The organism is Ornithinibacillus sp. 4-3, from assembly GCF_040958695.1.
GTDB lineage: Bacteria > Bacillota > Bacilli > Bacillales > Amphibacillaceae > CALAMD01.
Genome location: NZ_CP162599.1, coordinates 115343 through 230685 on the forward strand (window position 1 = coordinate 115343; position 115343 = coordinate 230685).

Here is a 115343-nt window from a genome sequence, read left to right on the forward strand (position 1 = left end):
ATTCCAGTTGAAATCACAGTGTTTGAAGATCGTTCATTTACTTTCATTACAAAAACTCCACCAGCAGCTGTTCTTTTAAAGAAAGCAGCAGGTATTGAAAAAGCTTCTGGAGAGCCTAACCGTAACAAGGTTGCTGTCGTGAAGCGCGATAAAGTGAGAGAAATTGCTGAGAGTAAAATCGTAGACTTAAACGCAGCTGATGTTGAAGCGGCAATGCGTATGGTTGAAGGTACAGCTCGCAGCATGGGAATTACAATCGAAGACTAATTATAATTTAGGATAAGTCTCTAAATTATAAAGTAAGGATAATCTTAGTTATCCTTTTTTATAAAAGGCACGGTCTTTTATAAGTGGGAGGTATATCCGCTAAAACCACAATAGAGGAGGAAATGATATGGCGAAAAAAGGTAAGAAATATAATGAATCTGTAAAGCTTGTTGATCGTTCAAAAGCTTACGGCATTGAAGAAGCTGTTGCATTACTTAAAAAAGTAGCAAGAGCAAACTTTGATGAGACAGTTGAAGTTGCTTTCCGTTTAGGTGTTAACCCTAAGAAAGCAGACGAGCAAATCCGTGGAGCAATGGTATTACCACACGGAACTGGTAGAACTCAAAAGGTTCTAGTATTTGCTAAAGGTGAAAAAGTAAAAGAAGCTGAAGCAGCAGGAGCAGATTATGTAGGAGATCAGGACCTAATTGATAAAATCAATCAAGGTTGGTTCGAATTCGACGTAATTGTTGCTACACCTGATATGATGGCTGAAGTTGGTAAATTAGGACGTGTATTAGGACCTAAGGGCTTAATGCCAAACCCGAAAACTGGTACAGTAACATTCGACGTTGAAAAAGCTGTTAATGATATTAAAGCTGGACAAGTTGAATACCGTGTGGATAGTGCTAGTAATTTACACGTTCCAGTTGGTAAGATCTCTTTTGATGATCAAAAATTAATTGAGAACTTCACAGCATTAATCAAAACAATTATTCAAGTGAAGCCACAAGCAGCTAAGGGGACTTATATCCGTAATGTTTCTATTACGTCTACAATGGGCCCTGGAATTAAAGTAGATGCATCAGGTTTTACTCGCTAAAAAAAGATTGACTTTACAAGCCTGATTTGTTATGATGAATCTCGGCTTGATATATAAATCAAATACGTTGTACCGTAGACAGTAGGGGCTTTATTGCTTAATCATCCTACCGAGGTGTTTAATTGCAAAATAATCTTTAATGATGTTTGCTTAAGCCTCCATGTCTACATGGAGGCTTTTCTCGTAGAGGCGGTCTTAACAATGTATAACGATGTCAGTTGGAGGTGGAAAAATGTCTAAAGTACTTGAGAGAAAACAAAGTATTGTACAAGAAATCAGTGAAAAATTCCAAGAAAGCCAAACAGCTGTTGTTGTTGACTACCGTGGACTAAGCGTATCTGAAGTTACTGCACTACGTAAAGAACTTCGTGATGCTGGCGTTGAGTATAAAGTTTACAAGAATACATTAACTCGTCGTGCAGTTGCTGATACTGATTTGCAAGGCTTAACTGAAACTTTAACTGGTCCAACAGCTGTTGCTTTCAGTAAAGATGATGTTGTTGCTCCTGCTAAGATTCTTAGCAATTTCGCTAAAGATCACGAAATGTTAGAAATCAAAGGTGGAGTAATTGAAGGAAACGTAGCTACACTTGATCAAATCAAGGAACTTGCTACTCTTCCAGATCATAATGGACTTGTATCTATGTTACTTAGCGTATTACAAGCGCCTATCCGTAACCTTGCTTACGCTGCAAAAGCTGTTGCTGATCAAAAAGATGAAGCACAGGAAGCTTAATTTTTGTACGAAATGATTACGAAAAAATAAAATAATGGTTTATTTAAATTAGGAGGAAATAAAATGACTACAGAACAAATCCTTGAAGCTGTAAAAAACATGACAGTTTTAGAATTAAATGATTTAGTTAAAGCAATTGAAGAAGAATTTGGAGTAACTGCTGCAGCACCTGTTGCTGTTGTAGCTGGTGGAGCTGCTGAAGGTGGCGCTGAAGAAAAATCTGATTTTGACGTTGTACTTGCTGATGCTGGTGCTTCTAAGATTAAAGTAATCAAAGCTGTTCGTGAAATCACTGGCCTTGGTCTTAAAGATGCTAAAGAGCTTGTAGATGGAGCTCCAAAAGCAATTAAAGAAGGCGTAGCTAAAGAAGAAGCTGAAGAAATGAAAGCTAAGTTAGAAGAAGCTGGAGCTTCAGTAGAACTTAAATAATTAAAATATGAAATAAAAAAAGCTCGTCAATTTTTTGACGGGCTTTCACCATCTTTTGATACTTAGAAACAGTCAGGTGCTTTAAATGACCTGATGTCTGTAATGATTATAAGAAAAAGCGGGTGTCGTTATGTCAGACCATTACTTTTCAGAAAACCCTCAGTCTAAAAGCAAACCAATCATATGGGAATACATTTTACGTGGTGAAACATTTAAATTCACTAGTGATGTTGGTGTGTTTTCAAAGCATGGGGTTGATTTCGGCTCACGGCTTTTGATTGAAAGCTTTGTTGAACCAGAAATAGAGGGAGATTTTTTGGATCTTGGTTGTGGATACGGGCCGATTGGTATTGCCCTTGCAAATTCATTTCCAAACCGCCAAATAATAATGGCTGATGTAAATGAAAGGTCTGTAGCTCTAGCAGAGAAAAATGCAAAAGCAAATCAAGTGGAAAATACAAAAGTGATTCAGTCGGATCGTTTTTCTAATATACAATCACATCAATTTGCAGCAATTTTAATAAATCCGCCGATTCGAGCAGGGAAAAAAGTAGTTTATCACATGTTTGAAGAAAGTGAACAAGCATTAATGTCGCAAGGTGAGTTGTGGATTGTTATTCAGAAAAAACAAGGTGGGCCTTCAGCCAAAGATAAATTAGAATCATTATTTGGAAATGTGGATATTATTGCGCGGAGTAAAGGATATTTTATATACAAAGCTAAAAAGATTTGACCTTGATTCATGAGTGTGGTAATATAATTAGATGGTAATATGAGGTTTTTATTGTCAAGAGTTTCTTTAGATTTACAAAATCAGGGTAAAGAAGTGTATAAAATTTAAACAATAGGGTATGACTTGTTAAAATGCCAGAAAATTATTATTGGTGTTACTTGTAACAAATCATTTTGAACAGCTTTTTATTATTTTAAACCTAGAAATGATTTATATCGCTAGGTTTTTAGTGAAGAGCCTTTTTCTATATTTTAAAATATAACTGAAAATGATTAAGAAAACAAGTGACAAAAAACAATAACTGGCAGAACCTTTTCACGAAAAACGTAAAATATATAGTGGAAATGGGAAATGACAAGTTTTTTGTCTTTATGATTTTAAAATCAACATTTCTTCATTGTTCGTACTCTTTGATAAGTTCGTTTTAGGACGGTGAGTATTAGAATGTGGATTTTTATCAAAGAAACGATAGCATTCTGATGAAAGCCTTTATCTTCAATGACAGCAGAAGACTCTGATTTCTATTCTATAGGTAATGAGAGGTATGCTAGTTTTTTTCTGTTCCATGGGCAACCAATTGAATGAAGATAGAGCCTCCGACGAGTGTTGCGATTTTAAGAACTACACGAGAGCTTATGATTTATAGGAATTCTCGTTAGTAGTGTAGAAAAGTCAAAAACAGATGTAACAAGTCGAGGCGTAATTGATCCTAGCTTAATGAAGGATGCATCAAAATTAACTTATCAATTAGTGGCTGAAAGTCTACTAAACACATTGTCAAGACTTATACCGTAGCATGCAGTATTTATTATTAATATTAAGTCAGTTTTTTAAACAAGCTTGTTTAAAAAATGCCGATTGAGGAGTGAAGCAGTTGACAGGTCATCTAGTTCAGTATGGGCGACATCGCCAACGTAGAAGCTATGCACGTATTAGTGAAGTGTTAGAGCTACCAAATCTCATAGAAATTCAAACAGCTTCTTATGAGTGGTTTTTAAGAGAAGGTTTGAGAGAAATGTTTCAGGATATTTCTCCAATTGAAGATTTTACGGGAAGCTTATCGCTGGAGTTTATTGATTATAGTTTAGGCGAGCCTAAATATTCAATCAGTGACTCAAAAGAAAGAGACGTCACTTACAATGCTCCGCTACGTGTGAAGGTCCGTTTAATTAATAACAAAACGGGTGAGCTAAAAGAACAAGAAGTATTTATGGGTGATTTCCCATTAATGACAGACACGGGTACTTTTATTATTAATGGTGCAGAACGTGTTATCGTTTCTCAGCTTGTTCGTTCACCAAGTGTTTATTATAGCGAGAAAATGAATAAGAATGGTAAGCGTGGTATTATGGCTACGGTTATCCCTAACCGTGGAGCATGGTTAGAATTCGAAACGGACGCTAGAGATGTAGTTTATGTAAGAATTGACCGAACTCGTAAATTGCCAATTACAGTATTACTAAGAGCATTAGGGTTTGGGTCCAATGAAGAAATTATTGATTTATTAGGTGAAAATGAATACCTAAAGAACACATTAGAAAAAGATAATACCGAAACAACAGAAAAAGCAATGCTTGAAATCTATGAGCGTCTTCGTCCAGGTGAACCACCTACCGTTGAAAATGCGAAAAGTTTATTGATTTCACGTTTCTTTGATCCGAAGCGTTATGACCTTGCTTATGTTGGTCGCTATAAAATGAATAAAAAGCTTCATATTAAAAATCGAATCTTTAACCAAGTTTTAGCAGAAACACTTGTTGATCCAGAAACTGGAGAAGTGTTAGCTGAAAAAGGAGATAAAGTAGATCGTAAGCTTCTTAATAAACTTATGCCGTATTTAGATCGTGATGAAGCTAAATTAGGCGAAGAAACGGTTGAATTACAGGACGGTGTTTTAGTAGAGCCAGTTACATTCCAATCGATTAAGATTTATGATCCAAGTGATCCAACAGGAGAAAGAGTATTAAACGTACTTGGCAATGGTGGTTTAGATAAAAATATTAAACATATTATGCCAGTAGATATCATTTGCGCGATTAATTACTTTTTTAACCTGCTTTATTTCGTAGGAGATTCAGATGATATTGATCACCTAGGAAATAGAAGATTACGTTCTGTTGGAGAGTTACTCCAAAATCAATTCCGTATTGGTTTATCTAGAATGGAGCGTGTTGTGCGTGAGCGTATGTCAATTCAAGACACATCAAGCATCACTCCACAACAATTAATTAATATTCGCCCAGTAATTGCTTCCATTAAAGAATTCTTTGGAAGTTCACAGTTATCTCAGTTCATGGATCAAACTAACCCATTAACAGAGTTAACACATAAGCGTAGATTATCTGCATTAGGGCCTGGTGGTTTAACTAGAGAACGTGCCGGCTTTGAAGTTCGTGACGTACACTATTCTCACTATGGTCGTATGTGTCCAATTGAAACACCAGAAGGACCAAACATCGGTCTGATTAACTCCTTATCCAGTTATGGTAGAGTTAATGATTTTGGATTTATCGAAACACCATATCGTCGTGTAGATCCGGATACAGGTCAAGTAACAGATGAAATCGATTATTTGACTGCGGACGAAGAAGATAACTATGTAGTTGCACAAGCGAATGCTCTACTTGATGAAGAAGGACATTTCATCAATGAAGAGGTTGTTGCACGTTTTCGAGGAGAAAACACAGTTGTACCACGTGAACAGCTGGATTATATGGATGTTTCTCCTAAACAAGTAGTTTCTCCGGCGACAGCTTGTATTCCGTTCCTTGAAAATGATGACTCTAACCGTGCATTAATGGGAGCGAACATGCAACGTCAAGCAGTACCATTATTGAAGCCAGAATCGCCAATCGTTGGAACAGGGATGGAATATGTTTCAGGTAAGGACTCTGGTGCGGCAGTAATTTGTCGCCATAATGGAATCGTAGAGCGCGTAGAAGCGAAAAGAATTTTGGTAAGAAGAATTGAAGAAGTAGATGGAAAAGAAGTTCAAGGCGACTTAGAACATTATCCATTATTAAAATATATTCGTTCCAACCAAGGAACATGCTACAACCAATCTCCAATCGTAAAGAAAGGAGACCGCGTTGTAAAAGGTGAAGTACTTGCTGATGGGCCTTCCATGGAAAAAGGAGAGCTTGCATTAGGTCGCAACGTATTAGTTGCCTTCATGACATGGGAAGGATTTAACTATGAGGATGCGATTATCATGAGTGAGCGTCTTGTAAAAGATGATGTATATACATCTATTCATATTGAAGAATATGAAGCAGAAGCTCGTGATACAAAGTTAGGGCCTGAAGAAATTACAAGAGATATTCCAAACATTGGTGAAGAAGCGTTAAAGAACCTTGATGAACATGGAGTTGTTCGTATTGGGGCTGAAGTAACCAATGGGGATATTTTAGTAGGTAAAGTAACTCCTAAAGGAATGACAGAACTATCTGCGGAAGAAAGATTACTTCATGCCATTTTTGGTGAGAAGGCGCGTGAAGTACGAGATACATCATTACGTGTACCACATGGTGCTGGTGGAATTGTACTTGATATTAAAATCTTTAACCGTGAAGATGGCGATGAGTTACCGCCAGGAGTGAATCAGCTTATACGTGTTTATATCGTTCAGAAGCGTCAAATCTCAGAAGGAGATAAGATGGCGGGACGTCACGGAAATAAAGGGGTTATCTCGAAAATTTTACCAGAAGAAGATATGCCTTATATGCCAGATGGAACACCGGTTGACATCATGCTTAACCCACTAGGGGTACCGTCGCGAATGAACATCGGACAGGTGTTTGAATTGCATTTAGGTATGGCAGCAAGAAAGCTAGGTCTTCATGTAGCTTCTCCAGTATTTGATGGTGCTACAGAGCAAGATGTTTGGGATACATTAGAAGAAGCTGGTATGCCGCGTGATGCGAAGACAGTTCTATATGATGGTAGATCAGGTGAACCTTTTGATAATCGTGTTTCTGTCGGAATCTCTTATATGCTGAAATTATCACATATGGTTGATGATAAGATTCACGCACGTTCGACTGGACCATACTCACTAGTAACGCAACAACCGCTTGGTGGTAAAGCACAATTCGGTGGACAGCGTTTCGGAGAGATGGAAGTTTGGGCTCTTGAGGCATATGGTGCTGCTTATACATTGCAGGAAATTCTTACGGTTAAATCAGATGATATCGTTGGCCGTGTGAAAACATATGAATCAATTGTTAAGGGAGAAAATGTTCCTGACCCAGGAGTACCTGAATCATTTAAGGTACTTATCAAAGAACTTCAAAGTCTTGGTATGGACGTGAAAATGTTAACAAGTGAAATGGAAGAAATTGATTTACGTGAGTTAGATGATGATGAAACAAATGTAGCAGGTAAGCTTAATTTAGAAATGGAATAAGTTAAGTAGAATACTTGTACGATAAAGAAAATTGAGCATGATGTAGCTGGAACTTCCATGCTAAACTTGCCAAGTTTGCTTTAAGTGTAAGGTGAAAAATAGCGGAGTGTTGGCTCTTAGGAGCTAACATCTCCGATTTTAACATCTATATAATTGGTAAAATCGGACAAAAATAGGGAGGTAGGCCCTTTGTTAGATGTAAACGACTTTGCGTATATGAAAATTGGTTTAGCTTCATCAGAAAAAATTCGTTCTTGGTCATATGGAGAGGTAAAGAAACCTGAAACGATTAACTACCGTACATTGCGACCAGAAAAAGATGGGCTGTTTTGTGAGCGAATCTTTGGTCCACAAAAAGATTGGGAATGTCATTGCGGAAAGTATAAGCGTGTAAGATATAAAGGTGTAGTTTGTGATCGATGTGGAGTAGAGATTACAAAATCTAAAGTTCGTCGTGAGCGTATGGGACATATTGAACTTGCGGCACCAGTTACACATATTTGGTACTTCAAAGGTATTCCGAGCCGTATGGGACTAATCTTAGATATGTCTCCACGTGCACTAGAAGAAGTAATTTACTTTGCGGCATATATTGTAACAGAGCCAGGCAATACACCACTTGAGAAAAAACAGCTTCTTTCAGAGAAAGAATATCGTGAGTACTATTCGAAATATGGCAGCTCCTTTAAAGCAGAAATGGGCGCTGAGGCAATTCGTAAATTACTTCAAGATATTGATTTAGAACAAGAAGTAGAAGCATTAAGAGAAGAGCTTAAAACAGTTAAAGGTCAACGTCGAACTCGTGCGATTAGAAGATTAGAAGTGATGGAGGCATTCCGTAATTCTGGCAACGATACTTCATGGATGGTACTAGATGTTTTACCAGTTATTCCTCCTGAAATTCGCCCAATGGTTCAATTAGACGGTGGTCGCTTTGCAACTTCTGATTTAAATGATTTATACCGTCGTGTGATTAACCGTAACAACCGTTTGAAGCGCCTTCTAGATCTAGGTGCCCCTGGGATTATTGTACAAAATGAGAAAAGAATGCTTCAAGAAGCAGTAGATGCATTAGTGGATAATGGTAGACGTGGAAGACCAGTTACTGGTCCAGGAAACAGACCATTAAAATCACTATCTCATATGTTAAAAGGGAAACAAGGCCGTTTCCGTCAGAACTTATTAGGTAAGCGTGTTGATTACTCTGGTCGTTCCGTTATCGTAGTAGGACCTAACTTAAAGATGTATCAATGTGGATTGCCAAAAGAAATGGCATTAGAGCTATTTAAGCCATTTGTAATGAAAGAATTAGTAAGTCGTGGAATCTCCCATAATATCAAATCTGCAAAACGCAAAATTGAGCGCATACATCCGGAGGTTTGGGATGTACTAGAAGATGTTATTAAAGAACATCCGGTATTATTAAACCGTGCACCAACTTTGCACCGTCTTGGTATTCAAGCATTTGAACCTACTCTTGTTGAAGGGCGCGCAATTCGCTTACACCCATTAGTATGTACAGCGTATAATGCCGACTTTGATGGAGACCAGATGGCTATTCACGTACCTTTATCAGCAGAGGCCCAAGCGGAAGCTCGTATTTTAATGCTAGCTGCGCAAAACATTCTTAATCCAAAAGATGGTAAGCCAGTTGTTACACCTTCACAGGATATGGTATTAGGTAACTACTACTTAACTATTGAGCGAAAAGATGCTCGTGGTGAAGGAATGGTCTTCAATGATATAAATGAAGCGTCTATGGCATATCAAAATGGTTATGTACATTTGCACACAAGAGTTGCGATTTATGCAGGTAGCTTAAATAATGAAACATTTACAGAAGAACAAAATAAAAGATTATTATTAACAACAGTTGGTAAACTCATTTTCAATGAAATTTTACCAAAATCGTTCCCGTATATTAATGAGCCAACAAGATCTAATCTAGAAATTGAAACACCTGAGCACTATTTTGTAGATCCAGGAACAGATATTCCGGCAGAAATTAAGAGCCGTGAACTTATCCAACCATTCAAAAAAGGAATCCTTGGAGACATTATTGCGGAAGTATTCAAACGCTTTAAGATCAGTGAAACGTCTAAAATGCTTGATCGCATGAAGGATTTAGGATTCAAGTATTCTACAAAAGCAGGAATTACAGTTGGAATTTCAGATATCGTTGTATTAGAAAACAAGAAAGAATTACTCGACCAAGCACAAATTAAAGTAGATAATGTGATGAAGCAATTCCGTCGTGGTTTAATTACCGAAGAAGAGCGTTATGAGCATGTTATCTCTATCTGGTCCGAAGTAAAAGATGATATTCAGGAAAGATTAATACATTCATTAGATTCACAAAACCCAATCTTTATGATGAGTGATTCTGGTGCCCGTGGTAACCCATCAAACTTTACGCAGCTTGCAGGTATGCGTGGACTTATGGCAAACCCGGCAGGGAGAATCATCGAGTTACCAATTCGTTCGAGTTTCCGTGAAGGGTTAACCGTATTAGAGTACTTTATCTCTACACACGGAGCGCGTAAAGGACTTGCGGATACAGCATTAAAGACTGCCGATTCTGGTTACTTGACACGTCGTCTAGTAGATGTTGCTCAAGACGTAATTGTCAGAGAAGCGGATTGTGGAACAGATCGTGGTTTAACAGTAGCTGCTATCATGAATGGTCCAGAAGTAATCGAACCATTGATCGATCGTCTCGTTGGTCGTACATTGTTTAAAGATGTTAAACATCCAGAAACAGGAGATGTTATTCTTGAAAAAGGTGTAATCATTTCTGAAGACCAAGCAAAACAAATTACAGATGCTGGTGTAGAAGAAGTACAGATTCGCTCTGTATTTATGTGTAATACGAAACATGGTGTCTGCCAGAAATGTTATGGTCGTAACTTAGCAACTGGTGATGATGTAGAAGTAGGAGAAGCAGTAGGAATTATCGCTGCTCAGTCTATTGGTGAGCCAGGTACACAGTTAACAATGCGTACATTCCATACAGGTGGGGTTGCTGGAGACGATATCACTCAAGGTTTACCGAGAATCCAAGAGCTATTTGAGGCCCGTAATCCAAAAGGTCAAGCTGTAATTAGCGAGATTCCAGGAACCGTTCTTGAAATGAAAGAAGTAAAAGATAAACGCGTCATGGTAATTGAAGGTGAAGATGGTACACAGAACGAACATGTTATTCCGTATAATGCCCGTGTAAGAGTTTCTATTGGCGATGAAGTAGATGCGGGAGAAGAGTTGACAGAAGGTTCTATTGATCCTAAAGAGTTATTAGACGTTAAAGGTGTAGAAGCCGTTCAAAATTACTTGCTACGTGAGGTACAGAAAGTATACCGTATGCAGGGGGTTGAAATTGGTGACAAGCACGTTGAAGTAATGGTTCGTCAAATGTTAAGGAAGATCAAGGTAACAGACGCTGGGGATACAGATGTTTTACCAGGTTCATTGCTTGAATTACATTTATTCAGAGAAGCAAATGGTAAGGCATTACAAGAAGGAACACAACCAGCTGTTGGAGAACCAGTTCTACTTGGAATCACCAAGGCATCATTAGAAACAGAATCCTTCTTATCTGCGGCTTCCTTCCAGGAGACAACAAGAGTGTTGACAGATGCAGCAATTAAAGGTAAGCATGATGCACTACTCGGATTAAAAGAGAATGTAATTATTGGTAAGTTAGTTCCGGCTGGTACGGGAATGAAACAATATCGTTCCATTAAAGCGGGAGTTACTGCAGAGGAAGAAAGAGAAACAAAAGAAATAGAGATAGAAACAATTCAATAATTACTGTTGATTTAAAACGATAAGTATAGGAAAAAAATGTTAGGAAGCACCGAAAAATAATGCATTTTCTGTTGACATTAAAAAACGAGAATGTTACTATGTTTTAGGTGCTTCCGATTATACTTATTATATTGGAGGATCGACTTGATGTCTTATGAAAAATTGACACAGGTACAACCAAAAATTGTAGTCGGTATTAAGCAAGTATTAAAGGCAATAAAGAATGAAGTTGCCAGTGAAGTGTACATTGCGACTGACGCAGATATTAGATTAACTGATCCGGTAGTAGAATTTGCTAAAGAAGCAAATATATCGGTATATCGAGTTGATTCGATGAAAAAGTTAGGTGCTGCTTGTGGCATAGAAGTAGGAACATCAGCAGTAGCAGTAAAAAAATAAACGTCTTGGCGGAAAAAAACCGTGAAGCATTTGTTTTTTGCTCTTTGATGAACCGCCCGGATATGTGGTATTAGAAATGAGCTTAATTAGCACAAATAATTGTTGATTAAATCTGCTTAGTTCTGGAACAAGTGGTAATTGAAACTTTTAATCACCTATATAACATTTTACCTTATATAGGAGCAGATTAAATTAGAAGCAAGTCAATTATGACAAGCTATATAACAATCATGGGAAGGAGGAAACAAATAATGCCTACAATTAACCAATTAATTCGTAAAGGTCGTGTTAGTAAAGTAAAAGCTACTGACTCACCTGCTCTAAATAGAGGGTATAACAGCTTTAAGAAATCTTTCACAAACCAAAGCTCTCCACAAAAACGTGGTGTATGCACGAGAGTTGGTACTTTAACACCTAAGAAGCCAAACTCTGCATTACGTAAATATGCGCGTGTTCGTTTATCTAACAACATGGAAGTAACAGCATATATCCCAGGGATTGGGCACAACCTACAAGAGCACAGTGTTGTACTAATTCGTGGTGGACGTGTTAAAGATTTACCAGGGGTGCGTTATCATATTGTTCGTGGTGCGCTAGATACTGCTGGTGTTGATGGACGTAAGCAAGGACGTTCTAAATACGGTGCTAAAAAAGCTAAAAAATAATTGATCATACATCTTTGGAAAGGAGGAAAACACATGCCAAGAAAAGGACCAGTACCTAAGAGAGACGTTTTACCAGATCCGCTTTATAAATCTAAATTAGTTACTCGATTAATTAATCAAATTATGATAGATGGAAAAAGAGGTAAAGCTCAAAAAATTCTTTACAATGCATTTGAATTAGTTGCTGAAAGAAGTGGCCAAGAGGCTATGGAAGTTTTCGATCAAGCAATGAAAAATGTAATGCCAGTACTAGAGGTGCGCGCGCGTCGAGTTGGTGGTTCTAACTACCAAGTTCCAGTGGAAGTTCGTCCAGAGCGTCGTCAAGCTTTAGGCTTACGTTATATTGTAAACTATTCACGTTTACGTGGAGAGAAAACAATGGAAGAGCGTCTAGCGAACGAGATTCTAGATGCTTCTAATAATACAGGTGCGTCTGTTAAAAGACGTGAAGATTTACACAAAATGGCAGAAGCAAACAAAGCATTTGCTCATTATCGTTGGTAATCACCATACTAAAGATGATTTTAGGAAGGAGAAAAACACATGGCAAGAGAGTTCTCCTTGGAAAAGACACGTAATATCGGTATTATGGCGCATATTGACGCCGGAAAAACAACAACTACCGAGCGTATCCTTTTCTATACAGGACGTATTCATAAGATTGGTGAGACACATGAAGGTGCTTCACAAATGGACTGGATGGAACAAGAGCAAGAGCGTGGTATTACAATCACTTCAGCTGCAACAACTGCGCAATGGAAAGGACACCGTATCAACATCATTGATACTCCTGGACACGTAGATTTCACAGTTGAGGTTGAGCGTTCACTACGAGTACTTGACGGTGCTGTAACAGTTCTAGATGCACAATCAGGTGTAGAACCACAGACAGAAACAGTTTGGCGCCAAGCTACAACTTACGGGGTACCTAGAGCTGTATTCATTAACAAAATGGATAAAACAGGCGCTGATTTCTTATATGCTGTTGGTACATTAAGAGATCGTTTAGGAGCTAACGCACGCCCAGTGCAATTCCCTATCGGTGCGGAAGATGAATTCGAAGGAATTATCGACCTTATTGAAATGGAAGCACATTTCTACTTAGATGATTTAGGTACAACTGCAGAATCACGTGAGATTCCAGCAGAGTACAAAGAAAAAGCAGAGCAATTACGTGAAGAATTAATTGAATCTGTTGCTGAATTAGATGAAGAGCTAATGATGAAGTTCTTAGAAGGTGAAGAAATCACTAAAGAAGAACTAAAACAAGCTATTCGTAAAGCTACATTAAACATTGATTTATATCCTGTTTTCTGTGGTTCTGCATTCAAAAACAGAGGGGTTCAATTATTACTAGATGGAGTAATTGAATACTTACCATCACCACTTGATATTCCTGCTATTACAGGTATTGTTCCTGGAACTGAAGAAGAAGTTGAGCGTATTGCTGGCGATGACGAACCATTCTCAGCATTAGCGTTTAAAGTAATGACTGACCCATTCGTAGGGAAGCTTACATTCTTCCGTGTTTACTCTGGTAAACTAAATTCAGGATCTTATGTAAGAAACTCAATTAAGGATAAGCGTGAGCGTGTAGGACGTATCCTACAAATGCATGCGAATTCTCGTGAAGAAATTTCAACTGTTTACACAGGGGAAATTGCTGCGGCAGTAGGTTTGAAAGATACAACTACAGGGGATACTCTATGTGACGAGAAAAATCTTGTTATATTAGAATCTATGGAATTCCCTGAGCCAGTTATCACTGTTGCAATCGAGCCAAAAACAAGAGCAGACCAAGATAAAATGGGTATTGCACTTTCTAAGCTTGCAGAAGAAGATCCGACTTTTGTCACTGAAACAAATAAAGAAACGGGTCAAACAGTTATCAGCGGTATGGGTGAGCTTCATCTTGATATTATCGTTGACCGTTTGAAGCGTGAATTTAAAGTGGAAGCGAATGTAGGAGCTCCACAAGTTGCTTACCGTGAAACATTCCGCTCAACGGCTGAAGTTGAAGGTAAGTTCGTTCGTCAGTCAGGTGGACGTGGACAATACGGACACGTTTGGGTTAAATATGAACCACTTGAGCCAGGCGAAGGATTTGTTTTCGAAAACAAAATCGTAGGGGGAGTTGTTCCTCGCGAATACATCGCATCTGTTGAAGCTGGTATTGCTGAAGCAATGCAAAATGGTGTAGTAGCTGGATATCCTTTAATCGATGTAAAAGCTACATTATTTGACGGTTCTTACCACGATGTTGACTCAAGTGAGATGGCTTTTAAAATTGCAGGTTCTTTATCTTTAAGAGCTGCTAAATCTAAATGTGATCCAGTATTACTTGAGCCAGTATTCAAAGTAGAAATCATTGTTCCAGAGGAGTATTTAGGTGATGTAATGGGTGACGTTACTTCACGTCGTGGACGCGTAGATGGTATGGAAGCAAGAGGAAATGCACAAGTAGTAAGAGCATTTGTACCACTTTCTGAAATGTTCGGATATGCAACAGCTCTACGTTCAAATACTCAAGGTCGCGGAGTCTACACAATGATTTTCGACCACTATGAAGAAGTACCTAAGAGTATTGCTGAAGAAATTATTAAGAAAAATGCGGGAGAATAATTGATTTTTTATTATTCATCACGTATAACAATTAGTAAGAGCTAAAAACATAATTTAAATTGTTTTTTGCCAATCATAATATAAAAATAATGCTTATTTAATTAAGGAGGAAATATTAATGGCTAAAGAAAAATTTGATCGTTCGAAATCCCATGTTAACATTGGTACAATCGGACACGTTGACCATGGTAAAACTACTTTAACTGCTGCTATCACAACAGTTATGAACAAAGTAAACGGTTCTGGTCAAGCTATGGCTTATGACCAAATCGATGGAGCTCCAGAAGAGAAAGAGCGTGGAATTACAATCGCTACTTCTCACGTTGAGTATGAAACAGCTACTCGTCACTATGCACACGTAGATTGCCCAGGACACGCTGACTACGTTAAAAATATGATTACTGGTGCTGCACAAATGGACGGAGCTATCTTAGTAGTATCTGCTGCTGACGGCCCTATGCCACAAACTCGTGAGCACATCCTATTATCTCGTAACGTAGGTGTACCTTCTATCGTTGTATTCTTAAACAAAATCGATATGGTAGACGACGAAGAGTTAGTAGAATTAGTAGAAATGGAAGTTCGTGATTTACTTTCTGAGTATGACTTCCCAGGTGATGACATCCCTGTAATTCAAGGTTCTGCTTTAAAAGCACTTGAAGGAGACGCTGCATACGAAGAGAAAATCGTTGAATTAATGGACGCTGTTGATGAGTACATTGAAACTCCAGAGCGTGACAAAGAAAAACCATTCATGATGCCAGTTGAGGATGTATTCACAATCACTGGACGTGGAACAGTTGCTACTGGACGCGTTGAGCGTGGAGAAGTTAAGGTTGGAGATGAAGTAGAAATCATCGGTCTTAACGAAGCAGCTATGAAGACTACTGTAACTGGAGTAGAAATGTTCCGTAAGCTTTTAGATTATGCTGAAGCTGGAGATAACATTGGTGCATTACTTCGTGGGGTTACTCGTGAGCAAATCACTCGTGGACAAGTATTAGCTAAGCCTGGTACAATCACTCCACACACTAACTTCAAATCTGAAGTTTATGTATTATCAAAAGAAGAAGGTGGACGTCATACTCCATTCTTTGGTAACTACCGTCCTCAGTTCTACTTCCGTACAACTGACGTAACTGGTGTTATCCAATTACCTGAAGGCGTAGAAATGGTAATGCCTGGAGATAATGTTGAATTAAGCGTTGAACTAATTTCTCCAATCGCGATCGAAGAAGGAACTCGTTTCTCTATTCGTGAAGGTGGACGTACTGTAGGTTCAGGCGTTGTTTCATCTATCGTTAAATAATAATTATTAATATACAGAAGCAGACAGCGAAAAAGCTGTCTGCTTTTTTGTTAATCTAAACATGTTTTTATCCAACAAAGAATTTTATCAAATTCATATGAAAAAATGGGGTACCTGTTGAATAGAAAAATAAATATTCTTCAATTCGATAAATTTTACGATATTGCTTGCAATCGCTATAAAATGTTTGTATAATAAAAAAATGTGCAAAGAGCGCTTAAAAAAGCAACTTTATAAGGATTTTCCTTAGAAAACTCTTGCATTGACCGCAGCTTTTATTTATAATAAGACTGTTGGTCTAAAAAGGCGATGAAGTGGAAGGTTGTTGGCACACCCGGCCCCTTTGCCATGGCGGGTGGCTAAGAAATTTCTACAGAGTATGTCTATTATAAAATGGGCGAGAAGGAGGGAAAATAATGGCAAAAGAGAAAATTAGAATTCGTTTAAAGGCTTATGATCATCGTATTCTTGATCAATCAGCTGAGAAAATCGTAGGTACAGCAAAACGTTCTGGTGCAAAGGTGTCTGGACCAATTCCATTACCGACAGACAAATCTGTATATACAATTCTACGTGCGGTTCACAAGTATAAAGATTCTCGTGAACAATTCGAAATGCGTACACACAAACGTCTAATTGACATTGTTAATCCAACACCACAGACAGTTGATGCTTTAATGCGTCTTGACTTACCATCTGGTGTGGATATTGAAATTAAACTATAATATTTGATCTTATATAGGAGGTGCAGACGGATGACGAAAGGAATCTTAGGTCGTAAAATCGGCATGACTCAGCTTTTCGCAGAAAATGGTGAAGTAGTTCCAGTAACAGTACTTCAAGCTGAGCCTAACGTAGTATTACAAAAGTTAACAGCAGAAAACAACGGCTATGAAGCAATTCAAATTGGTTTCTTTAATGAAAGAGAATCACGTATTAACAAAGCGATGAAAGGTCATGCTGAAAAAGCAGATACAGCCCCTAAGCGCTACGTTCGTGAAATCCGTAACGCTAATCTTGACGACTACGAAGTAGGGCAAGAAATTGGCGTAGATATTTTTCAGATCGGTGAAAAAGTTGATGTTACGGGTACATCAAAAGGTAAAGGATTCCAAGGTGCTATCAAACGCCATAACCAACAACGTGGACCAATGTCTCATGGTTCTCGCTACCACAGAGGAGCAGGATCTATGGGTGCATCAGCAGATCCAGCACGTGTGTTCAAAGGTAAAAAATTACCTGGTCAAATGGGTGCGGTACAAGTAACAATCCAAAACCTAGAAATTGTTAAAGTAGACACAGAGCGCAACTTAATTCTTGTTAAAGGGAATGTTCCAGGTGCGAAAAAATCTGTAGTTAAAATTACAAGTGCAATTAAAGGAAATTAATAGACGAAGGGAGGATATGTCATGCTTAAAGTAGCATTATACAAACAAGACGGATCGCAAGTTGGCGATATTGAATTAAATGAAGCTGTTTTCGGTATTGAACCAAACAAAACAGTATTAAGTGAAGCAGTAATTATGCAACGTGCTTCTTTACGTCAAGGTACACACGCTGTTAAAAACCGTTCGGCGGTAAGAGGCGGTGGGAGAAAACCTTGGAAACAAAAAGGTACTGGTAGAGCTCGTCAAGGCTCAATCCGTTCTCCGCAATGGGTTGGCGGTGGCGTGGTTTTCGGACCAACTCCACGTAGCTACAGCTATAAGATGCCTAAGAAAGTAAGACGTTTAGCATTAAAGTCTGCTTACTCAACTAAGGTACAAAATGAAGAAGTTTTAGTTTTAGATAGTCTTTCATTCGAAGCTCCTAAAACAAAAGATTTCGTTAAAATGCTAGGTGCATTAAATGTAGACAAGAAGGCTTTAATTGTAACTGCTGAGAAAGACGAGAATGTAGCTCGTTCTGCTAGCAATTTACAATCAGTAAAAGTTTTAACTGTAAATGAAGTAAGTGTTCTTGACTTGCTAATGCATGACAAGCTGATCCTAACTAAGGATGCAGCAGAGATTGCAGGGGAGGTGCTTGCATAATGGCAGATTTAAGAGATATCATTAAGCGCCCTGTTATTACTGAGCAAAGTGCAGATTTAATGGTAGATAAGAAATACACTTTTGAAGTAGATAAAAAAGCAAACAAAACACAGATTAAACAAGCTGTTGAACTTGTTTTCGGTGTAAAAGTAGAAAAAGTAAACACAATTAATGTAAAAGGAAAGTTCAAGCGCATGGGTCGTTACGGTGGTTACCGTTCTGATCGTAAAAAAGCTATCATTCAACTTACAGCAGATAGCAAAGAACTTGATTTCTTCGAAGTATAATTAAGGAAGAAAAGGAGGGACACGTAAATGGGAATTAAAAAGTATAAACCAACCACAAATGCAACTCGTAATATGTCGGTTTTAGATTTCGCTGAAATCACTACAGATAAGCCAGAGAAATCTTTATTAGCTCCTTTACATAAACGTGGAGGAAGAAACAACCAAGGAAGATTAACTGTACGTCACCAAGGTGGTGGGCATAAGCGTCAATACCGTATTATCGATTTCAAACGTGATAAAGATGGAATTCCAGGACGCGTTGCTACAATCGAATACGATCCAAACCGTACAGCTAATATTGCGTTAATTCACTATGTTGATGGTGAAAAGCGTTACATCCTTGCACCAAAAGGAATCAAAGTAGGTAATATGATTGAATCAGGAACAGAAGCTGATATCAAGACAGGTAATGCATTACCACTACAAAATATTCCAGTTGGTACAGTAATTCATAATGTTGAATTAAAGCCAGGTCGCGGTGGACAAATCGCTAGATCAGCAGGTGCTGAAGCACAAATTCTTGGACGTGAAGGAAAATACGTATTAGTACGTTTAGTTTCTGGAGAAGTTCGTTTAATTTTAGGAACTTGCCGTGCAACAATTGGTCAAGTAGGAAATATTGAGCATGAGCTTGTTGAAATTGGTAAAGCTGGTCGTTCTCGTTGGTTAGGTAAGCGCCCAACTGTTCGTGGTTCGGTAATGAACCCAGTAGATCACCCACACGGTGGGGGAGAAGGACGTACATCAATTGGTTTACCATCTCCTGTATCTCCATGGGGTCAACCAACTCTTGGATACAAAACACGTAAGAAGAAAAAGCAGTCTAGCAAATATATTGTTCGTGGACGTAAACGTAAGAACAAAAGATAAAAAAACAACTTTATTTCTTACACGAAAGGAGGTCTATCGATGGGACGCAGCTTAAAGAAAGGCCCATTCGCTGATGATCATCTATTAAAGAAGGTTGACGCGTTAAATGAGTCTAACGATAAAAAAGTAGTTAAAACTTGGTCACGCCGTTCTACAATTTTCCCTTCGTTTGTTGGCCATACAATTGCTGTTTACGATGGAAGAAAGCATGTACCAGTTTATATAACAGAAGATATGGTAGGACATAAATTAGGTGAATTCGCGCCGACTCGTACGTATAGAGGTCATGGTGCAGATGATAAAAAAACAAGATAATGGAATGAGAGGAGGCACTCTATATGCAAGCTAAATCTGTTGCAAAATCAGTTCGTATTGCTCCTCGTAAAGCGAGATTAGTTGTTGATTTAATTCGAGGTAAACATGTTGCTGAAGCAATGGCAATTTTACGTTTAACACAACGTGGTGCTTCTCCAGTTGTAGAGAAAGTTCTAAAGTCTGCAGTAGCAAACGCGGAACACAACTACGAAATGGATGTTGAGAACCTAATTGTTTCTGAAGCATTTGTAAATGAGGGAGCAACTCTAAAACGCTTTAGACCACGTGCACAAGGACGTGCAAGCAGAATTAACAAACGCACAAGTCACATTACTGTAGTAGTGACAGAAAAGAAGGAGGGGTAATCTGTGGGTCAAAAAATTAACCCGACTGGTCTTCGCGTAGGCGTCATCCGTGACTGGGAATCAAAATGGTACGCTGACAAAGACTATGCGGATTTATTACATGAAGATATTAAAATTAGAGAATACCTTGAAAAGCGCCTAATTACTGCATCCGTTTCTTCTATTGAAATTGAGCGTGCAGCAAACAGAGTGAATATCACTATTCATACTGGTAAGCCAGGAATGGTAATTGGTAAAGGCGGTTCAGAAGTAGAAGCTCTACGTAAATCACTAAGCAGCTTAACAGGTAAAAAAGTTCATATTAACATCGTAGAAGTTAAAAGAATTGATGTTAATGCTAAATTAGTAGCTGAAAACATTGCTCGTCAATTAGAAAACCGTGTTTCTTTCCGTCGTGTACAGAAACAAGCGATTCAAAGAGCAATTCGTGCAGGTGCTAAAGGAATTAAAACTCAAGTATCTGGTCGTCTTGGCGGAGCAGATATTGCGAGAGCAGAAGGATATAGCGAAGGAACAGTACCACTTCACACATTACGTGCTGACATTGATTATGCAACAGCAGAAGCAGACACAACTTTCGGTAAGTTAGGTGTTAAAGTGTGGATCTATCGTGGAGAAGTCCTTCCAACTAAAACTACAAAATAAGGAAGGGGGCAATGCATTATGTTAATGCCTAAACGTGTTAAATATCGTAAACAACAACGTGGACGTATGAGAGGTCAAGCAAAAGGCGGAACTTCAGTTGCATTCGGTGAATTTGGTTTACAAGCACAAGAATCAGCTTGGATTACATCAAGACAAATCGAAGCAGCGCGTATCGCGATGACTCGTTACATGAAGCGTGGCGGGAAAGTATGGATTAAAATTTTCCCAGATAAACCTTATACTGCAAAACCCCTAGAAGTTCGAATGGGATCAGGTAAAGGTGCAGTAGATGGATGGGTTGCAGTAGTAAAACCTGGAAGAATACTTTTCGAAGTAGCAGGAGTATCTGAAGAGGTAGCAAGAGAGGCTTTACGTTTAGCGTCTCATAAGCTTCCGATTAAGACTAAATTTGTAAAACGCGAAGAAATTGGTGGTGATAGCAATGAAGGCTAAAGAAATAAGAGAACTAACCACTGCCGAAATTGAACAAAATGTGAAATCTTTAAAAGAAGAGCTATTCAATTTACGTTTCCAACTTGCAACAGGTCAATTAGAAAACACGGCACGTATTCGTGAAGTTAAGAAGTCCATTGCTCGTATGAAAACAGTTGCGCATCAACGTGAATTAAGCGTAAATAACTGATACAAGAGAGGAGGCTAGCCTCAAGATGAGTGAGCGTAATAATCGTAAAGTATACACAGGACGTGTTGTATCTGACAAAATGGATAAAACAATTACAGTGCTAGTTGAATCATATAAAGTTCACCGTTTATACGGTAAGCGTGTTAAATATTCTAAGAAATTTAAAACACATGATGAAAATAACGTAGCAAAAATTGGGGATATCGTTCGTATTATGGAGACCCGCCCATTGTCAGCAACAAAACGTTATCGTTTGGTTGAAGTGGTAGAAGAAGCAATTATTATTTAAGTAAGTTTAATTCGTACGGATTATCCGAAGGGAGGTCACATTTGTATGATTCAACAAGAGACTCATTTAAAAGTTGCAGATAACTCTGGTGCTCGTATTGTAAAAACAATTAAAGTACTAGGTGGATCTGGTCGTAAAATCGCTAACATTGGTGATATAATTGTTTGTTCAGTACAACAAGCAACACCAGGGGGCGTTGTCAAAAAAGGTGAAGTAGTAAAAGCTGTTATTGTACGTACTAAAACAGGTGCTCGCCGTAGTGACGGATCGTATATTCGTTTTGATGAAAATGCTGCTGTAATCATTCGTGATGATAAAAGTCCGAGAGGTACTCGTATCTTTGGACCGGTTGCACGTGAATTACGTGACGGTAGCTTTATGAGAATCGTATCTCTAGCACCAGAAGTATTATAAGAAGATATGCACTATATAGGGAGGTGCGCAACGAATGCATGTTAAAAAAGGCGATAAGGTAAAAGTTTTATCAGGTAAGGATAAGGGCAAACAAGGAACGATTTTAGAAGTTTATCCGAAAAAAGACCGCGTTTTAGTTGAAGGGATTAACATGGTGAAAAAGCACGCAAAACCTTCTCAAGAGAATCCACAAGGTGGAATCTTGAACGTGGAAGCAGCGATTCACGCTTCTAATGTACTGCCAATTGATCCTAAATCTGGAGAGCCAACTCGTGTTGGTTATGAAGTACGCGACGGGAAAAAAGTACGCGTAGCTAAAAAGTCCGGAGAAGCATTAGATAAATAGGTTCTTCGAAAGGAGGTTAACATAGATGAACGAATTAAAGAGTAAGTATCAAGGTGAAATTTTACCGTCTATGATGAGTAAATTTAATTATAAATCAGTAATGGAAGTACCTCGTGTTGAGAAAGTAGTTCTAAACATGGGTGTTGGTGACGCTGTTCAAAATTCTAAAGCATTAGATAGTGCAGTAGAAGAGCTCACATTAATTTCTGGTCAAAAACCAATTGTTACACGTGCGAAGAAATCAATCGCTGGTTTCCGTTTACGTGAAGGAATGCCAATCGGTGTTAAAGTAACATTACGCGGTGAGCGTATGTACGAATTCCTACAAAAATTTATCTCTGTTACACTTCCACGTGTACGTGACTTCCGTGGTGTGTCTAACAAATCATTTGATGGACGTGGGAACTATACTTTAGGTGTTAAAGAGCAATTGATTTTCCCAGAAATTAACTATGACAAAGTAAGTAAAGTTCGTGGTCTAGATATTTCAATTGTAACTACATCTAAAACAGATGAAGAAGCGCATGAACTTTTAGCACAGCTAGGCATGCCTTTCCAAAAATAAGCTGAGGGCTAATGTTAGGAGGTTAATTTGTGGCTAAAAAATCGATGATTGCAAAACAAAAGCGTACACAAAAATTTAAAGTACGTGAATATACACGTTGTGAGCGTTGTGGACGTCCACATTCCGTAATTCGTAAATTCAAATTATGCCGTATTTGTTTCCGTGAACTTGCCCATAAAGGTCAAATTCCTGGTGTCAAAAAAGCAAGCTGGTAAACCCCGATTAGGGAAGGAGGTAATAAGTAATGGTTATGACAGATCCTATTGCAGATATGTTAACTCGTATTCGAAATGCTAACATGGTACGCCATGAAAAGTTAGAGCTACCTTCATCTAAAATGAAACAAGCCATCGCTGAAATCTTGAAGCGTGAAGGTTATGTACGTGATTATGAGGTTGTAGAAGATAGTAAGCAAGGTGTTCTACGTATTTTCCTTAAATACGGTGCTAACGAGGAAAGAGTAATTACTGGACTTAAGCGTATTAGTAAACCAGGTTTACGAGTTTACGCAAAAGCTGATGAGGTACCTCGTGTACTTAACGGTCTTGGAACAGCAATTATTTCAACATCAAAAGGTTTATTAACTGATAAAGAAGCGCGTTCTCAAGCTATGGGCGGAGAAATTATCGCTTACATTTGGTAATTCGTATTTTTAAGACAGGAGGTGCAATAAATGTCTCGTATTGGACTTAAACCAATTGAAATTCCACAAGGTGTAGAAGTTAAAATTGGTGATAACAACCATGTAGAAGTTAAAGGACCAAAAGGTGAATTAACTAGAAATCTACATACGGATATCAACATTAAAGTAGAAGAAAATCAAGTATTGGTTGAACGGAAAAATGACCAAAAACAACAACGTTCATTACATGGAACAACTCGTAGCTTACTATCCAATATGATCGAAGGTGTTCATGCTGGTTATGAGAAACACTTAGAAATTATTGGGGTTGGATACCGTGCACAAATGCAAGGTACTAAGCTAGTAGTTGGTGCAGGATATTCACATCCTGTGGAGTTCGAACAAGAAGAAGGAATTACAATCGAAGTACCTAAGAACACTGAAATTATTGTTAAAGGTATCGATAAAGAGCGCGTAGGTGCTGTTGCAGCAAACATCCGTGCGGTTAGACCACCTGAGCCTTACAAAGGTAAAGGAATTCGTTACAAAGGCGAACACGTTCGTCGTAAAGAAGGTAAAACTGCTAAGTAAAGCGTAGCTAAGCACTGAAAGGAGGACTTTTAATGATTACAAAGCCTACAAGAAACTCTGGGCGTAAGAAAAGACATAAACGTATTCGTAACCATATTACTGGAACTCAGGAACGTCCACGTTTAAATGTGTATCGTTCTAACAAATACATTTATGCTCAATTAATTGATGATGTAAGTGGCACTACATTAGCAAGTGCTTCCTCACTGGATAAAGATTTAAAATTAGAATCATCTGGTAATATTGAAGCAGCTCAACAAGTTGGTGAGCTAATCGCTAAGCGTGGGCAAGAGAAAGGTATTAAATCTGTTGTTTTCGACCGAAGTGGTTATCTGTTTCATGGACGTATAAAGGCATTAGCTGATTCTGCTCGTGAGGCAGGGCTAGAATTTTAATAGTCGAAGAAGGAGGGATATCGATGGCTAACAACATTGATCCAAATAAATTAGAGCTTGAAGAACGTGTAGTTACAATCAACCGTGTTGCTAAAGTTGTTAAAGGTGGACGTCGTTTTCGTTTTGCTGCTTTAGTTGTGGTTGGAGATCATAACGGACATGTAGGTTTCGGTACAGGTAAAGCACAAGAAGTACCTGAAGCTATTAAAAAAGCTGTAGATGATGCGAAGAAGAACTTAATTAAAGTACCATTAGTTGGAACTACAATTCCACATGATATTAATGGCCGTTTCGGATCAGGTCATGTACTTTTAAAGCCAGCTACTGAAGGTACAGGAGTTATTTCTGGTGGACCAGTTCGTGCGGTACTTGAACTTGCAGGTGTTGGTGATATTCTAACTAAATCTTTAGGTTCAAGTACACCAATCAATATGATTCGTGCAACTTTAAATGGACTAACTAACTTAAAGCGCGCAGAAGACGTTGCTAAATTACGTGGTAAGTCTGTAGAAGAGTTATTAGGATAAGGAGGGAAACAATATGTCTAAAAAACTAGAAATTACCCTCACACGCAGTGTTATTGGTAAAAGTGATAACCAACGTAAAACAGTTCAAGCACTTGGACTTAAGAAAATTAACGGTTCGGTAGTTCGTGAAGATAATCCTGCCGTTCGTGGTATGATTAATAAAGTATCCCACATCGTTTCGGTAAAAGAAATATAATCATTAATAAACGAAAAAGGAGGTGCTCCAATGAAACTTCATGAATTAGAAACTAATCGTGAAAAGCGTAAGCGTGTAGGTCGTGGAATGTCTTCTGGTAGCGGAAAAACATCTGGACGTGGGCAAAAAGGACAAAAAGCACGTTCTAAAGTAAGAGTAGGTTTTGAAGGTGGTCAAACTCCTTTATTCCAACGTTTACCTAAGCGTGGTTTTACAAATATTCATCGTAAAGAATACGCAATTATCAACTTAGATGCTCTTGGCAGATTTGATGAAGGCACAGAAGTTACACCTGAGCTATTACTTGAACAAGGGGTTGTGAGTAATTTAAAAGCAGGCCTTAAAGTATTAAGTCGAGGTTCACTTGACAAAAAACTTACTGTAAAAGCTCATAAATTCTCTGCTGCAGCAAAAGAAGCAATCGAGGCAGCGGGCGGTAAAGCGGAGGTGTTATAATGTTTAACACAATCTCCAATTTTATGCGAGTAGCTGATATTCGTAGAAAAATTTTATTTACATTATTAATACTAGTTATATTCCGTCTTGGCACATTCATTCCTGTGCCATTCACGGATAGAACAGCTATTGATTTTATGAACCAACAAAATGTTTTTGGTTTTTTAAATACATTTGGTGGTGGAGCATTAGAAAACTTCTCCATTTTTGCAATGGGAATTATGCCTTACATTACAGCGTCAATCATTATGCAGTTATTGCAAATGGACGTTGTAGCTAAGTTTTCAGAGTGGAAGAAACAGGGAGAAATGGGCCGTAAGAAATTAGCTCAAGTTACCAGATATGGTACAATTGTTCTTGCTTTCATTCAGGCAATCGTAATGTCAATTGGATTTAACGCAATGGCTGGTGGTGCATTAATTCAGAACCCAAGCTTCAGCAAATTCATGGTTATTGCGATTGTATTGACTGCTGGAACAGCTTTCTTAATGTGGCTAGGTGAAGAGATTACAGCTAAAGGTGTAGGTAATGGTATTTCGATTATTATCTTTGGTGGTATCGTAGCAGCTGTACCAAATGGTGTAAGACAATTATATGCACAGTATTTTACAAACCCTGGTGATGAGTTATTCATCAACATCGTTATCGTAGCTTTAATTGTTTTAGTTATCATTGCTGTAACTGTTGGAGTAATCTTCATTCAACAAGCATTACGTAAAATTCCGATTCAATATGCAAAAAGACTAGTAAACCGTTCGCCAGTTGGAGGACATTCTACTCATTTACCACTTAAGTTAAATGCAGCAGGTGTTATTCCAGTAATCTTTGCAATTGCATTTATTATGGCGCCAAGAACGATTGCGAGCTTTTTTACAGATAGTAAGGTTGCAAATGTCATCGAAACAATATTCGATTCGACACAACCAATCGGAATGGCACTTTATGTAGTCTTAATTATTGCCTTCACATATTTCTATACTTTTGTTCAAGTTAACCCTGAGCAAATGGCAGAAAACTTGCAGAAGCAAGGTGGATACATTCCTGGCATTCGTCCTGGTAAAAATACAGAGACTTACTTAACTCGTATTATGTACCGATTAACATTTGTTGGAGCAATTTTCTTAGCAGTAGTTGCTGTAATGCCAATGGTTTTAGGAACCTTAGCAGATCTTCCACAAACCATTCAAATTGGTGGAACTGGCTTACTTATCGTAGTTGGTGTTGCGCTACAAACGATGAAACAGCTGGAAAGTCAACTTGTACAAAGACATTACAGAGGTTTTATTAAGTAATAATTTGCTACCAATGAGAGCGAGGGGAATAAGATTGAATCTGATATTGATGGGGCTGCCTGGAGCTGGTAAAGGGACTCAGGCAGAAAAGATAAAAGAAAAATATAATATCCCTCATATTTCAACAGGCGATATGTTCAGATTAGCAATAAAAGAAGGAACAGACCTAGGTAAACAGGCGAAAGAGTTCATGGATCAAGGTAATCTTGTCCCGGATGAAGTAACCATTGGGATTGTTCAAGAGCGACTAAGTAAAGCTGATTGTCAAAACGGTTTTTTATTGGATGGATTTCCAAGAACAGTTGCTCAAGCAGAAGCATTAGAAAAATTGTTAATGGACATGAACACTTCTATCGATTACACATTACATGTTGATGTGCCTGTAGAGAAACTAATGGAGCGTCTTACAGGGCGTAGAATTTGTCCAGTTTGTGGGACTTCATATCATGTGATATATAATCCTCCTAAAAAAGAGGGTATATGTGATAAGGATGGAGCTAAATTAATTCAACGCGAAGATGATACTGCTGAAACAGTTCAAAATCGCTTAGAAGTTAATATAAAGCAATCACAGCCTTTACTTGATTTCTATGCAAACAAAGGATATCTTGTTACACTTAATGGGGATCAGGATATTAATCAAGTCTTTAAGGACATTGAAAGTAAATTAGAAGAGATATGCTAACAAAATAAGATAGTGAATAAAGCTATTTTATTTGTTGAAATATAGAACGTAATTTTGCAACTTGAGAGATCAGTAATCAACTAAGTGATATTTAGTTTAAAAGATAGAACGAAAAAACGTATAGCGTAAAAACTTTCACGTTTATTTGATGCTAGATCAGGTAACTATTATAGAATTAGGATGATTATAACCTGAGTGATGTGGTCATTGTTTGATCGAAGCTGGATGAATTCCGCGAACAGATCATATTGTTCGTATAATAAAATGCTTATTATACAAGCGGACGGGGAAACGTATATATGACTGATCAAAGAATGAATTTCAGTGCGTTACTTATGGAGATGAGATATCTCTCCAGAAATCCAAAATAGCCTTCTAGAAACTGGTCGTGTCACAAATAGTAAGTTTTATGGTTTACTATATAAGGTTATAAAGAATGTGACTGATTTGAAGAAGGGAGAATGATGTTCATGGCGAAAGAAGATGTAATTGAAATTGAAGGTACTGTAATTGAAACATTGCCTAACGCTATGTTTAATGTAGAACTTGAAAATGGCCATACTGTATTAGCGCATGTTTCTGGTAAAATTCGTATGCATTTTATTCGTATTCTACCAGGCGATAAAGTAACAGTTGAACTTTCCCCATATGATTTAACAAGAGGACGAATTACGTACCGTTATAAGTAGGCATGAGCTCCGATATAAGAGGAGGTATGGATGATGAAGGTAAGAGCATCAGTTAAACCTATTTGCGAAAAATGCAAAGTCATTAAGCGTAAAGGTAAAATTATGGTGATTTGTGAGAATCCAAAACATAAGCAAAAACAAGGATAATAACGAAGGAGGTGCATGGCACGCATGGCACGTATTGCAGGTATAGATATTCCACGTAACAAACGCGTAGTTATTTCTTTAACATCTATTTATGGAATCGGAAGAACTTCAGCGGAAAAGATCCTTGCAGAAGCAGGTGTTTCTGAAGATACTCGTGTACGCGACTTAACTGAAGAAGAACTAGGTAAACTACGTTCTGCAGTTGAGCAATACACTATTGAAGGTGACCTACGTCGTGAAGTGTCTCTTAACATTAAGCGTTTAGTAGAGATTGGAGCATACAGAGGTATTCGCCATCGTCGCGGATTACCAGTTCGTGGGCAGAACACTAAGAACAACTCACGTACTCGTAAAGGTCCACGTCGTACAATCGCTAACAAGAAGAAATAATTGGGTAAAGGAGGTAACTAACCAATGGCTCGTAAATCAAATAATACACGTAAACGTCGTGTGAAAAAGAATATTAGCTCAGGAATAGCACATATTCATTCTACGTTCAACAATACTATTGTAACGATTACTGATACACAAGGTAATGCACTTTCTTGGAGTAGTGCTGGTGCACTTGGTTTCAAAGGTTCTCGTAAATCAACACCATTTGCTGCACAAATGGCTTCTGAAACAGCAGCTAAAGGTGCGGTTGAACATGGAATGAAAACTCTTGAAGTTACGGTTAAAGGACCTGGCGCTGGTCGTGAAGCGGCTATTCGTTCATTACAAGCAGCAGGACTTGAAGTTACAGCTATTCGTGATGTAACACCTGTTCCACACAATGGTTGTCGCCCACCAAAACGTCGTCGTGTATAATAAACCGTACGTATAGAATTTGTCACCCTGTCTATAATGGGATATGATAGCTGAATAATAAGGCATAGAAGGTTTATATCACGATGGAAGTGTAGGACTGAGCTTTTGCATACCATTTAACTACTCAGTTAATCATTTTTATTCAAAGAAACAAACCTTAAAGCATCGTAGAGACAAAAAAGTACGAAACGGAAAAATAGCGCAAAGCTTATATGCCTATTTTGAAAAATCGGTTGGGCGCAATGTGTCTAACCGTTGTTTCGACGTTTTAAAGGAGGGCTTTATAGAATGATCGAAATTGAAAAACCAACTATTGAAACAGTAGAGATCAGTGATGATGTCACATCTGGAAAGTTTGTTATTGAGCCACTTGAACGTGGATATGGAACCACAATAGGGAATTCCCTACGTCGTATCCTATTATCTTCATTACCAGGTGCTGCTATAACAACAGTACAAATTGATGGAGTTCTACATGAATTTTCGACCATTGATGGCGTAGTTGAAGATGTAACAACTATCATCCTGAACTTAAAAAAGTTAGCCCTAAAAATCTACTCTGATGAAGTAAAGACATTAGAACTGAATGCCCAGGGAGAAGGGGTAGTTACGGCTGCAGATTTAACATATGACAGTGATGTAGAAGTTCTTAATCCAGAATTAGAGATTGCTACATTAACAGATACAGGGAAGCTTTATATGAAAATCACTGCAGAACGTGGTCGTGGTTACCGTCCAGCGAAGGAAAACCAACACGACTCACAGCCAATTGGCGTTATTCCTGTAGATTCGATTTTCACACCAGTATCCAGAGTGAGCTATCAAGTTGAAAATACTCGTGTAGGTCAAGTAGCTAACTATGATAAATTAACACTTGATGTATTAACAAACGGTAGTATTCGCCCTGAAGAAGCTGTTTCCTTGGGTGCTAAAGTATTTACCGAACACTTAAATATTTTCGTAGGCCTTACGGATGAAGCACAGAACATCGAGATTATGGTTGAGAAAGAAGAAGACCAGAAAGAGAAAGTAATGGAGAAGACAATTGAAGAACTTGATCTATCCGTTCGCTCTTATAACTGCTTGAAGCGTGCTGGCATCAATACCGTACAGGAACTTGCTACGAAATCAGAAGAAGATATGATGAAGGTTCGTAACTTGGGTCGTAAATCATTAGATGAAATTAAATTAAAACTAATAGACTTAGGCTTAGGATTACGCAACGACGACTAATCAAATAGACATCTTTAGATTTATTGTAAGGGAGGGATTGGCAATGGCTAGAAAATTAGGTCGTACAACAGATGCCCGTATGGCATTACTTCGCAACTTAGCGTCTGATTTAATCATTCATGAACGTATTGAAACAACAGAAGCAAAAGCGAAAGATCTAAGATCAGTAGTGGATAAAATGATCACACTTGGTAAGCGTGGAGACCTTAATGCTCGTCGCCAAGCTGCAGCATTCTTATATCACCAAGAAGCAAATGAAAACGAAAGCGTTCTTCAAAAACTTTTTGATGATGTTGCTAAGCGTTATGATGACCGTCAAGGCGGATATACACGTGTTCTTAAATTAGGACCTCGTCGTGGTGATGGAGCTCCAATGGCAATTATCGAGCTAGTATAATTTTTAAACAAGTGAAATAAAGCATAGTGTGGGCAAGGGCGGGACTGAATCTCTTCTGTGAGGTGAATCCAAGCCCTTTTTTGCACTGTTTGCAGTCTTATAGAAATTTGCTTGTTTTAGATGACTAGAGAGGATAGAATTTAGAAGAGATAGTCTTTCTAAATAAAATAGAGTCAGCCCAAAGCTAGAAGAGCTAGAGGAGGCTTAATTAAAGATGAGAAATAAATTAATAGAGTTTAAAAATGTATCCTTTCGTTATGGAGATGAGTATCCTTGGGTTTTAAAGGATGTGTCCTTTCAGATTTATGAAAATGAATGGATCGCTATTATTGGTCATAATGGATCAGGGAAGTCAACAATAGCTAAACTGATGAATGGTTTATTATTCCCTCAAGAAGGACAAATTATTATCGATGGTATAGAGATAAATAAGGATACAGTATGGGATGTTCGAAAGGATGTAGGGATGGTATTTCAAAATCCCGATAACCAATTTGTAGGGACAACGGTACGTGATGATGTTGCTTTTGGTATGGAGAACCGTGGAATACCTCGTTCTGTCATGCTAGAGCGTATAGAATCTTCCTTAAAGGCTGTTGGTATGATGGATTACCAAACTACAGAACCTCATCGACTCTCTGGTGGTCAAAAACAACGAGTTGCCATTGCAAGTGTATTAGCAATCTCACCAAAAGTACTTATTCTAGATGAAGCAACAGCGATGCTTGATCCAAAAGGTAGAAAAGAAATATTAAATACGATATCTCATGTACGATCAGAAAGAGAACTATCGCTTATTACGATTACACATGATTTAACAGAAGTAGTACAGGCTGAAAGAGTTATTGTGATGAATAGAGGGGAAATGCTTTATGAAGGCATGCCTCGCGAAGTTTTTGCAAAGAAAGATACTTTAAGAGAAATCGGCCTAGATGTTCCTTTGATTGCTAGTTTGGCGGAAGAGTTAAAAAAGGTCGGTGTATCTATCACGAATGAGCCATTAAATCATGAAGAATTGCTGGAGGACTTATGGAAATTAAATTCGAGCAGGTAAATTATACATATCAACCGAATACACCCTTTGCTCATCAAGCATTAAAAGATGTCTCTTTCCAAATTCCATCTGGCACATTTGTAGCAATTATTGGACATACTGGCTCAGGGAAATCGACGTTGATTCAGCATTTAAATGGCTTAACTATCCCAACACAAGGAAAAGTACAGATCGGACCATATACATTATCTAAGGAACAGAAATTAAAAGAAATGAAAAATCTGCGAAGTCAGGTTGGTGTTGTTTTTCAGTATCCAGAGCATCAATTGTTTGAGGAAACCGTTGAGAAGGATATTGCATTTGGACCTCAAAATTTTGGTGTAGATGAAGGAGAAATTAAGAAACGCATTGAAAATATATTGCCTCAAGTCGGAATTTCTGCAGAATTACTCCCCCGTTCTCCCTTTGATCTAAGTGGAGGGCAAATGAGAAGAGTTGCCATTGCAGGTGTATTAGCTGTGGAGCCTAAGGTGCTTGTATTAGATGAACCAACAGCTGGATTAGATCCAAGAGGGCAAAAAGAAATGATGGATATGTTCTATCGTTTACATCAAGAAAGAGAGTTAACAACAGTGCTCGTTACACATAGTATGGAAGATGCTTTAAAGTATGCTGATCATGTTATTATCATGAATAAAGGATCGAAGTATATGGAAGGAAAACCACTCGAGGTATTCCAAATGAAAGAAGCACTCCAGAAAGTAAACTTAGATGTTCCAGAAATTATTCATTTCTTGCAGTCCTTTGAGGAGAAATTCGGTTATTCTATTCCATATAAACATCAGTCCTTACATGAGCTAGCATTAGCCATACAAAAGGCATTGAAAGAAGCTGATAGCATATGAATTCGATTATCATTGGACAGTACGTACCAGGAAATTCACTTGTTCATCGCTTAGACCCTCGCACGAAAATAACCATTATTTTCTTCTTTGTTGTTTTCGTATTTTTTGCGAATAATGTACCAAGTTATGGAATATTAGTAACCTTTGCATTGCTCACGGTAGTATTAACTAGAATTCCATATCGTTTTATATTAAAGGGTCTGACACCTGTATGGTTTTTACTAGTTTTCACCTTTATATTGCATATCATTGTAACAAAGGATGGTTCTGTCCTTTTAGAAATATGGAGATTTAAAATATATACTGGTGGTGTTATACAAGGTTTCGCAATTTCATTAAGGTTTTTCTTACTTATTTTAATTACATCCTTGCTTACTTTGACAACAACACCAATTGAAATTACAGATGCTATAGAAGATATGCTACATCCGTTAAAGAAGCTTAAATTTCCGATTCATGAATTAGCTTTAATGATGTCTATCTCTTTGCGCTTTATCCCAACGTTATTACAGGAAACAGATAAAATATCAAAAGCACAAGCTTCACGAGGTGTTGATTTTCGTACTGGTTCCATCAAGGAAAGAGCGAAAGCTATAGTTCCTTTACTCATTCCTTTATTCGTAAGTGCTTTTAAGAGAGCAGAAGAACTTGCAATGGCAATGGAAGCACGAGGGTATAATGGAGGAGAAGGACGAACGAAATTACGAGAATTAAAAATTACAAAGTTAGATATCATTGTTTATTTCGTGTTTATTGTAGTTATTGCAGGATTATTTTTTACAAGAAATTATACAGCATAGACGTAGCTTACTATAGAAAATTGGAGAAATGCAGCAATGGAAAAGATGAAATGTACCCTCAGCTATGATGGGACGAATTATTCTGGGTTTCAAATTCAAGAAAATGGTCGCACCATTCAAGGGGAGATTGAAAAGGCCCTAAAAAAGATACATAAGGGAAAATCCATTCGTATCCAAGCTTCAGGAAGAACAGATGCAGGAGTGCATGCAAGAGCACAGGTGATTCATTTCGAAACAGATCTATATCTTTCTGAGGAAAGCTGGCAAAGAGCTTTAAATACATTATTACCAGCAGATATATATATTCATCAAGTAGTAGAAGTACCAGAATTCTTCCATGCACGTTTTGATGCTATTGCGAAGGAATACCATTATTTCGTATTTAATCGTAAGGAAAGAGATGTTTTCCGTAAAAATTATTTTTACCACTTTCCACATGCCTTAGACATAGAGGCAATGCAAGCGGCTTGCCAATACTTTATTGGAGAGCATGATTTTACTGCATGCTGTTCAACAAGATCGACGATTAAAGGAAGCAAAGTACGAACACTTACGAAATTAAGCTGTGAGAAGCAAGGCGATGAAATAAAATTTGTTGTGCGAGGTAATGGATTTCTGCAGCATATGGTTCGGATTATTGTTGGTACACTAATGGAGGTCGGACAGGGACTACGTAACCCAGAAGAGATTCCAGTGCTACTCGAGAAAAAGGACCGTCGCTTACTCGGGAAAACCGTTCCTGCTCAGGGATTATATCTTTTAGAAGTTGAATATCCATCAGAGTGAGTAATGGAAATATAGTTGTATAAATATAAGAGGGCATTTTTTTGGTTAAAAGTTTAACTGTGAAGTTGGCATGAGCCTTTATCTCATGCGAAAAAATTATATAATAAATTTGCTTTTAAACTTGACTTTGATAGGCAATTTAGATACTATTGAGTATGGTAATTTATTTCTAAGACCACAGTTAGCCCCGGAACTAACTAGTGTTTAAAATATAGGAATAAGATTTAAATGAATCGATGGAGGGAAACCGATTATGCGCACGACTTTCATGGCGAATGAAAATAATATTGAACGCAAATGGTTTGTTGTTGATGCAGAAGGCAAGCGTTTAGGTCGTTTAGCAAGTGAAGTTGCAGCGATTTTACGTGGAAAGCATAAGCCAACATACACACCACATGTTGATACTGGAGATCATGTAATTATTGTAAATGCAGAGAAAATTGAACTAACTGGAAACAAACTTTCTGACAAAATGTATTACCGTCACTCAGGATTTCCTGGTGGATTAAAAGGACGTAATGCAGAAGAAATGTTAGCGAAGTTCCCAGAGCGTGTAACAGAACTTGCAATTAAAGGAATGTTACCAAAAGGTTCTCTTGGACGCAAAATGATTAAAAAATTACACGTATATAGTGGATCAGAACATAACAATCAAGCACAAAAGCCAGAAGTTTACGAACTTCGTGGATAATTAAAGAGGAGGCAAAACATTGGCACAAGTACAATATTACGGAACTGGCCGTCGTAAGACATCGACTGCACGTGTACGCCTTGTTCCAGGAACAGGTCAAATTATTATTAACAAACGTAATGCAGAAGATTACTTCCCATATGAAACTCAACTTATTATTATTAACCAACCACTTGCAACAACTGAAACTCAAGGAACATATGATGTTTTAGTTAATGTTGATGGTGGAGGATATACAGGTCAAGCTGGAGCTATCCGTCACGGAATCGCTAGAGCTTTACTAAAAGTAGATCCAGAATACCGTACTCCGCTTAAGCGTGAAGGCTTCTTAACAAGAGATGCTAGAATGGTTGAGCGTAAGAAATACGGTCTTAAAGGCGCGCGTAGAGCTCCTCAGTTCTCGAAGCGTTAACCTTATATTATTGTATATCAAACCCTTTCTCACTTTGGTGGGAGAGGGTTTTTTTGTGTGGATAAAAAGAAAGTATAAAATTTTGTGCAAATGTGCTCTTATGCAGAAATAGTATTATTTAGATCCGACTCAAAACATTTAATTTCCATAATTTATCTGTATTATGATATAATTTCCATAATTTGCAATATTACATTTTACTAGGAGGGGTGCATATGTCTGACAAAAAAGGTAAGAGCAATGGGAATGGTCAACCGAAACAAAAGTCGAGACGTCAATTTTTGAAAAATTCTGGATTAGTTGTCGGTGGTATTGTTGGTGGAGGTTTATTAGGTACATTTGCTGACAATCTATTTGTATCAGATCAACCAACATCGACTCAACCTAATCAAGGAGAAACGTTAGAAAGAGAGTTTACAGAAACAAGAATGTTCTTTACTCGATTTGAAGATTTTTCTGTATTAGGAGCAGCAGTAGAAAGGATTTATCCGGAAGATGATAATGGTCCTGGTGCAATTGGTTTAGGTGTTCCATATTTTATTGACAAACAATTAGCAGGTCCATATGGCTCGAATAAATTTGACTATATGAAAGGTCCTATTCAAGAAGTAGATGTTGCTTCATCTTATCAAACACTAATGACACGTGGTGAAGTATTTATTGAAGGGATTCGAAAACTAAATGCCGAAAGTTTAAACACTTATGATGAAAGGTTTTATGATTTAGAAGAAGAACAGCAAGATGAGCTATTAACAGCAATGGAAGCTGGAGAAATTGAATTACGTGGTGTTAAAAGTTCTACATTCTTTAGCTTATTACGTCAAATGACCATTGAAGGTGTATATGCTGATCCACTATATGGTGGAAACAAGGACATGATGGGATGGAAAATGAAAGAACATCCAGGAATTCGTGCAGGTTATAGTGACTTAATCGAGGAGGAGGAGTTCCAAGTCATTGAGCAAATGAGTTTAAAAGACTATCAAAGATAACGTAATAAAAGAGGAGGATTGTTATGGCTGTAAAATTAGATAAAGTAGATGTTGTCGTAGTTGGAACTGGTTGGGCTGGTGGAATTCCTTCAGCAGAACTAGCAAAAAAGGGATACAAGGTAGTGGCTTTAGAGCGCGGAAAGGATCATGACCATAGTGATTTCATTGGCTCTAAAGATGAGTTACGTTACGCATCCCGTTATGAAATTATGACAGATAACTCTGTTTCAACTGTTACAGCACGTGATAGTTTAGATGATGAGGCATTTCCGCTTCGAACACAAAGAGAGAACTTTGAAGGAAACAACGTTGGGGGAAGTAGTGCTCACTGGTCAGGAGTTACACAGCGTGGACGCAAATTTGATTTTCAAGCACGCTCGATTACGATTGAGAAATATGGAGAAGATAAAATCCCAGCAGATATGAATTTACAGGATATGGGGATAACATATGATGAATTAGAACCTTATTTTGACAGATTCGAAAAAACAGCTGGGACATCCGGTGAAGATGATCCAATGGGACCACCACGTAGCGATAGTTATCCTACAGGGCCAATGCGTGCTTCCTACCCAGTAAAGTTATTTAAAGAAGCAGCAACTAATTTAGGATACCATCCAGTTATGGTACCGTCTGCTAACCTTTCTGAACAATATGAGAATCCAGATGGAGAAACCATTAATGCTTGTCAATATTGTTCATTCTGTATGATGTATGGTTGTGACTTTGGTGCAAAATCAGACCCAATTGGAACAGTTATCCCTACAGCTATGAAAACAGGTAATTTTGAATTACGTACAGAATCCTATGCGCGTCGCGTATTACATGAAGATGGAAAAGCTACCGGTATTTTATATGTAGACATGCGTTCGGGAATTGAATATGAGCAACCTGCTGATGTGGTTATTTTAGGCGGTTACACGATTTCCAACACACACTTAATGTTACTTTCTGAAATTGGTAAACCATATAATCCGGAAACTGGTGAAGGAGTTATTGGTAAAAACTCTGCTGGATTACAGTCTCCAGGTGGAAGTGCGACTGGTTTCTTCGAAAATATAAAATTCAACTTATTTATGGGAGCAGGCGCCTTAGGGGGTACATTTAGTGACCTTGATAGTGACAACCTCGATCATACTGATTTAGACTTTATCGGTGGAGGTATTTGCGAAATTCGTCAACGTGGCTCAGGACCAATCGGTTTTAATCCGGTACCGCGAGGCACACCACAATGGGGGAAAGAGTATAAAGAGAAATCACTCCACTATGCAAACCGTATGTTAAGTATTGGATTTATGTCACCATCATTTGGTTGGAAATTTAACTATATGGACTTAGATCCAAACTATACAGACATGTTCAATGATCCATTATTAAGAATTACACACTCGGTTACAGAACACGATCAAAAATACTCAGAGTACTTTGCTGATCGTGCAGAAGAACTCATGAAAGAAATGGGAGCAGACATTGTTGAAAAAAGTAATCCACCACAAGGATGGGGCCATACACAAGGCTATGGTGAAACAACTGGTGGAGTAATTATGGGAGATGCCCCAGAGACTTCTGCAATAAACAACTACTCTCAAGTATGGGATATGGAAAATCTATTTGTAATCGGAGCATCTGCTTTACCACATAAAATTCCTCAACAAACATGTACAATCGGTGCATTAGCATACCGTGCTGCAGAAGGAATTGACAAGTACTTATCAGACGGTAGTGGATTGTTAGTTGAAGCTGAAACGAAAGAGAAAGTATAAATAGCTAATTTATAATACATGCAAAGGAGGGTGGGGAAAAAAATTTGCTAGCGCAAATAATCCAACAAAGTTTCATCAAAGCGTAGGAAATGTACATAGACTCCTATTCGACTAAAGTCGGTCACGTCACGTAAAAACAACCAGAGGGAGCTTGAATAGATGTCACACTTGTGCTCATGGTGAAAGCGAAGTGTATTTCCGAAGCGGAGGATTACCTCTAGTTTTGTTTGGTAATGCTAGCCCAAATCTTTTTGCCCATCCCCTTATTTCTTTTAAAATAATAAACTCTGGGTGTTTTAGTAGAAAGGGTGTTATCAGAGTGAAAAAAACATTGTTTAACATTATGCTACTCATCTTTACACTTACAATTGCTGCTTGTAGTAACGAAAAAATTGAAACTAACATGTCTTCGACTGTCGCAGATTTTGAATTTACAGACCAGCATAATGAAGCCTTTGCATCAGAACAATTAAAAGATGACTGGTGGATTGCTTATTTTTTCTATACAAACTGTACAATGGTTTGCCCACAAACAACCGCCAATATCGTAAACGTACAAACAACACTAAGTGATGAAGGCATAACACCGTCAATTATCGGCTTCAGTGTAGACCCCGATACTGATACACCAACAGTACTCCAAGATTACGCAGCAATATATGGTGCAAATCTTGAAACCATGACTTTTTTAACTGGATATGAATTTGACACAATAAAAGAACTATCCAACAAATCATTTAAAACCGTACTAGACGGAGGAGGACCAGAAGGCCATGCATATGCACATAGCACGTCTTTCTTCCTTATCAATCCGAAAGGCGAAGTCATTAAACGATATGATGGCCTATCACAGTCAGATCTTGAGAAACTTATTGCAGATGTGAAAAACATAATGTGAAAATGAAAATCTTATAAATTTTATTTTAGAATTTCATTTTTTGATAGAGTAAAAAAACATTATTTCTTGCATCATAATTTAGATAACAACAGCATTGCTCTTTCTGTTCATGATATCGATGATGACTGATGCCGTAAAAGCAATTAGATAATCTATCTATATATAGAATCTACTGGTGGACTGACAAGTTACCAGTATTTTGATTGACAACAACGTACATACCATCCCCAGACGCTAGGAACGAGCATTAATAATAAGGGAAACCTTTTAGGTGTGTTGATCGAATGTATTAACATCCAAAGTACAATGCTTTTACAACCCTCTCTAATAAGCGTCTGCTTCATCTGCAGATAAATTAAATGCCCCAAACTAATAGTGTATATGATTTATGTCGTGCTTCTTCTAAGATTGGCAAGGCTGATTTATGCTGGCCTGTCACCTAGCTTTTCCCTCTACTTAATCGTGATAAAATGTTATAAATAATTTAACAGATTTAAAGTATTCGCATCTTATGGAAGATTGCTTTGTCATCAATTCTAGTTAATATAAAGAAGAACCTTCAACAAGCAATAGAATTTAATTCATTATCTAGGAGTTATAGCTGCGGCACTTTATTTCTTGTTTTCAAGAAGTGGCAAATGATTTTTGCAGGAAATAGGGCTTATACTCTAGAATCCAACAATGTTATTTAATATATTATTCAAAGAACAGGAGAACCCAGAAATGTATGAACCAAAGATGAAAGAAAATGATAATAGTGTAATTGAATTTATTAAAAGTGTGGAAAGTGAGAAGAAGAGAGCAGATGCCTATCAATTATTAGAGATTTTTGAAGAAGTAACTGGTTATGATGCGAAAATGTGGGGACCTAGTATTATAGGATTTGGTAGCTATCACTATAAGTATGCATCAGGTCATGAAGGAGATGCACCTTTAGTGGGTTTCTCACCAAGAAAGGCTAAAATTAGTCTTTATTTGGATTATGAAAGTGAAGAAAGAGAAAAATTATTGGAAAACTTCGGTAAACATACGAAGAGTAAGGCTTGTATTTACGTTAATAAAATAGCTGATATTGACACTTATGTATTAAAGGAATTAATCAGACATACAGTAGAGAAATATCGAAAGCTTTATCCAAATGAATAAGGTTTTTACCATGAATCTAAATTTACGTTCTACTTTTTGAAGCAGTAAGTATCGTTAAAGTAGGGTAATGATCATCTTAATCGGTAACTTATATCGAAAAATTATTGTTAGACACTATAAAGAAAAAGTAAAATCTTCATATCGCGTGGCGCAAATGAATCATCCTTTTTATATGTTAAAATAAACCCGAAGATTATAATTTACGAGATCATATTGCAGTATAAAGGAAAGGGGAGAGAAGAATGGAAAGGAAATATAGGGATATTGTAGGCGAAAGAATTAAGGAAAGTAATACGGATTTACAAAATCTCCCGGGAATGGGTAAACCACTTCCTAAAGATTATACGCAAAAGGATACATTTCAACACTTTCAAAAAATAGTAAAGGATGCTGGATTTTTACCACCGTGGTTGAAGCTACAAAAAGAAATAGCGGCTTTATTGGATGAGGTTGAAACAGAAATTGATATAGAAGAAATTAATAAGAAAGTTAAAAAATATAATCGCATGTGCCCTACCCCATTACAAAAAAATTTAGTAAGCCTATCTAATTTAGAGAAATCTAAAAAAAGCTGGGAATCAAATTAGGTGAAAATCGTGAGGCAGTGTAGCTTCCTTAGATGGCTTGCCTGTCACATTTCTTAACAAATCCTAATCGGGAACAAAGATTTGATTTGGGTTTAGAAATACTTTCGGCTGGATTTTTCGTAAGATAGCTGGAACGGAGGTAGAATAGAACTTTGAGAATTTTTGTTGCTGGTGCAAGTGGTGTTATTGGCCGTTTATTAATTCCTTTGTTGGTAAAGGAGGGACATGAAGTATTTGGAATGACTCATAATACAGCGTCTAAAGGCCTTATTCAGGAAATAGGTGCTACTCCTGTGGTAGTGGATGTTTTCGATCGTGATGCTGTAATTTCGGCTTTTCGTGAAGTGCGTCCTGAGATTGTTATCCATCAACTCACCTCATTAAGTAAATATAATTTGGAAGACAATGCGAAAATTAGAAACTTAGGGACAAGAAATCTTGTTGATGCATCCCGAACTGTTGGAGTGAAGCGGATGATTGCTCAAAGTATTTCTTGGGCATATGAGCCAGACAGTTATCCGGCAACTGAAGAGAGCCTCTTAGATGTTAAGGCACCGGAGCCACGAAAAACAACTATTGATGGAGCGGTAGCTCTAGAGAATGCTGTTTCCGAAATGGAAGAGTTCGTTATTCTTCGATTCGGAATGCTTTACGGACCATCCACTTGGTATGATCCATCGGGAATGATTGCAGAGAAGGTTCGTAATCAAGAAATGAAGGCTACTGACGGCATAATGTCATTTTTACATATTGCAGATGCTGCACGAGCTACCCTCGCTGCACTAGAGTGGCCAAATGGGGCGGTCAACATAGTAGATGATGAGCCAGTTCCTGGAACGGTATGGCTCCCATACTATGCTTCATTAATTGGTGCTCCTGAACCTAAAGTCCAGGCGAGCAGCAACCGTGGTGAGCGTGGTGCTTCCAATGCTAAAGCACGGCAGGAGTATGGATGGGAACCCATTTTCCCGACCTGGTATGACGGATTCAGGGCGAGCTTAAGTTCATCTAATAACATCAAAAAATAATGAATGAATCATTTTTAGTATCAGGATAATCTCTCTGTGCTTTTGTCTAGCAGATCGTAACTCTGATTTTTTACCTTCACTGATTAGATTGAATTCTAATTCTGTGATGTTAGCCAAAGAAGAAGAATTACCCTGAAGCAGTAGAGGTTACAATTATGCTAGATGAGGTACTGTCAGTAAATCTTATTTACAATATTAAAATGTTTCAGCGTTAAAAGGCTCAATTTCTCTATAAATAAGATAGGGAAATTGAGCTTTTCGTTATTTCATAATACTTTTATCATCACTTTGAATGATTCACTATTGAAAATGGTAAACTCTGGATTCCTACATATTTAATCACATAGCTTACTGTGCTATCAATTTCCTATTAGGTTATTTATTATATATTTCTTCAAAAAAGAGTTGTCTTGTACATCTATCCCGACAGAGAAAACTCAAAAAAATGAACCAGCACATATCTTATAAAAGTATAGTTCTCTAACTCCTTAACTGAGCTAGGTACTCATCTATATTAACCAAAATGAATATCTTTATTATTAGAATGATATTAACTGGGGAGGAATCTTCATGGGATATTTTGTTACTGTAGAGCCAGGGGTGAATCTATATGTAGAGGATATTAATCGAGGAGGGGATAACACGGTCGTATTTTTACATGGCTGGCCTTTAAGCCATAAACAGTTTGAATATCAGTTTAATGTTCTTCCAGCTATGGGTTATCGTTGTATTGGTATTGACTGGAGGGGCTTTGGAAATTCAGATAAACCAATAGGTGATTATACATTTAACAAACTTGCAGATGATATCCGTCGAATAGTTGCTTCACTCCAATTAAATAACTTTACGCTTGTTGGTCACTCTACTGGAGGAGCTATCGCCATTCGGTATATGTCCCGTCATAACAATTTCGGAGTATCAAAGCTTATTTTAATTGATGCGGCTGCTCCAACTGGATTTACTACAGAAACGGCTAATAATTTTCTTAAAGACGTCTTAAATGACCGACCTAAAATGATACAGAATGTAATAGATAGTTTTTTCTTTCAGTATATAACAAAGTCATTTTCCAATTGGTTTTTGCAAATGGGATTACAAGCAGCAAGTTGGTCGACAACTGCTATTATAACTACCTTAAGGGATGAACAACTATATGCAGATCTTCCAAAAATTTATGTTCCTACTTTAATTATCCACGGTATCCATGATAAAGTTATTCCATTTTCTCAAGCTGAAACACTAAATGAAAAAATAAGCAATTCACGGCTTGTTCCTTTTCAATATAGTGGTCATGGGCCTTTTTGGGAAGAACGTGATAAGTTTAATCAACTATTGACACAATTTATTTAGTTTAGGCATTGTCCATTTAATATATCCTTTTTATTCATACAAGTAATCCTCTTAAGCCCAAGATATATACTTATTTGATTTTTCTATGATAATGATAGGGAAATCAATAAAACAATTCCTCACCATCATTTGGATAAAGTGATCCTTAATATTTTTATTTCCTAGCAACGGAGTTTTTGTGTTAAAAAATGCCTAATTCCACGAAAAAAAGTGGATTTAGGCATTTTTACTTCAACTTCAATATTACTCAATTGTCAAATCAATTTGTAGAATCGAAGAAGGATTTGGTATGATAGCAAATTTTATGATGAAGAAATCATCACTTTATCTTTTTCCATATTTATGGAAGGAAAATCTTTTTCTTTTAAAATCAAAAACTAAAACGCTGCAGATTTTAAGTCCCATCCTAAGGATGTAGTTTAGTTTATTTTAATCATTTATTCTGTTCACCTTTTAAAAATTTAATTTCAAACGGATATAAGATTAAATGAAAGCACATATGAACTAGTATCGCAGCAAGGATACCATTATTATAAAATTGCCATCCACAAATAATACCTACAAGCATATTACCAATAAAGATGTAACTATACAGTGTAAATGATTTTCCAGCTACTGAGGAACCTTGATAGTGCGCTAGTGTAAAAATCAAACTAGATACAACAATAGATATCCATACCGATATTCCTTCTGTTAGGAAAGATTGTGTTGCCCAAAGTAATAAACTCATTATTCCCCAACGAAAGATTAGCTCTTCCACTACACTTGCATATAGTATTCGATTCACGATGCCAATTGAATTTCTATGTTTTTCAATCTTATAAAAAGCTTTACCTAAAAGAGGTTTATAGAAGACATAATAGATTAAAATATGTGTAATTGAACATCCAATACCTACTAAGGTAGCTTCTATCCAACTACTAATATAGATATTCTCCGCATGAAGACTTATTTTATTAATTAATGCGACACCCAAAGCTACAAATACACTTAGGAATACAAGTTGTAAAATAATAACTACAGTAATGGGCGCTTCTCTTTTTCCCGAAGTCGTTTTATTATTAAGCAAAATGGAAGAAATAATTGTACCAGGGATAGAGATAGAAACAAGAATTATAAACACTACCCAATTAAACATGATTAGAATCCTCAGTAATGATATTATACAATTTTTGGGCAAAATCCCTAAATTGCTTTGTTTCTTTTAAGGATAATTTAGAATAATACTTTTCTATAACCAAGTCATCCATTTCATCATATTTTTTAAAAAATTCCTTTCCTTTCCCGTCGATTCTTACCAAAATTTCCCTTCTATTTTGTGGGTTGATACTTCTTGAGACATAGTTTCCTTGCTCTAATTTATTAACAAGCTGACTTACTGAACTTATTGATAGCTGTAATTTTTGAGATATGTCTTGAACTTTTGCTGGTTCAATCTCATGAATAAGATGGAGTACCATAAACTGCTTTGGAGGGAGTTCAATATCTAATAAAGAGTAATAATTAATTACTAAATGATGGTTGATTTTATCAAATAATGAGAAACCCTCTTTAATGAAATCACCTTGGTTCAAATTATTCACCCCTTAGCATTTATATACTTAAACAGTTTATTAACATAAATTGTTTAAGTATATAAATTATAATAACATGTACTTGAATTGTCAAGAGAGCTGATGTATTTTTTGTTGTAGATTGATGTATCCATACAAAAGGAGTACTAAGATCATTGCAGTTAGACTGCTATCATGAACAAGTTCTTTGATAATCTTGATGGGACATATCCGATAATTCACAGCTTGTTCCTTTTCAATATAGTGGTCATGGGCCTTCTTGGGAAGAACATGATAAGTTTAATCAACTATTGACACAATTTATTTAGTTTAGGCATTCTCCATTTAATATATCCTTTTTATTGATACAAGTAATCATCTAAGCCTAATATACACACTTATTTGATTTTCCTATGATAACGATAGGGAATATGATATTGTTTACGCTTCGCGGTTGCTCCTATAATAAAATTAAGTATTAATACTACAAAATTTTAAGGAGATGATTTGAATGACAAAAGCTGTTTTTTATCATGCAGGATGTCCAGTTTGTGTGGATGCGGAGCAAGTAGTTCTTGACTATCTTGACAAATCAAAAATTACTATAGAAATCGTGCATCTTGGTACAGATCAAAATCGAATTGAAGAAGCGGAGAAGGCGGGTGTGAAATCCGTTCCAGCATTATTAATTGGCGAAAATGTATATCATATCAATTATGGCGCGAGTCTAGATGAGGTTAAAGGATAATATCAAAAAGAAGGTGCTCCTGAGCGCCTTCTCTTGTTTTAGATTTATATTATACCTTTACGATACGCTTAGATGCCTAACTAAAGCTTTTACCCTTGACTGTTGTAATCAATTGTTCCATAAAGACACGACTAGCTGCACATAAGTATTTATTCTTTCGATAAATGATACCAATCTGAGTGGTAATTACCGGATCTTGAATCGGAATCGTTTGAATTTGTGGATGATCAAGATAATCTAAGTAAGCTTTTGGTAATATCGTGATGCCAACGCCCTCGCTAACCATATTGATGATTGTTTCCATTGTCGTTATTTCTAGTAAAGGCTGGGGAGTGAAACCCATGGAACGACACTGCTCATTAATCACTTGTCGCAAGAAATAGGTGTCAGGTAATAAGACAGAAGGCGTATCTTTGAGAATATAAGGTGTTACAAATGCTTCTTCCGCAATGGGATGACCGATAGGTGCTGCCAAAGCAAGATTTTCTTTATAGAGCGGAATCACTTCCAGGTCTTCATGCTCCATAGGTAAAAATACAATACCCAAATCAAGTTCATTTTGTAGTAGCCCTTTGTAAATATCACCAGTCCGTAGCCCATGCACAGAGAGCTCTACATTGGGATAATCATGCTGAAATCCGATAACAGTGGGGGGAAGCAAGTAATTAATAACCGTTAGAAGTGCACCAATTTTCAGTGTGCCTCTCTTTAGTCCTTGCAGTTCGCTAATCGCCGCACTTGCCTGTGAAAGTTCATGAACCACATTGTAGCTATGATGTAGCAATATTTTTCCTGCTTCTGTGAGCGCGTTTTTCTTACCAATGCGATCAAACAAGGGCATACCCACCTCATGCTCTAGCAAGCGAATTTGTTGACTTAGAGAGGGCTGGGCGATGCCAAGCTTTTCGGCAGCACGAGTAAAATGTAGTTCTTCACATAAAGTCATAAAATATTCCAATTGCCTTAGTTCCATTTGGCTTCCTCCTGAATTTACTTCTAAATAATAGGCATATTCTATTATTATATACTAATCTATAACAATATCTAATAGAATCAAGAGAAGGGGAATGGAACAAGTTTATAGCTAGGGCGGGCTTTTAGGTTTGTTACACAAATTCTTTCTCCAATTAAGAAGGAATACTTAGTTTACTGTGAGCAGTCTATTCATTGTGAAAGTAACTTGGAAGGTTACACAGGAGACATGCTTCTAGTAAAAAGGAAGGATATAATCATGCTATTCCATTTCTGTGGACGAAAGTTGAGTCCATAAAATATTTTAATATAGCTTGGAAAAATTAGTAGTTCATCTCTAGTACTTTAACCAAAAGGAGTTTGATATTGATGAGTCAACCTATCATAGAAAAAATAATGGTTGGTAAGCCAAAATCTTATGGGCAAAAAGAAGCAAAACAACCAATGGACCGTGAGTGGACTAGTGCGATTGTGAAGGAAGCTGTCCAAGGTAAGGTTTGGGCGGGAAAAACAAATATTCATGGGGATGGGCAAGCCGACCTCAAACATCATGGAGGACCAGAAAAAGCAATATTTGTCTATCCTATCTCTCATTATGATTATTGGCAAAAGAAGCTGCAAAAAAACGACTTTACTATTGGTGCTTTTGGTGAAAACTTAGCTGTTAAACACATTACTGAAGCCGACCTGTGTATCGGTGATATTTTCCATATCGGTGAAGCTATCGTACAAGTTTCACAACCTAGACAACCTTGTTGGAAGCCAGCGAGGCGCTGGAAGGTTAAAGACTTAGCTTTACAAATACAACAACAAGGCATGACAGGCTGGTATTTTCGTGTTCTTAAAGAAGGTGAAATTCAAGCAGGAGATTATCTTCGACTTCGAGAAAGGCCTTTTTCTGAATGGACAGTAGCTAGATGTAATGATATTATGCATAACCAAAAACATGATTTGGAATTAGCAGCTAGACTTGCTGCTTGTGAACTTCTTGCACCTAACTGGCGTAATACTTTAAGCAAACGAGCACAGGTTGGGGACAAGTTAGATATTCGTAATCGGGTAATCGGTCCAAATGAATAACCGTAATGGTGGCAGACATTCTTAAAGTGTGTCGCAGTGAAATATAGATTTAATTGCCATAATATGATCACTACTAATATATCATTCCACTTTCAACATGCATTAAAAGATGCAATTCTTCATCATTCTATTTTCAAGAAGAGGAATAGATCTTCGGATTTGAGAAAAAGTAAGTGTAATTATAGGATTTATAAGCAAACTACTTAAGAACAATAATCCTATATACAAAAGAAGTATCTATTTAACAAAAAGGAGAATGATGATGAATAAAGTAGCTATTGTTACTGGTTCTGCTGGAGGTTTGGGGAAAGGCATAGCAGAGAGATTATGCACAGATGGTTTTAAAGTGGTATTACATGATATAAATGAAGCATTGCTTAATGAAACAGTTGCAGAATTCAAAGAAAAAAACTTTGAAGTTATCGGTGTCAAAGGTGATGTATCTATCCGAGAAGACCAATTTAATTTAGTTAAAGCAGCAGTGGATGAGTTTGGTCATGTAGATGTATTGGTAAACAATGCAGGTATAGAAGCAGTTTCTCCAATTCTGAAAATCACGGAAGAACAGCTTGAACGATTATTTAAAATTAATGTGAATGGTGTAGTCTATGGTACACAAGCGGCAGCTGAGCAGTTTATCAAGCAGGAAACAAAAGGAAAGATAATTAATGCTTGTAGTATCGCTGGTCATGAATCATATGAAATGCTAGGCACATATTCTGCAACGAAGCATGCTGTAAAATCTTTCACACATTCAGCTGCTAAAGAATTTGCTAAGCATAAAATAACAGTAAATGCATATTGTCCTGGTGTTGCAAAAACAAAAATGTGGGATAGAATTGACGAAGAAATGGTTAAATACAGCGATGATTTAAAGCCAGGCGAAGCTTTTGAGCAATTTTCTGCAGGAATTGCCTTGAAACGATTTCAAACACCTAAAGATGTTGCTGATCTAGTTTCTTTCCTAGCGTCTGATGACTCTGATTATATTACTGGTCAAGCGATTGTAACAGACGGTGGTTTAGTATATAGATAATAACTCGCTTCATAGCTTTACTAAAGTCTTCTCTTCTACAGAGGAAGTTTGGCCAAATCTTATTGAAAAAAAGTTATATATATATAAAAGAGCCATTCAAAGTTGATTTCCAACTTTGAATGGCTCTTTTGTAGTATTTATCTTTTAGATGCACGGCTTTACAGATGGGGAATAAATGCCTGTCATTTTTAGTAAAAGATGTATTCATTGACTTCCTTCATCATCTACTCAAACATCCTAGCTTTCAATACTCGCCTGCGCTACAGCTAAGCGTGCAGCTGGAATTCGATATGGTGAGCAAGAGACATAATCAATACCAATTTTTTGGAAGAATGGGATTGATTTTGGATCTCCACCTACTTCCCCGCAAATACCAATCAATATATTTTCTTTTGTTTCTCGAGCTTTTTGGACCGCTATTTTAATTAATTCCCCTACGCCGTTTTGATCAAGCGTTTGAAAGGGGTCTTGTGTGATAATATCTTTTTCCTTATAAGTATTAATGAATTTTCCAATATCATCTCTTGAAAAGCCATATGTCATTTGGGTTAAGTCATTTGTTCCAAAGCTAAAGAAATCAGCATTTTTAGCAAGCTGGTCTGCAATTAGACAAGTTCGAGGTAATTCAATCATTGTGCCAATTTCATAAGAAATAGGCTCCATTTCATGTTGTTGGAATACTGCCTCAATCTTATCGATTAACATGTCTTTTAAAAAGGTTAACTCTGATTCCTCAGCAATTAAGGGAATCATGATTTCAGGAACAATGTTATGTCCTTCTTGTGTTAATTGGATAACACTATTAAAAATAGCTTCTACCTGCATTTGGTAAATTTGTGGTTCGGTGATTCCTAATCGACATCCGCGATGGCCTAGCATAGGGTTCGTTTCCTGAAGTTGCTCAATTTGTTTTTTGATAGCAGAAGCAGGCTTATCTAGTTTTTTAGCTAATTGTTCCATTTCAGTTGTCTCATGCGGTAAGAATTCATGCATTGGTGGATCAAGTAAACGAATAACTAGTGGTTTGTCTTGAACCGTTTGGAACATTTGATAAAAATCATCCTGTTGAAAGGCAAGTAATCGTTCTAACGCTAGTTTCATTTCGCCTTCATTCTTTGCTAAAATTAAACGTCTCATTTCTAGAACTCGTTCTTCTCCAAAAAACATATGCTCCGTTCTAGCTAAACCAATACCAGTTGCTCCAAATTCCATAGCAGTTGCTAAATCTTGAGGTGTTTCAGCATTTGCTCTCACCTTTAATGTAGCAAATTCATCCGCCCAAGTAAGTAATACTTGAAGGTTCTGATCATTGTCGGCAATTACGGTTGGAATACTACCTAAATATACATTTCCAGCACTTCCATCAACAGAGATAATATCTCCCTCAGTTAATTTCTGATCTCCGCAAATAATTGTTTTTGCTTCTTCATTAACAGAAAAGGCTTCACAACCTGTTATACAACAAGTTCCCATTCCACGAGCAACTACAGCAGCATGAGATGTCATGCCTCCGCGGCTAGTAACAATAGCCTCACTAACAATCATTCCTTCGATATCTTCTGGAGAAGTTTCTTGACGTACTAAAATTACTTTTTTACCGAGATTATGATATTCCTTTGCCTTTTCAGCAGTAAAAACAATTTCACCTGTAGCTGCACCTGGGCTAGCAGGCAATCCTTGTGCTAATAATGGAGCATTTTCAACTTTTGTAGCATCGAAGATAGGATGAATTAATTGATCAATGGTATCTGGTGTAACACGTAAAAGGGCTTCTTTTTTAGAAATAAGTTTTTCTTCTACTAAATCTAACGCGGTTTTTAAAGTAGCTTTAGCCGTACGTTTCCCATTTCTAGTTTGAAGAATAAATAATTTACCATTTTCAATCGTAAATTCGATATCTTGCATATCTTTATAGTGCTTCTCTAGAATATTGGCATATTTGACAAAGTCAGTATAGGCTTCAGGGAGTATGTCATTTAATACTTCGATTGGTTCTGGTGTCCGAATTCCAGCAACTACATCTTCACCTTGGGCATTAATTAAAAACTCACCGAACATTTTATTCTCTCCAGTAGCTGGATTTCTAGTGAATACTACTCCAGTACCACTGGTATTACCACTATTACCAAAAACCATGGATTGAATGTTTACAGCAGTTCCTAAATGATGAGGAATATCATGCAATTCACGATAAACCTTTGCTCGTTGATTATTCCATGATTTAAAAACAGCTTTAGTTGCTTCTGTTAATTGATCTATCGGATTTTGTGGAAAAACAATATTATTTTCTGCATATAGTTGTTTATAAGCTTCAATTAATTGTTGGTGTTCATCCACTTCAAAATAATCAACTTGTTTATCCAACTGTATTTCCATTTTCTGAAGCAATAAATTATATTTTTCCTTATTAATATCATAAACAACATCGCCAAACATTTGTAATAACCGACGGTAACAGTCATAGGCAAATGCTGTGCTAGTTAGTTTAGCTAAAGATTGCACTCTAGAATCATTTAGCCCTAGGTTCAAAATGGTATCCATCATACCAGGCATGGAGGAGGCAGCACCACTTCGAACAGAAACGAGTAAAAGATTTTCATTTTTCGTGAAGGATTTTCCCGTTTGATTTTCTAGTTTATCAATTGCTTTTAAAATTTCATCTTTTAAATCTGAATCGAAAAAGGAAGGCGTTTTTAAATAGTTCATACAGCTTTCAGTAGTTATGGTAAATCCCGGTGGAACTGGTAAACCAAGATTAGTCATTTCAGCCAAATTTGCACCTTTACCTCCTAGAAGTTCTTTCTCATCACTGCGACCTTCTTCAAAAAAGTAAACTAACTTTGTCATATAATGCCTCCTATTTTTTAAATATGTGTCACATTTAACTGATTTAATCTTAATATGACATAATATATTTGTCAATATCATAAATGATACGTCATATATAAGACATGTTATTGAATAATTATCTTATATATGTATAATAAAACGCATAATGATATAAGAATTTCATTATATTTGAGGAGGAAATAATGAAGCTGAGTGAAAGGCAAGAGCACATAATAGAGATAGTCAAAGAACATCAACCAGTTAGTGGTGAAAAAATTTCGAAATTATTAGATGTATCAAGAGCAACATTGAGATCTGATTTATCCTTTTTAACGCTTGCTGGAATCCTACAAGCTACACCTAAAATTGGTTATACATATACTGGAGCGGATTTAGAAGCTTTATTTTTTTTCAAAACATTTAGTACAAAAGTCAATGAAGTGATGATGCCACCTTTACTGATTAATAATAATACTTCCATTAGAGATGCAATTACGACCTTATTTATGTATGATGTAGGTTCTCTATATGTTACAGATGAAGAGAAGCTTTTAGTCGGAGTTTTATCTCGTAAAGACTTATTAAGAGCATCATTGAATACGAATATTGATAATACACCTGTAGCTGTCTGTATGACTCGAGTACCTCATATTAAAACTTGTTCTAAGGATATGGATATTTTAGAAGCGGCTAGTATTCTTCAAGATTTTGAGGTAGATTCATTGCCGGTAGTTGATGAGACCAATGATAGACAGGTAATTGGTAAAATTACTAAAACTAGAGTGTTAAATTTTATTACTCAACAAGCTAGAAATGTAGAATTAAATAGATAAAGGGGACTAATTATGAGAAATGAAATCGTTATTTACACCATTTCTGATTCACTAGGGGAAACTTCGCAAAAATTTTTATCAGCTGTATTAGCACAATATCCAGATTTAACCTTTAATATTAGCTATAAATTCCCTTTTGTGAACAAAGAGGAAGAGTTACTTGGAATTTTACGGGATGCGCTGAATGATAAGGCGCTTGTTATAAGTACATTAGTGAATAATGAATTGGCAGAGGCAGCAAGAAAATTTAGCAGTCAAAATCATTTACTCTATCTGGATTTAATGAGTCCCTTTTTCGACATTATTAGATCCATGACAGGAGCTAATCCAATAGAAAAACCAGGTACTGTACATAAGTTAGATACGGAGTATTTTAATAAAATAGCGGCTATTGAATTTGCGGTGAAGTATGATGATGGCAAGAACCCCCAAGGATTTCTAGATTCAGATATAGTCATACTAGGAGTTTCCCGTACTTCAAAAACCCCGCTAAGTATGTATTTGGCAAATAGAGGACATAAAGTTTCAAATCTCCCGCTAATTCCCGAGGTTCCTTTACCTCAAGTTTTAGCAGAGGTAGATAGAAAAAGAATTATTGGTTTAATTTGTCATCCAGATAATCTATCTAGAATTAGAAGTAATCGTTTAGATTCTTTAGGATTGAATCATACTTCCAGCTATACAAACTTAGAAAAAATTTATGCTGAATTAGAGTATTCAAAACAAGTATTTAAAGAATACGGTGCTTATGTAATAGACGTTACAGACAAGTCAATCGAGGAAACAGCCTATATGGTAGAGGAATATTTGAAAAGCTTTGAGGAGCTAGGTCAAAGCTAGTTTTAATATAAACAAAGAGATTGGGACAAACGGAAAAACAAAGCTTGAAATCCGAACTATATTCAAATGAAGCGGAGGAAATATACGTAGACTCCTGTGGGAAAGCGAAGTGTGAAGACCCCACAGGAAAAGTGTATTTCTTTTCCAAGGAGGCTGAGGACAAGCCCACAAAAAGCGAAGTATATTTCCGAAGCGGTTATTTACACAATTTATGTTCGGAATTAATTAAGTAATAAAATCTTTTGTCTCAACCTCTTTCTTAGATAAGCTTTATAAAATAATTTTTATATTTTGCTATACCCTAGCTTTCTAGAAACACTTCTTCCAGTTTTCATAATTTGCTCTGCCAAATAATTCAACCGCTCTTTCGTAAGATTAAAATCAACAAATCCAATACTTACTGCACCTATCACCTTATTCAAGTGATTAAATACGGGGGCAGCTACAGAGGATGTGCCAGGAGTCCGTTCGCTGTGACTCTCACTAAATCCTTGCTGTTTTATGAGATTCAATTGGTTTTGGAATGCTTCTCTTTCCTTTATTTCTACTAAAGCATTAATAATTTCCTCTGCTTGATATTTAGGCATATTCGCAAGCATTGCTTTGTTTGCTGCCCCAATATTCATCGGAATCCGTATACCTAACTGATCATAGATACGAATTTGTTTTTGTGAATCTATCCGTTCTATGATTAAGGCAGATAAGCCATCTGGCTTGTTAAAATAAACGGTCTCTCCTGTTTCATACATCAACTTTTCCAATTCAGTGCGAACTACTTCGCTAAAATCCAAATTATCATATAGCTGTAAACCATACTTTAGCCATGTATTGCCTAGTCGGTAAAATTTTGTCCCTTGATTTTGCTCAATTAATCCATGTTTTATCATTCCGTTTAAAAGCCTATGCATTGTACTGAGTGGAAGGTTGCATCGCTTGGAAAGTACTGATATAGAAAGTTCTCTCTCCTCGCTAGATGATAATATTTCTGTAATTTGCATTATCCGATCGATCGTTTGCATCGAATCTATCCCCTTCATTTAATTTGTTGATACTTCATAGTAATCTAAAAATTTAGATCAGCCAGTATTGACAATAGGTTGTTAAGGCTATTATAATCATTTTAATATTTCCTGTAAAAAGAAAAGTTTTCCGTTAAACGGAAAAGGAGGGTGAAAGATGGCTTATAGTAATTCCATGTTTAAAAAAATGAAGCATGTTATTGTAAAGCATCCAAAAGATGCCTTTATTAGTCAAGAACATTTAAGCAATGAATGGAAAACATTCAATTATATAGAAGAGCCAGATTATAAAGAGGCAATACAAGAATATGAGCAATTTTTGTCTATTTTAAAAGAACATGTCGAACAAATAGATTTTTTGCCTGCATCTAATAAGACAGGCCTTGATTCATTGTATGCACATGACCCTGTTAAGTTTACAAATGAAGGCGCAATTATATTAAAATCTGGAAAAGCGCTGAGACAACCTGAAGCAGAGGTTTTTCAAAAATTTTTGGAAGAAAAAAATATCCCGGTTATTGGTAGACTTTCCGGTGGTGCAGTATCAGATGGTGGAGATATTGTGTGGCTGGATGATCGGACATTGGCAGTTGGGCGAGGATATCGTACAAATGATGAAGCAATCAGGCAGCTAAGAGCAATGACAGAGGGAATGGTTGATGAGTTTATTGTTGTGCAGTTGCCACATGATCAAGGCGAAGAAGAATGTTTACATCTAATGTCCTTTATCAGTATGGTTGATAAAGACTTGGCCGTTGTTCATTCCCGTCTAATGCCTGTATTTTTTAGACAGTTATTAATCGAGCGTGGAATTCAATTGATTGAAGTCTCCAAAGAAGAATATGATAATCTAGGCTGTAATGTACTAGCATTGGCACCAAGAGTTTGTGTTATATCAGCTGGTAATGAGGAAACGAAAAGGAAACTAGAAGAAGCAGGGGCTACGGTATATGAATATAAAGGTACGGAGATTTCCTATAAAGGAACAGGTGGTCCTACATGTTTGACAAGCCCTGTTGTGCGAGTATGATAGAAAATGTTTAAATAGATAATCGTACAATAGAAAGAAGTTACTTAAATGGTCTGACAATAAGTGATTTAAGAAAGCATAGCCACGAAACATTACTTTTTCAACATGATGCTATAATTCGACACAATGAACAGATTTGTTTTATGTCGATTCCCGATGTTTTAAATTGTCGAGGAAAAATTTTTTATCAATAAAGAGAAATTTAGGATGGGAAAGAGGTCAGGATAATGATAGAGAGAAAATGGGGAACCCCCGAAAGTTTAAAGGAATTGCTTTTGGAAGTTGTCAGTTGGAAAAGCATGACATTAACAGAAGGAGAACGTCAATTTCCAGTAAAACTGAAGAAGAAACTGGAAGCAGTTCCCTATTTTCAAGAGAATTCTAATTATCTGGCACTTCATGAGGCTGACTTAGGAAGGAAGTTTTTAACAGCCCTTTATAAACATCCTGAAGCAAGGGAGACCATCTGTTTAATCAGTCATTTTGATACAGTGAATACAGAAGAATATGGAGACCTTGAGCCACTGGCAACACAGCCCGAAAAAATAACAAAAGCTTTACATGATCGGAAAAATGAATTGCCACAGGATGCACGAGAAGATTTGGAGTCAGGTGAATACTTATTTGGTCGTGGTACGATGGACATGAAAATGGGGTTAGTCCTTCATATGTCTCTTATTGAAAAAGCAAGTGTGGAGAAATGGCCAATTAATTTATTGCTATTGACTGTTCCTGACGAGGAAGTTAACTCTTCAGGGATGAGATGTGCCGTGGAAACATTAATCACTTTACAACAGAATTATAATTTAACCTATAAATTATTCCTGAACAGTGAGCCAGTTTTCACAGAGGAATCAAATCAGCATTATTTGTATACTGGTACCATTGGGAAAATGTTACCTGCAGCTCTTATTTATGGAAAAGAAACACATGCAGGGAAACCATTGAGCGGCTTAACATCGCCTTATATAACATCTTATCTGACACAAGAAATGGAATTTAATGATTTATTTCAAGAGACTTCCTATAGTGAAACATCACCTCTTCCAGTGACTTTGCAACAAAAGGATCTAAAGATGGAATACTCGACGCAAACACCATACCGCTCAGCAGCATTATATAATATTTTTTTGATGGAGCGGAATGCAAATGAGGTGTTTCATTTATTCGAACAGGTGGCTGAAACTGCAGCGAAGAAATGTAATGTTGACTACCAGCAAATTTGTCAAAAACAGCAAATGAATCCAATTGGCGAAGTAAAGGTAATTCGTTATAAGGATTTACTAGACTGCGCCATACGCAAATTTGGAGTTGAATTTATCGAGCAGATAAAAGAAGATGTACATGCTCATGAAGAATGGGATGATCGCGAAAAATCATTGCGCATAACGGATAGATTGATGATCGAATGTCAGGAATTAGGTCCAGCAATCGTTGTTTTATTAGCACCTCCTTATTATCCAGCAGTTAATTCAACAGGAAATGAATTAATTGAGACTTGTACGGATTTTGTATCTAAAACAGCAGCAGAGAAATTTGGGCTTTCGATAGAACGAAAACACTATTTTAATGGTTTATGTGATTTGAGTTATGTAAACTATTCTGGATCTAGTCAGGGATGGACTTCTTTTGAGGAAAATACGCCAGTCTGGGGAAATAGCTATACGATTCCATTTGAAAGTATGAAACAATTAAATGCACCAGTATTAAATGTTGGACCGTTAGGAAAAGATGCACATAAACGTACAGAGCGATTGCATATGCGAAATGCGTTTGAAGAAGTACCAATTATTTTAGAAGAGATGATTGGGATGATAGCTGAAATATATGGAAAAGATATGGTAAAAATTCGCTGACAGAGAATCAAAAAATACAGACAAAATAGATGTCTGTATTTTTTTGTGCGCTAGATTACTTATCACAACGAAAGAAGCATAATTAGCTCATTTAATATCAAACATCTAACACAAGACAAAATCTAAATATTTTTGTCATTTCTCCAATTCATGTTAAGAAACTCCATCATTTGAGAATTTTTTAATAAAAAATATCAAACATCGATAAACCCTTTTCACCCTTCACTAATTAGATTTAAAAAGCGGTTGTATGAGGTGAATAGTCATTAATTTTTATTTTTCTACATACATAAAAGTAGTGTATCTTTAATAAAAATTTACTAATGATTTTGAATTAATTAAATTGGCAAAAAATAAAATACTGTGCTAAAATAGCACGTGAATTGAATTCTGGAACAATATTTCAATATATGAAATAAGGGGGAGTTTTTTTGAAGAAAAGGTGGATTTTGTTACTTTTGGTTGGAATGCTTACTGTATTAGCAGCTTGTGGATTTTCAGGGCCAGAAGAAAGTGAAGATGCTGAAGGGCCAGATGATGGAAATGATAGTACTGAAGAACCTGCTAGTGCTGAGGCTGATTCAGAACAAGTGCTTAATTTAACAACAACCTCAGAGATTGCTTCTCTAGATATTAAAGAAGAGCATGGAGTATTAACGCCAATAGCAAATACGAGAGAAGGATTATATTATATAGATAGGGATCACCAACCTGCATTAGCTGGTGCTGAGAGTCATGATATCAGTGATGATGGTTTAGTTCATACATTTACGATTCGTGATAATGTTTGGTCGAACGGAGATCCAGTAACAGCACATGACTATGAATACTCATGGAAGCGAATGGTTGGAGAAGTTGGATATTATGCTTATTCATTTGCGAATGCAAATATTGCTAATGCACAAGCGATTATGGATGGAGAAGCCGATGCTGATGAGCTTGGAGTTGAAGCGACAGATGATAAGACACTTGTCGTAACATTATCTGAACCATATCCATCATTCACACAATCACTAGCATTCCCAGCATTTGGACCAATTAACCAAGCGTTCCAAGAGGCAGCGGGTGATCAATATGGGCAAGAAGCAGATCAAGTTCTTTCAAATGGGCCATTCTATATTTCTGAGTGGAATCATGGTCAAGGATGGCAATTTAAGAAAAATGAAACTTATTGGAATGCGGATGAAGTAACGCTTGAGGAAGTTAATGTAAGCGTTGTCAAAGAAGAGTCGACAGCTGTAAACTTATATGAATCTGGGGATAGTGATCTAGTAGAAATTTCAGCAGCATTTATTGACAACTATTCATCTGATGAGAATTTTTCAACAGAACAAACCGCGATGATTCGTTTCTTACGTTTTAACCATAACCATGAAGCGTTAAGTAATGTGAATTTACGTCGTGCACTTGATATGGGATGGGATAAACAATCTTTAACAGATATCGTATTAAAAAATGGGTCAATTCCAATGAATTACATCGTTCCTAATATTCATATTGGACCAACAGGGGAAACATTCCGTGATATTAATGGGGACTTCGGCGGAACACTTGAGGAAGCACAAGATTATTATGCAACAGCTTTAGAGGAGCTGGGTGTATCCACACTTGAATTAGGTCTTTTAACAGCGGATGATACAGATGATCGTGCGACAGCTGAATATTTGAAAGATCAATGGGAAAGCAATTTAGAAGGACTTACAATTAATATTGTTCTTCAGCCATTCCAAAGTCGTTTAGATATGGAAAAAGCGATTGACTATGATATTTCAATGTCGACCTACACACCGTCTTTCCCAGAGCCACAGCAGTATATAGGTATGTGGGAAACAGGTGCCAACTTTAACCGAATGGATTATTCAAACCCAGCTTTAGATGAGCTAATTAATGCTGCCAGGGTTGAGCTTGATGAACAAAAGCGTTATGATTTACTACTTGAAGCAGAACAAATTTTATTTGAAGAAGATCAAGCAATCGCACCAATGTACCAAAATTCACGTGCTCTTGTAATGCAGCCATATGTAAAAGACCTAGTTTATCATCCAACTATTCCTGATTATGATTTACGCTGGGCATATATTGAAGGGAAGTAATTGACAAGAAAAGAAGGAGGACGTATCAAATCGATACATCCTCTTCTTTTTCTTCAAAGTGCATGAAGAGGGAGTGGTGAAGATGAGTAAGTATATTTTAAAGCGTTTAGGCTATATGTTCACTGCATTATTCGTAATTGTTACATTGACATTTTTATTAATGCAACTTCTACCCGGAACCCCATATGGAAATGTAGATGAGTTAACGGATAATCAAATTGAATTATTAGATAAGCGGTATGGCCTTGATCAACCAGTTGCTATCCAATATGTTAAGTATATTGGAAATTTAGTAAAAGGTGATTTAGGAATTTCATTTACATATACGGGACGTTCAGTAAATACGATTATTGCTGAACGAATTGGCCCGTCCGCTTTAATTGGTATGCAAGGACTCGTGTTAGGAATAATTGTTGGATTAACATTGGGGATTGTGTCTGCTCTTAGACATAATACATTTTTAGATTATGGCTCTGTAGTTGTTGCTGTTCTAGGAATGTCCATTCCATCCTTTATTTTCGCAGCATTGATGCAATATTATATAGGTGTACAGTGGAAGCTGCTACCTCCGGCCCTATGGAATGGGTATGCGAATACGATTATGCCTAGTATTGCATTATCGGTTACGGTGATGGCAACGGTTGCTCGTTTTATTCGTTCGGAAATGCTAGAAGTCCTAGGCCAGGATTATGTAATTACTGCTCGAGCAAAAGGGATTAGTCAATTTAATGTAACAGTGAAACATGTTATTCGTAATGCGCTTATTCCCGTTTTAACGATGCTTGCACCATTGACTGTAGGCCTCTTAACCGGAACATTAGTAATTGAGAAGATATTTGCTGTTCCTGGGATCGGAGAACAATTTACGATGTCGATTTTAGTAAATGATTATAGCGTGATTATGGGAATCACCATTTTCTATAGCTTTTTATTTGTTGCGATTATTTTTATTGTGGATTTAATGTATGGCTTATTAGATCCTCGTATTCGCCTTGATGGGAGTGATCGCTCATGACACAGCAAAATAGAGATATTTCTGATGATTTGTTTACTCCAGATCCAATTGTTGGGAAAAAGGAATTACAAATTTCAGATGAACCTCAACTTAGTTTTTGGAAAGATGCATGGGTACGACTGAGAAGAAATAAAGGCGCTGTTATTAGTATCTTTTTACTACTTTTTATCATCGTCATGGCTTTTGTCGGACCGATGTTGAATGATTATACGTATAAAGATCAAAATGTTGCACATTCCCATATGCCGCCAAAAGTCGCTGGACTTGAATGGTTAGGATTTGATGGGATCGATCGAAACGGAGTCGATCTTTATGCAGAACGTAATTTCGATGGAGCATACTGGTTTGGAACAGATCAGTTCGGTCGTGATATTTGGACACGTGTTTGGGAAGGAACAAAAATATCGTTATATATTGCATTTTTAGCTGCATCCCTTGATTTAATCATTGGGGTAATTTATGGAGGAATCTCTTCTTTTTACGGAGGGCGTGTCGATAATGTCATGCAGCGAATTATTGAGGTTTTAGTTGGGATCCCAAACTTAATCTTAATTGTTTTGTTTATTTTAATTCTTGAACCGGGTATTTTATCTATCACGCTCGCACTCGTTATTACTGGGTGGGTTAATATGGCCCGTGTCGTGCGGGGGCAGCTACTACAGTTAAAAGGTCAAGAATTTGTATTAGCGTCTCGGGCATTAGGAGCGAGTGACTTTAAGCTTATTTCGAAACATTTACTCCCTAATGCACTCGGTTCCATTATTGTTACATTAATGTTCACGATTCCAACAGCTATTTTCTTTGAAGCGTTTTTAAGCTTTATTGGACTTGGACTTCAGCCACCACTCGCATCACTAGGAGTGTTAATTGATGATGGGTATAAAACAATGCAATTGCTTCCTTATAAAATGGTTTATCCAGCAATTATCATCAGTGTGATCATGATTAGCTTTAACGTGCTGGCAGATGGATTGCGAGATGCATTAGATCCGAAAATGCGGAAGTAGGAGGAAAACATGTGGAGAAGATTTTAACGGTAAACAATTTAGATGTCTCCTTTAAAACATATAACGGGGAAGCAAATGTATTACGAGGAGTGAATTTCTCATTGGAGAAAGGGGAGACACTTGCAATTGTAGGTGAATCCGGCTCTGGAAAATCCGTTTCTGCTCGAACAATCATGCAATTGCTGCCTAAGCAAAACAGTGTGGTAAATGATGGAGAAGTTATGTTTGAAGGGAAGAACTTGCTCAAATACAGTGAAAGAGAGATGCGAAAAATTCGAGGATCTGCGATTTCAATGGTCTTTCAGGATCCGATGACATCCTTAAACCCAACGATTTCAATTGGTAAGCAAATCATGGAAGGGCTACTGGAACATCAACCTTTAACAAAGAAAGAAGCATACAATGTTGCTGTAGGACTTATTGAAATGGTTGGAATTCCAAATGCAGAAACCCGAATGAAAGAATACCCCCATCAATTTTCAGGAGGAATGCGTCAACGGATTGTTGTAGCAATGGCGATTGCATGTAAACCAAAAATCCTTATTGCTGATGAGCCAACAACAGCATTAGATGTAACGATTCAAGCGCAAATTCTTGATTTAATGAGGGAATTACAAAATGAACTCGATACCTCGATTATTATTATTACACATGATTTGGGTGTTGTTGCAAATATGGCACAGCGCGTGGCAGTTATGTACGCAGGTCGAATCGTAGAAATTGGAACAGTGGACGAAATATTTTATGAGCCAAGACATCCTTATACGTGGGGATTATTAAGCTCGATGCCAAAATTACATGAAGACGACAAAGAGCCTCTTGTGCCAATCGTCGGGTCACCTCCTGATTTAGAGCAGCCTATAAGTGGATGCCCATTTGCGCCAAGATGTCCTTATGCGATGAAAGTGTGTCATTCACATGTGCCAGATCCATTTGAAGTATCAGATACACATGCTTCAGCTTGTTGGTTATTAGATGATCGGGCACCACGTGTGGAGATACCCGTAGGAATGGATGTGAGTGTAAATGAGTAGTCAGGAAAAATTAGTTGAAATAACGAATGTAAAAAAGCATTTTCAACTGAAGAAAAAAACAACTTTGCAAGCGGTTGATGGTGTCTCTTTTGATATATATCGAGGTGAAACACTAGGAGTGGTGGGTGAATCTGGTTGTGGAAAATCAACACTAGGTCGAACAATTATTAGGCTATATCAACCAACATCAGGTGAGGTGCTGTTTAAAGGAAAAGATGTTGCAGGCAAATTATCGAAAAAAGAAGAACGGACGTTTCAAAAAGAAGTACAAATGATTTTCCAAGATCCATACTCTTCGCTTAATGCTCGAATGACAGTAAGTGAAATTGTATCGGAAGGGATTCAAATTCATGAACCAAATTTGCCCAAAAAGAAGGTTGATGAACGTGTTTCTGAGTTGCTAGATAGTGTTGGCTTACATAAGCGATTCGCAAATCGCTATCCGCATGAATTTAGTGGAGGACAACGGCAACGAATTGGGATTGCTCGTGCATTAGCAGTTGACCCTGAATTTATTATTGCTGATGAGCCAATTGCTGCTCTGGATGTTTCTATTCAAGCGCAAATTGTTAACTTACTAAAAGAGCTACAAGAAGAAAAAGGTTTAACCTATTTATTTATTGCTCATGATTTATCTATGGTAAAACATATTAGTGACCGAGTTGCAGTAATGTATTTAGGTGGAATGGTTGAGCTCGCAACGAGTGATGAATTATACCATGACCCACTTCATCCCTATACAAAAGCTTTATTATCTGCGATACCTGTTGCTGATCCAAGAATTGAGAGAACACGTGAACGAATTATTTTAGAAGGAACAGTACCAAGTCCAGTTAATCCACCAAGTGGCTGCCGTTTTCGAACACGTTGTCCACTTGCAATGGATATTTGTTCACAAGAAGTTCCAGAGTGGAAGGAACAGAAACCTAATCACTTTGTAGCATGTCATCTATACAACGATGTAAATTAATGAAAAAGAGGGAGGGTGTGTAATCATGAAAAGATGGTGGCAAATAGGCATTATTGTAGGTCTAATAGCTATAGGTTCCTATGGTTATATCGCCCTCACATCAGAACAAACTTCTTTAATTGATTGGCTTGATATGATTTTTATTATCGCTCTTATTTTTTTAGTTAGTGGTGCAGGACTTGTATTTATTTATAGTATGCCCTTTCAACGCCTCTCGTACAATTTCACATACTTTTTCTCGAAACTAAAACAGGGAAGTAAGATGGCAGATGAAATTGAACGAAAACAAAAAAATTATAAAGGCGATGAATTAGAGGAAAAGGAGAGACCTAGATGGACGACATCCCTTCTCTTATCAGGCATTATCCTAGCAGCATTTTCTATGATTTTATCGTTGATGCAAAGCCTGTGATGAAGGGAAATTTGAGATGTATCCATCTAGGAAATTTTGCAGACTAAAAATGATTTTTCAATGTATCTTTATTTTCATTAATTCTCAAAAATAGTTAAAGAAGATCTCCACAATCCAAATTAACTAATAATTTTAAATAAAATAAATTGACAAAAAATATTTATGTGATAGTATGTTTGTATATCAAAAATAATGAAATGATATTTCAATATATGAAATTCTAAAACGTATATATCATAGAGTACATGCAAATAGATCACATTCACATATTAGAACGGATAACAAAATACAATGTTTCAAATTTTTGTAAGTAAAATAGTGACCAAAACTACCTTTTAAAGGTAGTAAACTCATCTGTGAAAGCGAATACATTTTTATTTGAATATTGAAAAATTAGTTCTATAGAAAAGGATTTAGTACATATATATAAAGTAGACTCAACTATAGTAATGGGGTGTAAATTAAATTGAACAAGACTTTATTAGAAATTAAAAATCTTAAAACATCGTTCAAAATAAATGATGAATATTATGCGGCTGTCGATGATGTGTCGTTGAATGTTAACGGTAATGAAGTACTCGCTATTGTTGGAGAGTCAGGTTGCGGAAAAAGTGCATTAGCTTTTTCGATAACAGGATTACATACACGTGCGAAGATTGAAGGAGAGGTTATTTATAAGGGAAACGATATTGCTAACATAGGTCATAACAAAATGAATCGTTTGCGTGGAAGTGAAATTGGAATGATTTTTCAGGATCCATTAAAAGCATTAAATCCCTTAATGACAGTAGGAAATCAAATTGGAGAAACAATACTATTACATCATAAACACCTCTCGAAAAAACAACGATATAAAAGAACGATAGATTTATTAAAAAAAGTGGAAATACCCCGTCCCGAGTATACATATAATCAATATCCTCATGAGTTATCGGGTGGAATGAGACAAAGGGTTATCATCGCTACTGCAATTGCAAATGGACCTGAATTATTAATAGCTGATGAACCCACCACAGCACTCGATGTAACTATTCAATCCCAAATTTTAGATTTAATGAAAGAATTAAAACAAGAAATTAATGCAGGTATTATGCTTATCACTCATGATTTAGGCGTTGTAGCAGAAATGGCAGATAGAGTAGCCGTGATGTATGCAGGTCAAATTGTAGAAATTGCAGATGTATATACACTGTTTCAAAATCCATTACATCCATATACTAAATCATTATTTCAGTCCATACCAGCTGGTGATAATGTTAAATCAAAATTACATGCAATTCACGGTATAGTACCTCCCCTGCAAGATTTACCACGTAATGGCTGTCGGTTTGCTGCCAGAATCCCATGGATCGATGAATCGGCTCATGAAGAAAATCCAGAGTTAACAGAAGTTGAACCAGGTCATTTTGTAAGATGTTCTTGTTATAAACATTTTTATTTCCCTGCGAGTAAGGAGGAAAGTCTTCATGACATTACTTGAGGTAAAAGACTTAAAGATTCACTTCCCAATAAGGGGAGGAATTTTTAAAAGAATAGTAGATCATGTGAAAGCTGTTGATGGAGTTACTTTTCATATTGAGCAAGGAAAAACATATGGACTTGTTGGAGAGTCTGGGTCTGGTAAAACTACTACAGGTAGAGCAATTATTGGTTTGAATGATATTACTTCAGGAGAAATTCTTTTTCAAGGAAAAAATATAACAGATTTTAAACGTTCTGATTTTGATATCAGAAAAGATATTCAAATGATTTTTCAGGATCCCTTTTCTTCATTGAATCCTAAAAAAAGAGTGAAAGATATCATTGCTGAACCTCATCGGAATGCATATAAGTTATCAAAGGAAGAAGAGAAGAAACGCGTATATGAATTATTAGAGCAAGTGGGGCTAAGCGCAGCTAGTATTTATAAATATCCGCATGAATTTTCAGGGGGACAGCTGCAACGTATAGGAATTGCTCGGGCCATCGCGCTAAACCCTAAATTAATTATTGCTGATGAACCTGTTTCGGCATTGGATGTTTCTATTCAAGCACAAGTTTTAAACTTCATGCAAGACATACAAAAGGAATTGAATTTAACTTATTTAATCATTAGTCATGACTTAGGAGTTATTAAACATATGAGTGATCATATTGGGGTTATGTATAAGGGGAGATTTATTGAGCAAGGATTGGCTGATGAAGTTTTTGAAAATCCCCAGCATATTTATACAAAACGACTTATATCTGCAATTCCAGATATCAATCCTCAGAATCGAGAGGAGCAAATAAAGATTCGTCAAAAGATCCAAAAGGAATATAAAGATTCCTACGATTATTACTTTAATACAGATGGTTTGGCTAGGGAGTTAGTAAAAATCTCTGAAACACATACCGCAGCTATACCTAAGAAAGGAAGTAAATAGCATGTGGAAATTTATAATACGAAGATTACTCATCATGATTCCTCAAATAGCTATTTTAAGTATTTTTATTTTTATTCTAGCTAAATTAATGCCTGGGGATGCTTTAACTGGAATGATAGAACCAGGCGTAGATCCAGCTAGACTTGTAGAGTTAAGAGAACAATTGGGATTAAATAATCCTTGGTATGTGCAATACATCGATTGGGTTAAAAATATATTTCAAGGTGATTTTGGGCGATCCTTTCAATTTAAAGTACCTGTTACAACTGTAATTGGGGAGCGGCTTGCTAATACATTTTGGCTATCATTAGCCACCTTAATTTTAACGTATTTATTAGCTATCCCGCTTGGTATTATCAGTGGAAGATATAATGATACTTGGATTGACCGTCTTGTTACTGGTTATACATATGTAGGGTTCGCCATTCCAATCTTTATTTTCGGATTAATCATGGTTTGGGTTTTTGGATTCCAATTAAATTGGTTTCCAACTAGTGGAAGCGTTTCTCCTAATGCGGTTCCAGGTACCTTTGATTATGTGTTAAGTAAAATTAGACATTTATTACTTCCGGCATTATCAATGAGTCTAATCGCTGTTGTCGGAACAGTGCAATATTTGCGAAATGAAATTATTGATACAAAGCATAAGGATTTTATTATAACAGCAAGATCTAAAGGGGCTTCAGAATCAAGAATATATAATCGTCATATTTTAAGAAATTCATTAATACCTATTGCCGCTTTTTTTGGTTATGAGATAACAGGATTAATTGGAGGCACCATTTTTATTGAAAGTATTTTTAGTTATCCAGGTATGGGGCAATTATTTATCCAGTCTATCCATTTACGAGACTTTAGTGTAGTAACAGCACTTGTTTTATTATTTGGTGTAGCAGCAGTTTTAGGTGCTTTGCTTTCCGATATTATATTAAGCTATGTTGATCCACGTATCCGCATAAAATAAAGAAATGAATTTGAGGTGATAACAATGGGGAATGCTTCAACTGCAGAACAAACCCATCAAAAAAGTAAAAGTCCAAATGGTGCTCTAATTATATGGAGAGAAGTAGTTCGAGATAAGATAGCCTTAATTTCATTAATATTTCTAGTGTTAGTAACGTTATTTGTGTACGGAGCTGCTATTATCCTAGATCACGATGAAATTGTTAAGGTAGATTTATTTTCTATTTATGAAGCCCCGTCAGCCGAATTTTGGCTAGGAACGGATTATGGGGGTAGGGACGTATTTGGACAATTAATTATTGGAACACGTAATTCCTTAACCATTGGATTTATTGTAACAATTTTAGCAGGAATTATTGGAATAGTGGTAGGGATAGTTTCTGGTTATTATGGTAAAAACGTTGATAATGCTCTTATGCGTGTTGTTGACTTTTTCATGATCTTACCGTTTCTAATGTTAGTAATTGTATTTGTTTCTATTGTTCCTAAATATAGTATTCTTTCATTTACTTTGATTATGACAGCTTTTCTCTGGATGGGTAAAGCCCGACTTATTCGTTCGCGTACTTTACAGGAGACGGAAATGGAATACGTGCAAGCATCTAAAACATTAGGGTCGTCTAACCTTAAAATCATGTTTACTCAAATCATGCCAAACTTGATGTCATTAATTATTGTAAATATGACGCTAAGTTTGGCGAATAATATCGGCCTTGAATCAGGACTCTCTTTCTTAGGTTTTGGTTTTCCAGAGGATACACCAAGCTTAGGAACACTTCTAAGTTATTCAACAGATCCACAAACATTAGAACATAGGTGGTGGATATGGCTACCAGCAGGAATCTTAATCTTATTATTAATGTTGAGTGTTAATAATGTTGGTCAAGCGTTAAAGCGTGCCACTGATGCAAGACAGCGAAAGGAGTGATGCATTTTTCACGCCCCATGTGTATGAGTTGTTATGAACCACAAATAAAAAGTAAGGAGTTGATGGCATGAAGAAAAAGCATTTATTTAAATTGTTGATTTTATTGATGGCTGCTTGTTTGATGTTAGTAGCATGTTCTGATGACTCATCAAATGATACTGATTCAAATGACAATGCTCAACCTGATTCGAATAAAAATGACAATGATACTGATTCAGATGATGATGCTGAACCTGATTCAGATAGTGATGGCACTTATTCTATTGAGGATTTTAAGGCAACAAAAACAAATGAAGGCGAACCAATGGATGGTGGAGAAATTACTGTAGGATTAGTATCAAGTACTCCATTCGCAGGTACACTTCTACATGTGTTTTATGTAATGTCTATTGACGATACCATTATGGGATGGTTTCAAGATGGAATTCTAGAAAAGGATGAAAACTTTAATTATACGCAAGATGGACCTGCTACATTTGAAATTGATGAAAGTAAAAAAGTATGGACCATAACAATTAGAGATAATGTTAATTGGCACGATGGAGAGCCTCTAAAAGCAGAAGATTTAGAGTTTGCATATGAGATAATCGGTCACCCGGATTATGAAGGTTCATGGTATGGATCAGATGAAAGAAATGTGGAAGGTATGGAGGAATATCATGCAGGTGAAGCAGATTCGATTTCCGGAATTAAAGTAATTGATGAAAAGACGATAGAAATAACATTCTTAGAAGCAGATCCATTTGTAGATATTTGGAGAAGCCCTGTACCAAAACATATTTTTGGTGATATGACATTAGATGAGATGGCTGCAGCTCCAGAAGTACGCGAACGCCCTATCGGTTATGGACCATTTAAAGTAGAGCGTATCGTACCAGGGGAATCTGTAGTCCTTACTAAAAATGAGGATTATTGGCGTGGAGAACCAAATCTAGATCAAGTAACATTGAAAGTTATCGATCCAAGCAACGTAGTTCAAGAGGTAAAGACTGGTGGAGTGGATATAACACCTTTTGAAATTACAGCATATCCAGATAATGATGATTTAACCAACGTAGAAATATTAGCTGATACATCAAATGGTATCCAATTTATTGATTTTGTCATGGGAACTTGGGATGAAGCAACGAACGAAGTTAAACCTGATCCATCTATGAAAATGGCGAATAAGAATTTAAGGCAAGCAATGTGGCATGCTGTTGATACTGGAAGAGTAGTGGAACAATTTTATCATGGATTAATCCCTAAGGGAACAACAATGATTGCACCTTTCTATGGAGAGTATCATGATACAACAAATCCTGGTCGAGAATATGATCCAGAAAAAGCTAATCAATTACTAGATGAAGCCGGTTATGAATGGGCTGATGGAGAAGATTACCGAACAGATCCTGATGGAAATGAATTAACAATTATATTCGCAGCTACTTCCGGTGGCGATATAGCGGAACCAATGGCTAAGTATTATATGCAGGCATGGGGCGAAATAGGGCTCAATGTTGAATTATATAATGGACGTTTGATGGAAACTAATAACTTCTACGACATGCTTAACTCTAGAGATGATTACGAAGTAGATGTAGTTCTATCAAGCTTTGGTCAATTCAGTAACCCAGATCCAAGAATTTTTAATGGGAAAGACAGTATGTTCAACTATCCTAGATACCAAAGTGAGGAATCTAACGCACTACTAGAGGCAGCTGGAAGTATAGAAGGATTTGATAATGATTTTCTCATCGATACTTATAATAAATGGCAGGAATTGATGGTTGAAGAAGTACCACGTTTCCCAACAAGATATGGTACAGCAATGAGAGCTGTTAATAATAGAGTTGTAAACTATACAATAGATAGAGCGGAGAAAATTTATTATCATCAGCTTGGAGTAACACAAGATGAGCCATATGTTGATGGTAATTAAGAGATAACAGAAAATATTTTTTGGTTTAGAGGTTTAGTTTTGTATCTGTTCATATACTTTACTTAGTGTGTGGGCAGATACAAATATTTATGATTTTGAGTGTTGTTCATTTTTGAAAGGTAACTAAAGGGGGATAAAACCTAGATGCAAGAAACAAAAAGCCTAGAAGAAGCTGGTCAAAAGTTAATTGAAAAATATAAAGTTCCAGGAGCTATAGTATCCTTATCAAAAAATGGAGAAAAAATTTACAGTTCTGCAATGGGATATCGTAATCGTGAAGAAGAATTATTAGTAACAGGTGATACTGCTTTTGGGCTCGCCTCTGTTACAAAATCATTCACATGTGCAGCAATCATGCATTTACAAGAAAATGGGAAATTAAATGTTCTGGATAAAGTGAGTACGTATTTGCCTGAGTTCCGTATAAAGAATAAAGAAAAGCTAGATAAAATTAGGATTCACCATTTTATGACCCATTCCTCAGGCTTACCACCGATGTCTGCTTTAGAGTATGCGATGAAAAAGCCGAGCGAGGATAATCCATCTGAATATGTTCATGTTGGTGATAACAAAGAACAACCTATTCTGCACACATATGAAGATTTGATGGAATATATAGCAGATCAAAATGTAGAGTTATTTGCAGATTCGGGAGTTCAATTTAGTTATTCTAATGAAGCATACAGTTTATTAGGAGCAATTATAGAACGGGTGAGTGGACAATCGTATGAATCATATGTTTATCAATATATTGTTGATCCATGTGGAATGAAACATACTCGCTTTACATTTGAGGAAATGGAAGGGCATGATAACTGTACAATCTCCTATGGAAAAAAAGGAGATAAAAAGGAAATTGAGGCTGATAAAGATTGGATAACTAGTAGTTCCATGCAAGCTACTGGATTTTTAAAGTCTACTGCAAACGATATGTTGCAATACGCAGAGCTATATCTAAATAAAGGATTAGTTAATGGAAAACGGATACTTTCTGAGGAAAGTATCAATGAAATGTTAAAGCCTCATATGAAGGTATATCAGGACCAATATTATGGATATGGTCTTGAAATAATTCCAAATTATTTTGGTCATACCTATATCGGGCACGGGGGAAGCTTAAGAGCTGTTTCATCTAGATTTGGTTTCATATTAGAAAAAGAGTTAGCAGGAATTGTGCTTACTAATTTAATTGGAGTTCCAGCGGCTAAATTATTAAGAAATGCATTTAATATCCACCTTGGCGAGGATATGGATGCAAATCATGTAAATTATGAGGAATATGACATAGATCTTGCTGTACTTTCTTCCTATACAGGGAAGTACAAATCAGATGAAGGAGCAGATATTACTTTAGAAATGAAAGATGGGAAACTAGTTTTTATCAATGAAGATGGCGAATATCCTACAAAATTTATAAGTAAAACAGAGTTAATTACAACGTTTGAGGAATCAGAAGGAATGATGGAAATTCTAGTAGATGAAAAAGAGCAACCCTATGCATTGTTCTGTTCTTTACGCGTAGTCCCAAAAGTAATTGAATAATAAATATATTTTGTTTTTAACTGGTTCTTGCTGTAATCTAAAGCTAGAACCTTTTTTCTTTTAACTGATGGGATGATGAATGTATAAGAATAGATTCAATTCACACCATCTACCATCCCTATATTATCTGAAAAAAGGGAATAGAGGAAACAGAACAGTGAATTCCCTGTTCTTAAAGGGACAAGCAGAATTCCTAGAAATAATAAGGCATTGTAAATAAGGAGGCATACAAAATGAATTTTCGAAAAGCTCATAAAGAAGATTTACCAGCAATTGTCCGTCTACTAGCAGATGACGAATTGGGATCTAAGCGTGAAAGGTATGAGGATCCATTACCAGACGTATATTATGAGGCTTTTGCTGCAATTGAATCCCAAATAGGTAATCAAATTTTATTAGCAGTTGAAGAAGATAAGGTCATTGGCTGTATTCAATTAACAATGATTCCTGGATTAGCGAGACAAGGAATGAAGCGTGCACAAATAGAAGGGGTGCGTGTGGATAAGGATTATCGTGGGAAAAGAATAGGAGAAGCTTTATTTAAAGAAGCAATTGCTGTTGCAAAAGCTGAAAATTGTGGCCTTGTACAATTGACAACAGATAAGGCACGTAAGGATGCTTACCGTTTTTATGAAAGATTAGGTTTTACTGCAAGTCATGAAGGAATGAAGTTGATTTTCTAATTTTACTGCAGAGGATAGAGCAGGTAAGGAGAGTATATAAGATGGAGACACAGGATAGAGCCATTCATGATGCTATTTTGTTTATTCAAGAAAATCTTGATAAAGATTTGTCACTTGAGAAACTCGCAAATGAGGCAGCCTATAGTCCTTATCATTTTTCTCGTATGTTCAAAAAGCATGTAGGCGTACCTCCAAAATATTATGTTTCCAGTATGCGATTACAATTAGCAAAACGATTGTTATTGGATACAAATTTTCCAATTAGAGATATTGGTTTTGAAGTTGGTCAACAGAGTCTGGGCACGTTTACAACACGTTTTACAAAAAGTATTGGAATCACACCTGCAGCATTTAGAACAGCTCAAACGAATTCAAATCAGTATATGACAGATTTAAAATCCAATAAACGATTAACTACCGAAAGGCAAAATAGCTCCCCTTATCATCAAGTAGTTGGTTCTATCCATGCTGAGGAAAATTTTGATGGTATTATTTTTATTGGAATATTCTCAAAGCCAATACCAGAGGGACTCCCTATTCGTGGTACGCTATTGATGACGACAGGTGAATTTGAGTTAAATCATATTCCTGTTGGTACCTATTACCTGATGGCAACGGCGCTATCATGGGGAATAGATTCTAAATCTATTCTTATCCCACAAGAAACATTGCGTGTTCGTCATCCAATTCCAATTCATTTGGATGGTAGGAATATCTTATCGTCCATTCACCTCACTATGCATAAACCAGCAATAACAGATCCACCAATTCTTATTTCGCTGCCTTTATTAATGAAACACTTTTTACAACGTTCACCAATTTCCCATGGAAAAGAAGGAATATAGCAATTGAGAAGAAATTTGATATTCACATCTTTGTTATACTAGGAAAAAACTTGGAGAGGTGAGTGTATCATGTCAGTAACAAAGCAGCTTATGGAAAAAATCAATCATGCTTTTGCCAATGGTGATGTAGATTCCATGATCGAATTGGCTACAGAGGATATTGTGATGAATGAAATAGGACATGGTATTAGTGAAGGAAAGGCCGCTTATATTGAAAAGATGGAACCGATGCGTGGGTATAAAGCAGATGTTTATGAGGTCCATCGAACATTGATTGAGGGAAATACCGCTGTAATAGAAGGAGAAATGGAATTTGTGGAAGGTGATGAAAAAGTTATTTACTGTTTTACAGATTGGTACGAATTTGAAAATGAGAAAATTAAAAGTATCACCGTATTTATGATTAAACAAGCAAATACTGACGAAAATTGAGGTGAATAAGATGGTTATAGGTGTTCATGTATACTTGAAAATGAATGGTAATGGACAAGAAGCAGTAGAATTTTATAAAGATATATTCGAAGCGGAAGTATTAGGGATTAGGACATTTGCTGAATTACCTGAGAATCCAGCGTTCACAATTCCTGAAGAGGCTAAGAACCGGGTTCTTCATGCGCATTTGAATATTGGTAATACGGAACTTTTACTATCAGACACTTTCCCAGGACAAACAGTTGAAGCAGGAACAAATATGGATGCCTGTGTGACTTTACAAAATGCAGAGAAAGCAAAAGAGGTTTTTGAGAAATTACAAACAGATGGTGAAATATTGATGCCGCTCGCTCCAACAGACTGGAGCCCTGCTTATGGACAAGTGAAGGATAAATTTGGAATTACTTGGCAAATTTCAACAAACAGCTAATATATAAAACACCGCTATAGCCGAGACTTTTGAGTCTTGTTATAGCGGTATTTTTAAGAGTTCTTATTTATTTTTTAAATCATCTTTCACACTTTGCTTAGCTAATTTCACGCCTGTATAATAAGCTGCTCTACTAATTAGATGAGCTGCAACTGGGGCAGTAATAAAGATAAATATTATACTTAGAACTACTCTAGCATTAAATTCGCCATCATGTGCATAAAAGTAGATTAATGTTCCAGTAAGTGCAAATAATACACCAAGTGTAGTTGATTTTGAAGCTGCATGGTTTCTTGTATAAACATCAGGTAATCTTAAAACACCAATAGCAGCAACTATGCTTAAAAAGGTTCCTATTAAAACGAAAATGATGATCAACCATTCAGCGGCGGCGTTCATATTCGATAGCCTCCCCTTTTTGTAAGAATTTAGAGAATGAAACCGTACCAATGAAAGCCAGGATTCCGAACAATAGGATGACATCTAAAAAAGCTTTCGTATGAAACAGCATGGATGCAACTCCTGTAATAGCCGCTAAGTTGATTCCCATCGCATCTAATGCAACAATGCGGTCTGGAACAGATGGACCTTTAATCACTCGGATAAGCAAGAGTACAGAGGAAAGCGAAAAGCCAGTTAAGGCAATTTTTAAAACAATATCAAGCATTAGCGACTCACCTCCGAAATTGCTTTCTCAAATGAAAGCTTAATACTTTCTACAGCTTCATCAACATCTTCAATGTCCATGGAATGAATGTAGAGCACTTTATTATCATCAGATACATCAACAACGAGTGTACCAGGGGTTAATGTAATTAAACTGGATAGTAGCGTAACTTCCCACTCAGTTTCGAGCTCTGTTTCAAATGCAAAGATACCAGGTTTGATATCATCTAAATTTGGTTTAAGTACGACTTTTAATACAGCTAGATTAGCAAGAACTAATTCTTTTAGAAAAAGGATAGTGAGCCAGATAACTGCAAATACTCTATATAAATAAAAGCGAGTGTTGAAAAATCTACGCATGACAAAAATAATGAGTAATCCTAGTAGATAGCCAATAATAAATGTAGACAATGTAACAGAGCTTTCAAAAAACATCCATAATGCTGCTAGCAAAAAGTTCAATAATATTTGAAAAGCCATTATGCATTCCTCCTTTGTCTCTAGGAAAATTTCGAATGATGTGCCACTTAGTACTCTATAAATACATGTTCAAGAATTAAGTGACACATCAAGATTTTTGCTAATTTATCCTTTATTTATATAAAACAGCATCAATATAAATAGAAGGATTGATGAGCACTTCTACAGCCTGCGTAATATAGACATTTACATATTCAGAGAATACACCATAGCAGATAGAGACAACCATTAGTAGAATGATCGGAACCATTAATTTGCCGATGCTTGCATTCGTATTAATCTGACCGCTTTTTGATTCGCCCCAGAAGCTATTAATGAATACTCTCATCAATGAATATAGGACAGCTAGACTGGAGAATAGAATAATCAATGCTCCAATCACATCATTAGCTTCAAATCCTCCTCTTGCTATCAAAATCTTCCCAACAAAACCACTTAATGGTGGAATACCTGCAAGTGCGAGAATGGAAATAAAGAAAGTCCAACTAAGTAATGGGTAATGTCGGATTAACCCACTAAATTTCTGATAATTGCCTGTCCCTGTAATGATAATAATAACACCAGCAATCATAAAGAGCGCTGCTTTAATTAACATATCATGGATTAAATAGAAGACAGAACCGCTCAAGGCATCAGCATTCATAACCCCAATACCATAAGTAATAACTCCGATAGCAATAATGATATTGTAAATAATAATCTTTTTAATATCTTTATAGGCAATGGCGGCAATAGCGCCAAGCACTACGGTTATTAATGACAAGACGATAAGTAGTGTATGTGTAAACCCTTGATCATGATAGAAGAACAGGGTATATGTTCTTAAGATAGAATATACACCTACTTTGGTTAATAAAGCCCCGAATAACGCCAAGATTGGAACTGGTGGCGCATAGTAGGAACCTGGTAGCCAAAAGAAGAGCGGGAATATACCACCTTTTAAGCCAAATACAATTAAAAAGAGTACTGCAATGACAGATAGAATACCAGGTTGATTTACTTCTGCAATTCTTTCTGAAATATGAGCCATGTTTAAGGTTCCAACCACAGAATAAAGATAAGCAACTGCAATAACAAATAATGCAGAGGATGTGATATTCACAAGTAAATACTTAATGGATTCACGTAATTGTATTTTTGTTCCACCAATAACAATCAATGCATAGGAGGACATGAGCATTACTTCGAAAAAGACGAACATATTGAATATATCACCTGTAGTAAATGCTCCGTTTACACCCACCATCAAAAATTGAACGATAGAGTAGTAATAGTATTTTTCACGTTCCTTCCCAATAGTGTCAAAGGAATAAAGAATACAACAAAGTGCAATAAAAGAGCCAGTAGCAACCAGTAGGGCAGATAACATATCGGATACAAGTGTGATACCGAAGGGTGCTGGCCAGTTACTAAGGTCTAGTGTCTGAATACCACTCTGATGGATTTTATGAATCAAAATCAAGGAAGTAATGAATGTTCCTATCATAGAAATCACAGAAATCCAACGCTGAATGGCAATTTTATTAGCAAAAAAGATCAAAATGACAGCAGTGACAAGTGGAATGATAATCGGTAGTATTAGTAAATTAATCATCTTTTTCAGTACCTCTCATCTCTTCGACATTGTCCGTGCCAAGCTCTTGATAGGTGCGATAAGCTAGAACAAGGAAAAAAGCTGTTACACCGAAGCTAATAACAATTGCTGTAAGCACAAGTGCTTGAGGTAGTGGATCTGTATATGCTTCTGCATTTTCTCCAAGCAGTGGCACTGTACCACGCTTTAATCCTGCCATTGTTAAAAGCATCAAATGTGCACCATGGCTGAGTAAGCCTGTTCCAATAATAATTCGTAATAAACTTTTTGATAACATTAAGTAAACGGCACTAGCAAAGAGTAGACCGATTAATATCGACATTATAATTTCCATTATTCGCTCTCTCCAATCGTTTGAATAATGGTCATCGTAGCACCAACGACAACTAGGTATACGCCAATATCAAACAAAACAGCTGTATGTAAGGATGTTTTGCCGAGTAATGGTAATTCAAAATAGTCAAATGCATGGGTTAGGAAAGGAACGTCAAAGATGAATGCTCCTACACCTGTCCCAACAGCAAATAAAAGTCCAATGGCAATCATGTATCTGTAATTAATAGGTAAGCTATTCGCCACTGTTTTAATATCATAAGCAAGCAATAGTAAAACAATTGCACCAGAGGTCAATAAACCACCAACAAACCCGCCTCCAGGATTGTAATGACCTGCGAAAAATATATGGAGAGAGAAAAGTAAAATGATAAAAGAAACGACTTTGGTTGCAGTTTGTAAAATCATGTCATTTGAGCCCATCTACTTTTTCCTCCTTGAGAGTCTTAGTCGAATCATACCGTATATACCAAGAGCGGCAATACCTAATACGGCTATTTCAAACATTGTATCTAATCCACGGAAGTCAACAAGGATAACGTTAACCATGTTACCTCCACCAGCTTTTTCTGCTGTGTTTTCAATATAATACTGTGAAATGGATTCAAAAAGTTTTGTACTATGTGCTGATAGGGTAACTAATGTCACAATAACCCCTACACCACCTGCTATAATAGCATTTGTCAATTTAAATTTTATACGCTCTTCTTTTCGACTTAACTTCGGCAGGTGATAGAAACAAAGTAAGAATAAAGCAACAGAAATTGTTTCAATAACAAGCTGTGTGAGGGCCAAATCAGGCGCTCTAAATAGGATGAAGAATAATGCAACAGTATATCCAACTGCTCCAAGTGCAATAATTGATGTAAGTCTTGTTCTCGCCATCAGAATAGTGAAAGAGGCTGCTACAACAATAAAGGCAAGCACCAATTCATATACTCCAACAGGAGCTACATTACTTGTATCAATTGCAAATGCATTTTTGCTGATAAGAGAAAAGCTTAGAATACTAATGAGACCAATAAAGATATAAATCATATATTGTCTAATTGATCCTGTCATATAAAAGCTTGTTGCTTTATTTGAGCTAGATTCTAATCGCATTAATCCAGCATCATACATATTGTTTAACGTAATTTTTTTCGGAAGTTTTTCATATACTTTTTTCCATTTCGGTAATGTCACATACAATAATATTCCGACGGTAATGATTCCAATGGTCATCCATAATGCTGGAGTGAAGCCATGCCAGAATGAAATGTGAATATCAAATGTCTGACCTGCTGCAATCAGCTCAGGCATAATCGAACTAGCAGCCGGTTCAATAATTGATTCAGAAAGTATATTTGGAAATAACCCAAAAACAATAACAAGAGCAGCTAAGATAATTGGAGAAATTAACATGCCAATTGGTGCTTCATGTGGTTGTACTGGTAATTTCTCAGGCTTATATTTACCTCTAAATGTTTTAAATAAGAAAATCATGCTGTAGATAAAAGTGAATACACTTGCTATCCATGCAAGTACAGGGAAAAGCACTCCCCATGTTTCTAACTGGAATATGTTAAGTGATAATATATCTACCATGCTTTCAAGGAACATTTCTTTACTCAGGAACCCATTAAATGGAGGCAAGCCTGCCATCGAAAAGGAACCGATTAAAGCAATGGTAAATGTAATAGGCATGATTTGCATAAGCCCACCTAATTTACGAATATCCCTTGTTCCTGTTTCATGATCGACAATCCCAGCGACCATAAATAGGCTTCCTTTGAATGTCGCATGGTTCACTAAATGAAATACTGCTGCTGCAGTGGCAGCCATATAAATATTCGTGTCAAGCTCTGTAAAATGAAGTGCAGCCGCACCGACTCCAAGTAAGCTCATAATTAATCCGAGCTGACTCACGGTTGAAAAAGCAAGAATAGCTTTTAAATCGGTTTGTTTCACTGCATTAATTGAGCCCCATAAGAGTGTTAAGATACCTATTCCACCAACAAGCCATAGCCAAATTCCTTGTTCAGCAAAAACAGGGCTCATACGCGCAACTAAATAAATTCCTGCTTTCACCATCGTTGCCGAGTGCAAATATGCACTGACAGGTGTAGGTGCTTCCATTGCATCTGGTAGCCAAATGTGAAAAGGAAATTGTGCTGATTTCGTAAAAGCTCCAAGAAGAACTAATACAAGCGCTACAATAAATAATGGATCTGAGCTTATTTCGCTAGCCATGGAAATAATTTCTCTAACACTGAAGGAACCTGTCATCACGTGTAGTAATAGAAATCCTCCAAGCATCGCAAGTCCACCAAATACGGTAATTAACATCGACTTTTGTGCACCGTAGCGTGAACGCTCTCTCTCAAACCAATATCCAATTAATAGGAAGGATGAAAAAGAAGTTAGCTCCCAGAATACATAAAGAACGATTAAGTTATCAGAGAGTACGACACCGAGCATCGCTCCCATGAACATAAGTAGATAAACATAGAATGTACTGAGGTTTTCTTTTTCCTTTGATAGGTAAAAGATGGAATAAAGCACAACCAATGCGCCAATACCAGTAATGAGTAGAGCGAATAGCAGTCCTAATCCATCTACATAGGCTGTAAAATTAATACCTAAAGAAGGGATCCAATTCATCGTTTCTTGAATGGACTCCTGATTTCTCATGACAGGAATAAGCTGTAAAAAGTAAATGAATAATACGATTGGGAGTAAAAGCACAAACCAGCCTGTATGAAGTCCGTGGATTTTCTTACTTAGGAAAGGCACAATAATTGCTAATAAGAGTGGTGCGATAATAACAAGATGTAAGACAGACAAGAAAACTTCTCCTTTCAATAATGATTAATATGTAATAAATATAGAACATTTAAAGCATGAATATCGCTTGATCTTAGGAATTTACCAAGCAAATGAGAAAAAGTCTGCTACCAATGGGCATACTAATCCCATGGTGACAGACTCCTCCTGTGTATTCAATATTTAGCTATCAAATATTATAACATATGTTTTACAGTTAAAGTAAATAAAACGAAGCCCCTTTTCTATATAAAACGGATTGCTTGAACTTTAGAATGTAGCAAGCTAGGCTTTAGATAATAAAGAAAGGAGCGTAAACAGATGACAAACCAAATTCCAGAAATCACATTACACGATGGGGTGCAAATACCTGCTGTTGGTTTTGGTACTTATAAGCTAAAGGGACATCATGGTGCACAAGCGATTAATCACGCTATTGCTAATGGCTATCGTTTGCTTGATTCTGCCTATAATTATGAGAATGAGGCAACTGTTGGTGAGGCCATTCGTAGAAGCTCTGTACCGCGTGAGGAATTATTTATCACTTCAAAGCTCCCAGGACGTTATCATCATTATGAGGACGCGATTATTACGATTCAAGAGTCTCTATTTCGAGCAAATTTAGATTATTATGATCTATATCTTATTCACTGGCCAAATCCGATTCAGGATAACTATATAGAAGCATGGCAAGCACTTATTGATGCACAGAAATTTGGTTATATACGTTCTATTGGTGTATGTAATTTCTTACCAGAACACATAGAACGTCTAGAAAAAGAAACAGGGATTTTACCAACAGTGAATCAAATCGAATTACATCCACAATTTAACCAACTAGAGCAGCTGAAATGGCATAAAGAACATCAAATTATTACAGAATCATGGAGTCCGCTAACTAGAGGAAGCCAATTACTACAAGATAAAAGAATCCAAAAAATTGCTGATCAGTATCATAAAACAGTCTCACAAATCATTCTTCGTTGGCATTATCAGCTTGGTGCAATTGCTATACCTAAATCAGTTTCTCCAGTCCGACAGAAAGAGAATATTTCTATTTTTGATTTCCAATTAAGTGAGACTGAAATGATGATGATTAATCAACTTACCCAACCAGATGGAAGAATAAAGGACCAAGATCCTGCTGTGTATGAAGAGTTTTAATTGTAAAGTGACGATCAGTAATTAAAAGCCTAATTTCCCATTTATAATATGAGAAATTAGGCTTTTTTTACGTGGAAGCATTATTACTTGTTGGATGACGATAGATTAGATAGCGCATATACTTTTCCAGTGGACCTGACATTTGATGATGCTCCATAAAATAGGCTGTAAATAAAGTAACAACCCAGATGAGAATCCCGATTAGTACAGAAGTTGTAACTGTTAGAACTGCACCTAAATTAAAGGCTATAGGGGATAGGAGGATCACAATGGACACTTCATGTATAACGAAAAAAGTTAATGAACGTTTCCCCAATGCTGCGATGGATTTTACAATAAAGCCTTGTTTTTTAATCCAGACTCCTAGTAATCCGAATAGTGCAGCATAGCCTATACCAGCAGCAAAACCAGTGATTACATGAATCCCATATACTACCCCTGCAATAAAGAAACTAGGAAACCAAAAGTCATTAATCAATACTAGTGGTATAGCGCCAAGGAGTGAGATGCTTAGACCGGCAATCGTTAATTGTTTTAGTAGCTTTAGATGAGGTTGTGGTTTGATCAATATATTTAAATTTCCTAGCCAAATTCCTATTAGTACAGAAGGAATTACTGGAAAGAATACATGGGTAAATAAAGGAATGATTGGTATACTTATTAACCGATCCAGCACGGTATTGAAATATGTTTCTTGACCAGTTACTGACTCGAGCAATCCATAAGACTGATTCTCAAATAGAACGCCTCCCCATAGAAATGGTATATAGATAGCGCATATAAGGATAGAAATAATCACATATTTTTTAATCTTTGTATTGTCTTTTTTTAAGGTAGAAACTAATAGAAGTCCCGCAATACCATATGTCATTAATATATCCTGTCCACCCGCAACTCCTGCGAGGACAGCTCCAAATAAAATTAAATACCAGCATCTTCTTTTGATAATCCGCTTTGCTTCCTTATCACCTTTTCTTTCTTGTTGCTTACGATAAATCATGACCAGACCATACCCAAACAATACTGCGAATAATGGGCGTGCACGATTATCTACAATAATCTCCATTAAAAAATTTAAGAAATGATCCAAAGTGGTACTACCAGCTACTTTTGTTAATACACCCGGTTCTATCATATATAAAAACAGGGGCACATGTGAAAGAACAATCAATAAGAGCATGAATCCTCGTGCGAGATCTAAAGAAAGCGCACGTTTCTTTTGAGTTCCTCTAGTAGCTGCATTTAGCTCAGACATACCAATCCTCCTAATTTTAAATACCTAGAGCTGTGTGACAAATAAATGTACTTGTAATTTCTTTCCCTATTTTCACGTCCATTCTACATTAAAAAAGTGAAAAATAAAAACTATTCTATCATTTCAATTTGGTCATTGGGTTTTCCTGCTGGGGCTATTGTTTGTATCGTTGCCACCAATCTGCTTAAAAATTGCTTTCAAATTTAAGCGAAAAATTGCTATGATTGTAGAAAAGAATAGCAAGGTGAGGTTTTATTATGGAATTACAGAGTTTCCATATTCATCCATATATAGAAGCAGGAAATATTGTTTGCCCTGAGATTAAGCTATCGTATGAAAAAGGAAAAACAATTGGTATTTATACAGATGCTAAAAGAGTGCAATATTTATTAAGAAATTTTATGAAACAGCAAAACACATATGTACATGTGAAAGAGGATGCGTTATATCGTAATTTGACAGTAAAAGAGCATATTAAGTTTTTCAAGAGATTATATGGATCAAAAGAGCCTGTTGAATCATTATTAATGATGGTTGGCTTAGATAATATTGCAAGTACCCGTGTAAAGAATCTAACAAAGAGTGAATATCAGCTCCTACAATATATAAGGTTTTATCTTAATTCTGCAAATACGCTTATCTTAGAAGAACCGCTACAAAACATAGAAGAGTATCCAAAACAGTTAATGATTAAGATTCTTGAAAATTTACCTTCTAAAATGACGATTTTACTATCTAATAATTTAGAGGATTTGCTTATTTCGTGTAACGAAGTTTATCGATTAGATGTAGAGGGATTAAGGCAATTAGATACAGATAGTCAAGATTCGATAGGTTCTGAACCAGTAAATACTTTACCAATGAAAGTTGATAAAATTCCAACAAAGAAAAATGATAAAATTATTTTATTTAACCCGCCAGAAATTGATTATATTGAAAGCGTAGAAGGGGATGTCCATGTATATGTTGGAGGAGAAGCATATCCCTGTGCGCTCACTTTAACAGATTTAGAAAACCGTCTTATGTCACTTGGATTTTTCCGATGTCATCGTTCTTATATTGTAAATTTACAAAAAGTGCGGGAAATTATTACTTGGACACGAAATAGTTATAGTTTGTCGATACATACGACAACAAATACAACCGTCCCATTGTCCAAAAATAAATTACCAATTTTAAAGAAATTAATCGGAATTTGATATATTTCCCCGGAAATAAATTAGCTTATTTTGTCTTTCAATAACTCCATTTAGACTCCAATATACTCTTTTCGTCTCTTTTATAATGTGAGAATTGTAATTTACCTTTACAGTAAGGTTAAGCAGAAAACGAAAGAGGAGCTGAGGAGTTTGGCGAATGTAATTGAAGTACAAAGTGTACAGAAGAAATTCGGATATAAAAATGCATTAGAAAGTGTAACTTTCTCCATTGAAAAAGGGGAAATATTTGGATTTCTTGGACCGAGTGGGTCCGGAAAAACAACAATGATCAAAATCTTAACTGCACAGCTTTATCATGATCAAGGTAAAGTGGAGGTTTTTGAAAAACCTGTAAAGGAAATGGCGAAAAATGATAATCGGAAGCGTTTTGGCATTTTAACAGATAATAGTGGGTTATATGTTCGATTATCTATTGAAGAAAACTTATTACTCTACTGTGATTTGTATGGTGTTCCGAAAACAGCAATAAAAGAAGCATTAGAATTTGTAAAGCTTTATGAGGATCGGAAAAAACGAGTAGCAATCTTATCAAAAGGAATGACGCAGCGTGTTTTATTAGCACGTGCAATTTTGCATAAACCATCTCTATTATTCTTAGATGAGCCAACTTCGGCACTTGATCCAGCAAGTACAGCACATATTCATAATGGATTACGTCAGTTAAATAAAATGGGAACAACGATATTTTTGACTACGCATGATATGCAAGAAGCAGAAAGCTTATGTGACCGAGTTGCCTTCCTAGATAAAGGAGAAGTACGTGCTATTGGTACTCCAAGTGAGTTAAAACAACAATATAGTGAAAAAACAATCACTGTTGAGCTTACAGATGGCACATTTCAAGTTATAGAAAACCATCCTAGTCAAGCGAAAAAGCTTTACGAATGGATGGAAACAGGAGAAATTTTGCGCATCCATACAAATGAACCGAATTTAGGAGATATTTTTATGCAAATAACAGGGAGTGATTTACAATGATAAGTACTTCAATAACTAGAATTCAAGCAATTTTCATGAAAGATTATCGAGAATTTTCGCGAAATTATGCAGTCTCCGTTATGATGATTATGCCTATAGTAATGGCTTTTATTTATAAAGATATGACTATAGATGTTATCGAGAAGATGTTTTTCCCAACATCAATTGGTCTTGGAATGGTTACCGCATTCGTTCAAGCATGTTTAATTGCAGAGGAGAAGGAAAGAAATACATTACGAAGTTTATTATTATCACCTGCCTCTTTAATGGATATTCTAACAGGAAAAAGTCTTCTTGTTGCGGTTGTCAGCACGTTCACATTAGGGCTTAGTTATTTCATTTTAGATTTCATGCCTAGTATTTATTTTATTCTTGCACTACTTCTTTCTATTTTCTTTTACGCAGCACTTGGTACGATATGTGGTTTATTTGCTAAATCAACAATGGAGGCAACATTTACTGTACTTCCTGCAGCAATTATTTTCCCATTTGGTCCGCTTGTGATGTCTTTTGCAGAACGTTTTCCTATATTTGAATTAGCTAAATGGTTGCCAAGCTCGCAATTATTTGAGATTGCAAATGGAGAAAATTTAGTATCCGCATTTTTAATTATTATTGCATGGACAGTTGTTGCTTGGATCGTAGCAGTAATTTTATGTAAGAAGCGAATGGTTGATTAATAATTATTTATAGATATGATGCAGCCTTAGAGAGATTTTTCTCTAGGGTTGTTTTTATTTTAAAAAATTAAAGCCAAATGACTTAGTCAATTGTCTAATAAATAGAGCAACACTTCAAAGACTAGTGTGAAAAGTTGGGAAGATAGGGGTGAGGAATATTAACAAATTAGTAAAAAAGCACAAAAAGGGGATGATAAGGCGTTTATCAACCTCTTCAAAAAATACGAAGAAGATATTTATCGCATGGCGTATGTATATGTGAAGAATTCAGATGATGCATTGGATGTAGTACAGGAAACAGCTTATAAATCATTTACACAAATTAAAACATTAAAGAATCCAGAATATTTTAAAACATGGTTGATTCGTATTGCGATAAATATTTCACTGGATTTTTTAAAAAAACAGAAGAAAATTGTTTATTTAAATACAGAGCATACAGACAGCTTATCGACTAATCCAGAAGATGCTTCACTACAAATTACACTGGAATCCTTAATGGAGAGATTGACTGAGCAGGAAAAAAGCATTGTATTACTAAGGTATTATGCCGATCAGACAATGAGTGAGATTGCCAAAACATTAGATATTCCTTTAGGAACAGTGAAGACGGTTTTGTATCGTGCTTTAAATAAATTGAGAACTCAAATGACGAGGGAGGATATATATGAGCAATGAAATTAAGCGTGAAATGAAAAAGATTGATATTCCCAAAAATTTGCATGAACAAACAATTCTAGGTGTTAAACAAGCAAAACAGGAACACAAAAAGGGTAAGAGGCTTTCTAAATGGATTTTAAGTGCAGCAGCCTTCCTGATTATTGTAGGAGGTATGTTTACAGTAGCTGGTTCGCCATTAACAGAGGCAATGGAAACCTTATTAGGGAAGTTTATTGGTAAAGAAATAATGGATGAGGCACTTGAAATACATCCTGAGGAGTTTGAAATGGCTTTTCCACAAATGGAGCAGCATCTCAAATTAGCTGAAGAGCATCTTTCACCAGAGGATTTTGAAAAATATGGACAGCTAATAAAAGAACATATGGAAATACTTCTAAATTGGGATAAGCCTGATGCAAATAGACAGGAGCTAGAAAAGCGCGAAGAAGAACTTATAAAAGAATTAGAGAAGTACGGGATAGATGATCTGACAACACATACGTTGGAAGAAGCACAAGCGATGGTTGATTATACGCTGAAGTACCCTACTTATCTACCTGAGGGTTACGAGGTAATGTATGAATCAATCACAACAGATGAAGCAAATGTAGGAAAAGATCCGCTTGTTTTATTAGGATTTGTTAATAACTCAACAGAGGGCACTCTATATACACTGACAAGAAAAATAGATACAGAGCAAGAGAATGAATTAGAATGGTATGCTCATATCGATACGTATCAGCATAATGGTTATACCTTTGAACATGCCTATGACGAAATAGATGGTGATGTACAAGGAATGCGTGTTCAATTCCCTGAGGAAGAATATGAAATTATTATCCATAGTTCTGTATCGAAGGAAGAGATGGAGAAGGTATTAATGTCAATGATTGAATAAGAGAAAAGGAGCTTATTGCAAGCTCCTTTTGTTTTGCTTCAAGTCATTTGATAAATAATGAATTTTCCATATTTATTATGATCTCTTGGCACTTTGATTTCATTGATCCATTGGAATGGAGTACTTGTTTGCAGAAATTGCTCAAAGATGGGGAGAGGATAGTATAAAATCAATTTTATTTTTCTTTCCTGACTTTGGTGGGATTTTATAATATTCATGATGACTTGCTTAAATATATTTACAGAAAAAGGATTAAAGAAATAGAAAACATTTGCATTTGCATCGATAGAATATTCTTCAGCAAATGCATGTTGGAATGTTAACGGCGCTTTAATATGTTGGTACTTTTTTTCATAGGATTTCTTATTCGTTACGGCTTCTTGAAATGTTTTATCATGTGCTTCAATACCTGTAGTAGGAATATGAAATCTATGATGAACATAAAAAGTAACCCGACCGCTTCCACAGCCAAAATCTACGAAATGATCATCTGGTTCTAATTTATGTTGTTCAAATAGAGTTTCTAAAGCAGCATATGACGTTGGTTCATAACGATTGTATGAGGAATGGATAATTCCCCAATCTCGAATACCGCTCGTTTGAATATGTAAATGGCGATCTCCATCTTTTTCTTCCATTATATAATGCTCCTATTCTTAATCTTAAGGTTTACTTGTTAGTAATTGACGACGATGTCGAACGGCTTCTGTATAGGCAGATACAGAGAAGATGATAATAGCAATCCAGATACAACTAAATGTAATGAAATGTGTATTTGTAAAAGGTTCATTATACACATACACACCGATAACTAAGGTGATTGTCGGTGATAAGAATTGAATAAAGCCCATCATATAAAGTGGGATTTTTTGCGCGCCCTTCGCAAAGAAAATGAGTGGCACAGCTGTAGCAACTCCACTTAAAACTAGTAAAATATCTGTTTTTAAATCTATCTGTAAAAATGCTGTGTCTGTAGAGGTAAATAGATAACTATAGTAAATGACTGCAACAGGTACAAGCAGTAATGTTTCTAATGTTAATCCTCTTACAGCAGCTAATGGAATTTTCTTTTTCAAAACACCGTAGATTGCAAAGGTAACTGCCATACCTAATGCTAACCATGGAACAACACCAGCGGTAATGACCATATACAACACACCAATGGCTGCGATAATTACGGAACAAGTTAAGGCTTTAGATAATTTTTCCTTGAAGAAGATCAGCCCACATAACACAGAGAGAAGTGGATTGATGTAATATGCTAAGCTTGCCTGCAGAATTTGGTCTTGTTGTACAGCCCAAATATAGAGAAACCAATTCATTGAAACAACGATAGAGGCAATGAAAAGTAGAACTAAAAGGTTTTTGTGCTTCCACAAATATTGCAAATCCTGTACGAATGCTTTTCTTTGCCCAATGATAAGAATAAAAATAGTGGTTAAAGCAAATGACCAAATGATTCGGTTCATTAGAATTTCCATACTGTCTACATGACCAAGTGTTTTCCAATAAAAAGGAAATAGTCCCCAAAGGATATATGCGCCAATGGCAAAGAGAATGCCACTTTTTTGATTGTCCATGATTCACCTCACGTGCGATGCTTTCTATGTATAATTTACTGAAATATTTCCATAGCTATTGTAGCATGAAATTTAGCATAGGGAAGCGAAAGTGTTTCAGAATATAAAGTATTTTTGAAAAGGGTAGGAATTCTGAAAAAATAAAGGATTTCTACTCTTTTAATATGCTTCATCTGTTTAGGATAACAAAATATAACTACTGCAATGACATGTTTCTTTGTTAATAAGTCATAATGGAACTCTTTTGTAAGTATAAGGATGGGTTTTCCATATTTTTATGTCGTAAGGTTTTATGTAGCTGTGAAGTATAGTAAAATGTTATATAATTATTTGATTTTTTTAATAAATGTTTTAAGCAGTAATCCAGACGATGAAAGGGGTGTGAGCCTTTGGAGAAGCATTTGGAACAACGTGTAGAAAAACTAGAAGCAGAGGTAGCCAGACTTTCTGAGGAACTTTCCTATCTGAAAGCACAGGGAGAGCAGCAAGATGTGCCTGTAGAGGTAGAACAGGTAGAAAAGCAAAGCGTTGATGATCCGCAAACCGTGCATATAGAGCAAGAGAAGACAGAGAAACAGTTAGTTAAAGTGGAAAAGCCAGAAGTGGAGAAACAAGAGACTTCTTCCAGCAAGAAAGCTGCAGAAGTCGAACCACCACGACGAAAAAGTATGCTTGAAGAATTACGTGAAATATTTGTTAACACGGATACAGATGGCGAAAAGAACAATGAGAAGCAGTCAAAACCACAGAAAACCTTCGAAGAACGCATGATGACAATGCTACCGAGAATATTTATGATTATTTTAATTCTTGGAATTTTATGGGGATTAAAATTAGCTAGTGATTATGGCTATTTGACCGATGCATTAAAAATTTTTGGATCCTATGTATTATCGATAGGAATTGGTGTTGGGGCTTATTATTTAGAGAAAAAGAAATCTGTAGCAAATGCAATCATTATTGCGATGTATGGAGGAACATTTATCATCGGAATTTTGGCAACCGCAGCAGGAGCTGTTCTCTATGAGTTATTAAGTTTAACCATCGCCCTTGTTATTGCTTTACTGTATATTGCTTACGGTATTGCGATGAGTTATTTGAGAAAAAGTGAAGTACTTACTGGGTTTGTATTATTTACGTCTTTATTACTTCCTTATTTATTAGAGTATATGAAGTTTAATGGTTTATTTATTGTCGCATACATTGTAATGATATTTATAATGATTCAATTTGTTATTTGGAAGCACCATCAGCATATTGCTCTGTATCTTGGTGCACTTTGTTCTTTTATTGCTCTTCAGATTGTATGGGCAACAGATTATAGTTCTACTACTTATTTTGCGATTGGATTCCTTCTAGTTATTGGAACCTTCTTAACAAGCTGGATGCAGCTATATGAGCAAGTTTCTAAGCAATGGATGCGCTTCAAGGAAGGTGCGCTGTTCACGGTAAGTGCTATTATGTTATTTCAATATAATAATATTATTGCTGCGGAAGAGATGCGTATACCGTTTTTATTAGCGGTGTTAATTCTCTATGCAGTATCGGCATTTCAATTGTTTAGCAAGCAGTTTAAACGTGCGTTTGATGTAGTTGCTACATTTTCCATTATTATATTGGTCAATACCATTACAGTGATGGATGCTTTGGAAGATTATCAATCTATTATGTTTGTGTTGGTTGCTTTTGCAGGAATGATGCTGGGAATTCGCTTACGGGCACCAGTGATGAAAGTAATGAACAGTATCTTATTACTTTCTGCAGTAGTGAACTTCAATAGTAGTGCGAGTGTTAAACCATTTTTCCAAGTTGATCATATGGCATGGTTACTAACTCTTGTGGCAATTATTGCAGCCTATATTTATGCAAAGGCGCAGCAGAAAGAAGCATTAACTAAGTTTGAAGAAGCGATCAAAAAATATCATGTGATGGATATTATTTTAGCAGGCTATGTTATTTTTGTTTTAATGTATATTATTAAGCTTGATTTCTCTTATATCTCTATAGACCAAAATATTCCAACCATGGCCTATTGTTTAACTGCTGTTGCCACATTAATTGTACTAACACTAGATAAACGTTGGACAGGGAAGGTTGTTCCAGTTATCTTACTTATTCTTTATTTAGGAGAAAGTTTGAATTTAGGTACGTTCTGGTTCACACAGCAACCGAATGTCGCATTACATTTCATGACATATATTGTCTTCATTGGAGTAATGCTTGCGTTATTAGCAGATCTTTATGCAGAAGGAAAGATTTATTTGAATTGGCAACCATATTTGAAGAAGCATTTACAAATTATTTTTATGGTTGGGATGTTAATTTCAATTTATTATCTCATTGACTTTTCAAGTTTTCTGTATAGAGTCGAGTTAATTACGAATGGTGTTTCGGTTATTTGGAACACGCTAACATTATTTATTGTAGCTAGCCTAGCACTAGTAATTGATCGTAAAAAGCAATGGAAAGTCTTGAAAAACTTTGGGTATATCTTATTGTTTATCGCACTGTTCAAATTGATTTTCTTCGATTTAGCAGCACTTGAATTATTTATTCGAGCAATATTATTCATTGTAATTGGTGCGATTGGTATGGTTCTCTCAGGAAAACTGTTAAAGAAAGATAATACTTAAAGAGGATGTTTAAAAAGTCCAACAAAAATGACACATCGAATTTCTGTGTTAGCTTGCTTTTCCGTTGCTCATGTATTAAAACCATACATTCCGCTACTCTAAGCTGCGCTGCCTTGAACTTCTCGGTCCTTTTTCCTGACCTTTTTGAACACGCACTTAAAACGAAAAAATGCCTATTGGAAATATACTCCAATAGGCATTTTAAATTTTAATAGTAATCTGTGTTCCTTGTCCTAATTCACTAGCTAATTCCAAAGTAGCACCATGTGCATAAATGATGTCACGAGCAATTGCTAGACCAAGTCCAGTTCCACGGGAATTTTGTTGTGTATTCGTCCCTCGATAATATCGATCAAATATTTGTTTCTGATCTTCTTGGGGAATTCCTTTTCCATTATCTTGAATAATAATGCTGTTTTTCGTAACAATTACTTTAATATCTACCTGGTCATTATGAATAAGAGCGTTATGAATAAAGTTAAGCAATGCACGTTTTATTAAGTGTTGATCAATTTCTCGCCAAATATTCTCATCCATACACTCATACATTATATTCGCATACTGAAATTGTGGATCATTTAGAATATCTATCAAAAGCTCACGAATAAAGACAGAGATATTTGTATTTTCTAATTGTAAAGCAATCTCTTCATTACGCAGCCTTTGTGTTAAATTAAAGTCCTCTAGGAGTGATTGAATATACTCTGCCTGATTTTGAATGATATCGATATATTGGTCATGATTCTCGGATGATTTATCTAGCCCACGTAAAAGATCCGAAAAGCCAACAATAGAAGCAAGTGGTGTTTTAATATCATGTGAAATATTAGTAATCCACTCATTACGCATTTTTTCTAATTGGTTTCTTTCTTTTTCATGTTTATCTAATGTCTCAGCTACATTATTTAAATTCGAAAAAACTTCTTTAAATACACCAGGTGGTTCATTTTCATCCTTTTGAAATACTCGATTTTTAAAGGCGCGAATTCGATCCATAATTCTGTAGAGAGGGGCAGTAAATATATTGCTAAGCAAAAGGCCAATAATAATTAAAATAATAAGATTGGTAAGGCCCACAATTAAGAGAAATTTTATTAGATTAGTAGTTGTATATTTTAAATCTAGGATGTGAACATAGCGATTTACCCTTATATCTTGAACACCAACAATATAGCTAAAATCTTCAACCTGTCCAATCAGATACAGGTTCAAATCATTATCTAAATATTTATATTTATGCATGATATCAAAAATATTATAATGTGTACTAATATGTTCTGGCTTATGGAAAGCGGCAATTTCTGAGCCATTATCATCTAAGATTTGTAGCCATGCGTTTTGTTTAGAAAGTTGCTCTTCTCCTTCTTTGGAAAGAGAAAACTCATTATTATCATCTATCTGGATATAATTTGTAAAGGAGCGTGCGTATTTTTCATAGTTTTCTTCAACAAAAACAGCAAAATCTTTTTGTTCTTGATAGTAAATTGCTAGTCGTAATAGAATGATATTGAACAGAAATAAAATAAAGAAAATGCCAATAACAGAGAAGACGTATCGTGATGTGATTTTCCATTTCAAATGCGTATCACCTCTTTATGCCTCGTTTGCATGAGGGAAAAAGCGGTACCCAAACCCCTTTACGGTGATTAAATGCTTAGGAGCAGTGGGAGTTACTTCGATCTTTTCGCGTAATCGACTAATATGAACCATTAATGTGTTCTCACCACTTAAATATTCTTCTTCCCATACTGTTGAGTATATCGTTTCTTTACTCAAAATACGATTGGGATTATGTAAAAAGCATAACAATAGACCAAATTCTTTTGCAGTAAGTTTTAGTTTTTTTCCATTTTTGAATATTTCTGTTTCATCTTCATTGATAGAGAAGCAACCAATTTGTTGTTGTTGCTGTACTTTTTTCTCTAATGAATATATTCCTACTCGGCGTAATTGTGCTTTTACGCGATAGGCTAATTCCCGTGGGAGAAATGGTTTGGTAACATAGTCGTCCCCACCAATAGAAAGTCCGAGAATTTTATCCACTTCTTCTGACTTTGCTGATAAAAATATAATCGGAATATGTGAATTTTCTCTAATAGAACGACATAATTCATACCCACTGCCATCAGGAAGCATGACATCAAGAATAACAAGATCAGGTTGGTGATCTTTAAACTGCTTGAGCCCTTCTTCGAAAGTGTGAGCGATTAATATGTTAAAACAGCCTTCGTTTTCTAAAGTTGTTTTAATTAGGTTACTTAAATCGGAGTCATCTTCAACAATTAGAATACATGGAGAAGCCATAAACTTCACTCTTTCATTTTGTTTTTCTACAGCTGACTCGTTTAGTGAGTCAATTAGGAATTAATTATCATCTTAACATACCTAACGGGGGTCTTTTTTCATGCTTAGAAAAGTTAAGGTTATTTTAAGGTTGGTTTAGCAGGAAAAGTTACAAAGTGAAGGTATGTTGCTTTTTCAATCTATCTAATCTATGGTAAAAGATAATTAGATGTTAGTTATCAAACTAGTTAAATTACCCTATTGGAGAAAAAAATGAATAAGAAAATACTTGGAGCATTATTTTTATCATTGGCAGCCAGCATATGGGGTGGGATGTATGTTGTTGTGAAGGTTGTTGTAGAAATTGTCCCGCCATTTGAATTAGTATGGATGAGATATTTCATTGCAGCTATTGCATTGCTGATTATGGCTCTAATAATGAAGCAATCATTAAAAATTGCGCGAAGAGACTGGGGAATATTATTTCTTGTAGCACTTATCGGTAATACTATCTCCATTGTAACACAAGAGATAGGGACCATGTTTTCTACAGCGAAAATGGGAGCAATTATTACAGCAACTACTCCTGCTTTTATGGTAATATTTTCCCGCCTTATCTTCAAAGAAAGTATTACCATAAAAAAGAGCATCTCTATTGTCTTAGCTACAGTTGGTGTATTTATTATTGTTGGAATAGATACAACTGGTGAGACAACACAATTAGAAGGAATTTATTAATTGCGGCACTTACATAGGCATTAATGTCAGTTTTAATTAAAAAGGTTCCAACACATTATTCACAGATTGTTTTTACGATGTATAGCTCGATTATAGCAGTGGTTTTACTGTCACTAATTCTTTTATCAAGGCTAGAAATGTTAGATCCTGAACGGGTTTTCTCTTTTGATATGATGAGCGGCTTAATTTATCGTGTTTCCGACAGAAGACTCCCACTTCAATCAGACTTCGAGGTTGATAAGTGGGGGTAGTTCAATTAGGAATTATTTCAACCGCATTAGGCTTCTTATTATGGAATAAAGGTCTCCAGCTGATGAATGCTTCAAGTGGGGGACTGTTCTTCTTTTTTCAGCCGATCGTAGGTGCTTTTCTTGGTTGGTTATTGCTTGGAGAAACCATAGGATTACCTTTTTTCATCGGAACATTGCTTATTTTTAGTGGTGTATTTCTCGTTATAAAGGAAGCATAATGTTACACAGCCCCACTACTTGGAGGCTGTGTCTACTTGTAAGTAATCAATTGTTGCGGATGCTAAAATCTTTGCACCATTTAATAATGCTTTTTCATCTATATCCCATTTTGGATGATGGTATGGATGGGTAAATCCCTTTTCTTCATTAGCAGAGCCAGTGAAGAAATACACACCTGGAATTTCATTTAGAAAATAAGAGAAATCCTCTGCGCCCATATTCGGTTTCATTTCTAAAATATTCTCTACAGGGATAACATCTTCAGCTGCCTGGCATAGTAATTGATTAATTTCTTTATGATTCTTCGTCGCCGGATAGCCAAAATCATACTTGACTTCATAGGTTGCACCAAATGCTTTAGAAGTGTGTTCAGTAATTTGTTTTACCCACTGATGCATTTCTTGACGAATATTTTCATCAAATGTACGAACAGTTCCTTTGATTACACAAGTTTCAGGAATGACATTTGATTTCTGTCCTGCTTGAAAGGAACCGATAGTAAGTACAGCTGGAAGCAATGGATCAACTTTGCGACTCACTACATGATGCAAGCTACTAACAAGCTGGCTACCGATTTGGATAATATCTGTTGTGTCTTGAGGGAAGGCAGCATGGCCACCATTTCCTGTTAAAGTAATCGTGAAGTCATCACTGGCTCCTAGAATATAGGAATCATTATGCCAAATATGATCTACAGGAATATAGTTTTCCATATGCGTTGCAAAAATTACATCTACTCCATCTAATGCACCATCCTCAATCATCGTTTTAGCGCCACCAGGGTCTTGTTCTTCAGCATGCTGATGAATAAAGACAATATTTCCAGTAAGCTCATCCTGCATCGATTTAAATGCTTTTGCTAGTCCTAAGGCAATCGCTGTGTGCGCATCATGACCACAAGCATGCATGATACCTGGATATTTTGATTTATATGGCACATCATTCTCTTCTTCAATTGGCAGGGCATCAAAATCAGCACGAATAGCTACTGTTTTACCAGGGTATTTACCCCGTAAGGTCGCTACTACACCATTACCACCTACATTTGTGCGCACTTCTAAGCCTAAACGTTGTTGATAATCAGCAATGACCCGGGCAGTACGTTCTTCTTGAAAAGAAAGCTCTGGATACATGTGAAAATCGCGACGTAATAAAACCATTTCATCATATAAATTATCTAAATGTGTAAAAATTTTATCTTTCATTTTATCTCTCCATTATGTTTTCATTTGAAAAAAGAGCGATCCAAGTCTTAAAGAAGACTTTCTAGATCGCCCTTTCTTATGGGAACTTCTTAAGATGCATTTTACGCTGTTCGAGCTTTTGCTCGTTTTTCTAATATTCCTAAGATAAGATCAGCTATAATAGCCATAATAGTTGCGGGAATAGCTCCAGCATAAATTTTTATATTGTTTTGCATGCTGATTCCAGATATGATTTCTGAGCCTAATCCACCAGCACCAATATATGGTCCAATACAAGCAACAGCAATGGCAATAACAGCAGCAACACGTAAACCAGCCATTAAAAATGGAATAGATAATGGGAGTTCTACTTTACGTAGTAGCTGGAATGCTGTCATCCCAAGTCCACGACCAGCTTCAACAATACTATCATCTAGTTCCTTAATTCCGACATAGGTATTTCTAATAATCGGTAGTAGGGAATAGAAAAATAATCCGTATACCATTGTTTGGAATCCCATGCCAAAGTAAAGCATTAATATCGCTAGCATAGCCAAGCTTGGAATTAACTGTAGTACATTGGCAATCGACATAATAATAGGTGCCAATCGCTCTACTTTTGCAGCAAGAATCCCTAGAGGAATCCCGACTACAAGAGCTAATGCTAATCCATAAATGACCATCAATATATGAGTTCCCGCCAGATCTAATAATGTTGAGCTATTGTCTGACATATATTTGAATAGTTCTTTAAAAAACTCCATGTATATTCACCTTATTCTTTTTAGTCCAATAAACCTTTTTCTTGTAGAAATTCTTTCGCAACTTCAGCAGTTGGACGATTCTTTAGATCTACTTCTCCGACTAATTCTGTCATTTCTTCTGCTGTGATAGAGTCAACCAGTGACTCCAAAATTTCTGCTACTTCTGGATATTCTTCTACAATCTCTTCTTTCGTAACTATTGAGCTTTCATAAGGAGGAAAGAATTGAAAATCATCTTCAAGTAAAACTAAATTATGCTCATTGATCTGTGGATCAATTGTATACGCAAGGATGATATCTAAATCCCCACTAGAGATTCCTTCATACATTAAAGATGCATCCATTCCACGAACATCTTTAAATTCATATCCATATGTTTCGCTGTAAGGACCATAACCATCAATATCCCTTTCTCTCCAAGTAGTATCTGCACCCATCTCTATATCTGCAGCTAATGGAGCTAAATCTGACATTTTTGATAAATTATGCTCCTCCGCGAATTCTTCTCTAACGGCTAGCCCATATTGATTGGCAAAGCCAATAGAGTCGTACCACTCGAAACCGTGGTGCTTTTTAAATAAATCCTGCACTTGTTCCATGGTTTTTTCGGGATCTGTTGTAAATTCTACTTCGTCCTCATCAAACCAGTTGTTATATATTTCACCTGAAAGTAATGAGGCAATATCAAACTCATCTTGAATCATTGCATGAATCACTTGTGGACTGGCTTGAATATCTTCTGTAATTTCTACTTCATGAATTGTTTGATCTTCAATTAACTGTTTTACAATTTGCCCCATAATTTTAGGATCTGACCAATTTTGTGCTCCGAACTGGAATATTTTTCCGCCAGCTTCATTTGTGTCTTTGTTTCCACCACATGCTACAAGAAAAATAACAAGCAGGCTAAAAGTTACAATGATGCCGATTCTTCTCAAGATGTATGCTCCTAACTTTTTAATCTAGTAGTCCTTTTTCTTGTAAAAACTCTTTCGCAACTTCGGCAGTTGAACGACCATCAAGATCTACTTCACCGATTAATTCTGTCATTTCTTCTGTTGAAATAATCCCAACAATCGAATCGAGAATTTCGGCTACTTCTGGGTACTCTTCTACAATATCTTCTCTTGTAACAATTGAACCTTCATAAGGAGGGAAGAATTGTAAATCATCTTCTAGTAAAATTAGGTTATTTTCATTAACATGTGGATCAACTGTATAAGCGGTGATTACATCAACATCTCCACCAGAAATTCCTTCATACATTAAAGATGTATCCATTCCAAGAACATCTTTAAATTCATATCCATATGCTTCACGGTATGGTCCATATCCGTCTATTTCTCTTTCTCTCCAAGTAGAGTCAGCACCCATTGTCATATTAGCAGCTATTGGAGCTAAATCAGACATTGTTGATAAGTTATTCTCTTCAGCAAATTCTTCCTTAACAGCAATTCCATACTGATTAGCAAAACCAGCAGTATCATACCAAACAAAACCATAATGCTCTTTAAATAAATCTTGTGCTTGTTGCATTGTTGCCTCTGCATCGGTTGTAAACTCTATTTCATCATCATCAAAATAGTTGTTGTATACTTCTCCTGAGAACATTAATGCAAAATCAAACTCTTCTTTTTCTAATGCACCGATTACCTGAGGAGTAGCTTGAATATCTTCTGTAATTTCTACTTCGTGAATTGTCTGATCTTCAATCAACTGTTTTACAATCTGCCCCATAAGCTTAGGGTCTGTATATGTTTGTGCACCAAATTTGAATATTTTACCACCAGCTTCATTTGTATCATTGTTTCCACATGCTACTAGAAAAATAGCTAGTAAACCAATTGATAAAATCATACTAATTTTTTTCATTAATAAACGACACCTTTCTTTTTTATGCATTTATAGTAAATTTGCGTTCAATTTTTCCGAAAATAAGATCTAATAATACAGCTAAAAGCACTGCTAATATTGTCCCTGTAAAGATCATCTGTTGGTTATTAAGACCAATTCCTGATAATACCAAGTCACCTAATCCACCAGCGCCAATAACCGCTGCTAGCGTAGTCCAACTGATGATATATACAGTAGTAATACGAATCCCTGACATGATATAAGGGAAAGCCATTGGTAATTCTACTTTAAAAATACGTTGAAATTTGTTGTATCCCATTCCTTTTGCTGCTTCTACCGTATCCGGATCAATAGACATCATCCCTGAATAAGTGTTACGAAGCAGGGGTAAGAGCGCATATAAAAATAGTGCTAGTACTGCTGGTTTAAAACCAATTCCAAGAAGTGGAATCATAAGCGCAAACATAGCAATCGTAGGAATGGTTTGTAAAATATTTGCTATGTTAAAAATAGAGTTTCTAAGAAAGTTACTTTTCATCTTAGTCATAAAAACAGCAATAGGAATAGTGATGATAACAGCTAATGCAATTGCTAGAAAGGAAATTTGAATATGATCTAGCAAATGCTTAAAAATATCATCATACCTATCCTGCCAATATTCAATGTAATCCGAAATCATATCCATTACTGATCACCACTCTTTTGATCGAGAATATCGTAGATATCCCGAACAAGAAGGTCTTTGTCTAGCATCCCAATCAGTTCTTTTGATTTTGATAACACTGGGAGAGAAGAAAGATTAGAATTTGAAAAAGCCTCGTAAGCCTTTTTCCCATCCATTTTTGGAAATAAAGTGGTAGTCGATTGTACGATATTTTCTATCGGATCATCGACCTTCTGGAGAGCTGTAAATAAATGAAGCATCCCTACAAATTTTCCTTCATTATTCACAACTGGCAGTGCCTCCAATTGATGCTTCATCATAACATCAATGGCATCAGCGACTGTTGCTTCTGTTGTAATAGAAGTGAAGTCATTGCTCATTAATTTAGATACTGCTGGTAAATCAAATCCATTATTAATACGTTTACTACCAATAAAATCTTCTACAAATTCATCAGCTGGATTGGAGATGAGCTCTTCTGGTGTTCCGTTTTGAACGACATGCCCATCCTTCATTAAAATAATTTGATCGGCAATTTTTAGCGCTTCATCCATATCATGTGTAACGAAAACAATGGTTTTTTGAATATCTTCTTGTAATCGAACAAGCTCATCTTGTAGCTGTTCACGACTAATAGGATCAAGGGCGCTAAATGGTTCATCCATTAGAATCGTTTCTGGCTCTGCAGCTAATGCGCGGATAACTCCAATACGTTGCTGTTGTCCACCACTTAGTTCTGATGGATAACGATCTTTATACATCTCTGGATCTAGATTTACCATTTCTAATAATTCAATTACACGATTATAAATGCGTTTTTTGTCCCATTTTAAAAGCTTTGGAACAGCAGCTACATTTTCAAAAATCGTCATATGTGGGAATAAACCGATATTTTGGATAACATATCCCATTTTACGTCGCAGTTGAACAGGGCTTAATTCCTGAATATTCTGTCCGTTGAGAGTAATCGTCCCACTTGTATGCTCTGTTAGACGGTTTAGTAATTTCATGGTTGTTGTTTTTCCGCAACCACTAGGTCCAATTAAGACATTTATTTTTCCTTGTTCAAAGGTTAAATTAATATCTTTCAGAGCGTGAACCCCGCCTTCATACGTCTTATTCACTTTTTCTAACCGTATCAAAACTTTTACCTCGCTTTACTATTTTCGATTTTTGCGGAGTATATCTTTAACAACTGAACTCCTTGTTTTATCAACTAGCAACCAACAAAGGAAAGCCGTAGCCTCCCTGTTGATGAAGTCTCATTTTTATCTACCTATTAAGTGTAAGGGAAAGCGTGATGAATAGAAAATCGCGTATAGTGGTGTATCTCTGTAAATATCATAAACATTTTTGTTTATACCAACTATAAGTCCCTCATTCTTATTATTACTCCTGTTTTCTTTCGTATACGCTCTTATTTGCGGATGTGGGGGTGAAAAAAGTTGTGATAGAATAAGAATATACTCCGTAATTTAACGAGAGAAGGGGTGGTTTTTATAATGAATAAAAAATTAGAGGAAATTCAAGATAAATTCATCCAACAGATAATGGCAAATATGAAATCATATGGATTTCCCAGTACGATTGGTCATGTACTAGCAGTTATTTATTATGAGAATAAGCCATTAAGCTTGGACGAGCTTTCTGAAAGAACGGGTATGAGTAAGACAAGAATGAGCCAGGTGGTTAGAGAGATGGTACACTTAAATATTGCTGAAAAAGTGTTTGTAAAAGGAACTCGAAAAGATTATTATCGTGTGGAGGAAGATTATTATCGCACATTTATTTCTTTGTTTACGTCAAACTGGAAAACAGTTGCAATGCGAAACACCCGAACTGATCAAACTATCTACAAAGACTTACAAGAATTACATGCATCTGATGATTTATCAGAAGAGGAACATCAATTAGTAGAGATGTATATAGAAGATACAAAAGAATCAATGGCATACTTTGACTGGGTCAATCGCCTAGTTGATTTTTTTGAATCAGAGGAAGTCTTTAAGTATGTCCCTAAGAAAAAAATTGAATAAATAACCTTATAGATAAGGAGTCTATTTTTTTGATTCCTTATCTTTGTCGATCTATCCTAAAAAATGCGACGATTAAATTAACTTCAAATATTCTCCTTCATTCCCACATGGAATCTCCTATATCCATTTATTCCCATAGATAAAATAGAAGATAAACTTTTCGGAGGTACGCTTATAATGAATATTGAAACATTAGATCGTTTGAATCGAGCTATTCAATTTGCTACAAATGCTCATGAAGGACAGTATCGAAAGAATACTACAATTCCTTATATCACCCACCCATTTATGGTAGGAACACTTTTGACAGAAGCAGGCTGTGCATCAGAGCTTATTATGGCTGGGTACTTGCATGATACATTGGAAGACACAGCTGTAACAGAAAATGAGATTTTAGAAAACTTCGGGGAGGAGGTCCTTGAATTAGTAAAAGGAAGCTCTGAACCAAATCGAGCATTAAGCTGGGAAGAACGCAAGAAACATACTATTAAATTCCTGCTTTCTACAGCAACTGAAGAAATGTGCATGGTCGCCTGTGCGGATAAACTACATAATGTTCGTTCCATTGTTTTGGATTATGCCATTCACCATGATGCTATTTGGTCACGCTTTAATCGTGGTAAGGAACAACAAGCATGGTACTATACCTCGCTTGTGGATGTACTAACAAAAAGAATTCCAGATTTTCCACTGCTGGCAATGCTTGAAGTTGAGGTAAATAAATTGTTCAAAAAGAGCACATGACTGAGTAAAAATCATGCGCTCTCTTTATTTTTATACTTCTCGTTGCTTAGCAAGTATTTTTGCCATTTGCTCGGCATCCGTACTTCCCTCTTTCTTCAGGTTTTCAATAATATTTTTATAATCCTCATCGGTACGATTTTGGCTTAGTTTGTAAGCAGCTTGTAATTCTTCAATCTTAATTTTAAATCCAACAACACCCTTCATTTGATTCTCAAACCCTTTAGGAGAAGTGTTGCCCCATAATACACCATTTTCACGATGTTTTTCATATTTTTCTAGTAAAGAAGACAGATCATTGCGTAGCTCATCTGTTTCAATTACGCGAAGAGAACCATAGACATGGACGGATTGATAATTCCATGTTGGAGCATTTACTTCCTTATACCAGGAAGAAGAAATGTAAGAATGAGGTCCTGGAAAAATAACAAGCACTTGTTCATTTTGCTCGAATGACTTCCATTGCTGATTTCCTAATGCCATATGACTAGAAAGATAGTAATCCTCTTCATCCTCTACTAACTGAAAAGGCAAATGTGTTGCGATTGGTTTGCCATTTTCTGTAGTAACAAGGATCCCAAAGGAATGCTCTTTAATAAACTCCCAAACTTCCTTTTCATCTTTTACTTTAAAATGCCCTGGAACATACATTTTTTCCACCCCTTGTTGTTTATGCTTACCTCTAATGAAACCATAGATTTATTATTTTTTAAAGTGAATTTTCAGAAACATCGATAAAACCATTCATATTTGCTTTACAATCATTAATATTGCATGATGAAAGTAATTAGAAATCCATATATAAATTACAGCAATTTTGCTTTGAAAAGGAGGGCTCATGCTTGCAGCAAAGGACAATTTTAATAATTGACGATGAAAAAGAAATTGCCGATTTAGTAGCTATTCATTTAAAACAAGAAGGGTTTCAAACAATTCTTGCTCATGATGGTGAGGAAGGTTTAAAGCGATTTCGTGAGCATGCTGTCGATTTAATTATTCTAGATATTATGATGCCTAAATTAGATGGTTATGAAGTGCTTAAGCAAATTAGGCTGACAGATCAAATACCGATTATTTTCCTGAGTGCAAAAACATCTGATTTTGATAAAATTAGTGGACTTGTTATTGGAGCAGATGATTATATGACAAAGCCATTTAATCCATTAGAGCTAGTGGCACGGGTAAATGTGCAATTGCGCAGAATCAAGCAATGGGAGAAACCGCAAGCGGATGATACAATCACTTTAAAGCATGTAGTTATTGAACCAGATAAAAGAAATATATATGTGGAAGGAGAGCTCGTCACATTAACACCAAAGGAATTTGATATTTTAATGTTACTTGCTACTTCTCCAAATCAAGTTTTTAGTTCGGAACAAATTTTCCGTAAAGTATGGAAGGAAGACTATTTTGAAGGAGCAAATACGGTAATGGTTCACATCCGTACACTACGTAAGAAGCTAAAAGACACAAGTAGAGTAAAGAAGCTTATTGAGACTGTATGGGGAGTAGGATATAAAATCAATGACTAAATTCTTTTATAGTTTCCGGATGCGAATTATTTATCTATTTATATTAAGCTTGTTGCTTGCTGCAACAATCACGTTTCTACTTTATAAAGTACTTCAATTTTATTATACAAATAATGTTTATTATGGCGATTTTCTTATGTATGTACGTCAAGTGATGGTTAATATTGGTGATATTAATGTGTTTTTAATTATTTTCGTTCCATTAGCCATTATCATTTTCAATCTGCTTACACGCACATATACAAAGTATTTAAAAGAAATTTCTCTGGGAATTAACCATTTGGCAGCGGGCGATTTTTCCCATCAAATAAAAATTGAATCAAAGGATGAATTTAAACAAATTGCTTCTGATATTAATGAAGCAAGCTTAAGACTAAAACAAGCGATTGAGGCAGAGAAGCTATCTCGTATAAGCAAAGAAACGTTAATTGCCAACCTAGCGCATGATTTACGTACACCATTAACTTCAGTAATTGGTTATTTAAATTTGCTCAAAAGTGGACAATCTGTTGGTAGTAAACACACAGAGGAATATGTGAAAACAGCTTATACAAAGGCGAAGTATTTAGAAGAATTAATAGAGACATTATTTGATATCTCTAAACTAGACTTATCTTTAGATATGGTGGATGAGACAGAAATTAACATACAAGAGCTACTACATCAATTAATTGAAGAAATGTACCCACTTGTAAACGAAGCAAATGCTGTGGTAGATGCACAGATACATAAAGCTATATTTGTAAGAGGAAATGGAAATGAATTAGCTCGTGTGTTTGAAAATTTACTTAGCAATGCACTTCGATATGGGGATGTTTCTGAACCGATTGGCATTGAACTTTTAGAAATAGAAACTAATGTGCATATACAAGTAAGTAATAAGGCAGAAAAACTTACGGAAGAAGATATGGCCCATCTTTTTGATATGTTTTATACAGTTGATCAAGCGAGAACAAGTGATAGGAAACAAACAGGGCTTGGATTATTTATTGCCAAAACAATTATTGAAAAGCACCGTGGCCTCATCTCTGCTCGTTTTGAAAATGAAAAGATCTATTTTGAGGTTGTTTTGCCAAAAGCTTAAGAAAAACTTAAGAAATTTCATCAGATTAATTTAAGTTCTTCTCTTCATACTGGTTTTATCGGTAAGGAGGAAGAGGAATTTGAAAAAGATAATTGCAATTATATTTATTTTACTTTGTGCGGTACTATTTTTTTATAATCGCATGCCTGCTTTTGAAGAAGAAATTTCATTAATTGAGCATTCTATTTCAGAAGGGCAACTTATTTTAGTGAACAAAGCAATAGCAGTTCAGTCTGAGCCAGATAATTTAAAATTACTTCCATCAGACTTTGCAGAAAATGTTGTTATTAATGAAGACTATTATTTACAAACCGAGGTTTTGCAATCATTGTTTGAGATGTTTGAAGCTGCCGCTGAGGATGGAGTAGAAAACTTTCAAATCAATAGTACTTATCGTAATCAAGAACAACAAGCAGGGCTTTTTGAAGAACATGGTTCGGATTATGCACTGCCAGCAGGCTATAGTGAACATCAAACAGGACTAGCCATTGATATTGGATCGACAGTAGATAGAATGGAAGATGCAAAAGAAGGGAAATGGCTCGCAAAAAATGCTGCAAACTTTGGTTTCATTTTACGTTATCCAGAGCATAAAATAGATATTACGGAAATTGCCTATGAACCATGGCATTTTCGCTATGTAGGATTACCACATAGTAAAATCATGCAGAAGAAAGATTTAGTCCTTGAGGAATATCTTGATTTTATAAAAAGAAAAGGATCTTACATGCAACGTATCCAAGGTGTGAAATACGTTGTACAGTACGTAGAAGAAGTAGAAGAGGCAAAAGCTCCTGTTGGTACATATGAAATATCTGGAAATAATGTGGATGGCTATATTATTACTACGAGATTGGAATAGTAGTATGTTAAAAGATTTAAAAACAACTTAATACTATATAAATTAAAATCCCCTTAAACATAGATAGAAATCTGTCGGTGGTTTAGGGGGATTTCTACGCATCTTCTATTTTTTCAACTACTATTTGGGTTGAGATACATTTTATTATTTATTTAACAGATTGAAAGAATTAGAAACCTAATTATATTGTAGCTTGTCATTTATCGTGTTTTTGACAGAAAACCCCCACTTCAAAGAACGAGAAATTCAATAACTTGGTAAATAAGTGGTACATGAATGTTGGTTGTCTATCGACAAAACACCTACTATCCTGGTCTGCCTTTGTAACTAAATTAGAATACAAAGCGAAATGGTACGATAAAACACTCGTGAAAATAAGTAGATGGTTTCCGTCTAGCCAGATCTGTTCCGATTGTGGACATCGAGCTGGCAAGAAAACGCTTGAAATCAGAAAATGGGCTTGTCCTGTTTGTCATGCACAGTACGATAGAGATATCAATGCTAGTAAAAATATCTTAGCGGAGGGTTTAAGTAGCTTAAACTCAGCTTAAATGAAATATAGAACCGTAGGGACTACGGGGATAGCTTGGTTCATAAGAGAAACCTCTGTTGACAAAGAAATACGTCAACAAGTAAGCCCTGTTCCCAAGAATCTCCCACTTCAATCAGATGTGAGGTCGATAAGTGGGGGTAGTTCAAGTATGAGTTAGTGAATTATATATTTTGAAATAGTGCAGTTGGCTTAGTAGTAATCAAATGAGTACAGAAGGAGGAGTATCTTGTCTATTCATTTAATTCCTATATTATCTTCATTAGCCGTGTTTTTCATTTTAGCAAATTTATTTTCGTTACCATGGATCATTTATCAATATCGAAAGCATGGTTATTTTAACTTCTGGCGTTCATTTATTTTAGTAAGTTTTCTTTTTTATTTAATGACAGCATTCTTTTTAGTAATTCTACCACTGCCACAAACAATGGAAAATTGTAGTGATATGGTAAATCAAATGTTTTCACAGCTAAAACCATTTCAATTTTTAGATGATATTGCTAGAGAAACAGGAGTTGTTTGGAATTCCTTTACTACATATAAGTTATTGATTGGAGCACGTAGTGTATATCAAGTCATTTTTAATATCTTTCTTTTGATTCCGTTAGGTGTATATTTAAGATTTTATTTCCAAAAGCGTGGTAAATGGTATGTAGCATTCCTTTTTGGATTTGCATTATCATTATTTTTCGAAGTAACACAGCGGACAGGGATTTTTGGCATTTATGAATGTCCATATCGTTTTTTTGATGTTGATGATTTAATGTTAAATACACTTGGGGCAACTATTGGATATTTCTTGGCACCCATATTATTATTCTTTATTCCATCCAAAGCAAAAATTCAAGCGGCTGATTTAAAGTATAGGCAGGAAAGCCAGGCATCTTATGGTATCCAATTAGTGGAGATGCTCATTAACATCATTGCTACTACATTTATCGCTAGTTTGATTGCCTTTTTCTTTTCTGAAATAGTAAGTGTTTTGCTCACGTTATTTTTACTCATTGTTGTTTTACCATATTCTTCAAAAGGAATAACAATTGGTGGATTAATCTTGCGCGTACGTATGAAGTTAGAAGTAGGGATATGGTGGAATTTAGTGAAGCGTTACTTTATTTTAATTGCTCCATATGTATATGGGAGATTTGCAACAAGCCTATCTGATTTTGAAACAGATGATTTACTGCTTACATTATTAAGTATTTTCATGACACTAAGTGCTGGATTTTTCTGGTTCATGATCTTTTTACATGTCCTGTTAAAATGGCTTAAAAAAGCATCTGCACCATATTTTAATGCTTTTTCAAAAATATCAATAGAAAGAAAAAATAAACAATAACTATATTTTTTCAAAAAAGCAATCACCTTCCAGTTGGTATGATCCCCCTATAGTAGACAGAAAAAAGAAAGCACGCTAATCTGTCTACTATGGAGGGGATTTTTTGTGGGGAAGAAACGAAAAACTTATCATATCGACTTTAAGAAGAAAGTTGTTAACCTTTACCTCAAAGACGGGATGGGTTATAACACAATAGCTAGAGAAATGAAAATTGATAAAAATCAAGTAAGAAGATGGGTTAACCACTTTAAGGCTGAGGGAACAAAAGGACTTGAGGAAAAACGAGGTAAGGCAAGAGGAGCTGGTCAAGGCAGACCGAGAGCCCTTCCTGAATCTCCTGAAGAAAAAATTAAATATTTAGAAGCCGAGGTAGAAATGCTAAAAAAGCTCTTAAAGAAGTGAAAGGAGGAATGAAAGAAGTATCAACACAAAAGAAATACGAAGTAATCTATGAAATGGCTAAGGGGAACTATTCTATTCAATTATTATGTAAGCTAGCACAAGTATCAAAAGGTGGATATTATAAGTGGATAAAAAGACAAGAAACATTTACAGAAAAGCAAATAGAGGAAGAAGGCATTAAGAAAAAAATCATGGAATGCCATAAAAAGCTTAAGGGTATCTACGGATATCGACGAATCCAGGTATGGCTAAAGAAGGTTTACGGCCTTCATATTAATCACAAGCGCATACAGCGACTTATGAGCGAGATGGGTATACAGGCAGTCATCCGAAAGAGGAAACCATATTATGGAAAGAAGGAAGCCTATGTAGTCTCAGACAACCATCTAAACAGGGATTTTGTGGCTTCCAGGCCAAATGAAAAGTGGGTAACGGATATTACTTACCTGATGTTTAACGGACAAAAACTATATCTATCAGCTATAAAAGACTTATATAACAGTGAAATTGTTGCCTACCATGTAAGTCGAAGGAATGACCTGAAACTGGTAATAGATACCTTGGAAAAAGCAAAGAAAAAAAGGAATGTAAAAGGAGTCCTCTTGCATAGTGATCAAGGGTTCCAGTATACATCCCGTCAATATAACAACCTACTTAAAAAATATCAGATAAAAGCAAGTATGTCCAGGAAAGGAAACTGTTGGGACAATGCCTGTATGGAAAGTTTTTTTAGTCACTTCAAAAGTGAGTGTTTCAATTTATATTCATTCAAAATAGGTAAAGAGGTAAAAGATGCGGTAAATAAATACATTAGATTTTATAACTATCAACGTTTCCAAAAGAAATTAAACAACCTGAGTCCCTATCATTTCAGGACTCAGGTCGCATAAATTGTGCTTTTTTATTCCTGTCTACTTGACAGGGGTCAGTTCAAGTAGGGAGGTGATTGCTATATACATTATTCTTTTATCACATCTTCAAGTAACCAAGTATAAATATAACTCGCATCATATGTGGTGCGTAATTCTCTATCAATATCCATATGAGCAGTGGAAAGGGTAATGCCTGGATATTCAACATCACCTTGCATCGGATAGTGCGGACTAATTATAGCTTCTTCACCCGGTTGTAGTTCGACATATGTTTCTACACCTTCGATAGGATCAGGATACATCATGAAAGCACCTTGTTCCTCGCCATCCGTAAAAGGAAAACGAATTAACGAATCAGCACTTACAGTAATTGGATAATCACGCTCATTTTTTATGTTAAAGTTAAGACGAATAAATGTTTCACAATTCCTTGTCTGAGAGCAATACTCTTGCGCTGTCTCTCCGTTAATGGACTCAACATATTCTCCATCAATTAATGTTGCTTTAAATCCATTCATATCATATTCTTCTCCAACTTTATCATGACGATCATAATCATCGACAAAAGGCATAATCAGTGCATCCTTTGGTTCGATCATATGTGGAACTTGAATATTTTCTAAAGTCATCTCATCTGTTTGAAGATCTTCCCATCCTTCTTGGTATTCCTCACGAGACAGGCTTGTGCTATAAACTGGATAAAGTGTATATCCATCATCCGCTGCTCCGAGTTTATAAGGATAGTACCAATCAATACTTACTAATTCTAAATCAACGGAGCTATAGGTAAAGAGGAAATCCAATAGTTTTTTCGTACGAATCATTGCATCTAGATATGTATCATCATAATCTTCTCCAAGCTCGCCAATTAAAGTCATTTCAATCCTATTATTATTAAAGCGAATCGAACTTGACTCATTATAGAAGCGTCCTAAGTAACCATGTACTTCTTGTAGCCCGACAGTATTTGGCCCATCTTTTATATCACTATTTACATTGGACTGATAGCCAAATTCCTCCACGATAAAACGGCCAGTATCACGAACGATATCTTCGACCATACTTGCTTCAAAAAAGATATCTTCGGGTATATCAGTTGGAATATCGCTATCTTCTTGCTGTTCACTTTCCTCCTGCTTATTTTGAGATTCTTCATTTCCGGAATTTTCTTCTTTATCTCCACAAGCTGTAAGTAAGGAAATAATCAGTATCATGCTGATTAACCATTGAAACTTCTTCATATCTTTCACCTTCCACATTATGATCTTCTAGTTGTTTTTAAAAATATAAAAACATTATTTTTTATTTCCCGATTTAGGGAAATATTAAACAAAAAATCTACAGAAAAACGACCGTAAAAGCGTTGGGCAAGTGCAGTTTAGTATAAAAGACACAATCATTATAAATAAGCTGGAATGGTCTTTTCTTTAGGTAGTTTATTAAAGTCTACTAGTTAATAACTAAGTTCCTTTATTCTTAGCAATCGAAAAGAAATTTGGAAGTTCACTATATGCTATACTCAAAAATAACTAAAAGTCTAGAAGGAGTGGTTATTTTTGAGTAATAGAAGAACAGATTCTGCTTCAAGAGTAATTAATTCATCTACGCAAAACATTTATCAGGCCTTTTTGGATCCAAATTCAATGATTTCGTGGCTTCCACCGCAGGGGATGAAAGGGTATATCGACAGATTTGATCCTGTGGAAGGAGGATTTTTTAGCATTATTCTTACCTATGAAGAATCTAACCCCGTACGTGGTAAGACATCAGAAAACACAGATGCAATGCAAGGAAAATTTTTAGAATTGATTCCGAATAAACGAATTGTGCAATCGATCATATTTGATTCGGATGATCCCGCCTTTTCAGGTGAGATGATTCAAAGCTGGGTATTGGAACCTGTTTCGAATGGTACAAAGGTTACGGTTATTTGTGAGAATGTACCCAAAGGAGTAAGGAAGGAAGACCATGATGTTGGTTTAAACTCCACATTGGAAAATCTCGCTGCCTTTACGGAATGATCAACTTACTCCATTATTGTTTTCTTGAATTTGTTTCTGTAATAGGCTCCCTTGAAGCAGGGAAGCGCGCTGATATCGTTGTATTAGATCGCAACCTTTTTGAGATACCTGCAGAAGAAATTCGTGATGCAAAGGTAAGTTTAACTATGATGGATGGGAAAGTATTGTATGATGAGAAAAATAATGGAAAGTAGAGTTGAAAAATGTCTAAAACACTAAATAGTTTTCCGAGATTTGATGGGTATAGAATGCCTGGAGAGTTTGAGCTACATACGGGAACATGGATGTTATGGCCCGAAAGAACAGATACATGGCGACTAGGAGCTAAGCCTGCACAGCAAGCGTTTGCTAATGTTGCTAAGGCAATTTCTCAATTTGAGCCTGTTACAATATGTGTGTCTGCCAAGCAATATGAGCATGCAAGATCTATATTACCTTCTAGTATTCGTATTGTAGAAATGTCATCTAATGATGCTTGGATGCGTGATATTGGGCCAATATTTGTAATAAATGATCAAGAGGGAATTCGTGGAATAGACTGGGGCTTTAATGCATGGGGAGGTATTGATGAAGGATTATATTTCCCCTGGGACTTAGATAGCCAAGTAAAACAAAAAGTATTAGACATAGAGCGAATTGATCGGTATGATGCTCAGGACTTCATTTTAGAAGGTGGAGCAATTACAGTTGACGGGGAAGGAACCCTAATTACTACAGAGCAGTGTGTTCTAAACCCAAATCGTAATCCGAATATGTTAAAGGCGGAAATTGAAAAGAAATTATCCGATTATCTAAACATTGATAAGGTCATTTGGTTAAAAAATGGCATGGTTAATGATGAAACAGATGGACATGTTGATGAAGTTGTATTTTTTGCCCGTCCAGGCGAGGTAGTTATGAGCTGGACGGATGATATCAATGATCCCAATTATACGGTTTTACAGGATGCATATAAGCAGCTGAGTAACACACAAGATGCCAAAGGAAGGAAACTTAAAATTCATAAAATACCTCTTCCTACTCAGCAAGCTATGTCTGCAGAGGAAAGTGCTGGAATTGATTTTGCTATTGATAGCTATCAAAGAATGGAAGGATTAACCTTTGCAAGCTCCTATGTCAATTGCTACTTATGTAATGGTGGTTTAATATTACCTGCATTTGATGATCCCCAAGATACAGTAGCTCTAGGAATGTTTCAAAAGATTTTCCCAGATAGAGAGATTATTCAAGTTCAAACAAGAGAAATCAGCTTTGGTGGGGGGAATATTCACTGTATTACACAACAACAGCCAAAGCCATAATAAACATATAAAGTCTATAAAAAATCGCCCTTTCTAAAATGGTTATGTAGTAACTCCATTTTGAAGAAAGGGAGATTTTTTTGAATAATTATTAATAGAGAAAATTAGTATTTAACGATTTTTTCTTCAGGAGGCTGATATTTAAATCCATAGGTGCATTTTCTCCAAATCCACTCGAATGGACCAATAGACCATCTTTCAAAGAAAAGTATACTCCAAACCAACTGAATTCCATAAATAATAACGGAAAGCCATAGGGACTCTATGAAGGTGACAACTTGTAATTGTAAGAGTGAAATAAGCATGACACCAAGTAGGTTCTGCGTCAAATAGTTTGTAAATGCCATTTTTCCAACTAGTCCAACACCACCAAAACGCATAGCCATCTTATCTTGATTAAAAATAAGAAAGAGAATAGCAAGATAGAAATAACTCATTGGTAATGCAAATATACTAGAAATCTGCATTACTTTTGCTATTTCTCCACCATATGCTTGAGTGATTAATATCCCTCCAAGAATAAATAATGGAGCAGTAATGAAGGCTATTGTTTTTAATGCTTTACTGGTTCGTTTATTTGCTTCAAGCCAGCCCATTTTCCCGAAAAATAATCCTGTGATAAAGCTAATCGCAACAATAAGTAAATCATTACTATCGAATAACTCTGAATGGATGACCTGAAAGTACAATAGGAGACCAATAGTGAAATGGGCTACGATTAATACACTTAGCCAAATCCCAACGGTTTTCGTGCTACGATGGAAGAATGGTAATAAAATCAGTCCAATTAATGCGTAAATGACTAAAATAGATCCAGTAAAGATAAAAATATGGATTAAACCAAATAAGAATAAGAAAAATAATCTTTTACTAAATAACCATAATGGTCTTTGCCCGCGCTCGACAGCATTGGATGCAAAAATAAAGAAACCTACACCAAATAAAAAGGAAAACATCGTGTAGAATTTTTTCTCAACAAAGATAGCGAGTAATAAATCAACTATATTTCCTTGCATCATAGAAGGCAATGGTAGGTCATCCGTAAAACCCTGTCCATAGGATGGGATATTAATTAATAAAATACCAAATAATGCAATCCCGCGAATAATATCAAGTGAAGCATATCTTTTTCTCATAGCGCACGTCCTTAATCTTCAAAGACTTCAGTTAAAGCCCTTCCATCCACTGCTTTAAAATCTAACTCTAAAATATGTGCAATGGTTGGAGCAAGGTCAACTACATTTGCTTCTTTTAGCTGATAATTGGTTTTTACTCCTGGCCCTGTAATAATTAAATTACTTGTATATCCCTTTTTATATGGTGAATAACCATGTGTAGCATGCCTTTCACCGTTTTCATGTAAGTCCACAATAACTTCTTTATCATGTTCATTTGCGAAGGCATAGCCTGCTTTTGCTTCGAGCATATACTCGAATTTATCCTCTACATGAAACTGTTCTAGCTGGCTTCGATTATAAATTGCTTCAATACCGTATTTGGACTGGTTAGAAGCTTCTTCTAATAGTTTTAACGCAAAATCTTTTGCTTCTGTATCATTTTCCTTCACATGTAAATAAGCTGAGCCATCTGCACTTTGCACATAAGCACGCCAATGCATTTCACCATTTTCTTCGTAAATTAATCCATTATCTTTAAAGAGGCGATTCAAATATACTTTATAATGGACATCGAGTTGTCCATGATCTCCAATAATGATAAAGGTTGTTTCATCTGCAATCCCAGCTTCATATGTGGCATGAACGATTTGACCAATTCGATTATCCATTCGTTCAATTACATCCTCAATAATTTCTGCCTTTGTGCCGTGATGATGTTTATGCTCATCTAAATCAATTAGATGTGTGAGTAATAAATGAGGCTTTTTCTTTTTAATTGTTTCTACAGCACAGGCCGTAGTAAAGTCATCTAAATTGGGTTGTTTAATCCCGTCGCGAAGCTTACCGAATTTTAATTCCATCATTGCTGAATAGAGCTTACTACCATTTTTTAAAACTTTTAATGCCTGATTTTCCCCACGCACTGCTTTCATTTCTGGAATATTATAATCTATTTTGGCTTTTCCAGTTACTGGCCATAGATTACTTGCCGTTTTTAGGCCTTTTGCTGTAGCCGCTTCATAAATGGTCGGAAGCTTAATAACGTCACGATACCAATGCCAATCCTGATCATCTACAGGTACAAAAGGCTGAAAAGGGTTATTGTGAAAAACCCCATGCTTATTAGGATAAGCACCTGTTACATAAGAGCTATGAATCACATAGGTTAATGTTGGGTAAACGCTTCGTACTTGAGTTGTTGAAGCCCCTTTAGCAATTAGCTTTGCTAGGTGTGGCTTTTTCTTGGCACTTTCCCAGTTGTCTTTTGAAAATGCATCATATGAAATAACAATAACATGTTTATTTTTCTTCATTTAATCACCCTATGATTTCTTTTCTATAAGTGTCTTCTTTTGGTAGGAGTAAGAACACAATTAAACCGATGATAAATAATGGAATAATCGATAAAATACTATATCTTGCATCTCCTGTAACTGTAGTTGTCAGTGACATTAAAAATGGTCCAATGATAGCTGCAAATTTACCAAAAATATTATAAAAACCGAAGAATTCATTCGAACGTTCTTTTGGAATAATTCTTCCATAATAGGAGCGGCTTAGTGCTTGAATTCCACCTTGAGCAGAACCAATCATGATTCCGAGAATAAAAATATGCCATAATTCGGAAATGAAAAATGCTGCAAGACAGACAATGGTATATGTCGCAATTCCGAAGATAATCATTGCTCGAGCGGAGTATTTCTTAGCAAGTGTCCCATAAAGTAATGCACATGGGAAAGCTACGAGCTGAATGATTAATAGAATTCCTAATAGCATAAATGTATCAAATGCATCTGGCCCAAGTACACTTGTTGCATATGGCACAACCATTTTAATAATCGTATCCACTCCATCAATATAACAGAAGTATGCGATTAAGAAGATGAACACAACTTTATACTTTTTAATTTCCTTAAATGTAGATCCTAAACGTTTGAAGCTATTGGAAATAGGTTTCGGGTCTGGTTCGATAAAATGACGCTGATGGACATCTTTAAGCATTGGAAAGGTGAATAACCCCCACCATAATGCAGTAATAAAGAAGCCAACTTGATAACCAAGTGCTAAATCCATGCCCATAAAATAAATAACTCCTAAGCTAAGTGCAAAAGGAATAACACTTGCGATGTAACCAAAAGCATAACCACTTGTTGATACCTTATCCATGCGATCATCTGAAGAGACATCAACTAAAAATGAATCATAGAACACATTTGCTCCAGCAAAACCAATACAAGAAAGTACATATAAAATAATTAATAATTGCCACTGTCCACTTGCTGGTGGAATAAATGTGAATGCTAATGTTGTTAAAATCCCTAACGCTGCAAAAAATGTAAAGAAACGTTTTTTCTTGTCCTTATAATCTGCGATAGCGCCGAGTACAGGACTTAAAACAGCAACAATAATACTTGCAAGAGAGTTGAAATAGCCGAGGTCCATATTATTAACCCCATCAAACATTCCAAATACAATAGGAAACAAGGCTGTTGTAATAGCAATAGAATAAGCTGAATTTCCGCAATCATATAAGATCCAAGACTTTTCCGCTTTTGTTAGCTTCAAAAAATCTCCTCCTTTATATTAAGGAATCATAGTTTGATTATACTATTGTTTGTAAATTATATAAGGAAATTTTCGAAAATTTATAATATATATAAGTTTTATTATGTGAAAGGAACTACAAAAAAGCATGTTAAAATAAAATATTATTCAGAGGAAAGAGGAGCAGCTATGACATCAAAATTAAACAT

The 115343-nt window shown here is 36.1% G+C and carries 125 protein-coding genes, 2 pseudogenes and 1 other annotated feature (2 of these 128 running past the window's edge); of the genes and pseudogenes, 99 read left to right on the plus strand and 28 right to left on the minus strand.

Annotated elements, in window-relative coordinates; genetic code table 11:
• From rplK to AB4Y30_RS00850, 54 genes are all read left to right on the plus strand, one after another.
• Positions 1-267, plus strand: the 3' portion of a protein-coding gene (gene rplK, locus AB4Y30_RS00585) for a 50S ribosomal protein L11 (RefSeq protein WP_368653593.1). The gene continues 159 nt to the left of window position 1, outside the view; 267 of the gene's 426 nt are visible here — the last part of the coding sequence; the start codon falls outside the window, past its left edge; it ends in the stop codon at positions 265-267.
• Positions 268-394: 127 nt separating this feature from the next.
• Positions 395-1090: a 50S ribosomal protein L1 gene (gene rplA, locus AB4Y30_RS00590; RefSeq protein ID WP_368653594.1), complete on the plus strand. Its 696-nt coding sequence runs from the start codon at positions 395-397 to the stop codon at positions 1088-1090.
• 54 nt (positions 1091-1144) lie between these two features.
• Positions 1145-1281: a sequence feature (ribosomal protein L10 leader region), on the plus strand.
• Positions 1282-1322: 41 nt separating this feature from the next.
• On the plus strand, positions 1323-1826 hold the full coding sequence (gene rplJ / locus AB4Y30_RS00595) for a 50S ribosomal protein L10 (protein WP_368653595.1): 504 nt from the start codon (positions 1323-1325) through the stop codon (positions 1824-1826).
• A 63-nt stretch (positions 1827-1889) separates the two neighbouring features.
• Positions 1890-2255 carry a 50S ribosomal protein L7/L12 gene (rplL, locus tag AB4Y30_RS00600; RefSeq protein ID WP_368653596.1) on the plus strand — a complete coding sequence of 122 codons (366 nt, stop codon included), beginning with the start codon at positions 1890-1892 and terminating at the stop codon, positions 2253-2255.
• A gap of 130 nt (positions 2256-2385) precedes the next feature.
• Positions 2386-2988, plus strand: coding sequence for a class I SAM-dependent methyltransferase (locus tag AB4Y30_RS00605; RefSeq protein WP_368653597.1), 603 nt, complete (start codon positions 2386-2388; stop codon positions 2986-2988).
• Between the two features lie 874 nt (positions 2989-3862).
• The gene (gene rpoB, locus AB4Y30_RS00610; RefSeq protein WP_368653598.1) at positions 3863-7393 is read left to right on the plus strand and encodes a DNA-directed RNA polymerase subunit beta; all 3531 of its coding nucleotides are present in this window, start codon (positions 3863-3865) and stop codon (positions 7391-7393) included.
• A gap of 189 nt (positions 7394-7582) precedes the next feature.
• Positions 7583-11197: a DNA-directed RNA polymerase subunit beta' gene (rpoC, locus tag AB4Y30_RS00615; protein WP_368653599.1), complete on the plus strand. Its 3615-nt coding sequence runs from the start codon at positions 7583-7585 to the stop codon at positions 11195-11197.
• A gap of 147 nt (positions 11198-11344) precedes the next feature.
• A complete protein-coding gene (locus AB4Y30_RS00620; protein WP_368653600.1) occupies positions 11345-11596 on the plus strand; it encodes a ribosomal L7Ae/L30e/S12e/Gadd45 family protein in 252 nt (83 codons plus the stop codon).
• 251 nt (positions 11597-11847) lie between these two features.
• Positions 11848-12261 (plus strand): 30S ribosomal protein S12, encoded by a 414-nt coding sequence (rpsL, locus tag AB4Y30_RS00625; RefSeq protein ID WP_368653601.1) that lies wholly within the window; start codon positions 11848-11850, stop codon positions 12259-12261.
• A gap of 33 nt (positions 12262-12294) precedes the next feature.
• Positions 12295-12765: a 30S ribosomal protein S7 gene (gene rpsG / locus AB4Y30_RS00630; RefSeq protein ID WP_368653602.1), complete on the plus strand. Its 471-nt coding sequence runs from the start codon at positions 12295-12297 to the stop codon at positions 12763-12765.
• Between the two features lie 39 nt (positions 12766-12804).
• Entirely contained in the window at positions 12805-14883 is a 2079-nt protein-coding gene (fusA, locus tag AB4Y30_RS00635; protein ID WP_368653603.1) for an elongation factor G, read from the plus strand.
• Between the two features lie 118 nt (positions 14884-15001).
• Positions 15002-16192, plus strand: coding sequence for an elongation factor Tu (tuf, locus tag AB4Y30_RS00640; RefSeq protein ID WP_368653604.1), 1191 nt, complete (start codon positions 15002-15004; stop codon positions 16190-16192).
• Positions 16193-16608: 416 nt separating this feature from the next.
• Positions 16609-16917, plus strand: coding sequence for a 30S ribosomal protein S10 (gene rpsJ / locus AB4Y30_RS00645; protein ID WP_368653605.1), 309 nt, complete (start codon positions 16609-16611; stop codon positions 16915-16917).
• Between the two features lie 30 nt (positions 16918-16947).
• Positions 16948-17580, plus strand: a complete 633-nt coding sequence (gene rplC, locus AB4Y30_RS00650; RefSeq protein ID WP_368653606.1) for a 50S ribosomal protein L3 — start codon at positions 16948-16950, stop codon at positions 17578-17580.
• Between the two features lie 21 nt (positions 17581-17601).
• Positions 17602-18225, plus strand: coding sequence for a 50S ribosomal protein L4 (rplD, locus tag AB4Y30_RS00655; protein WP_368653607.1), 624 nt, complete (start codon positions 17602-17604; stop codon positions 18223-18225).
• A complete protein-coding gene (gene rplW / locus AB4Y30_RS00660) occupies positions 18225-18512 on the plus strand; it encodes a 50S ribosomal protein L23 (protein WP_368653608.1) in 288 nt (95 codons plus the stop codon). The genes rplD and rplW overlap by 1 nt, the downstream gene beginning before the upstream one ends.
• 27 nt (positions 18513-18539) lie before the next feature.
• Positions 18540-19382 carry a 50S ribosomal protein L2 gene (rplB, locus tag AB4Y30_RS00665; protein WP_368653609.1) on the plus strand — a complete coding sequence of 281 codons (843 nt, stop codon included), beginning with the start codon at positions 18540-18542 and terminating at the stop codon, positions 19380-19382.
• 39 nt (positions 19383-19421) lie between these two features.
• Entirely contained in the window at positions 19422-19697 is a 276-nt protein-coding gene (gene rpsS / locus AB4Y30_RS00670; protein ID WP_368653610.1) for a 30S ribosomal protein S19, read from the plus strand.
• A 23-nt stretch (positions 19698-19720) separates the two neighbouring features.
• The gene (gene rplV, locus AB4Y30_RS00675) at positions 19721-20062 is read left to right on the plus strand and encodes a 50S ribosomal protein L22 (protein ID WP_368653611.1); all 342 of its coding nucleotides are present in this window, start codon (positions 19721-19723) and stop codon (positions 20060-20062) included.
• Positions 20063-20065: 3 nt separating this feature from the next.
• Entirely contained in the window at positions 20066-20707 is a 642-nt protein-coding gene (gene rpsC, locus AB4Y30_RS00680; protein WP_368653612.1) for a 30S ribosomal protein S3, read from the plus strand.
• An 18-nt stretch (positions 20708-20725) separates the two neighbouring features.
• Entirely contained in the window at positions 20726-21160 is a 435-nt protein-coding gene (rplP, locus tag AB4Y30_RS00685) for a 50S ribosomal protein L16 (protein WP_368653613.1), read from the plus strand.
• Positions 21150-21350, plus strand: coding sequence for a 50S ribosomal protein L29 (gene rpmC / locus AB4Y30_RS00690; RefSeq protein WP_368653614.1), 201 nt, complete (start codon positions 21150-21152; stop codon positions 21348-21350). Before rplP ends, rpmC begins: the two co-directional genes overlap by 11 nt.
• 25 nt (positions 21351-21375) lie before the next feature.
• The gene (rpsQ, locus tag AB4Y30_RS00695; RefSeq protein WP_368653615.1) at positions 21376-21639 is read left to right on the plus strand and encodes a 30S ribosomal protein S17; all 264 of its coding nucleotides are present in this window, start codon (positions 21376-21378) and stop codon (positions 21637-21639) included.
• A 45-nt stretch (positions 21640-21684) separates the two neighbouring features.
• Positions 21685-22053, plus strand: a complete 369-nt coding sequence (gene rplN / locus AB4Y30_RS00700) for a 50S ribosomal protein L14 (protein ID WP_368653616.1) — start codon at positions 21685-21687, stop codon at positions 22051-22053.
• Positions 22054-22087: 34 nt separating this feature from the next.
• Complete coding sequence (gene rplX / locus AB4Y30_RS00705) at positions 22088-22399, plus strand: 50S ribosomal protein L24 (RefSeq protein ID WP_368653617.1); 312 nt, start codon at positions 22088-22090, stop codon at positions 22397-22399.
• Positions 22400-22424: 25 nt separating this feature from the next.
• Positions 22425-22964 carry a 50S ribosomal protein L5 gene (gene rplE, locus AB4Y30_RS00710; protein WP_368653618.1) on the plus strand — a complete coding sequence of 180 codons (540 nt, stop codon included), beginning with the start codon at positions 22425-22427 and terminating at the stop codon, positions 22962-22964.
• Between the two features lie 29 nt (positions 22965-22993).
• Positions 22994-23179, plus strand: coding sequence for a type Z 30S ribosomal protein S14 (locus AB4Y30_RS00715; protein ID WP_368653619.1), 186 nt, complete (start codon positions 22994-22996; stop codon positions 23177-23179).
• Between the two features lie 29 nt (positions 23180-23208).
• Complete coding sequence (rpsH, locus tag AB4Y30_RS00720; RefSeq protein ID WP_368653620.1) at positions 23209-23607, plus strand: 30S ribosomal protein S8; 399 nt, start codon at positions 23209-23211, stop codon at positions 23605-23607.
• 30 nt (positions 23608-23637) lie between these two features.
• On the plus strand, positions 23638-24177 hold the full coding sequence (gene rplF / locus AB4Y30_RS00725; protein ID WP_368653621.1) for a 50S ribosomal protein L6: 540 nt from the start codon (positions 23638-23640) through the stop codon (positions 24175-24177).
• Positions 24178-24209: 32 nt separating this feature from the next.
• The gene (gene rplR / locus AB4Y30_RS00730; RefSeq protein WP_368653622.1) at positions 24210-24572 is read left to right on the plus strand and encodes a 50S ribosomal protein L18; all 363 of its coding nucleotides are present in this window, start codon (positions 24210-24212) and stop codon (positions 24570-24572) included.
• 23 nt (positions 24573-24595) lie between these two features.
• Complete coding sequence (rpsE, locus tag AB4Y30_RS00735) at positions 24596-25099, plus strand: 30S ribosomal protein S5 (protein ID WP_368653623.1); 504 nt, start codon at positions 24596-24598, stop codon at positions 25097-25099.
• A gap of 13 nt (positions 25100-25112) precedes the next feature.
• A complete protein-coding gene (gene rpmD, locus AB4Y30_RS00740) occupies positions 25113-25295 on the plus strand; it encodes a 50S ribosomal protein L30 (RefSeq protein ID WP_368653624.1) in 183 nt (60 codons plus the stop codon).
• Positions 25296-25325: 30 nt separating this feature from the next.
• Positions 25326-25751 (plus strand): 50S ribosomal protein L15, encoded by a 426-nt coding sequence (gene rplO, locus AB4Y30_RS00745; protein WP_368653625.1) that lies wholly within the window; start codon positions 25326-25328, stop codon positions 25749-25751.
• Positions 25751-27043, plus strand: coding sequence for a preprotein translocase subunit SecY (gene secY / locus AB4Y30_RS00750; protein ID WP_368653626.1), 1293 nt, complete (start codon positions 25751-25753; stop codon positions 27041-27043). Before rplO ends, secY begins: the two co-directional genes overlap by 1 nt.
• A gap of 34 nt (positions 27044-27077) precedes the next feature.
• Entirely contained in the window at positions 27078-27728 is a 651-nt protein-coding gene (locus AB4Y30_RS00755) for an adenylate kinase (RefSeq protein ID WP_368653627.1), read from the plus strand.
• Positions 27729-28198: 470 nt separating this feature from the next.
• Complete coding sequence (infA, locus tag AB4Y30_RS00760) at positions 28199-28417, plus strand: translation initiation factor IF-1 (protein ID WP_368653628.1); 219 nt, start codon at positions 28199-28201, stop codon at positions 28415-28417.
• Positions 28418-28450: 33 nt separating this feature from the next.
• Positions 28451-28564 carry a 50S ribosomal protein L36 gene (gene rpmJ, locus AB4Y30_RS00765; protein WP_368653629.1) on the plus strand — a complete coding sequence of 38 codons (114 nt, stop codon included), beginning with the start codon at positions 28451-28453 and terminating at the stop codon, positions 28562-28564.
• Positions 28565-28588: 24 nt separating this feature from the next.
• Positions 28589-28954, plus strand: coding sequence for a 30S ribosomal protein S13 (gene rpsM, locus AB4Y30_RS00770; RefSeq protein WP_368653630.1), 366 nt, complete (start codon positions 28589-28591; stop codon positions 28952-28954).
• Between the two features lie 24 nt (positions 28955-28978).
• On the plus strand, positions 28979-29371 hold the full coding sequence (rpsK, locus tag AB4Y30_RS00775) for a 30S ribosomal protein S11 (protein WP_368653631.1): 393 nt from the start codon (positions 28979-28981) through the stop codon (positions 29369-29371).
• A gap of 288 nt (positions 29372-29659) precedes the next feature.
• Complete coding sequence (locus AB4Y30_RS00780; protein WP_368653632.1) at positions 29660-30604, plus strand: DNA-directed RNA polymerase subunit alpha; 945 nt, start codon at positions 29660-29662, stop codon at positions 30602-30604.
• Positions 30605-30647: 43 nt separating this feature from the next.
• The gene (rplQ, locus tag AB4Y30_RS00785; protein ID WP_368653633.1) at positions 30648-31001 is read left to right on the plus strand and encodes a 50S ribosomal protein L17; all 354 of its coding nucleotides are present in this window, start codon (positions 30648-30650) and stop codon (positions 30999-31001) included.
• Between the two features lie 214 nt (positions 31002-31215).
• The gene (locus tag AB4Y30_RS00790) at positions 31216-32055 is read left to right on the plus strand and encodes an energy-coupling factor ABC transporter ATP-binding protein (protein WP_368653634.1); all 840 of its coding nucleotides are present in this window, start codon (positions 31216-31218) and stop codon (positions 32053-32055) included.
• The gene (locus AB4Y30_RS00795) at positions 32031-32900 is read left to right on the plus strand and encodes an energy-coupling factor ABC transporter ATP-binding protein (RefSeq protein ID WP_368653635.1); all 870 of its coding nucleotides are present in this window, start codon (positions 32031-32033) and stop codon (positions 32898-32900) included. The genes AB4Y30_RS00790 and AB4Y30_RS00795 overlap by 25 nt, the downstream gene beginning before the upstream one ends.
• On the plus strand, positions 32897-33700 hold the full coding sequence (locus tag AB4Y30_RS00800) for an energy-coupling factor transporter transmembrane protein EcfT (RefSeq protein ID WP_368653636.1): 804 nt from the start codon (positions 32897-32899) through the stop codon (positions 33698-33700). Before AB4Y30_RS00795 ends, AB4Y30_RS00800 begins: the two co-directional genes overlap by 4 nt.
• Before the next feature lie 36 nt (positions 33701-33736).
• A complete protein-coding gene (truA, locus tag AB4Y30_RS00805; protein WP_368653637.1) occupies positions 33737-34486 on the plus strand; it encodes a tRNA pseudouridine(38-40) synthase TruA in 750 nt (249 codons plus the stop codon).
• A 253-nt stretch (positions 34487-34739) separates the two neighbouring features.
• The gene (rplM, locus tag AB4Y30_RS00810; RefSeq protein ID WP_368653638.1) at positions 34740-35177 is read left to right on the plus strand and encodes a 50S ribosomal protein L13; all 438 of its coding nucleotides are present in this window, start codon (positions 34740-34742) and stop codon (positions 35175-35177) included.
• A gap of 19 nt (positions 35178-35196) precedes the next feature.
• The gene (gene rpsI / locus AB4Y30_RS00815; RefSeq protein ID WP_368653639.1) at positions 35197-35589 is read left to right on the plus strand and encodes a 30S ribosomal protein S9; all 393 of its coding nucleotides are present in this window, start codon (positions 35197-35199) and stop codon (positions 35587-35589) included.
• 215 nt (positions 35590-35804) lie between these two features.
• Complete coding sequence (locus AB4Y30_RS00820) at positions 35805-36581, plus strand: gluconate 2-dehydrogenase subunit 3 family protein (protein ID WP_368653640.1); 777 nt, start codon at positions 35805-35807, stop codon at positions 36579-36581.
• A 23-nt stretch (positions 36582-36604) separates the two neighbouring features.
• Positions 36605-38344: a GMC family oxidoreductase gene (locus AB4Y30_RS00825; protein WP_368653641.1), complete on the plus strand. Its 1740-nt coding sequence runs from the start codon at positions 36605-36607 to the stop codon at positions 38342-38344.
• Positions 38345-38663: 319 nt separating this feature from the next.
• The gene (locus AB4Y30_RS00830) at positions 38664-39242 is read left to right on the plus strand and encodes an SCO family protein (RefSeq protein WP_368653642.1); all 579 of its coding nucleotides are present in this window, start codon (positions 38664-38666) and stop codon (positions 39240-39242) included.
• Positions 39243-39965: 723 nt separating this feature from the next.
• Entirely contained in the window at positions 39966-40388 is a 423-nt protein-coding gene (locus AB4Y30_RS00835; protein WP_368653643.1) for a DUF1801 domain-containing protein, read from the plus strand.
• 242 nt (positions 40389-40630) lie between these two features.
• Positions 40631-40975, plus strand: coding sequence for a DUF1992 domain-containing protein (locus AB4Y30_RS00840; RefSeq protein ID WP_368653644.1), 345 nt, complete (start codon positions 40631-40633; stop codon positions 40973-40975).
• 152 nt (positions 40976-41127) lie between these two features.
• Positions 41128-42003: an NAD-dependent epimerase/dehydratase family protein gene (locus AB4Y30_RS00845; protein ID WP_368653645.1), complete on the plus strand. Its 876-nt coding sequence runs from the start codon at positions 41128-41130 to the stop codon at positions 42001-42003.
• Between the two features lie 570 nt (positions 42004-42573).
• Entirely contained in the window at positions 42574-43353 is a 780-nt protein-coding gene (locus tag AB4Y30_RS00850; protein WP_368653646.1) for an alpha/beta fold hydrolase, read from the plus strand.
• Between the two features lie 433 nt (positions 43354-43786).
• Here AB4Y30_RS00850 and AB4Y30_RS00855 read toward each other — a convergent pair whose 3' ends face one another.
• Both AB4Y30_RS00855 and AB4Y30_RS00860 read right to left on the minus strand, forming a co-directional pair.
• Positions 43787-44491, minus strand: coding sequence for a CPBP family glutamic-type intramembrane protease (locus tag AB4Y30_RS00855; RefSeq protein WP_368653647.1), 705 nt, complete (start codon positions 44489-44491; stop codon positions 43787-43789).
• On the minus strand, positions 44484-44927 hold the full coding sequence (locus AB4Y30_RS00860) for a MarR family winged helix-turn-helix transcriptional regulator (RefSeq protein WP_368653648.1): 444 nt from the start codon (positions 44925-44927) through the stop codon (positions 44484-44486). Before AB4Y30_RS00860 ends, AB4Y30_RS00855 begins: the two co-directional genes overlap by 8 nt.
• A gap of 215 nt (positions 44928-45142) precedes the next feature.
• On the opposite strand from AB4Y30_RS00860, the pseudogene AB4Y30_RS00865 reads away from it, so the two are divergent.
• Positions 45143-45235, plus strand: a pseudogene (locus AB4Y30_RS00865) (alpha/beta hydrolase); the annotation flags it as partial.
• Between the two features lie 182 nt (positions 45236-45417).
• Positions 45418-45654, plus strand: coding sequence for a glutaredoxin family protein (locus AB4Y30_RS00870; protein ID WP_368653649.1), 237 nt, complete (start codon positions 45418-45420; stop codon positions 45652-45654).
• A 76-nt stretch (positions 45655-45730) separates the two neighbouring features.
• Here the strand turns inward: AB4Y30_RS00870 and AB4Y30_RS00875 are convergent, their stop codons facing one another.
• On the minus strand, positions 45731-46627 hold the full coding sequence (locus AB4Y30_RS00875) for a LysR family transcriptional regulator (RefSeq protein ID WP_368653650.1): 897 nt from the start codon (positions 46625-46627) through the stop codon (positions 45731-45733).
• 368 nt (positions 46628-46995) lie between these two features.
• On the opposite strand from AB4Y30_RS00875, the gene AB4Y30_RS00880 reads away from it, so the two are divergent.
• Positions 46996-47706 carry an MOSC domain-containing protein gene (locus AB4Y30_RS00880; RefSeq protein WP_368653651.1) on the plus strand — a complete coding sequence of 237 codons (711 nt, stop codon included), beginning with the start codon at positions 46996-46998 and terminating at the stop codon, positions 47704-47706.
• A gap of 262 nt (positions 47707-47968) precedes the next feature.
• Positions 47969-48742 (plus strand): acetoin reductase, encoded by a 774-nt coding sequence (locus tag AB4Y30_RS00885; protein WP_368653652.1) that lies wholly within the window; start codon positions 47969-47971, stop codon positions 48740-48742.
• Between the two features lie 237 nt (positions 48743-48979).
• On the opposite strand, the gene ppdK is transcribed toward AB4Y30_RS00885, so the two are convergent.
• On the minus strand, positions 48980-51589 hold the full coding sequence (gene ppdK, locus AB4Y30_RS00890) for a pyruvate, phosphate dikinase (RefSeq protein ID WP_368653653.1): 2610 nt from the start codon (positions 51587-51589) through the stop codon (positions 48980-48982).
• 185 nt (positions 51590-51774) lie between these two features.
• On the opposite strand from ppdK, the gene AB4Y30_RS00895 reads away from it, so the two are divergent.
• Both AB4Y30_RS00895 and AB4Y30_RS00900 read left to right on the plus strand, forming a co-directional pair.
• The gene (locus tag AB4Y30_RS00895) at positions 51775-52404 is read left to right on the plus strand and encodes a CBS domain-containing protein (protein WP_368653654.1); all 630 of its coding nucleotides are present in this window, start codon (positions 51775-51777) and stop codon (positions 52402-52404) included.
• Positions 52405-52416: 12 nt separating this feature from the next.
• Positions 52417-53244: a pyruvate, water dikinase regulatory protein gene (locus AB4Y30_RS00900; protein ID WP_368653655.1), complete on the plus strand. Its 828-nt coding sequence runs from the start codon at positions 52417-52419 to the stop codon at positions 53242-53244.
• Positions 53245-53528: 284 nt separating this feature from the next.
• Here AB4Y30_RS00900 and AB4Y30_RS00905 read toward each other — a convergent pair whose 3' ends face one another.
• Entirely contained in the window at positions 53529-54263 is a 735-nt protein-coding gene (locus AB4Y30_RS00905) for an IclR family transcriptional regulator (RefSeq protein WP_368653656.1), read from the minus strand.
• A gap of 157 nt (positions 54264-54420) precedes the next feature.
• On the opposite strand from AB4Y30_RS00905, the gene AB4Y30_RS00910 reads away from it, so the two are divergent.
• From AB4Y30_RS00910 to AB4Y30_RS00995, 18 genes are all read left to right on the plus strand, one after another.
• Positions 54421-55293: a dimethylarginine dimethylaminohydrolase family protein gene (locus AB4Y30_RS00910; protein WP_368653657.1), complete on the plus strand. Its 873-nt coding sequence runs from the start codon at positions 54421-54423 to the stop codon at positions 55291-55293.
• 227 nt (positions 55294-55520) lie between these two features.
• Entirely contained in the window at positions 55521-57149 is a 1629-nt protein-coding gene (locus AB4Y30_RS00915) for a M20/M25/M40 family metallo-hydrolase (protein ID WP_368653658.1), read from the plus strand.
• 431 nt (positions 57150-57580) lie between these two features.
• Complete coding sequence (locus tag AB4Y30_RS00920; protein WP_368653659.1) at positions 57581-59242, plus strand: peptide ABC transporter substrate-binding protein; 1662 nt, start codon at positions 57581-57583, stop codon at positions 59240-59242.
• Positions 59243-59324: 82 nt separating this feature from the next.
• The gene (locus AB4Y30_RS00925; RefSeq protein ID WP_368653660.1) at positions 59325-60257 is read left to right on the plus strand and encodes an ABC transporter permease; all 933 of its coding nucleotides are present in this window, start codon (positions 59325-59327) and stop codon (positions 60255-60257) included.
• Positions 60254-61264: an oligopeptide ABC transporter permease gene (gene opp3C, locus AB4Y30_RS00930; protein WP_368653661.1), complete on the plus strand. Its 1011-nt coding sequence runs from the start codon at positions 60254-60256 to the stop codon at positions 61262-61264. The genes AB4Y30_RS00925 and opp3C overlap by 4 nt, the downstream gene beginning before the upstream one ends.
• An 11-nt stretch (positions 61265-61275) precedes the next feature.
• Positions 61276-62298: an ABC transporter ATP-binding protein gene (locus tag AB4Y30_RS00935; RefSeq protein ID WP_368653662.1), complete on the plus strand. Its 1023-nt coding sequence runs from the start codon at positions 61276-61278 to the stop codon at positions 62296-62298.
• Positions 62291-63268 (plus strand): ABC transporter ATP-binding protein, encoded by a 978-nt coding sequence (locus AB4Y30_RS00940; protein WP_368653663.1) that lies wholly within the window; start codon positions 62291-62293, stop codon positions 63266-63268. The genes AB4Y30_RS00935 and AB4Y30_RS00940 overlap by 8 nt, the downstream gene beginning before the upstream one ends.
• A gap of 25 nt (positions 63269-63293) precedes the next feature.
• Positions 63294-63680: a DUF3899 domain-containing protein gene (locus tag AB4Y30_RS00945; RefSeq protein WP_368653664.1), complete on the plus strand. Its 387-nt coding sequence runs from the start codon at positions 63294-63296 to the stop codon at positions 63678-63680.
• 466 nt (positions 63681-64146) lie between these two features.
• On the plus strand, positions 64147-65160 hold the full coding sequence (locus AB4Y30_RS00950; protein ID WP_368653665.1) for an ABC transporter ATP-binding protein: 1014 nt from the start codon (positions 64147-64149) through the stop codon (positions 65158-65160).
• Positions 65147-66085: an ABC transporter ATP-binding protein gene (locus tag AB4Y30_RS00955; RefSeq protein WP_368653666.1), complete on the plus strand. Its 939-nt coding sequence runs from the start codon at positions 65147-65149 to the stop codon at positions 66083-66085. Before AB4Y30_RS00950 ends, AB4Y30_RS00955 begins: the two co-directional genes overlap by 14 nt.
• A 1-nt stretch (position 66086) precedes the next feature.
• A complete protein-coding gene (gene opp4B / locus AB4Y30_RS00960; RefSeq protein WP_368653667.1) occupies positions 66087-67049 on the plus strand; it encodes an oligopeptide ABC transporter permease in 963 nt (320 codons plus the stop codon).
• Positions 67050-67073: 24 nt separating this feature from the next.
• On the plus strand, positions 67074-67976 hold the full coding sequence (locus tag AB4Y30_RS00965) for an ABC transporter permease (RefSeq protein WP_368653668.1): 903 nt from the start codon (positions 67074-67076) through the stop codon (positions 67974-67976).
• Positions 67977-68043: 67 nt separating this feature from the next.
• Positions 68044-69897, plus strand: a complete 1854-nt coding sequence (locus AB4Y30_RS00970; RefSeq protein WP_368653669.1) for an oligopeptide ABC transporter substrate-binding protein — start codon at positions 68044-68046, stop codon at positions 69895-69897.
• Positions 69898-70041: 144 nt separating this feature from the next.
• Positions 70042-71439, plus strand: a complete 1398-nt coding sequence (locus tag AB4Y30_RS00975) for a serine hydrolase domain-containing protein (protein ID WP_368653670.1) — start codon at positions 70042-70044, stop codon at positions 71437-71439.
• Positions 71440-71672: 233 nt separating this feature from the next.
• Complete coding sequence (locus tag AB4Y30_RS00980) at positions 71673-72122, plus strand: GNAT family N-acetyltransferase (protein ID WP_368653671.1); 450 nt, start codon at positions 71673-71675, stop codon at positions 72120-72122.
• Between the two features lie 41 nt (positions 72123-72163).
• Positions 72164-72967, plus strand: coding sequence for a helix-turn-helix domain-containing protein (locus tag AB4Y30_RS00985; protein WP_368653672.1), 804 nt, complete (start codon positions 72164-72166; stop codon positions 72965-72967).
• Between the two features lie 69 nt (positions 72968-73036).
• A complete protein-coding gene (locus AB4Y30_RS00990) occupies positions 73037-73399 on the plus strand; it encodes a nuclear transport factor 2 family protein (RefSeq protein WP_368653673.1) in 363 nt (120 codons plus the stop codon).
• Positions 73400-73409: 10 nt separating this feature from the next.
• A complete protein-coding gene (locus AB4Y30_RS00995; RefSeq protein WP_368653674.1) occupies positions 73410-73829 on the plus strand; it encodes a VOC family protein in 420 nt (139 codons plus the stop codon).
• Between the two features lie 63 nt (positions 73830-73892).
• On the opposite strand, the gene mnhG is transcribed toward AB4Y30_RS00995, so the two are convergent.
• From mnhG to AB4Y30_RS01030, 7 genes are all read right to left on the minus strand, one after another.
• A complete protein-coding gene (mnhG, locus tag AB4Y30_RS01000; protein WP_368653675.1) occupies positions 73893-74228 on the minus strand; it encodes a monovalent cation/H(+) antiporter subunit G in 336 nt (111 codons plus the stop codon).
• Positions 74212-74496 (minus strand): Na(+)/H(+) antiporter subunit F1, encoded by a 285-nt coding sequence (locus tag AB4Y30_RS01005; RefSeq protein ID WP_368653676.1) that lies wholly within the window; start codon positions 74494-74496, stop codon positions 74212-74214. The genes mnhG and AB4Y30_RS01005 overlap by 17 nt, the downstream gene beginning before the upstream one ends.
• A complete protein-coding gene (locus tag AB4Y30_RS01010) occupies positions 74496-74975 on the minus strand; it encodes a Na+/H+ antiporter subunit E (protein ID WP_368653677.1) in 480 nt (159 codons plus the stop codon). Before AB4Y30_RS01010 ends, AB4Y30_RS01005 begins: the two co-directional genes overlap by 1 nt.
• Positions 74976-75087: 112 nt before the next feature.
• Positions 75088-76569, minus strand: a complete 1482-nt coding sequence (locus AB4Y30_RS01015) for a Na+/H+ antiporter subunit D (RefSeq protein ID WP_368653678.1) — start codon at positions 76567-76569, stop codon at positions 75088-75090.
• Positions 76562-76903 carry a Na(+)/H(+) antiporter subunit C gene (locus AB4Y30_RS01020; protein WP_368653679.1) on the minus strand — a complete coding sequence of 114 codons (342 nt, stop codon included), beginning with the start codon at positions 76901-76903 and terminating at the stop codon, positions 76562-76564. Before AB4Y30_RS01020 ends, AB4Y30_RS01015 begins: the two co-directional genes overlap by 8 nt.
• Positions 76903-77325: a Na(+)/H(+) antiporter subunit B gene (locus AB4Y30_RS01025; protein WP_368653680.1), complete on the minus strand. Its 423-nt coding sequence runs from the start codon at positions 77323-77325 to the stop codon at positions 76903-76905. The genes AB4Y30_RS01020 and AB4Y30_RS01025 overlap by 1 nt, the downstream gene beginning before the upstream one ends.
• Positions 77326-79728, minus strand: a complete 2403-nt coding sequence (locus AB4Y30_RS01030; RefSeq protein ID WP_368653681.1) for a Na+/H+ antiporter subunit A — start codon at positions 79726-79728, stop codon at positions 77326-77328. It abuts the gene before it with no gap.
• A gap of 300 nt (positions 79729-80028) precedes the next feature.
• Between AB4Y30_RS01030 and AB4Y30_RS01035 the strand changes: the two genes are divergently transcribed.
• Positions 80029-80871, plus strand: a complete 843-nt coding sequence (locus AB4Y30_RS01035; protein WP_368653682.1) for an aldo/keto reductase — start codon at positions 80029-80031, stop codon at positions 80869-80871.
• Between the two features lie 67 nt (positions 80872-80938).
• Here AB4Y30_RS01035 and AB4Y30_RS01040 read toward each other — a convergent pair whose 3' ends face one another.
• Positions 80939-82126, minus strand: a complete 1188-nt coding sequence (locus AB4Y30_RS01040; protein WP_368653683.1) for a DUF418 domain-containing protein — start codon at positions 82124-82126, stop codon at positions 80939-80941.
• Between the two features lie 257 nt (positions 82127-82383).
• On the opposite strand from AB4Y30_RS01040, the gene AB4Y30_RS01045 reads away from it, so the two are divergent.
• From AB4Y30_RS01045 to AB4Y30_RS01065, 5 genes are all read left to right on the plus strand, one after another.
• A complete protein-coding gene (locus AB4Y30_RS01045) occupies positions 82384-83325 on the plus strand; it encodes a LytTR family transcriptional regulator DNA-binding domain-containing protein (protein WP_368653684.1) in 942 nt (313 codons plus the stop codon).
• Positions 83326-83475: 150 nt separating this feature from the next.
• Entirely contained in the window at positions 83476-84324 is an 849-nt protein-coding gene (locus tag AB4Y30_RS01050; protein ID WP_368653685.1) for an ATP-binding cassette domain-containing protein, read from the plus strand.
• A complete protein-coding gene (locus AB4Y30_RS01055) occupies positions 84321-85004 on the plus strand; it encodes an ABC transporter permease (protein ID WP_368653686.1) in 684 nt (227 codons plus the stop codon). The genes AB4Y30_RS01050 and AB4Y30_RS01055 overlap by 4 nt, the downstream gene beginning before the upstream one ends.
• Positions 85005-85208: 204 nt before the next feature.
• Complete coding sequence (locus AB4Y30_RS01060; protein ID WP_368655139.1) at positions 85209-85682, plus strand: sigma-70 family RNA polymerase sigma factor; 474 nt, start codon at positions 85209-85211, stop codon at positions 85680-85682.
• Positions 85672-86562, plus strand: coding sequence for a hypothetical protein (locus AB4Y30_RS01065; protein WP_368653687.1), 891 nt, complete (start codon positions 85672-85674; stop codon positions 86560-86562). Before AB4Y30_RS01060 ends, AB4Y30_RS01065 begins: the two co-directional genes overlap by 11 nt.
• A gap of 38 nt (positions 86563-86600) precedes the next feature.
• Here AB4Y30_RS01065 and AB4Y30_RS01070 read toward each other — a convergent pair whose 3' ends face one another.
• Complete coding sequence (locus AB4Y30_RS01070; RefSeq protein WP_368653688.1) at positions 86601-87200, minus strand: SAM-dependent methyltransferase; 600 nt, start codon at positions 87198-87200, stop codon at positions 86601-86603.
• 24 nt (positions 87201-87224) lie between these two features.
• On the minus strand, positions 87225-88142 hold the full coding sequence (gene rarD / locus AB4Y30_RS01075; RefSeq protein ID WP_368653689.1) for an EamA family transporter RarD: 918 nt from the start codon (positions 88140-88142) through the stop codon (positions 87225-87227).
• Positions 88143-88531: 389 nt separating this feature from the next.
• Between rarD and AB4Y30_RS01080 the strand changes: the two genes are divergently transcribed.
• Positions 88532-90775 carry a DUF2339 domain-containing protein gene (locus tag AB4Y30_RS01080; RefSeq protein WP_368653690.1) on the plus strand — a complete coding sequence of 748 codons (2244 nt, stop codon included), beginning with the start codon at positions 88532-88534 and terminating at the stop codon, positions 90773-90775.
• 201 nt (positions 90776-90976) lie between these two features.
• Here the strand turns inward: AB4Y30_RS01080 and AB4Y30_RS01085 are convergent, their stop codons facing one another.
• Together AB4Y30_RS01085 and AB4Y30_RS01090 are read right to left on the minus strand one after the other, a co-directional pair.
• Positions 90977-92353 (minus strand): sensor histidine kinase, encoded by a 1377-nt coding sequence (locus AB4Y30_RS01085; RefSeq protein ID WP_368653691.1) that lies wholly within the window; start codon positions 92351-92353, stop codon positions 90977-90979.
• A 15-nt stretch (positions 92354-92368) separates the two neighbouring features.
• A complete protein-coding gene (locus AB4Y30_RS01090; protein ID WP_368653692.1) occupies positions 92369-93079 on the minus strand; it encodes a response regulator transcription factor in 711 nt (236 codons plus the stop codon).
• Positions 93080-93331: 252 nt separating this feature from the next.
• Here AB4Y30_RS01090 and AB4Y30_RS01095 point away from each other — a divergent pair.
• Positions 93332-94265, plus strand: a pseudogene (locus AB4Y30_RS01095) (DMT family transporter).
• A 15-nt stretch (positions 94266-94280) separates the two neighbouring features.
• On the opposite strand, the gene AB4Y30_RS01100 reads toward AB4Y30_RS01095, so the two are convergent.
• From AB4Y30_RS01100 to AB4Y30_RS01125, 6 genes are all read right to left on the minus strand, one after another.
• Complete coding sequence (locus AB4Y30_RS01100) at positions 94281-95471, minus strand: amidohydrolase (RefSeq protein ID WP_368653693.1); 1191 nt, start codon at positions 95469-95471, stop codon at positions 94281-94283.
• Between the two features lie 101 nt (positions 95472-95572).
• Entirely contained in the window at positions 95573-96214 is a 642-nt protein-coding gene (locus AB4Y30_RS01105; protein WP_368653694.1) for an ABC transporter permease, read from the minus strand.
• A gap of 20 nt (positions 96215-96234) precedes the next feature.
• The gene (locus AB4Y30_RS01110) at positions 96235-97152 is read right to left on the minus strand and encodes a glycine betaine ABC transporter substrate-binding protein (RefSeq protein WP_368653695.1); all 918 of its coding nucleotides are present in this window, start codon (positions 97150-97152) and stop codon (positions 96235-96237) included.
• A 19-nt stretch (positions 97153-97171) separates the two neighbouring features.
• Complete coding sequence (locus AB4Y30_RS01115) at positions 97172-98086, minus strand: glycine betaine ABC transporter substrate-binding protein (protein ID WP_368653696.1); 915 nt, start codon at positions 98084-98086, stop codon at positions 97172-97174.
• A gap of 22 nt (positions 98087-98108) precedes the next feature.
• On the minus strand, positions 98109-98753 hold the full coding sequence (locus tag AB4Y30_RS01120; RefSeq protein WP_368653697.1) for an ABC transporter permease: 645 nt from the start codon (positions 98751-98753) through the stop codon (positions 98109-98111).
• Positions 98753-99874 (minus strand): betaine/proline/choline family ABC transporter ATP-binding protein, encoded by a 1122-nt coding sequence (locus AB4Y30_RS01125; RefSeq protein ID WP_368653698.1) that lies wholly within the window; start codon positions 99872-99874, stop codon positions 98753-98755. The genes AB4Y30_RS01120 and AB4Y30_RS01125 overlap by 1 nt, the downstream gene beginning before the upstream one ends.
• Positions 99875-100234: 360 nt before the next feature.
• Between AB4Y30_RS01125 and AB4Y30_RS01130 the strand changes: the two genes are divergently transcribed.
• Together AB4Y30_RS01130 and AB4Y30_RS01135 are read left to right on the plus strand one after the other, a co-directional pair.
• Positions 100235-100768, plus strand: coding sequence for a GbsR/MarR family transcriptional regulator (locus AB4Y30_RS01130; protein ID WP_368653699.1), 534 nt, complete (start codon positions 100235-100237; stop codon positions 100766-100768).
• A gap of 177 nt (positions 100769-100945) precedes the next feature.
• Positions 100946-101512, plus strand: coding sequence for an HD domain-containing protein (locus tag AB4Y30_RS01135; RefSeq protein ID WP_368653700.1), 567 nt, complete (start codon positions 100946-100948; stop codon positions 101510-101512).
• 30 nt (positions 101513-101542) lie between these two features.
• On the opposite strand, the gene AB4Y30_RS01140 is transcribed toward AB4Y30_RS01135, so the two are convergent.
• A complete protein-coding gene (locus AB4Y30_RS01140; RefSeq protein ID WP_368653701.1) occupies positions 101543-102160 on the minus strand; it encodes an FMN-binding negative transcriptional regulator in 618 nt (205 codons plus the stop codon).
• 191 nt (positions 102161-102351) lie between these two features.
• Between AB4Y30_RS01140 and AB4Y30_RS01145 the strand changes: the two genes are divergently transcribed.
• The 7 genes from AB4Y30_RS01145 (at position 102352) to AB4Y30_RS01175 (ending at position 108168) form a co-directional block, all read left to right on the plus strand.
• Entirely contained in the window at positions 102352-103041 is a 690-nt protein-coding gene (locus tag AB4Y30_RS01145) for a response regulator transcription factor (RefSeq protein WP_368653702.1), read from the plus strand.
• Complete coding sequence (locus AB4Y30_RS01150; protein ID WP_368653703.1) at positions 103034-104125, plus strand: histidine kinase dimerization/phospho-acceptor domain-containing protein; 1092 nt, start codon at positions 103034-103036, stop codon at positions 104123-104125. The genes AB4Y30_RS01145 and AB4Y30_RS01150 overlap by 8 nt, the downstream gene beginning before the upstream one ends.
• 79 nt (positions 104126-104204) lie before the next feature.
• Positions 104205-104987: a D-alanyl-D-alanine carboxypeptidase family protein gene (locus tag AB4Y30_RS01155; protein WP_368653704.1), complete on the plus strand. Its 783-nt coding sequence runs from the start codon at positions 104205-104207 to the stop codon at positions 104985-104987.
• Between the two features lie 272 nt (positions 104988-105259).
• Positions 105260-105538 (plus strand): zinc ribbon domain-containing protein, encoded by a 279-nt coding sequence (locus AB4Y30_RS01160; protein ID WP_368655140.1) that lies wholly within the window; start codon positions 105260-105262, stop codon positions 105536-105538.
• Positions 105539-105766: 228 nt separating this feature from the next.
• Positions 105767-106876 carry a VanZ family protein gene (locus tag AB4Y30_RS01165; protein WP_368653705.1) on the plus strand — a complete coding sequence of 370 codons (1110 nt, stop codon included), beginning with the start codon at positions 105767-105769 and terminating at the stop codon, positions 106874-106876.
• Positions 106877-106981: 105 nt separating this feature from the next.
• Positions 106982-107278 (plus strand): transposase, encoded by a 297-nt coding sequence (locus AB4Y30_RS01170; protein WP_368653706.1) that lies wholly within the window; start codon positions 106982-106984, stop codon positions 107276-107278.
• An 8-nt stretch (positions 107279-107286) separates the two neighbouring features.
• Positions 107287-108168: an IS3 family transposase gene (locus tag AB4Y30_RS01175; RefSeq protein WP_368653707.1), complete on the plus strand. Its 882-nt coding sequence runs from the start codon at positions 107287-107289 to the stop codon at positions 108166-108168.
• Positions 108169-108236: 68 nt separating this feature from the next.
• Here the strand turns inward: AB4Y30_RS01175 and AB4Y30_RS01180 are convergent, their stop codons facing one another.
• Positions 108237-109391: a hypothetical protein gene (locus tag AB4Y30_RS01180; RefSeq protein WP_368653708.1), complete on the minus strand. Its 1155-nt coding sequence runs from the start codon at positions 109389-109391 to the stop codon at positions 108237-108239.
• Between the two features lie 315 nt (positions 109392-109706).
• On the opposite strand from AB4Y30_RS01180, the gene AB4Y30_RS01185 reads away from it, so the two are divergent.
• From AB4Y30_RS01185 to aguA, 3 genes are read left to right on the plus strand one after another with little or no spacing between them, the layout of a single operon-like run.
• Positions 109707-110171, plus strand: a complete 465-nt coding sequence (locus AB4Y30_RS01185; protein ID WP_368653709.1) for an SRPBCC domain-containing protein — start codon at positions 109707-109709, stop codon at positions 110169-110171.
• Positions 110168-110365: an amidohydrolase family protein gene (locus tag AB4Y30_RS01190; protein ID WP_368653710.1), complete on the plus strand. Its 198-nt coding sequence runs from the start codon at positions 110168-110170 to the stop codon at positions 110363-110365. Before AB4Y30_RS01185 ends, AB4Y30_RS01190 begins: the two co-directional genes overlap by 4 nt.
• Before the next feature lie 9 nt (positions 110366-110374).
• Positions 110375-111472, plus strand: coding sequence for an agmatine deiminase (gene aguA / locus AB4Y30_RS01195; RefSeq protein WP_368653711.1), 1098 nt, complete (start codon positions 110375-110377; stop codon positions 111470-111472).
• 104 nt (positions 111473-111576) lie between these two features.
• Here aguA and AB4Y30_RS01200 read toward each other — a convergent pair whose 3' ends face one another.
• From AB4Y30_RS01200 to AB4Y30_RS01210, 3 genes are read right to left on the minus strand one after another with little or no spacing between them, the layout of a single operon-like run.
• Positions 111577-112608 (minus strand): DUF418 domain-containing protein, encoded by a 1032-nt coding sequence (locus AB4Y30_RS01200; RefSeq protein WP_368653712.1) that lies wholly within the window; start codon positions 112606-112608, stop codon positions 111577-111579.
• Between the two features lie 11 nt (positions 112609-112619).
• Complete coding sequence (locus tag AB4Y30_RS01205) at positions 112620-113903, minus strand: alkaline phosphatase family protein (protein ID WP_368653713.1); 1284 nt, start codon at positions 113901-113903, stop codon at positions 112620-112622.
• A gap of 4 nt (positions 113904-113907) precedes the next feature.
• Positions 113908-115155 carry an MFS transporter gene (locus AB4Y30_RS01210; RefSeq protein ID WP_368653714.1) on the minus strand — a complete coding sequence of 416 codons (1248 nt, stop codon included), beginning with the start codon at positions 115153-115155 and terminating at the stop codon, positions 113908-113910.
• A gap of 168 nt (positions 115156-115323) precedes the next feature.
• Here AB4Y30_RS01210 and AB4Y30_RS01215 point away from each other — a divergent pair, with 168 nt between their 5' ends.
• Positions 115324-115343, plus strand: the start of a protein-coding gene (locus AB4Y30_RS01215; protein WP_368653715.1) for a DUF3885 domain-containing protein. Its footprint extends 622 nt past the window's final position; the window shows 20 of its 642 coding nt (coding positions 1-20); the start codon lies at positions 115324-115326; its stop codon lies beyond the right edge, outside the window.

What these genes read in the sequence shown, in the direction of transcription:
- AB4Y30_RS00835 (WP_368653643.1), top strand. Translation starts at nt 39,966, where the DNA reads ATGTATGAACCAAAGATGAAAGAAAATGATAATAGTGTAATTGAATTT.
- AB4Y30_RS01180 (WP_368653708.1), bottom strand. Translation starts at nt 109,391, where the DNA reads ATGAAGAAGTTTCAATGGTTAATCAGCATGATACTGATTATTTCCTTA.
- aguA (WP_368653711.1), top strand. Translation starts at nt 110,375, where the DNA reads ATGTCTAAAACACTAAATAGTTTTCCGAGATTTGATGGGTATAGAATG.
- rpsS (WP_368653610.1), top strand. Translation starts at nt 19,422, where the DNA reads ATGGGACGCAGCTTAAAGAAAGGCCCATTCGCTGATGATCATCTATTA.
- fusA (WP_368653603.1), top strand. Translation starts at nt 12,805, where the DNA reads ATGGCAAGAGAGTTCTCCTTGGAAAAGACACGTAATATCGGTATTATG.
- secY (WP_368653626.1), top strand. Translation starts at nt 25,751, where the DNA reads ATGTTTAACACAATCTCCAATTTTATGCGAGTAGCTGATATTCGTAGA.
- AB4Y30_RS00990 (WP_368653673.1), top strand. Translation starts at nt 73,037, where the DNA reads ATGTCAGTAACAAAGCAGCTTATGGAAAAAATCAATCATGCTTTTGCC.
- AB4Y30_RS00870 (WP_368653649.1), top strand. Translation starts at nt 45,418, where the DNA reads ATGACAAAAGCTGTTTTTTATCATGCAGGATGTCCAGTTTGTGTGGAT.
- AB4Y30_RS00965 (WP_368653668.1), top strand. Translation starts at nt 67,074, where the DNA reads ATGGGGAATGCTTCAACTGCAGAACAAACCCATCAAAAAAGTAAAAGT.
- AB4Y30_RS01020 (WP_368653679.1), bottom strand. Translation starts at nt 76,903, where the DNA reads ATGGAAATTATAATGTCGATATTAATCGGTCTACTCTTTGCTAGTGCC.
- AB4Y30_RS00980 (WP_368653671.1), top strand. Translation starts at nt 71,673, where the DNA reads ATGAATTTTCGAAAAGCTCATAAAGAAGATTTACCAGCAATTGTCCGT.
- AB4Y30_RS01140 (WP_368653701.1), bottom strand. Translation starts at nt 102,160, where the DNA reads ATGTATGTTCCAGGGCATTTTAAAGTAAAAGATGAAAAGGAAGTTTGG.
- AB4Y30_RS00820 (WP_368653640.1), top strand. Translation starts at nt 35,805, where the DNA reads ATGTCTGACAAAAAAGGTAAGAGCAATGGGAATGGTCAACCGAAACAA.
- AB4Y30_RS00970 (WP_368653669.1), top strand. Translation starts at nt 68,044, where the DNA reads ATGAAGAAAAAGCATTTATTTAAATTGTTGATTTTATTGATGGCTGCT.
- AB4Y30_RS00780 (WP_368653632.1), top strand. Translation starts at nt 29,660, where the DNA reads ATGATCGAAATTGAAAAACCAACTATTGAAACAGTAGAGATCAGTGAT.
- AB4Y30_RS00885 (WP_368653652.1), top strand. Translation starts at nt 47,969, where the DNA reads ATGAATAAAGTAGCTATTGTTACTGGTTCTGCTGGAGGTTTGGGGAAA.
- rplP (WP_368653613.1), top strand. Translation starts at nt 20,726, where the DNA reads ATGTTAATGCCTAAACGTGTTAAATATCGTAAACAACAACGTGGACGT.
- AB4Y30_RS00975 (WP_368653670.1), top strand. Translation starts at nt 70,042, where the DNA reads ATGCAAGAAACAAAAAGCCTAGAAGAAGCTGGTCAAAAGTTAATTGAA.
- AB4Y30_RS01205 (WP_368653713.1), bottom strand. Translation starts at nt 113,903, where the DNA reads ATGAAGAAAAATAAACATGTTATTGTTATTTCATATGATGCATTTTCA.
- rplC (WP_368653606.1), top strand. Translation starts at nt 16,948, where the DNA reads ATGACGAAAGGAATCTTAGGTCGTAAAATCGGCATGACTCAGCTTTTC.
- rpsJ (WP_368653605.1), top strand. Translation starts at nt 16,609, where the DNA reads ATGGCAAAAGAGAAAATTAGAATTCGTTTAAAGGCTTATGATCATCGT.
- rplR (WP_368653622.1), top strand. Translation starts at nt 24,210, where the DNA reads ATGATTACAAAGCCTACAAGAAACTCTGGGCGTAAGAAAAGACATAAA.
- opp4B (WP_368653667.1), top strand. Translation starts at nt 66,087, where the DNA reads ATGTGGAAATTTATAATACGAAGATTACTCATCATGATTCCTCAAATA.
- AB4Y30_RS01120 (WP_368653697.1), bottom strand. Translation starts at nt 98,753, where the DNA reads ATGGATATGATTTCGGATTACATTGAATATTGGCAGGATAGGTATGAT.
- rplN (WP_368653616.1), top strand. Translation starts at nt 21,685, where the DNA reads ATGATTCAACAAGAGACTCATTTAAAAGTTGCAGATAACTCTGGTGCT.
- AB4Y30_RS00605 (WP_368653597.1), top strand. Translation starts at nt 2,386, where the DNA reads ATGTCAGACCATTACTTTTCAGAAAACCCTCAGTCTAAAAGCAAACCA.
- AB4Y30_RS00955 (WP_368653666.1), top strand. Translation starts at nt 65,147, where the DNA reads ATGACATTACTTGAGGTAAAAGACTTAAAGATTCACTTCCCAATAAGG.
- tuf (WP_368653604.1), top strand. Translation starts at nt 15,002, where the DNA reads ATGGCTAAAGAAAAATTTGATCGTTCGAAATCCCATGTTAACATTGGT.
- rplV (WP_368653611.1), top strand. Translation starts at nt 19,721, where the DNA reads ATGCAAGCTAAATCTGTTGCAAAATCAGTTCGTATTGCTCCTCGTAAA.
- AB4Y30_RS01025 (WP_368653680.1), bottom strand. Translation starts at nt 77,325, where the DNA reads ATGGGCTCAAATGACATGATTTTACAAACTGCAACCAAAGTCGTTTCT.
- AB4Y30_RS01175 (WP_368653707.1), top strand. Translation starts at nt 107,287, where the DNA reads ATGAAAGAAGTATCAACACAAAAGAAATACGAAGTAATCTATGAAATG.
- AB4Y30_RS00840 (WP_368653644.1), top strand. Translation starts at nt 40,631, where the DNA reads ATGGAAAGGAAATATAGGGATATTGTAGGCGAAAGAATTAAGGAAAGT.
- rpmJ (WP_368653629.1), top strand. Translation starts at nt 28,451, where the DNA reads ATGAAGGTAAGAGCATCAGTTAAACCTATTTGCGAAAAATGCAAAGTC.
- rpmC (WP_368653614.1), top strand. Translation starts at nt 21,150, where the DNA reads ATGAAGGCTAAAGAAATAAGAGAACTAACCACTGCCGAAATTGAACAA.
- AB4Y30_RS00800 (WP_368653636.1), top strand. Translation starts at nt 32,897, where the DNA reads ATGAATTCGATTATCATTGGACAGTACGTACCAGGAAATTCACTTGTT.
- rplW (WP_368653608.1), top strand. Translation starts at nt 18,225, where the DNA reads ATGGCAGATTTAAGAGATATCATTAAGCGCCCTGTTATTACTGAGCAA.
- AB4Y30_RS00910 (WP_368653657.1), top strand. Translation starts at nt 54,421, where the DNA reads ATGGCTTATAGTAATTCCATGTTTAAAAAAATGAAGCATGTTATTGTA.
- AB4Y30_RS00825 (WP_368653641.1), top strand. Translation starts at nt 36,605, where the DNA reads ATGGCTGTAAAATTAGATAAAGTAGATGTTGTCGTAGTTGGAACTGGT.
- AB4Y30_RS01065 (WP_368653687.1), top strand. Translation starts at nt 85,672, where the DNA reads ATGAGCAATGAAATTAAGCGTGAAATGAAAAAGATTGATATTCCCAAA.
- AB4Y30_RS00855 (WP_368653647.1), bottom strand. Translation starts at nt 44,491, where the DNA reads ATGTTTAATTGGGTAGTGTTTATAATTCTTGTTTCTATCTCTATCCCT.
- rplO (WP_368653625.1), top strand. Translation starts at nt 25,326, where the DNA reads ATGAAACTTCATGAATTAGAAACTAATCGTGAAAAGCGTAAGCGTGTA.
- AB4Y30_RS01130 (WP_368653699.1), top strand. Translation starts at nt 100,235, where the DNA reads ATGAATAAAAAATTAGAGGAAATTCAAGATAAATTCATCCAACAGATA.
- rplA (WP_368653594.1), top strand. Translation starts at nt 395, where the DNA reads ATGGCGAAAAAAGGTAAGAAATATAATGAATCTGTAAAGCTTGTTGAT.
- mnhG (WP_368653675.1), bottom strand. Translation starts at nt 74,228, where the DNA reads ATGAACGCCGCCGCTGAATGGTTGATCATCATTTTCGTTTTAATAGGA.
- AB4Y30_RS01045 (WP_368653684.1), top strand. Translation starts at nt 82,384, where the DNA reads ATGGAATTACAGAGTTTCCATATTCATCCATATATAGAAGCAGGAAAT.
- rplX (WP_368653617.1), top strand. Translation starts at nt 22,088, where the DNA reads ATGCATGTTAAAAAAGGCGATAAGGTAAAAGTTTTATCAGGTAAGGAT.
- AB4Y30_RS00900 (WP_368653655.1), top strand. Translation starts at nt 52,417, where the DNA reads ATGAGAAATGAAATCGTTATTTACACCATTTCTGATTCACTAGGGGAA.
- AB4Y30_RS00620 (WP_368653600.1), top strand. Translation starts at nt 11,345, where the DNA reads ATGTCTTATGAAAAATTGACACAGGTACAACCAAAAATTGTAGTCGGT.
- truA (WP_368653637.1), top strand. Translation starts at nt 33,737, where the DNA reads ATGGAAAAGATGAAATGTACCCTCAGCTATGATGGGACGAATTATTCT.
- AB4Y30_RS00795 (WP_368653635.1), top strand. Translation starts at nt 32,031, where the DNA reads ATGGAAATTAAATTCGAGCAGGTAAATTATACATATCAACCGAATACA.
- AB4Y30_RS00880 (WP_368653651.1), top strand. Translation starts at nt 46,996, where the DNA reads ATGAGTCAACCTATCATAGAAAAAATAATGGTTGGTAAGCCAAAATCT.
- AB4Y30_RS01040 (WP_368653683.1), bottom strand. Translation starts at nt 82,126, where the DNA reads ATGTCTGAGCTAAATGCAGCTACTAGAGGAACTCAAAAGAAACGTGCG.
- AB4Y30_RS00915 (WP_368653658.1), top strand. Translation starts at nt 55,521, where the DNA reads ATGATAGAGAGAAAATGGGGAACCCCCGAAAGTTTAAAGGAATTGCTT.
- rplD (WP_368653607.1), top strand. Translation starts at nt 17,602, where the DNA reads ATGCTTAAAGTAGCATTATACAAACAAGACGGATCGCAAGTTGGCGAT.
- AB4Y30_RS01070 (WP_368653688.1), bottom strand. Translation starts at nt 87,200, where the DNA reads ATGGAAGAAAAAGATGGAGATCGCCATTTACATATTCAAACGAGCGGT.
- rpsE (WP_368653623.1), top strand. Translation starts at nt 24,596, where the DNA reads ATGGCTAACAACATTGATCCAAATAAATTAGAGCTTGAAGAACGTGTA.
- AB4Y30_RS01055 (WP_368653686.1), top strand. Translation starts at nt 84,321, where the DNA reads ATGATAAGTACTTCAATAACTAGAATTCAAGCAATTTTCATGAAAGAT.
- rpsQ (WP_368653615.1), top strand. Translation starts at nt 21,376, where the DNA reads ATGAGTGAGCGTAATAATCGTAAAGTATACACAGGACGTGTTGTATCT.
- AB4Y30_RS00790 (WP_368653634.1), top strand. Translation starts at nt 31,216, where the DNA reads ATGAGAAATAAATTAATAGAGTTTAAAAATGTATCCTTTCGTTATGGA.
- AB4Y30_RS01090 (WP_368653692.1), bottom strand. Translation starts at nt 93,079, where the DNA reads ATGGCTTCTCCATGTATTCTAATTGTTGAAGATGACTCCGATTTAAGT.
- AB4Y30_RS01150 (WP_368653703.1), top strand. Translation starts at nt 103,034, where the DNA reads ATGACTAAATTCTTTTATAGTTTCCGGATGCGAATTATTTATCTATTT.
- rplL (WP_368653596.1), top strand. Translation starts at nt 1,890, where the DNA reads ATGACTACAGAACAAATCCTTGAAGCTGTAAAAAACATGACAGTTTTA.
- rplB (WP_368653609.1), top strand. Translation starts at nt 18,540, where the DNA reads ATGGGAATTAAAAAGTATAAACCAACCACAAATGCAACTCGTAATATG.
- AB4Y30_RS01200 (WP_368653712.1), bottom strand. Translation starts at nt 112,608, where the DNA reads ATGAGAAAAAGATATGCTTCACTTGATATTATTCGCGGGATTGCATTA.
- AB4Y30_RS01190 (WP_368653710.1), top strand. Translation starts at nt 110,168, where the DNA reads ATGATCAACTTACTCCATTATTGTTTTCTTGAATTTGTTTCTGTAATA.
- AB4Y30_RS00875 (WP_368653650.1), bottom strand. Translation starts at nt 46,627, where the DNA reads ATGGAACTAAGGCAATTGGAATATTTTATGACTTTATGTGAAGAACTA.
- infA (WP_368653628.1), top strand. Translation starts at nt 28,199, where the DNA reads ATGGCGAAAGAAGATGTAATTGAAATTGAAGGTACTGTAATTGAAACA.
- AB4Y30_RS01105 (WP_368653694.1), bottom strand. Translation starts at nt 96,214, where the DNA reads ATGGAGTTTTTTAAAGAACTATTCAAATATATGTCAGACAATAGCTCA.
- rpmD (WP_368653624.1), top strand. Translation starts at nt 25,113, where the DNA reads ATGTCTAAAAAACTAGAAATTACCCTCACACGCAGTGTTATTGGTAAA.
- opp3C (WP_368653661.1), top strand. Translation starts at nt 60,254, where the DNA reads ATGACACAGCAAAATAGAGATATTTCTGATGATTTGTTTACTCCAGAT.
- AB4Y30_RS01010 (WP_368653677.1), bottom strand. Translation starts at nt 74,975, where the DNA reads ATGGCTTTTCAAATATTATTGAACTTTTTGCTAGCAGCATTATGGATG.
- AB4Y30_RS01100 (WP_368653693.1), bottom strand. Translation starts at nt 95,471, where the DNA reads ATGAAAGATAAAATTTTTACACATTTAGATAATTTATATGATGAAATG.
- rpsG (WP_368653602.1), top strand. Translation starts at nt 12,295, where the DNA reads ATGCCAAGAAAAGGACCAGTACCTAAGAGAGACGTTTTACCAGATCCG.
- AB4Y30_RS00905 (WP_368653656.1), bottom strand. Translation starts at nt 54,263, where the DNA reads ATGCAAACGATCGATCGGATAATGCAAATTACAGAAATATTATCATCT.
- rpsL (WP_368653601.1), top strand. Translation starts at nt 11,848, where the DNA reads ATGCCTACAATTAACCAATTAATTCGTAAAGGTCGTGTTAGTAAAGTA.
- AB4Y30_RS00850 (WP_368653646.1), top strand. Translation starts at nt 42,574, where the DNA reads ATGGGATATTTTGTTACTGTAGAGCCAGGGGTGAATCTATATGTAGAG.
- AB4Y30_RS00985 (WP_368653672.1), top strand. Translation starts at nt 72,164, where the DNA reads ATGGAGACACAGGATAGAGCCATTCATGATGCTATTTTGTTTATTCAA.
- AB4Y30_RS01115 (WP_368653696.1), bottom strand. Translation starts at nt 98,086, where the DNA reads ATGAAAAAAATTAGTATGATTTTATCAATTGGTTTACTAGCTATTTTT.
- rpsK (WP_368653631.1), top strand. Translation starts at nt 28,979, where the DNA reads ATGGCTCGTAAATCAAATAATACACGTAAACGTCGTGTGAAAAAGAAT.
- rplF (WP_368653621.1), top strand. Translation starts at nt 23,638, where the DNA reads ATGTCTCGTATTGGACTTAAACCAATTGAAATTCCACAAGGTGTAGAA.
- rplE (WP_368653618.1), top strand. Translation starts at nt 22,425, where the DNA reads ATGAACGAATTAAAGAGTAAGTATCAAGGTGAAATTTTACCGTCTATG.
- ppdK (WP_368653653.1), bottom strand. Translation starts at nt 51,589, where the DNA reads ATGACAAAGTTAGTTTACTTTTTTGAAGAAGGTCGCAGTGATGAGAAA.
- AB4Y30_RS00995 (WP_368653674.1), top strand. Translation starts at nt 73,410, where the DNA reads ATGGTTATAGGTGTTCATGTATACTTGAAAATGAATGGTAATGGACAA.
- AB4Y30_RS01005 (WP_368653676.1), bottom strand. Translation starts at nt 74,496, where the DNA reads ATGCTTGATATTGTTTTAAAAATTGCCTTAACTGGCTTTTCGCTTTCC.
- AB4Y30_RS01135 (WP_368653700.1), top strand. Translation starts at nt 100,946, where the DNA reads ATGAATATTGAAACATTAGATCGTTTGAATCGAGCTATTCAATTTGCT.
- rpsH (WP_368653620.1), top strand. Translation starts at nt 23,209, where the DNA reads ATGGTTATGACAGATCCTATTGCAGATATGTTAACTCGTATTCGAAAT.
- AB4Y30_RS01160 (WP_368655140.1), top strand. Translation starts at nt 105,260, where the DNA reads ATGAATGTTGGTTGTCTATCGACAAAACACCTACTATCCTGGTCTGCC.
- AB4Y30_RS01035 (WP_368653682.1), top strand. Translation starts at nt 80,029, where the DNA reads ATGACAAACCAAATTCCAGAAATCACATTACACGATGGGGTGCAAATA.
- rplJ (WP_368653595.1), top strand. Translation starts at nt 1,323, where the DNA reads ATGTCTAAAGTACTTGAGAGAAAACAAAGTATTGTACAAGAAATCAGT.
- rarD (WP_368653689.1), bottom strand. Translation starts at nt 88,142, where the DNA reads ATGGACAATCAAAAAAGTGGCATTCTCTTTGCCATTGGCGCATATATC.
- rplM (WP_368653638.1), top strand. Translation starts at nt 34,740, where the DNA reads ATGCGCACGACTTTCATGGCGAATGAAAATAATATTGAACGCAAATGG.
- AB4Y30_RS00945 (WP_368653664.1), top strand. Translation starts at nt 63,294, where the DNA reads ATGAAAAGATGGTGGCAAATAGGCATTATTGTAGGTCTAATAGCTATA.
- AB4Y30_RS00925 (WP_368653660.1), top strand. Translation starts at nt 59,325, where the DNA reads ATGAGTAAGTATATTTTAAAGCGTTTAGGCTATATGTTCACTGCATTA.
- AB4Y30_RS01015 (WP_368653678.1), bottom strand. Translation starts at nt 76,569, where the DNA reads ATGATTAATTTACTAATACTACCGATTATCATTCCACTTGTCACTGCT.
- rpsM (WP_368653630.1), top strand. Translation starts at nt 28,589, where the DNA reads ATGGCACGTATTGCAGGTATAGATATTCCACGTAACAAACGCGTAGTT.
- AB4Y30_RS00895 (WP_368653654.1), top strand. Translation starts at nt 51,775, where the DNA reads ATGAAGCTGAGTGAAAGGCAAGAGCACATAATAGAGATAGTCAAAGAA.
- AB4Y30_RS00940 (WP_368653663.1), top strand. Translation starts at nt 62,291, where the DNA reads ATGAGTAGTCAGGAAAAATTAGTTGAAATAACGAATGTAAAAAAGCAT.
- rplQ (WP_368653633.1), top strand. Translation starts at nt 30,648, where the DNA reads ATGGCTAGAAAATTAGGTCGTACAACAGATGCCCGTATGGCATTACTT.